Origin of the sequence: Rathayibacter sp. AY1E3, from assembly GCF_002932235.1 — a bacterium.
Lineage (GTDB): Bacteria > Actinomycetota > Actinomycetes > Actinomycetales > Microbacteriaceae > Rathayibacter.
The window spans coordinates 112,035-209,101 of record NZ_PSVN01000006.1; the positions used below are offsets into that span (position 1 = coordinate 112,035).

Genomic DNA, 97,067 nt, shown 5'->3' on the forward strand with positions numbered 1-97,067 from the left:
GGCGCCGCCTCGCCCACGACCTCGACCTGGAGCTGCTCGACGAGCTGACGACGACGGTGCCGCTCGGCGGGGCGGTCGACGCGGCCGAGGACGTGCTCGCCGGCCGCTCGCACGGTCGGACGCTGGTGGACGTCCGCGCCTGAGGGCACGGCGTCGGCGGAGGGCGTCCGCCCGCCTCGAGCGTGGAGGAGGGGGCGCCTCGGCCGGCGCTGCGGGGCTGCTGCTCGTGCGGCGGTGCGCTACTCCGCGGCCTCGGTGGCGCCGCTCGGCTCGGCCGACGCGTGACCGACGGAGGAGTCGGGGCGCGCGGCGCGGGGTTTCGCCGGCGTGCGGGGCTTCGGCGCGGGCTTCGCGGCCGGCCCCGGCTTCGCGGGGGCGGGCTCGGCGGACTCGGATCCGGCGGGCTTCGGCTCGGCGGGCTTCGATCCCGCGGACTTCGGCTCGGCGGGCTTCGGCTCCGCGGGCTTCGGCTCGGCGGGCTTCGGCTCCGCGGGCTTCACCGGGGCTGCGGACCCGATCGGCTCGGAGCCGATGACGTCCACGGGCGCGGACCCCCCGGACCCGGCCGGCGTGCTCGCGGCGGTCCGAGCACTCGTCTTCGGAGCGGCCTTCGGAGTGGCCTTCGGGCTCTTCGGGGCGGCCCCCGCTGCTGACTCCGTCGGAGCCGCGACGTCCTCCGCGGCGCCGTCCGCCTCCGGAGCCGCGGTCGCCGCTGCCGCCGCGCTCCCGCCGCTCGCAGCCTCCCGGCCCTCGACCACCGTCGCCGGACCCGCCGCCTCCGCGGCCACGGCCGCGGCCTCCGCCGCCTTCGCCTTCTTCTTCGCGCGCTTCTCCGCGGCGGCCGCCTGGGCCCGCTCCGCCTGCTCGGCGACCTCGGGGACGATCACGAGGTCGTCGGTCTCGATCACGGGGATCGCCGCGGTCGTCGTCCCCAGCTGGAGGGCCGCGATCAGCTCGGGAGCGTGCTTGGTGCTCACGATCAGGCGGGAGTAGTCCTCGTCGACCAGGTCGATCACGACGGCCGAGGCGGTGCGCTTGATCAGCAGGAAGTCCTTGCCGCCGTGGAACTTCCACGTGCCGGCCGCGAGCGTGAGCGGCACCGCGGTGCCCGGCGCGCGGATGCCCCGCACCCAGATCCAGGGGTCCTCGGTGACCGTCGCCGAGCGGATGCTCGACCGGTCGACGACGACGTCGCTGCGGTGGAACGCGAGCAGTCGCTCGGCCGCGGTGAGGCGGAGTTCGAGGCGGTCGGGGAGCACGGTCACGACGGGCATGCCTCTAGTCTGCCCCGCCGCCCGCCGCCGGGTCAGCGCCGGATCGCACAACGATGCCCCGCCGCCCGCGTGGGTGGCAGCATGGTCGGATGCCGATGGATCCGGACGAGGCGCGCCTCCTCGACGCGCTGCTGGCCGAGCGGCAGGCCGAGACGCGCGACGAGGCGGCCCGGCTCGAGGCCTCGCTGGCCGAGCTCCTGCGCGACCGTGCCGACGGCACCGCCGATGACGAGCACGACCCGGAGGGCACGCCGCTCTCGGCCGAGTGGTCGCGGATGGCCGGAGTCCGCGACGCTCTCGCCCGCACGGCGCGCGAGCTCGACGCCGCTCGCGCCCGCCTCGGCACCGGCGGCTACGGGGACTGCGCCTCGTGCGGCCGCCCGATCGGGGCCGCCCGCCTCGCCGCCCGGCCCACGGCCGAGCTCTGCATCGACTGCGCCCGTCTGGCGGAGTCGCGCATCCGCTGACGCCCCGCGAGGCGAGCCTGCGGCGCGCCCTCCGCCTGAAGGCCCCCACAGATCCCGGCGTGCGGAAACCCGGTTTCTCCTGCGAGCATTCACATCCGGTCGCGTCCCTCGAACAGGTCTGACGGACCACCCCCTCCCCCCCCCTGCTCGAAAGGCACTCCTGCGATGACCGAGACGTCGACCGCCCGATCGACCGGCGCCCCTCCCGCCCCCGACAAGCGCGCCTGGCGCTCGCTGATCGTCCTGCTCGCGGGCATGTTCATCGCCCTGCTCGACACGACGATCGTGAACGTGGCGCTGCCCACCATCCGCACCACGCTCGACGCCTCCGAGTCGACGCTCTCCTGGATCATCTCCGGCTACGCCCTCGCGTTCGGCCTCGCCCTCATCCCCGCCGGCCGCCTCGGCGACCGCTTCGGGCACAAGTGGGTCTTCGTCAGCGGCATCGCCCTCTTCACCGTCGCCAGCTTCGCGTGCGGACTGGCCGCGGACGACACCCAGCTCGTCATCGCCCGCATCGTGCAGGGCCTGGCGGGCGGCGTCTTCGTCCCGGCGGTCAACGCCTACATCCAGCTCCTCTTCCGCGGCCCCTCGCGCGGCAAGGCCTTCGCGGTGATGGGCGCGGTCCTCGGAGTCTCGTCGGCGCTCGGCCCGATCATCGGCGGCCTGATCATCCAGGCCTTCGGCGACGAGAACGGCTGGCGCCTGGTCTTCTGGGTGAACCTGCCCATCGGCGTCGCGACCCTGATCGCCGCCGCGGTCCTCCTCCCCGCCCGCCGCGACCTCGAGGCCGGCGACCGCGCCCCGAGCGGAGGCGTCGACTGGCTCGGCCTCGTCCTCGTCTCCGGCGGCCTGGTCGCCCTGCTCGTCCCGCTCATCCAGGGCGAGGACGAGGGCTGGCCGCTGTGGACCTTCCTCTCGATCGCCGGCGGAGTCCTGCTCCTCGCCGCGTTCGGCGCCTGGGAGGTCCTCCACGTCCGCCGCGGACGCGCTCCCCTGGTGCCGCCGTCGCTGTTCCGCCACCCGGCCTTCACCGGAGGGGTGATCCTCGCGCTGGTCTACTTCGCGGCCTTCACGAGCATCTTCTTCACCATCTCGCTGCTCTGGCAGTCGGGCCTCGGCCATACCGCGCTCGAGTCGGGCCTGGTGTCGATCCCCTTCGCGATCGGCAGCATCATCAGCTCCTCGCAGAGCAACCGGATGACCGCGCGCCTGGGGCGCAACGTCCTGGTGATGGGCAGCGGACTGCTCGCCATCGGGCTCGGCTGGGTCTGGCTGGTGCTGCTGACCGCGACCCCGGACTCGATCAGCAACTGGCAGCTCCTGCCGCCGCTGCTGATCGCGGGCCTCGGCAACGGCTTCTTCATCGCCCCGAACGTGCAGTTCATCGTCTCGACCGTCGACCCGCAGGACGCTGGCGCGGCGAGCGGCGTGATCTCGGCGATCCAGCGCATCGGCTCGGCCGTGGGCATCGCGGTCATCGGCAGCGTGCTGTTCGGGAGCCTCGTCATCACGGGTCCGGACACGGTCGCCTCGGGCTTCCTCGACGCCGCGGCTCCCGCGATGCTCCTCAGCACCCTGATGGCGGTCGCCGCCTTCGCGCTGGTGTTCGTGCTGCCGAAGTCGGTCTCGCGCCGGGGCTGAGGGCCCCTGCCCGGTCGCCGCACGCCGGCGGCCGGGCGCGCGGGACGTCCGCCGCTCCGGTGCGGCGGGCGCCTCCCGCCTGATCCGCGGGTGGCCCCGGAGCCTACGCCCGAGCGGCCGCTGCGGCCTTCGCCGCCGCCGGCAGCGCGTCCACGATGCGCCCGATCGCCGCGTCGTCGTGCGCGGCCGAGACGAACCAGGCCTCGTACACCGACGGCGGCAGCGAGACGCCCGCATCGAGCATCGCGTGGAAGAACGCCGGGTAGCGGAACGACTCCTGCGCCTGGACCTCGGCGTAGTCGCGCACCGGCCGGCCCAGGTCCGTGAACATGAAGCTGAAGAGGCTCCCGGCCGTCTGCACCGTGTGCGCGACGCCCTCGGCCGTCAGCGCCGCCGACACCTCGCGCTGGAGGGTCAGCGCCGTGGCGTCCAGCGAGGCGTAGACCGCGTCGTCGGCCAGCTGCAGCGTCCGGATGCCCGCGGCCACCGCGACCGGGTTCCCGGAGAGGGTGCCCGCCTGGTACACCGGCCCGAGCGGTGCCAGGTGGTCCATGACGTCCGCACGGCCGCCGAGAGCCGCGACCGGCATCCCTCCGCCGATGACCTTGCCGAAGGTGTAGAGGTCGGCCCGGTACGGAGCCTCGGCGCCGCGGTTCTCGAGCCCCCACCAGCCGCCGGCGCTCACCCGGAAGCCGGTCAGCACCTCGTCCATGATCAGCAGCGATCCGTTCGCGTGCACGAGCTCGGCGAGGGCCGCGTTGAAGCCCGGGTCCGGAGCGACGACGCCCATGTTGGCGGCCGCGGCCTCGGTGATGACCGCCGCGATGTCGGCGCCGCGCTCGGCCAGGACCGCGCGCACCGCCTCGAGGTCGTTGTACGGCAGCACGATCGTCTGGGCCGCGGTCGCGGCCGTGACGCCGGCGGAGGCGGGCAGCGAGAGGGTCGCGAGACCGGAGCCGGCATCGGCGAGCAGCCCGTCGGAGTGGCCGTGGTAGTGGCCGGAGAACTTGATCAGCAGGTCGCGGCCGGTGACGCCGCGGGCGAGGCGGATCGCCGTCATCGTCGCCTCGGTGCCGGTGGAGACCAGGCGGAGCTTCTCGATCGGCGAGACTCCCCCGGCCGTGATCCGCGCCTCGACCAGCTCGGCGAGATCCGTCTCAGCGGGAGTGGACGCGCCGAACGAGAGACCGCGGGCGGCCGCCTCCTGCACCGCCGCGACGACCTCGGGGTGCGCGTGCCCGAGGACGGCGGGGCCCCAGGAGCAGACGAGGTCGACGTACTCGCGCCCGTCCGCGTCCGTGATGTACGGGCCGGCGGCCGAGACCATGAAGCGCGGGGTCCCGCCGACCGAGCGGAACGCTCTGACGGGCGAGTTGACGCCTCCGGGGATCGCGTGCCGGGCACGCTCGTACAGGGTGTCGTTCGCCGAGGTGGTCACCCCTCCAGGGTACGCGCGCCGCCCGGCGCCCTCGCGCCGGAGAGGCGCTTTCGGACGAGACGCCGAGGCTCGCTCCCAGGAGGAGGAGCGGCTACTTCAGCAGGTCGCGAGCGATCTCGACGGCCCAGTAGGTGAGAACCGCGTCGGCCCCCGCGCGGAGGATCCCCGTGACCGACTCCAGGATCGCCGGCTCGCGCGAGATCCAGCCGTTCGCGGCGGCGGCCTCGATCATCGCGTACTCCCCCGACACCTGGTACGCCCAGACCGGCACGTCCGAGTCGGCGGCGACGTCCGAGAGCACGTCGAGGTAGCTCATGGCCGGCTTCACCATCACCACGTCGGCTCCCTCGGCGAGGTCGAGGGTCGCCTCGCGCAGGCCCTCGCGGCGGTTGGCCGGGTCCTGCTGGTAGGTGCGGCGATCGCCCTCCAGCGTGGACTGCACGGCCTCCCGGAACGGACCGTAGAAGCTGGAGGCGTACTTCGCCGAGTACGCGAGGATCGCGGTGTCCAGGTGCCCGGCGCCGTCGAGAGCGGCGCGGATCGCTCCGACCTGGCCGTCCATCATCCCCGAGAGCCCGAGCAGGTGGGAGCCGGCCTCGGCCTGGGCGAGCGCCATCTCCTCGTAGCGGAGGAGCGTGGCGTCGTTGTCGACGCGCCCGCGGTCGTCGAGGACACCGCAGTGGCCGTGGTCGGTGAACTCGTCCAGGCACAGGTCGGTCTGCACGACCAGCGCGTCGCCGACCTCCTCCACGACGACCCGCGTCGCGGCGTTGAGCACGCCGTCGGGGTCGGTCGCACCGGAGCCGACCGCATCGCGCGTGGTCGGCACGCCGAACAGCATCACACCGCCGATCCCCGCCTCGGCCGCCTCCGTCACCGCTCCGCGGACGCTGTCCAGCGAGTGGTGCATCACCCCCGGCATCGACCCGATCGGCCGGGCCTCGGTGGTCCCCTCGGCCACGAAGAGGGGCAGGATCAGCTGCGCCGGGTGGATGCGCGTCTCCTGGACGAGACGGCGGAGTGCGGGGGTCGTGCGGAGGCGGCGCGGGCGGATGGCAGTCATGTCCTCCAGCGTAATCCCGCCCCGCCGAGCACCTCCCGGGAGCGCGGACGCCTCACCCCGTGGAGGTGCTCCGGACGCACGACATCAGCCGAGAGGCGGATCCCTGGCCTGCGGGGCGAGGCCCGCCCCTCCCGGCCGACGTCGCGCCGGTGGGAGGCGGCTCAGCGGGGAGCGCGCTCCGTGGCGACGGCGGCGACCGCGTCGATGAGGGAGGAGGCCGAGCGCTCGTCGGCGACGACGTCGACGCGCAGGCCGAAGGCGCGGGCGTCCTTCGCGGTCTGCGGGCCGATCGCGGCGACGAGGATCGACTCGGGCACCGGGCCGAGCTGCTTCTGGACCTGCTCCGCCACGCTGCCCGAGGTGACGAGGATCGCGTGCACGGCTCCGCCGGCGACATCCGCCACGACGCGCTCCTCCACCGGGACACCGACCGTACGGTAGGCGACCACGGAGCGCACGTCGTGCCCGATGCGGGTGAGGCCCTCGGTGAGCAGCGGCTTGGCGATCTCGGACCGCAGCGTCAGCACGCGCAGGGGGTGCCGGCCGCCGGTGGCCTCCTCCCACTCGGCCAGGAGGCCGCGGGCGGAGTTGTCCTCGGAGGGGACGAGGTCGACGGAGTAGCCGGCGGCGACGAGCGCGGCCGCCGTGGTCTCGCCGACCGCCGCCACCTTGGTGCTCGCGGGCACGGTGGTGCGCAGGAGGGAGAGGACGTCGACCGTGGTGGCGCTCGTGACGGTCATCCAGTCGAAGGCGCCGGCCTCGAGGTCGGCGAGGGCCTGCTCGAGCGCGGGGAAGTCGTCGGTCGGCGCGAAGTTGATCATCGGAGCGACGACGGGCGAGGCTCCCTTGGCACGGAGAGCGGCGGCGACACCGTCCCCCCACGGGCCTCCGCGGGGGACGAGGATGCGCCACCCCTGCAACGGCTTCTCCCACTGGGAGTAGGCGGCGGGGACGATCACGAAGGGGCTCCCAGGGGTGCGAGTTCGGCGGCACCCGCACCGAGAAGCGCGTCAGCGAGCAGAGAGCCGCAACGGAACGCGGCTTCGACGACGGGCAGTTCGCGACCACCATACTGCGGATCCGCCCGGTGTCGACCACCGCCGACCGAACCGTTATCGACCGGCTCCGCGACCTCTCGTGCGAGGGCCGCCGTGCCGTCGACGGCGAAGACCACGCCGTGCAGGACGACGCGGTCCTCCTCGACGACCGCGGAGGCCCCGATCGGAGCGGCGCACCCGGCCTCGAGGGAGGCGAGGAGCGACCGCTCGGCCGTGATCGCCGCGCGGGTCGGCACGTGCTCGACCGCTGCGAGAGCGGCGCGAAGCTCCTCCGACGGCTCCTCGTCGCGCACCTCGATGGCCAGCGCTCCCTGACCGGGGGCGTGCGGGGAGACGTCGAAGCCGAGCACCTCGGTGATCGCGTCGACCCGGCCGAGGCGGCGCAGGCCGGACAGGGCGAGCACGATCGCGTCCAGCGGCGAGTCGCTGCCGGGCAGCACCCTCCGGAGCCGGGTGTCGATGTTGCCGCGGATGTCCACGATCTCGAGGTCCGGACGGGCGGCCAGCAGCGCCGCGCGCCGGCGGGGCGAGCCCGTGCCCACGCGGGCTCCGACCGGCAGGGTCGCCAGGGTGAGCCCGTCGCGGGCGCAGAGCGCGTCGCGCGGGTCCTCCCGCTCGGGGACCGCTCCGAGCAGCAGGCCCTCCACCGGAGCGGTGGGCAGGTCCTTCAGCGAGTGCACGATCGCATCGCAGCGCCCGGCGAGCAGCGCGTCGCGCAGAGCGCTGACGAACACGCCGGTGCCGCCGAGGGAGGCGAGCGAGCCGCGCATGCGGTCGCCGTCCGACTCGATGCGCACCAGCTCCACGGGGACCCCCGCGGCGGCCGACATCAGATCGGCCGTCATCCGGGTCTGCGCCACCGCGAGCGCGCTCGCGCGGGTGCCGACTCTGATGCTCACGACAGACGACTCCTCATCACGGTGCGACTCCCGCCAGGGCGGGCTTGAACCCCGCTCGCACGTTCTCGCAACAGCCGGGGCGGCAGACGTCGTACCAGGGGCCGAGCGCCGTCATCGAGGCCCGGTCCTCGGTCGGCACGCCGTTGACGCGCTCGAGGACCAGGTCGATCAGGCCGGAGACGTAGACCGGGTCCGTGCCGGGGGTCGCGACGCGGAGCGCGACGAGTCCGTGCTCCTCCGAGGTCTCGAGGGCCTCGTTGTCGAGGTCCCACATGACCTCCATGTGGTCGGACACGAAGCCGAGCGGGACGATCAGCAGCGCGCGGCGGCCGCGGGCCGGCAGCTCCGCGATGGCGTCGTTGATGTCCGGCTCGAGCCAGGGCTGGGTGGGCGGGCCGGAGCGCGACTGGTAGACCAGCTGCCACGGCACGTCCTCGTCCGTGGCGGCGGCCATGACGACCTCGGCGACGGCGAGGTGCTGCGCCTCGTAGGCGCCGCCCGGTCCGAACTCGTGCACGTCGACGACGGTGCCGTCGTCGTGGCGCTCGTGGGGTCCGCTGCGCTCGGCGTCGGCCATGGGGATCGAGTGCGTCGAGAACAGCACCTCCACCTCGGACGTGACATCGAGGTCGGGCATCCGCTCGCGCAGCTCGTCGAGCCCGTCGTGGACGGCCTTGATGAACGGCATCACGAAGCCGGGGTGGTCGAAGAACTGGCGCACCTTGTCGATCCGCAGCTCGCCCTCGAGGCCGGTCGCGTCGAGCGCCGCCGCGTAGTCCTCGCGGTACTGCCTGCAGGACGAGAAGGAGGAGTACGCGCTGGTGGCGATGGCGAGCAGGTTGGTGAACCCGCGCTCCTTCGCCTCGGCGACGGCCTCGCTCATGTAGGGCGCCCAGTTGCGGTTGCCCCAGAGCACGGGGAGGTCGATGCCGCGGTTCGCGAGCTCGGCCTCGAGCGCCTTCTTCAACGCGCGGTTCTGCGCGTTGATCGGGCTGACGCCGCCGAAGTGGCGGTAGTGGTGGGCGACCTCCTCGAGGCGCTCCTCCGGGATGCCGCGGCCGCGGGTGACGTTGCGGAGGAACGGGATGACGTCGTCCTGACCCTCGGGCCCGCCGAAGCCGGCGAGGAGGATCGCGTCGTACGCCACGGGGACCTCGACGTGCTCGGGGCCGGACGCCGCCGCGGCGGTGGCCCCGCGGACGAGGATCGGCTCACTGGTCGTGTCGCTCATCGGAGCACCTCGGCGATCTGGTCGGCGTCGATGCGCCGTCCTGTGTAGAAGGGGACTTCCTCGCGCACGTGGCGGCGGGCCTCCGTGGCGCGCAGGTCGCGCATGAGGTCGACGAGGTTGACGAGCTCCTCGTCCTCGAGGGCGAGGATCCACTCGTAGTCGCCGAGCGAGAACGAGGCGACCGTGTTGGTCAGGACGGAGCGGAACCGCGAGCCCTGGCGCCCGTGCTGGGCGAGCATCGCGCGGCGCTCCTCCTCGGGGAGGATGTACCACTCGTAGGAGCGGACGAAGGGGTAGACCGTGAGCCAGCGGGCCGGCGCCTTCCCGCGCATGTAGGCGGGGAGGTGGTTCGAGCTGAACTCGGCGTCGCGGTGCACGCCCATCGCGTTCCACGTCGGCAGGAGGCCGACCAGCAGCTCCGTGCGCCGCAGCTCGCGGTAGGCCCGCTGCAGCTCCTCGGGCGCCGGGCCCGTGAGCCACAGCATGATGTCGGCGTCGGCGCGCAGGGCCGAGACGTCGTAGGTGCCGCGGACGGTCACGCCCTCGCCCTCGAGCTGGGCGACGAGATGCTCGTACTGCTTCACCGCGGGATCCACGGCGTCGCTGGAGAGGGTGAACGGACGAGCGGGATCCCTGCGGAGAACCGCCCAGAGCGTGTATCCCAGGGCCTGATCGGAGTGATCCTGATCGGCGGGGGGCTGCGGCGCCGGAGCGGCGGCGCTCGTGTCGGGGGCGGACTGAACGGGACCCGCCGTGCCGGCGGTCTGATCGGTCATTGATCCATCATCCCTCCGCTCGTGCCGATGCACAAAAGCGGCGGGGGCTCTGGCGCCGGAGGGCCCGGGACGCTAGCGCCCCGGGCCCTCCGGCACTCAGTCCTCGATGATCTGCTTCGCGACGCCCCAGACGACGAGGCCCACGGCGGCGGCGGCGCCGACCGCTCCGGCGATCAGCGCGGAGGGGTTCTGGCGGCGCACGACCTGGAGCTTGCGCTCGATCGTCCGCTGGGCGGTACGCACCTTGCGCGGCACGTTGACCTTGTACTCGATCGCGTCGAGGGTCGCGGCGAGCTCGGAGCGAGCGCGCTCGATGTCGGCCTTCAGCTGGCCGGGCTTCAGCTCCGCCGGGTCGACGAAGCGGGGCGTGGTGCTGCTGACGGATCGCTCAGTTGTCATAGCTGCCCACTCCCTTGAACGCCTGGACGTCCTTCTTGATGCTGTCGATCGAGTCCTGCGGCACCGGCGGCACGGCCTTCTTGATGGTGCGCACGCCGACGAGGGCGAGGATCACGGCCACCAGGAGGAAGAAGACCGTCACGATCAACGCCGACAGCCAGGCCGGAAGCCAGGAGGCGATGCCGATGATCGCGAAGGCGACCAGCGTCGCCCACGCGGTCAGGAGGAGGAAGGCCGCGACCGCGAACAGGCCGACGGCCAGACCCGCGCTCTTCGCCTTGCCCGCCAGCTCGTTCTTCAGCGAGGCGACCTCGGCCTTGACGAGCTCGATCACGAGGCCGGGCAGGTCGCTGACCAGCTCTCCCAGTGATCGGGCGTTCTTGGGATTGCGTTCGTTCACCACGGGAGCTCCTCGAGGGTGGGACGTGCCGGCCGGCGCGCGCCTGGCACGGCCGGAGGGATGAGCACTAGGCCCTGCTGGTGGAGGTGGACGTCGTCGACCCGCCGGAGCCGGCCGACGCCGCGGCCTCGTCGACCTTCGAGGCCGCCTTGCGGGCGGCGGTCGACGCCTCCGCGTCGCTCGCTCCCTGGGCCTTCCTGCCGCCGGACACGGCCTTGACGACCACCGAGCGCACGACCTCGTACGCCTTGTCCGAGACGCTGCTCAGCTGAGTCTTCGCGGCACCGCCGACGGCGCCCGCGACGTCCTGCACCGGCTGGGTCCGCCAGAAGCGGCCTGCCGCCGAGGCGATCTGCTCGTACCGCTTGCGGCCGGCGCGTGCTCCCAGCACGTACCCGGCTGCGGCTCCTGCCACGAAAAGAATCTTGCCCTTCACGCCTACTCCTCGTCCTGGGTCGCTCTCGCGATCGTCCACGCGGTCGGTGACCACTCGTGCCGGGGCACGCCGCGCGCTCGCGCGGATGCCTGGGCCTAAGAGTAGCCGTCGGCGTCGCGGGCGTCGCTCGGCAGCCCGACTCCTTGACGCACCAGTCGGCGCCGGATAAGGGCGGCCGTCTCGGCGGCGTGCGGGAGCACCGAGGCGAGGCCCGTGCCCGCGATCCAGGTGCCGGTCACGGCGACTCCCTCGATCGGGAGGAGCGCCTCGCGGAACGCCTCCAGGTGCGCACGGCGGCCCAGAGCCGCGGCGGGCCGGACGTTGGCCCAGCGCACCCGGGCGGAGTCGACGAGCGACGCCGGATCGAGGGCGAGTCCGAGCAGCGTCGAGGCGTCGAGCAGGGCGATCGCGGCCGCCTCGGCATCGGTGCGCCCCTCGAGCGGCGGGCGCTCGCCCGGGCGCCCGTAGGAGAGGCGCAGCACGTGGCGCCCGGGAGGGAGGGAGGCGGCCAGCCAGTCCCACTTCGCGGTCGCGTGCGTGATCGCCTTGGCCGTGACGTCGGTGGCGGTGGGCGCCACGAGCACACCGGAGCCGCGGGGGGCTGCGTCCAGGCGGGCGTCGTCGAGGACGAGGGTCACCAGCTCGACGGAGTCGTGGGGCGCCTCGTCGGCGCGCTCCGCGACGGCGGGAGCGAGGCCGGCGAGCAGCGCCCGGGCGTCGCGCTCCGGGGTCGAGACGATCACCGCTCGGGCGCTCAGAGCGCCGTCGGCGAGGGTCAGGACGAAGTCCCCGTCGGAGCCCTCGAGCCGCTGCACGGAGGCGCCGGTGCGGATCTCGCCGGAGAGGTAGTCGATCCGCTGGACCAGCGCGGCGACCAGGCGGTGCATCCCGCCCTCGAGCCCGCGGACCGCGACTCCGGCCGGGAGGTTCGCGCGGAGGGCGGCCACGGCCCGGGCGAGGGAGCCCGCGCGGGTGAGCGCGCCATTCAGTCCGGGTGCGGCCAGGTCGACGTCGATGTCGTCCGGCCGGCTCGAGTAGACGCCGGAGACGACCGGCGCGACCAGGTCCTCGAGCACGCGCTCGCCCATCCGGGTGCGCACCAGCTCGGCGAGGGAGTGCGCGCGGCCGATGCGCAGCACCGGCATCAGGGTGTCGAGCCAGGCGCGCCAGGCGCCGCGGCGGCCGATCGCCCGCACGACGTCGGGGGCGAGCGGCGTGCCGGGGATGCCGAGGATGCCGGCCCGGGGCGACGGCACGGAGCGGCCGCCCGAGAGGTGCAGCCACGAGCCGTGCGTCCGGGGCTCGACGATCGACTCGGCGAGCGGGACGCCGTCGAGGGTCAGCGCGGCGAGCGCCCGCTCGACGTGGCCGCCGCGGGTGGCGAAGCTCTCGGCGCCCGCGTCGAGCGCGGCTCCGGCCAGGGCGAGCGGAGAGACGGAGCCGCCGACCCGCTCCCCCGCCTCGAGCACCACGACGCGCAGGCCGATGCGCAGGCACTCCGCGGCGGCGGCGAGCCCCGCCACTCCGCCGCCGACGACCGCGACGTCGTACGACGCCGCGTCGCGGGGGCGCTCCTCGCTCACGGCCGCCAGGCGTGCACGAACGCGACGAGGCGCGTGAGCACGTCGGGGTCGGTCTCGGGCGGCACGCCGTGGCCGAGGTTGAGCACGTGCGCGGGGGCGCTCAGGCCCCGGCGGAGCACGTCGTCGACGTGGGACTCGAGGACCTCCCACGGCGCGGTCAGCAGCGCCGGGTCGACGTTGCCCTGCACCGGCACGAAGCCGCCGAGGCGGTGGTTGGCCTCGTCGAGCGGGATCCGGTAGTCGACGCCCACCACGTCGGCGCCGATGCCGTGCATCGCTCCGAGCAGCTCGCCGGTGCCGACGCCGAAGTGCACGATCGGGACGTTGCGGCGCGTCTCCCCGTGGTCGAACGCCAGGTCGCGCACGTGGACGAGGGCGCGCGCGGAGGCGGGAGCGACGTGGGTCGTGTAGTCCGAGAGCGAGAGCGCCCCGGCCCAGGAGTCGAAGAGCTGCGCGGCGCTGGCCCCGGCGAGCACCTGCGCGCGGAGGAAGCGGCCGGTGACCTCGGCGGTCCACTCCATCAGCTGGGCCCAGGCGGCGGGGTCGGCGTGCATCATCGTCCGAGCGCGCAGGTGGTCCTTGGACGGGCCGCCCTCCACCAGGTAGGCGGCCAGGGTGAAGGGAGCGCCGGCGAAGCCGATGAGCGGGGTGTCGCCGAGGCCCGCGACGGTGCGGCGCACGCCCTCGCGGATGGGCTCGAGCGTCTCGTCGAGCACGGACGGGTCGATCGAGGCGAGCTCGGCGACGTCGGCGGCCGTGCGCACCGGCTTCTCGAGCACCGGACCGCGCCCGGGGACGATGTCGACGCCGACGCCCGCGAGCCGCAGCGGGATCACGATGTCGCTGAAGAAGATGGCCGCGTCCACTCCGTGGCGCCGCACCGGCTGCAGGGTGATCTCGCTCGCCAGCGCCGGGTCGAGGCAGGCGTCGAGCATCTTCGTGTCGGTGCGCAGGGCCCGGTACTCCGGGAGGCTGCGGCCGGCCTGGCGCATGAACCAGACGGGCGTCCTCTCGCCCCGCTCGGAGCGGTAGGCGCGCAGGAGCAGCGAGTCGGCCGTGCGGCCGGCGGAGAGGGGGTGCAGCGGATCGAGCAGGCCGTCGGTGGGGGAGGTCACCGCGGCATTATTCCAGGCGCATCCGTGCATTCCTCCCCAGTCCGGGACCCCGCCCCGCAGAGCGCGGGTAGACTGACGTGGTGCTTCTGTGTCTGACGGCGTCGCACAAGAACGCCAGCTTCGATCTCCTCGAGAAGCTCTCCGTCGACTCCTCCGCCGTGACCGCGGCCCTCTCCGAGGGGATCGACTTCGTCTCCGGAGCCGTCGTCGTCGCGACCTGCAACCGCTTCGAGGCCTACCTCGACATCGAGGAGCCGCTGACCGCCGCGCAGGCCGTCGCCGTCGAGGCCGCCACCGCCGCCGTCAGCGCCGCGACCGGCGTCGAGCAGGACGAGCTGCGCGGGAGCGTCGACGTCGTCTCGGGCGACCGGGTGGCCGAGCACCTCTTCGCCGTCTCCAGCGGGCTCGAGTCCGTCGTGGTCGGCGAGGGCGAGATCGCGGGCCAGGTCCGCCGGTCCCTCGAGGAGGCGCGCCGCCTCGGCACCACCTCCTCCGAGCTCGAGCGGCTGTTCCAGCGCGCCTCGCAGACCTCGCGCGGCATCAAGAACCGCACCGGCCTCGGCAGCGCCGGCCGCTCGATCGTGCGCCTCGCGCTCGACCTGGCCGCGAGCCGCGTCACCGACTGGCGGGCCGCCCGCGTCCTCCTCGTCGGCACCGGCAGCTACGCGCGGGCGACCGTCGCGGCCCTGCGCGACCGCGGAGTGGTGGACATCGCCGTGCACTCCCCCTCCGGCCGCGCCGAGGGCTTCGCCGCCCGCCGCTCGCTCCGGCCCATCGCCGCCTCCGATCTCGCGCTCGAGGCGGTCTCGGCCGACATCGTCATCACCTGCACCACGACCCAGGAGCCGGTGCTCGACGCCGCCCTGCTCGCCGCCGGGCGCCTCCAGGGCTTCTCCCGCGAGCGCCAGCTCGTGATCGACCTGGGCCTGCCGCGCAACGTCGCCTCCGACGTCACCTCGGTCGCCGGCGTCGAGCTCCTCGACCTCGAGACGATCAGCCTGCACGCACCTCTCGACGTGCTCGACGCGTCGCAGCAGGCGCGCGCGCTCGTCGACAAGGCGGCCCGGAAGTTCTCGGACGTCGCCGACGAGAAGAGCCTCACTCCGGCCGTCGTCGCCCTGCGCGCCCACGTGTTCGACGCGCTCGACGCCGAGATCGAGCGGGCCCGCTCGCGCGGCGACGAGGACGGCCGCACCGAGCAGGCGCTCCGCCACCTCGCCGGCGTCCTGCTGCACACTCCGAGCGTCCGCGCCCGCGACTACGCGCGCGCCGGAGCCCAGGGGGCCTATCTCACCGGGCTCGAGGCGCTCTTCGGCATCGAGGTCCCGGCCGAGCCCGCCGCCGCCGCCCGCCCCGACGCGGACGCCGCCACCGCGTGAGCCTCCGGCTCCCCTTCGACGCGGAGCCGCTGCGCTCCGCGCCGCTGCTCACCGAGCGCCTGCTCCTGCGTCCCCTCGGACCGGAGGACGCCGAGGACCACGCGCGCTACCAGGGCGACGCCGACGCCGTCCGGTTCCTCCGCTGGCCGGTGCGCACCCCCGAGGAGTCGCGGGCGCACCTGCAGCGCCGCCTCCCCTCGACACGGCTCGCCGCTGACGGCGACGCGGCCGTGCTGGCGATCGTCCCCCGGGAGGGCGTCCTCGCCGGGCGGATGATCGGCGACCTCACGCTCATCGCGACGTCCGTCGAGCAGGAGGCGGTCGAGATCGGCTGGGTTCTGCACCCGGAGGCGCAGGGGCGCGGCTACGCGACCGAGGCCGCCCGGGCGCTGCTCGACCTCGCGTTCGACACCCTCGGCGCCCACCGCGTGATCGCGCAGCTCGACGCTCGGAACACCGCCTCCGCCCGCCTCTGCGAGCGCCTCGGGATGCGCCTCGAGGCGCACCACCGGGAGGACGAGTTCTGCAAGGGCGAGTGGACCTCGACCCTCGTCTTCGCCCTGCTCGCCCGCGAGCGCTGACCGCAGGGCCGGCTGGTCCGCGCCCTCCGGGACGCCGCCGGCCCGTCCGGTCGGCGGCGTCCCGGGAGGAGCGTCAGGCCCCGCGGAGCCCGGTGAAGAGGTACGACTCGAGCTGCTCGAGCGGGATGCGCTCCTGCTTCATCGTGTCGCGGTCGCGGACGGTCACGGCGTCGTCCTCGAGCGAGTCGAAGTCGACGGTCACGCAGTACGGGGTGCCGATCTCGTCCTGGCGGCGGTAGCGGCGGCCGATCGCTCCGGAGTCGTCGAAGTCGACGTTCCAGAGCTGGCGCAGCTGGTCGGCGACGCGGCGCGCGAGCGGCGAGAGGGCCTCGTTGCGCGAGAGCGGCAGCACAGCCACCTTCACCGGCGCCAGGCGCGGGTCGAGGTGCAGCACGGTCCGCGTCTCGACCTTGCCCTTGGCGTTCGGCGGCAGCTCCTGCTCCTCGTAGGCGTCGACGAGGAACGCCATGAGCGCGCGGGTGAGGCCGAACGACGGCTCGATCACGAACGGCACGTAGCGCTCGTTCTTGTTCTGGTCGAAGAACGAGAGGTCCTTGCCCGAGTGCTCGATGTGCGTCTTGAGGTCGTAGTCGGTGCGGTTCGCGACTCCCATCAGCTCGCCCCACTCGCCCGAGGCGAAGCTGAAGCGGTACTCGATGTCGACGGTGCGCTTGGAGTAGTGGGAGAGCTTGTCCTTCGGGTGCTCGTACTGCCGGATGTTCTCGGGGTTCATCCCGAGCCCGACGAACCAGTCCCAGGCGAGCTGCATCCAGGTCTCCTGCCACTCCTCGTCCGTGCCGGGCTCGACGAAGAACTCGAGCTCCATCTGCTCGAACTCGCGGGTGCGGAAGATGAAGTTGCCGGGGGTGATCTCGTTGCGGAACGCCTTGCCGATCTGGCCGATGCCGAAGGGCGGCTTGCGACGGGCGCTCTGCAGCACGTTCGCGAAGTTGGTGAAGATGCCCTGGGCGGTCTCGGGACGCAGGTAGTGCAGACCCGACTCGTCGTCGACGACGCCGAGGTAGGTCTTCATCAGGCCCGAGAACTGCTTGATCTCGGTCCACTGGCCGACCTTGTCGGGGTGCTCCGGGTCCGGGATGTCGGCGAGGCCGTTCACGGGCGGGTGGCCGTTGACCTCCTCGTACTTCTCGAAGAGGTGGTCGGCGCGGTAGCGCTTGTGGGTGATCAGCGACTCGGTCAGCGGGTCCGAGAAGACGCCGACGTGTCCCGAGGCGTGCCAGATCGCCGTGGGCAGGATGACCGCGGAGTCCAGGCCGACGACGTCGCCCCGGCCCTGCACGAAGGTCTTCCACCACTGGCGCTTGATGTTCTCCTTGAACTCCACGCCGAGCGGCCCGTAGTCCCACGCGGAGCGGGTGCCCCCGTAGATCTCACCCGAGGGGAAGACGAATCCCCTGTGCTGCGCGAGGGTGATGACTTTGTCGAGGGTGGTGGGTTCTGCCACGGGTTGCTCCTCAGCTGTTCGGGCGCACGGGGCCCCGGCGCGCGCCGGCTGCGCGCGTCCTTCTGGTGTGCCCCCATGGTAGCCGCGGGGGCGCCGAGCCGGTCCGCCCGCGGCGGGCATGATGAGCGGATGAGCACCCTCCCGCCGATCGTCGTGTCCGCCGTCGCCGTCCTCCGCGACCGGCACGTCCTGATGGTCACGGCGCGGGGCCGCGACGTCCTCTACCTCCCCGGCGGCAAGGTCGACGAGGGCGAGAGCGGGATCGAGGCGGCGGCCCGGGAGGCCCGCGAGGAGCTCGGCGCCGTCGCGCTCGGCCTCGAGCCCCTGTTCACCGTCCGCACCCAGGCGCACGGCGAGCCGGAGGGGCGGGAGGTCCACATGAGCGTCTTCGCCGCCGAGCTCGACCGCGAGGCGCGCCCGAGCGGCGAGATCGACTCTCTGCACTGGGTCGACGGCTCCGATGCGGGCCGCTGCCCGCCCGCCGGGGTCGAGACCCTCCGGCTGCTGCGCGGTCTCGATCTCGTCGACTGACCCTCCGGCGCCGGGCCGACCGTGGGGCGGCTAGCCTCGTGGCGTGGAGACGAGACGGCGTGCACGGGACCGGTCGAGCGCGGAGGAGCCGGACCGGCTCGAGCCGGTGCGGCTGGAGGCGGCCGTGCCCATCCTGCGTATCTTCTCGGTCGCCAAGGCGGGCGAGTTCTACGTCGACTACCTCGGCTTCGAGGTGGACTGGGAGCACCGCGCCGCGCTCGACGCCCCCCTCTACCTGCAGGTGTCGCGCTCGGGGCTCCGCCTGCACCTCAGCGAGCACCACCGCGACGGCAGTCCTGGCGCCGCCGTGCACGTCGCCCTCCGCGGTGTCCGCGAGCTGCACGCCGAGCTCGACGCGAAGGCGTACCCCTACCTCAACCCGCGGATCACCCGCACGCCGTTCGGCTTCGCGCTCGACGTGATCGATCCGTTCGGCAACCAGCTGCGCTTCGCGGAGCCGGCCCCGGTGCCGCGCCTGCCCTGATCGGTGCGCGTGCGGGTGCTTGTACAACCTGAGCGCCGACTGATCAACCGTTCACCGGCCGTCCATGCACTTCGGAGTCCCATCCTTTAGCGTGGCTCCGATGGCTTCACGGGGGACGATCGAGCGGCCGGACACGGCCCGGGCAACGGGACGGCAGCGCCGACCGCGGCTCCGCTTCATGGAGGCCGCACCGCTGGCGACGGGCCTGCTGGGCTCGATCGCGATCCTCCTCGGCTCGCTCGGCGTGGGCTACCTGCCCGCCGGCTCGCCCATCAGCGACTGGCCTCTCGTCGCCTCGATCCGCGCCACGGGCTGGCTCACCGAGTCCAGCGGCGCCCTCGTCGTGGGCGGCGGGATGCTGCTGCTGATCGCGTGGCTCCGCCTGCGCACGGTCGCTCTCGCGGCGGGCCCCGGCTCCGTCCGCACCATCGTGGTGGCGGCCCTCGCCTGGACCGCTCCGCTCCTCGTGACGGTGCCGCTGTTCAGCCACGACATGTTCTCCTACGTGGCGCAGGGTCGCCTGATGACCCAGGGCATCGACCCCTACACCCACGGCGTCGCGACGCTCCCGGGCTGGTTCGACCTCGGCGTCGACCCGCTCTGGGCCGACACGCCCACGCCCTACGGGCCCCTCTACCTCCTGATCGAGCGCACCGCCGTGCAGTTCGCGGGCTACGGCGCACCGGAGCTCTCGATCGCGATGCTCCGCGCCGTGTCGGTCGCGGGCGTGGCCGTCATGGCCGTCTACGCGCTCCGCCTGGCGCGCCTGCGCGGCCTCTCGGTCCCGCTCACCGCCTGGACGATCGTCGCCAACCCGCTGACCCTCGTGCTCTTCGTCGTCGCCGGCCACAACGACTCCGTGATGCTGGCGCTCATCCTCGCGTCGCTCTACTACGCCCAGACCGACCGGCGCATCGCCGCCGTCGTGCTGATGGCCGGAGCGATCGCGATCAAGCCGATCGCCGTGATCGCGCTCCCCGTGCTCGCGCTCCTGTGGCTGCGCCACGACGCGACGTGGCGTGAGCGCACCCGCGGCTGGCTCTGGACGGGCGCCGGAGCGCTCGGCCTCGTGGTCGCCGTCGGGCTGCTCGCGGGCGTCGGGGTCGGCTGGGTCGCGGCGATGGTCGTGCCCGGCTCGATCCTGCACTGGTACGCGCCGATGTCGTTCGTCACGGTCTCGGTCTCCCGCGCCGTCGAGTTCACCGGTCACGACCCCGCCGCGGCGATCGCCGTGGTCAAGATCCTCGCGCTCGGGCTCGCCGGCCTGATCGCTGCGCGCCTCATGCTGTCGCGGCGCTCCATCGATCCGCTCGCCCGCCTGTCCGGCGCGCTGCTCGCGTTCGTGACGGCGTCGACCGCCATCCACCCCTGGTACGCCCTCTGGATCCTGCCGATCGCCGCGCTCGCGCGCCCGTGGAGCCGCTCCCACGTGCACCTGGCGGTCTACGCGTCGATCTTCCTCATGTGCGTCACGCTCGCCGAGCCGATCGACGGCGGAGGCGGCACGATGGACCAGATCCCGGCGCGGGTCGCGACGATCGCCGCGATCGCCGTGGTCGGGATGTACGTCCTCCTCGGCTACACGGACGAGGAGCGGGTCGAGGGTCTGCCCCTGGTGCGCGCGCTGCCGTTCGGCTCCGTGATCCTCGCCCGCCTCAGCGGCGGCCGCCTGGTCGACGCCCGGATGGCCGCGACGCGCCTGCGCGACTAGCCGGAGCCGCGGCTCAGGAGTCGGACTCGTCGCTCCGACGGCGAGTGCGGCGGTCGAGCGCGGCCTGCGCCGTCTCGGCGGCCGATTCCGGGGAGCCGACCGGCCCGGTGGGTCCGGCGAGGGTGCTCGAGAGCGACGACAGCCAGCCGGAGTCGTCGCGGCCGGCGTTCAGCGCATCCGAGAAGAGGGGGAGGTCGCTGCGGGTGGCGTGGATCGCGTAGGACTCGCGGGAGAACCCGTTGTCGGGGACGACGGGCGTCCTGCGGGACGCGCGCGTGGCGTCCGGGGCCTGCCCCTGTCGCGAGGCGTCCGACGCCTGCTCCTGGGGGGCCTGCTCCTGGGCGGCCTGCTTCCGGCGGGCGTCGCGCTCGTCGCGCGGGGTGCTGCTGTCGTGGTCCACGGCGGTCCTCCTGCTCTCCGCCCCGAGCGGAGGGACGGGCGCCGCGATGACGGGGCGGCGCCCGGTCAGGCTACCCCTCGTTCAGGGCGTGGCGTCGTCGTCGGCCTCTGATCGTGGCGCGGGGCGCCAGACGACCAGCTCGGTCCGGCGCTGCGCGCGCGTGCCGTGGCGCAGAGTGACCACGTCCCCCTCGAGTCCGGCGGCGAACACGCGGCGGCCCGGCCGGTTCAGGAGCTCGTCGGCGAGGGCCGACTCCAGCTCGCGCACCCGCTGCGAGAGCGACTGCACCTGGTTCTCGAGCTGCAGGATGCGCGCGATGCCCTCGAGCGAGACGCCCTCGGAGGAGAGCCGGGCGACCTCGCGCAGCTGCACCACGTCGCGCATCGAGTAGCGGCGCGACTTGCCCGCGGTGCGGGTCGGGCTCACGAGCCCGAGCCGGTCGTACTGCCGGAGCGTCTGCGGGTGCATCCCCGCCAGCTCGGCGGCGACGGCGATCGCGAAGACGGGCGTGTTCTCGTCCATGTCTCCTCCTCCGACCGGTCGCGCCGATCCGGTGCTAGTAGCGGGCCTTCTCCAGGATGTCCTCGCGCGGGTCCTCGTCCGGCTCGGCGGCGGCGTAGGCCTCGAGGGCCTCACGGGCGGCGGCGGACAGGTGGCTCGGGACGGCGACCTGCAGGACGGCGAGCAGGTCGCCCGTGCCCTTGGGAGTCGTGACGCCGCGGCCCTTGACGCGCAGGACGCGGCCGCTCGGGGTGCCTGCGGCGACCCGGAGCTTGACGGGCTCGCCGCCGAGGGTCGGCACCTCGATCGTCGCGCCGAAGACGGCCTCGACGAAGGTCACGGGGACCGTCACGCGCAGGTTCAGCCCGTCGCGCTCGAACACCGGATGCTTGCGCACCGAGACGGTGAGCACCAGGTCGCCGGGATCGCCGCCGTCCGGGCTGGGGCGGCCCTTGCCGCGGACGCGGATCTTCTGGTCGTCGGCCACGCCGGCGGGGATGCGCACCGAGAGGGTGCGCCCGTCGCCGGTCTGCAGCTGGACGGTGTCGCCCCGGGTCGCGGTGCGGAAGTCGATGGTGGTGCTGGCGGTGACGTCGGCGCCCTTCTGCGGGCCGCCGAAGCCGCGGTAGCCGCCGCTGGGCTGGCCGAAGCGGCTGCCTCCGCCGCCGAACATGCCGCCGAGGATGTCCTCGAAGCCCGGCGGCGGGCCCTGCTGGGTGCTGTAGGAGGTGCGCCCGCCCTGGCCGAACATGCCGCCGAAGACGTCGTCGAACCCTCCGGGCTGGCCTCCCGCGGTGAAGCGCGCTCCGCCGCCCATGGCGCGGATCTGGTCGTACTCCTTGCGCTGCTCGGCGTCCGAGAGCACGGTGTACGCCTCGCTGATCTCCTTGAAGCGCGCCTCGGCCTTCGCGTCCCCCGGGTTGGAGTCGGGGTGGAACTGGCGGGCGAGCTTGCGGTAGGTCTTCTTCAGGTCCGCGGCGGAGACGTCCTTGGACACGCCGAGGACCTTGTAGAAGTCCTTGTCGAACCAATCCTGGCTGGCCATGTGCCTCTTCCTGTGTCGAATGCGGCGAGGGACCCCGCCCCGGTCCGGCAGCGTGCTGCCGAGCGGGGCGGGGTCCTCCGCGGTGGTGGTGCCGGTGGCGGGGTCAGTCGGCGGGGACTGCCACGACCACCTTGGCGGCCCGCAGCAGCGAGCCTCCGAGGTAGTAGCCCGCCTCGACGACGTCCGCGACCGTGGAGGTCTCGGCGCCGGGGGTGGGCTGCTGGAAGATCGCCTCGTGGATGTTCGGGTCGAACAGGTCGCCCACGGCGCCGGTCTTCACCAGGCCGAGCTTCTCCACTCCGCCGCGCAGCTTCTGCGCGATGGCCGTGAAGGGCCCGCCCTCGGCGAGGTCGCCGTGCTTCTCGGCGCGGTCGAGGTCGTCGAGCACGGGGAGGATGACCTTCACCGCGTCGCCGATCGCCCGCTCCTTGTCGACCTGGCGGTTGGCCTCGGTGCGCTTGCGGTAGTTCGCGTACTCGGCGGTCACCCGCTGGAGGTCGGCGAGGTGCTCGGCCGCGAGCGTCTCGGCGCTGGACTGTCCCGAGAGGAACGAGAGGTCGGCGTCCGAGAGGCTGGTCTCGACGTCGGGCCCCTCGGCCTCGATGAGGCCCTCCTGGTCCTGGGCGTCCTGCGCCGCCTCGGCTCCCGCCTCGCCGCCGGTGACCGGCTGCTCCTCGGGGAGGTCCTGGGGCTCGTTCTCGGCTGCCATGGCTACTTCGTGTCCTTCGGCTCGTCCTCGTCGATGACCTCGGCGTCGACGATGTCCTCGTCGTCCTTCTTGTCACCGTCGGCCGGAGCGTCCGCGGGGGCGCTCTGCGCGGCCTGGTCCTGGGAGTAGATCGCCTGGCCGATCTTGGTCTGCGAGGCGTTGAGGGCGTCGAACGCGGTCTTGACGGCCGCGTCGTCGTCGCCGGCGAGCGCGGTCTTCAGCGCGTCGACGTCTCCCTGCACCTCGGACTTGACGTCCTCGGGCAGCTTGTCCTCGTTGTCCTTGATCAGCTTGTCGATCGAGTACGCCAGGGTCTCGGCGTTGTTGCGGATCTCGGCGGCCTCGCGGCGGGCCTTGTCCTCGGCGGCGTGCTCCTCGGCCTCGCGGACCATGCGGTCGATGTCGTCCTTGGGCAGCGACGAGCCGCCCGTGATCGTCATCGACTGCTCCTTGCCGGTGCCCTTGTCCTTCGCGGACACGTGGACGATGCCGTTGGCGTCGATGTCGAAGGTGACCTCGACCTGCGGGATGCCGCGCGGGGCCGGCGCGATGCCGGTCAGCTCGAACGTGCCCAGGTTCTTGTTGTCGCGGGTGAACTCGCGCTCGCCCTGGAAGACCTGGATCGCGACGGACGGCTGGTTGTCGTCGGCCGTGGTGAAGGTCTCGGACCTCTTGGTCGGGATCGCGGTGTTGCGCTCGATGAGCTTCGTCATGATCCCGCCCTTGGTCTCGATGCCCAGCGAGAGCGGGGTCACGTCGATCAGGAGGACGTCCTTGCGCTCGCCCTTGAGGACGCCGGCCTGCAGCGCGGCGCCGACGGCGACGACCTCGTCCGGGTTGACGCCCTTGTTGGGCTCCTTGCCGCCGGTGAGCTTCTTGACGAGCTCGGCCACGGCCGGCATGCGGGTCGAGCCGCCGACGAGGACCACGTGAGCGATGTCCTCGACCTTGACGCCCGCCTCGGCGATGACGTCGGTGAAGGGCTTGCGGGTGCGCTCGATCAGGTCGCTGGTGAGCTCCTCGAACTTGGCGCGGGTGAGCGTCTCGTCGAGGTTCGCCGGGCCGTTCTCGGTGAGCGAGAGGTAGGGCAGCTGGATGCTGGTCGAGGTGCTCGAGGAGAGCTCCTTCTTCGCCTGCTCCGCGGCCTCCTTGAGGCGCTGGCGAGCGATCTTGTCCTTCGAGACGTCGACGCCGGTCGAGTCCTTGAAGCGCTTGACCAGGTGGTCGACGACGCGCTGGTCCCAGTCGTCGCCGCCGAGGCGGTTGTCGCCCGAGGTCGCGCGGACCTGGATGGTCGAGAAGTCGTCGTCCTTGCCCACCTCGAGGAGGGAGACGTCGAACGTTCCGCCGCCGAGGTCGAAGACGAGGATGAGCTCGTCCTCCTTGCCCTTGTCGAGGCCGTAGGCCAGCGCGGCCGCGGTGGGCTCGTTGATGATGCGCAGGACGTTGAGGCCGGCGATCTCGCCGGCGTCCTTGGTCGCCTGGCGCTCGGCGTCGTTGAAGTAGGCCGGGACGGTGATGACCGCGTCGGTCACCTTGTCGCCCAGGTACTGCTCCGCGTCGCGCTTGAGCTTGCCCAGGATGCGGGCCGAGATCTCCTGCGGGGTGTACTTCTTGTCCTCCACGCCGAAGGTCCAGTCGGTGCCCATGTGGCGCTTGACCGACGCGATGGTGCGGTCGACGTTGGTGACGGCCTGGCGCTTCGCGGTCTCGCCGACGAGCACCTCCCCGTCCTTGGTGAACGCCACGACGGACGGCGTGGTGCGGAAGCCCTCGGCGTTGGCGATGACGGTGGGCTCGCCTCCCTCGAGGACGGCCACGACAGAGTTGGTGGTTCCCAGGTCGATGCCTACGGCACGGGACATATGCGTTGTTCTCCTTCGCGATCGGCGTCGCGCGGGCGGCTGCCGGTCAGTTGACGGGTGGTGCGGAATCCTCTGCGGGAGTTGAGCCCCGCACGCTCAAGTTTACGCATCCGTCGTCTCGCGTCAAGTCCGGAGGCGAGAAGTTGAGTCGCATCGGCTCAACTCTCAGACTCACGGGTCCCGCCGCTTCCGGCCGTTCACCTCCTCCCCCTACGGTGGGCCCATGACGACGCGCACCGGCCGCTGGCCCGTCCTCGCCTGGGGCCTGTGGGACTGGGGCGGATCGGCCTTCAACGCGGTGGTGACCACCTTCGTCTTCACCGTCTACCTGACCACCGACGGGCTCTTCGGCACCTCGAGCGGAGTCTCGGCCGCGCTCGGCTGGTCCCTCGCCGCCGCCGGCGTGGTCGTCGCCGTCATCGCGCCGATCACCGGCCGCCGGGCCGACCTCGGCGGGCGCCGCCGGCTCTGGCTCGGGATCCACTCCGCCGTCGTCGTCCTCTGCATCCTGCTGATGTTCCTCGTGCGCCCCGACCCGGCCCTCCTCTGGCTGGGACTCGGACTGCTCGCGGTCGGCACGGTCTTCTTCGAGTTCGCGAGCGTCAACTACAACGCAATGCTCCTCCAGGTCTCGACCCGGGCGACCATCGGCCGCGTCTCCGGCTTCGGGTGGGGCATGGGCTACGTCGGCGGGATCGTCCTGCTGCTGATCGTGTACTTCGGCTTCATCTCGCCCGAGGTCGGGCTCTTCGGAGTGACGGGGGACGACGGCCTCGACGTGCGCGTCTCGATCCTGGTCGCCGGCGTGTGGTTCGCCGTCTTCGCCCTCCCGGTGCTGGTCGCGGTGCCGGAGACGCCGGCGCGCGCGAGCCGGGCGGAGCGCGTCGGCGTGATCGCCTCCTACCGCGCGCTCTTCGCGCAGGTCGCCGGCCTCTGGCGCGAGAGCCGCAGCACCGTGGCCTTCCTCATCGCCAGCGCGGTGTTCCGCGACGGGCTCACCGGGGTCTTCACCTTCGGCGGCGTGCTGGCGCAGGGCACCTTCGGCTTCGACGCCGGCGAGGTGATCCTCTTCGCCATCGCCGCGAACGTCGTGGCCGGAGTGGCGACCATCTCGGTCGGCGCGCTCGACGACCGCATCGGCCCCAAGGCCGTGATCGTCGCCTCGCTCATCGGCCTGGTCGTCTGCGGCACCGCCGTCTTCGTCCTGCACGACGGGGGGAGCACGGTGTTCTGGATCTTCGGCCTGCTGCTGTGCCTGTTCGTCGGCCCGGCGCAGTCGGCGAGCCGCAGCTACCTCGCCCGCCTCATCCCGGAGGGACGCGAGGGCGAGATCTTCGGCCTCTACGCGACCACCGGGCGGGCGGCCTCGTTCCTCGCGCCCGCCGCCTTCGCGGCCGCCGTCTCGATCGCCGCGGCCGTCTCGGGCAGCGGCGAGGCGAACGTGCAGTACTGGGGCATCCTCGGGCTCGTCCTCGTCCTCGCCGTGGGGCTGGTGCTGCTCCTGCCGGTGCGCCGCCCGCCGGCGACCGCCCCCGTCGTGCCGGAGCCGCGGCTCGCGCCGCCCGCCCGCCGGGACTGACGGGGCCCGGCCCGCGGAGACGCGGGCGAGGCCCCTCCCCGCGCGCCATGGCCGAGGATCAGACCGTGGCGATCCAGAACACGATCAGCAGGAGCGTGACGAGGAAGCCGGTCAGGAAGTTCAGCGCGAGGAAGCGCTTCCAGCCCGCGTTCGCCCGCTCCGCCTCGGCGTCCTCGAGCGACCGGTACGGCCAGATGCTCACCGCGTACGGCACCGCGAGGATCGCCGCGAGGGTCCCCGGCCAGGGCAGCAGGAGCAGGAGCAGGCCGCTCGCGACGTAGGCGGCGATGGCGAAGCGCGTGGTCGCCTTCGCTCCGATCACGGTCGCGATCGAGCCGATGCCGCCCGCCCGGTCGGCCAGGATGTCCTGCACCGCGCCGAAGGCGTGGCTCGCGATCCCCCAGAGGAAGAACGCCACGAGCAGCGCCACGAGAGGTCCGGTGACCACGGTGCCCGCGAGGGCGATCCCGTAGACGGCCGGGCTGACGAAGTGGGTCGCCGAGGTCAGCGAGTCGACGAACGGGCGCTCCTTGAAGCGGAGCCCCGGCGCACTGTAGGCGATCACCGCGAAGACGCTGATCGCGAGGACCAGCCACGAGACCGGGGACCCGAGCAGCACGAGCGCCACCAGGAACGGCACGTTCGTGGCCACCGCCGCGATGAGCGTCGCTCGGTGCTCGCTCCGGTCGAGCACGGCGCCCTCGACGCCGCCCTTGCGGGGGTTCCGCAGATCGGACTCGTAGTCGAAGACGTCGTTGATCCCGTACATCGCGAGGTTGTAGGGGATGAGGAAGTAGATCGTGCCGAGCACGAAGGCGAGGTCGATCTCGCGGGTGGTCAGCAGGTACGCCGCCGCGAACGGGTAGGCGGTGTTGACCCAGCTCAGCGGGCGGCTCGAGACGAACAGCGCGCGCAGCCGGTTCACGGCTCGCTCCGACGACGCGAGGGCAGGAGCACCCAGAGCGCCGGGAGGGCGAGGGCCGCGGCGATCGCGTAGGCGAAGTCCTCGATCGGAGCGACACCGATCCGGATGCCCGAGATCAGGTCGTCGTCGTAGGCGACCAGCAGGCCCACTCCGATCATGATGTTGTCGAACACGGCGGTCATCACCAGCAGCACGGCGAGGGTGCCGAGGACGGCGGGCAGGCGCAGGACGCGTCGGCGCAGCGCGAGCAGCAGCAGCAGCAGCACCACCGCGAGGAACACGGCGTTGAGGAGGAGGTAGGTCACGCGCGCGCCTCCGCTCGCCGGGAGACGCGCTGCGAGAGGAAGCCGTGCACATCCATCGTCAGGTAGCAGAGCAGGGTGAGGAAGAGGACCTCCTCGACCGGGAGCTCCGGCGCGATCTGCAGGCCGGTCATGTAGGAGGTCTCACCGCGGAAGAAGACGCCCAGGCCGATCCCCACGAGGTCCCAGACCAGGAAGAACGCGACTCCCGCGGGCAGCACGATCGCCGCGCGTCGCGCGTCCGCCCAGAAGAACAGCCGGAAGCGGCGGTCGAGCACGATCATCCCGGTGATCGAGACGAGGAGCGCGAGCAGGTAGAGGATCCCCACGCCTACTCCCCCACGGCGACGGGCGCGACCGGAGCCGACGGCGCTTCCCGCACGGGCAGCGGCTCGGTCGACACGTCGCCGCGCACGCGCTTGAGCATGACCTCGGCGCTGATGATGCACATCGGCAGGCCGATGCCGGGGATCGTGGAGCTGCCGGCGAAGAGCAGTCCGTCGACGTGCCTGCTGACGTTCCCGGCGCGGAAGAAGGCGCTCTGCGAGAGGACGTGGGCCGGTCCGAGCATCGAGCCGCGCCAGGCGCCGAGGTCGCTCTCGAAGTCGGCCGGGCCGATGGTGCGGCGGACGACGATCCGCTCGGCCAGGTCGGTCGCGCCGGTCCAGGAGGCGATCTGCGCGATGGCCTGGTCGGCGATGGCCTCGACGCGCGCGTCGCCCGCGCCGTCGACTCCGCCGTGGCCGATCGAGGTGTCGGCCGGGATCGGCACGAGCACGAACAGGTTCTCGTGCCCCTCCGGAGCCGTGCTCGCGTCGGTCGCGCTCGGGCGGCAGACGTAGATCGACGCGGGATCGGGGACGGTCGGGTGCTCGCCGAAGATCTTGTCGAAATTGTCGCGCCAGTCCTTCGTGAAGAGCAGGGTGTGGTGCTCGAGCTCGGGCAGCTCCCCGCGCACGCCCAGGAGGACGAGGACGGCGCTCGGGCCGGGCTCGCGCTTCTCCCAGTAGGCGGGCGGGTAGGTCCGCAGCTCCTCGGGGAGGAGCGACTGCTCGGTGGTGAAGAGGTCGGAGGCGTTGACGACCAGGTCGGCGGGGATCCGCTCCGTGCCGTCGGGGCCCGTGAACTCGACTCCGACGACCTCGGCGCCGCGGCGTCCGCCGCGGGGCGAGCGGGCGGTGAGGATCCGCGTCGCGGGCGAGGACGTGCGGATGGTGACGCCGGCCTCCTCGGCGACGTCGGCGACCGCCTCGATCAGCTTCGTGAATCCGCCCATCGGGTAGAGCACGCCGTCGGCGAGGTCGAGATGGCTCATCAGGTGGTACATGCTCGGCGCGGCGAACGGCGAGGAGCCGAGGAAGACGGCCGGGTAGCCGAGGATCTGGCGCAGCCGGTTGTCGGTGACCGCCGTCGCCGCGAACGTGTCGAGCGGCGTGAGCAGCAGGCGGCCGAGTCTCCCGGTCCGGCTGAGCACGTCGCGGCGCAGCAGCGGGAGGAAGGAGGAGAAGCTCGTGTAGAGGAAGCGGCGCTTGGCCATCTCGTAGGTGTCGCGCGCGGAGTCGAGGTACGCGCGCATCCGCTCGCCCGCTCCGGGCTCGATGCTCTCGAAGAGCGCGAGGTTCGACTCGAGGTCGGCGAGCACGTCGATCGGCTCGTCGACGCCCTCGCTGTAGACCCGGTAGCCGGGGTCGAGCGTGACGAGGTCGAGGCGCTCCTCGGCGCTGGTGCCCATCAGGCGGAAGAAGTGGTCGAACACCTCGGGCATCAGGTACCAGGAGGGACCGGTGTCGAAGCGGAAACCCTCGTGCTCCCACGAGCCGGCGCGGCCGCCGACGGCCTCGCGCGCCTCCAGGAGGGTCACGTCGTAGCCGTCGCGCGCGAGCAGCGCGGCGGAGGCGAGTCCGCCGATCCCGCCGCCGATGACGACGGCGCGGTGCGGGCCGGTCCTCGAGCGGGTCGCGCGGACGGGGCCGGGGCCCAGGCGCGGGCCCAGCGTCGACACGGCCGCCTTCGCCGCGAGCGCCGCCTTGGCGGCCGTGGGCACGCTGACGCGGGCGCGGAGGAGCTCCTCGGCGGGCGTCGCGCGGATCCGGTCGGCCAGGGCGGCGAAGAGGGAGTGGGCGAGCAGGACCGCGCGCCGGCTCGAGCGCGGGAGCTCGGGCACGATGGCGGCGGCTTCGGCGAGGTCGTCGTCGAGGTCGGCGAGCAGCGAGGCCTTGTCGCGCTCGGAGAACGCCCGCGGGTCGACTCCGGGGAAGTAGCTGCGGCCGAGGCCGTCGACGTCGGCGGCGAGATCGCGGAGGAAGTTGACCTTCTGGAACGCGGCGCCCAGGCGGCGCGCTCCGGCCACGAGCCGCTCGCGGGCGGCCTCGGAGACGAGCCCCGCGTCCGGCGCCGCGAGGAACACGTGCAGGCACATCAGCCCGACGACCTCGGCGGAGCCGTAGACGTAGGCCTCGAAGGACTCGGGGGTGTGCTCGGTCTCGCGGAGGTCGGCGCGCATCGACGCGAAGAACGGCCGGGTGAGCTCGGTGCCGAATCCGGTCGCCCGCGCGGTCCGAGCGAAGGCGTGGATCACGAGGTTGGAGCTGTAGCCGGAGGCGAGCGCGCGCTCGGTCTCGGCCTCGAAGGCGTCGAGGGACTCCTCCACCGCGGCCCGGTCGAGACGGGCCTCCTCGGCGACGCCGTCGACGATCTCGTCGGCGACGCGCACGAGGGCGTAGACGTCCTCCACCCGCTCGCGGACGCCCGGGGAGAGCAGGCGCGTGGCCAGCCCGAAGGAGGTGGAGTAGCGGCGGATCACCTGCGCGGACGACTCGTGCGCGACGCGGTCGTACAGTTCGCTCTGGCGGCTCATCGTGCCACCGTACGGGGGCACGGCCGGGCGGAGCGCATCGTCGCGCGCATCCGCGCGTGGCGGACAGCGCTCATCGGGTGCGCCCGACCACGCTGGCCACGAGCGGGCGGACCTCGTTGCGGAAGGCCTCCGACACCGCGGGCGTCTCCAGCGCCGCCCAGGCGCGGTCGGCGAACTGGTTCGCGAGCCCCTCGGCGTAGCTGCGGGCGCCGCACTCCTCGAGGATGCCGCGCACCTTCTCCGCGGTCTCGGGCGCGAGGTGCTCGTCGCCGATCAGCGCCTCGATGTCGGGCCAGCAGTCCGTGCCGGCCGCGTGGGCGATGAGGACGGTGCGCTTGCCCTCGCGGAGGTCGCCCAGCGTGGTCTTGCCGGTCTGCCCCTCCGAGCCGAAGACGCCGAGCAGGTCGTCGACGATCTGGTAGGCGATGCCGATCCAGCGGCCGAACTCGCCGAGCGCGTCCACCGCGGCGTCCGAGGCCCCCGCGAGGATCGCTCCGGCCTGCAGCGGCGCCTCGAAGGAGTAGACGGCCGTCTTGAGGCGCTCCATCTCGAGCACCTCGTCGACCGAGGGCATGCCCGGCATGAGGGAGAAGTCCACATCGGCCAGCTCACCCGCGGCGGAGGCGAAGACGGCCTCGTCGAGCAGGGTGAGCAGGCGGGCCCGCACGCCGTCGGAGGCGCCGACGCCCTCGACGAGGCGGTGGGCGCCGGTGAGGGCGAGGTCCCCGGCGATCACGGCCACCGAGGTCCCGCGGTGCTCGGCGATCGGGATGGAGAGGCCCGCGGTCGTCGCCTCGTCGCGGTAGCTGCCCGAGACGTTCGGGCCGCCGCGGCGCACGAAGTCGCGGTCGATCACGTCGTCGTGCACGATCAGCGCGGTGTGCAGCAGCTCGAACGCCGCGCCGAGATGGGCAGCGGCCTCCGGATCCTGGCCGCCGTGGGCCTCGTACGCGGAGATCACCATCAGCGGGCGGAAGCGCTTGCCGCCGCGGGTGTTGGCCTCCAGCGTCTGCCAGAGGGTCAGGTAGCGGGGTCCGAGACGCACCGCCCGGGACCTCGCCAACGAGAAGAACCTGTCCAGGACGGCATCGACGTGCTCCTGCCTCAACCGGGACAGAACCACGGGGTCGCGCTTATCCACGTGGGAAGGCTAACAAAGGGGAGAACCAGGACGATAAGCCGGCTGATGTGTTGCGGCGTGCTTGACTTGCGGGTATGACTTCGCCAGCCGCCACTGTGCAGACGGACCGGATCGAGCAGGTGGTCCTCCTCGACGAGGCCGGGAACGCCGTGGGGGTCGCCGACAAGGCGACCGTGCACGACACGGCCACTCCCCTGCACCTCGCGTTCTCCTGCCACGTCTTCTCCCCGGACGGCGCGCTTCTGGTGACCCGCCGCGCACTCGAGAAGCGCACCTGGCCGGGCGTCTGGACCAACTCCTTCTGCGGGCACCCCGCCCCGGGCGAGCGGATCGAGGACGCCGTCGTCCGCCGGGCCGAGCGCGAGCTCGGCGCCCGACTGGCCACGCTGGAGGTCGCCCTGCCGGACTTCCGCTACCGCGCGGTCGACGCGTCCGGCGTCGTCGAGAACGAGATCTGCCCCGTCTACACGGCGACGCTGTCGAGCCGCGACGCCCTCGATCCGCGCCTCGACGAGGTCATGGACTACGAGTGGGTCGACGCCGAGGCGACGCTCGCCGCCGTCCGCTCGACCCCCTGGGCGTTCTCCCCCTGGCTCGTGCTGCAGCTCCCCCGCCTGCTGGGCTGACCCCCGCGCCCTGATCCCTGCGCCGGCGTCAGTCGGTGTAGACGTCCGTGCGGTGGAAGCCGAGCGCCGAGCGCGACGCGGTCGGACCGCGCTGGCCCTGGTACCGCGAGCTGTACTCCGCCGAGCCGTAGGGCTTCTCGGCGGGCGAGCTGAGGCGGAAGAAGCACATCTGGCCGATCTTCATCCCGGGCCAGAGCGTGATGGGGAGCGTCGCGACGTTGCTGAGCTCGAGGGTGACGTGGCCGGTGAAGCCCGGATCGATGAACCCGGCGGTCGAGTGGGTCAGCAGCCCGAGCCGTCCGAGAGAGCTCTTGCCCTCGAGGCGCGCCGCGATGTCGTCCGGCAGCGACACCTCCTCGTAGGTCGAGCCGAGCACGAACTCTCCCGGGTGGAGGATGAACGGCTCGCCCTGCGGCGTCTCGACCAGGCGGGTCAGCTCGGGCTGGTCCTCGGCCGGATCGATGTACGGGTAGCGGTGGTTGTCGAACAGCCGGAAGAAGCGGTCGAGGCGCACATCGACGGACGACGGCTGCAGCATCGACGGATCGTGCGGGGCGAGCCCCACGCGGCCGGAGGCGAGTTCGAGCGAGATGTCGCGGTCGGAGAGGAGCACGCTGCGATCCTAGGGCGTGGCGCGACCCCGGGGCATGGGTCGGCTCCGGGCCTTGCTACGATGTCCTGGTGCGCCCGAGCGGCGCCGCGCGAGTGTAGTTCAATGGTAGAACTTCTGCTTCCCAAGCAGATGGCGCGGGTTCGATTCCCGTCACTCGCTCTCCTCCCCCTCGTCTGCGGTCGGTCCTCCGGCCCGATGCGAACGGCTCCTCCTCCGGCGCTGCAGCGGCGTCCGTCAGCGCAGCGGCGTCCGTCAGCGCAGCGGCGTCCGGCAGCCCCGCGGTGTCCGTCAGCCCAGCAGCGGCAGCCGCCCGACGATCCTGTCGATCCGGTTCCTCGGCCCCACCAGGCTGACCGCGAGGTACTGCAGCTCGTCGGAGCCGCTCGCCGCCACCGCCTCCCGGTACTCGTCGTACACCCGGGTGGCCTGCGCCGACGCGGGCATGTCGGCGACGAACGTCCCGTCGTGCGCCTCGGCCTTCGCGCGGATCGCGAGCAGGGTCGCCGCGTCGGCGGCGAGGACCGTGCAGCCGGCCCACGGCAGACCGGGATGCAGCGATCCGGACGCGTCGGCGGGGCTCGGTCCGAGCAGCCCCGCGACGTGCGCGGCCGTCGCGGCGCCCACGCAGATCGCGGCGTTCACGGCGCGGCCGGCGGGGAGGGACTCGTCGACGACGACCACCCACTTGAGGCGGGCCGAGCGGGTGGGCGCGGCGGTGTCGATCTCGTCGGGGTGGAAGCCGACGGTGTCGGGGGCGGGGATGGTCATGATGCTCCTCGGTTCGTGCGCAGTGACGTCACGAACAGTAGGCAGGAGGGCTCCCCTTCGGCAGGATCTCCGTATGAACGACCAGCAGAACGGCCCAGGAGCGGCACTCGACGAACTCGACGTCCGGATCCTGCAGGTCCTGCAGTCGGATGCACGGATCACGAACCGTGACCTCGCAGCCGCCGTGCACGTCTCGCCGACCACCGCCCTCGACCGCACGAGGAGCCTCCGGCGCCGCGGCGTGATCACCGGCGCGACGCTCACTCTCGACTTCGCGGCCCTCGGGCGCGGCGTGCAGGCGCTGATCGCGGTCCGCATCCGTCCGCCGTCGCGCGAGATCATCGAGGCCTTCCGCGACTGGGTCGCCGGCCTCGACGAGACGGTCGGCGTGTTCGTCACCTCCGGCTCGGAGGACTTCATCATCCACGTCGCCGTCCGCGACAACCAGGACCTCTACGCCTTCGTCATCGACGAGCTGACGCAGCGCCGCGAGGTCGCCGACGTGCGCACCTCGGTCGTCTACGAGCACCTGCGCGAGCAGGTCGTCCTGCCGCTGGAGCCGCACGGTCGCGCGGAGCGGTGAGGCGCCCGAGCGGCGTTCCGACGCGACACGCCGGGCGGATCAGTGGCAGCGCGCGGGATCGCGGGACGCAGCGGGCAGGGTGGAGGGGTGACAGAGCTCGTCCAGATCCCGTCGCCGGGCGTCGCCCTCGAGTACGGGCACCCCGGCCGGCCCGTGGTGGTCGTGCTGCACGACGTGTTCGGGCGCCTGCCGTGGCTGGAGCCGTTCGCCGAGGCCGTGGCGAAGCACGGCTACCACGTGCTCGTGCCCGACCTCTACGACGGCTGGGCCACGCTCGCCCCGGAGGACGCGCGCGACCTCGCCGCGATGGCCGCGCAGGACCGCACCCTCGCCGCCGTCGCCGAGGCGGTCGGCACCGGAGTCGCGGCCGGGGCACCGCGCAGCGCCGTCATCGGCTTCGGCTTCGGCGGCCGCCTCGGGCTGCTCGCCGCGGGCACCGGCCTCGTGGACGCGGTGGTCGCGTACTACGCCACCCTCGGTGCGGAGGAGCACGTTCTGGTCCCGTGCCCCACCCTCCTGCACTACGCGCAGAGCGACGAGTGGCCCGCGGGCGACGACCCGGAGTCGTTCGTCGGGCGGCTGAAGGAGTCGGGGACGCCGGTCACGGCGCACACCTACCCGGACACGCAACGGCACTTCGCGAACGGCAACCTGCGCGACGCGGTCAGCCCCGCCTCCGCGGCGCTCGCCTACGCGCGGACGCTCTCGTTCCTCAATCCACAGCTCATCGACACCTGAGCTCAGCCCTGCACGTCGTGCAGGTGGTGCTGGACGTCGTGCAGGTAGTAGCGGGCGATCGTGTCGACCGTGAACGCCGCGCCGTCGCTGCGGCGGCCTCGGCGCTGCCACTGGGCGCCGGCGACGGAGTCGAACACCTCGGCGATGCGCTCGGCCGCCTCGACCAGCTCGCGGCCGACCGTCGCGGGGTCCTGCTGGTCGTAGCGCTCCTCCACGGCGGTGACGTCCTGGTCCCAGTTGGGGTAGAGCGGGTCGTCGCCGGCGAGCATCAGCTGCACGCGGGTGCGGTAGATGCGGTGCACGTCGCGCACGTGCGCGGCGTACTCGAGCGGCGACCAGGTCTCGTCGTCGGGCCGGCCCGCCGCATCGTCGCGGTCGAGCACGTAGGGCCAGGCGGCGGCGTTCTCGCGGATGAGCTCGGCGACCTCGTCGGCGTCGACGAGCGAGGCGTCGAAACCGCACTCGAGGCAGGGGCGCTCGAGGACCCAGGTCCAGTCCTTGGTGTCGGGAGTGATCGGCATGGCACCAGAGTAGGGCGCCGCCGGATCAGCAGCGCGTCGGGGTCCCCTGCACGGCGCCGCGCTCGCCGTCGGCCGTCCACGGGAGCCGGGGCAGGCCCTCGGCTCCCGTCGCGGCTCCCTGCTCGACCGCGATGGCGGCCAGGGTGCGGGCGACCGTCGCAGCGAAGTCGCCGCCAGGCGTCGAGCTGTTGATCGAGACGGCCACGGTCAGGCCCGAGACCGGGTCGGAGTAGGCCGCGGTGACGAAGCCGGGCGCGAGGCCCGAGAAGCCGCGGAGGGGTCCCGCCTCGTGCCCGCCGAGCCCGGCGCGGAGGTAGTCGGCGCGGCCCTGGCCCTGGACGACCGGGTCCTGCCACATGGCGTCGCCCGCGGGATCGGCCGCGAGCCCCGTCGCCAGCCGCCGGAGGTCCTCCAGATCGGTCAGCGCTCCGCCCGCGGCGCCGAGCGCGGACGGGGACGCGGCGGTGACGTCGAGCCGCACGTCGCAGCGCTTCTCCCCGGTCGCCGGGTCCAGCGCGACCGCGTAGCCGCGGGGGGACGGAGCGGGCAGGTCGACCTCGGAGGCGCCGGGCAGCTCCGTGCTGCGCAGCCCGTACCGCGGCACCACGTACTGGTCGTAGAGCTCCCCGATGCTCCGACCGGTCACCTGCGCGGCGACGATGCCGGCGAGCAGCGGACCGGTGGCGGAGTCGGACCACGCCGCTCCGGGCTCGGCCGAGGCGCCGCGCACCTGGGCCGCGGCGAGCAGCTCGAGCGTCGGCCACTGCCGCGGGGGGTTCTGGAGCACGGTCGGCCAGAGCGCCGAGCGGAAGTCGGCCAGGCCGGAGGTGTGCGCGCAGAGCTCGCGCAGCGTGAGGCCGTCGATGCCGGGCAGGGAGCGCAGCGTCTCGCCGACGTCGGCGTCGAGGTCGACCCGGCCGGAGTCGGCGAGGGCGAGGACCACGTCGCAGGTCATCGCCTCGGTGCCGCCGGTGCCGAGCCGCAGGTGCGCGTCGGTGGTGAGGGCGGTGGTGCGCTCGTCCGACTCCCAGCCGACCGCGCCCTCCCAGCTGCCGCCCCATGGCGACCAGACGCCGGCGACCGCTCCGGTCGCGCCGGCGACGCCGACCGTCTCGTCGAGGAACCCCGACAGGGCGGAGGCGAGCTCCTCCGACGCCGCCTGCGCGGGCGCCTCCGCCACGCGCGAGGCGGCGGCGGGCGTGCAGCCGGCCAGTGCGAGCACGAGGACCGGGACGACGAGCAGCCCCGTCCGCGTCCGTCTGCGAGATCCCATGCCGTGCGACTCCCCCGTCGTCTGCGAACGGCACCACTGTACGGGGGCTCCGTCGGGCCGGAGAGGGCCGCTGAGCGCCCGATCGCGATTCGTGTCCTGACCGTGACCGGCGGAGTCCACCCCGTTCCCAAACCGGCAGGCGCCCGGTTACGAAGAGAGGGAGTACAGCGCAGAGGCGCTGCTCGAAGGAGGTAAGAGACCATGCGCAGATCCCCCAATCGACTGCTGGCGACTCTCTTCGGAGCCGTCTACGTCGTCGTCGGGCTGCTCGGCTTCGTCGTGACCGGAGGCGTGCAGTTCCTCTCGACCGAAGGCGGGCTCCTGCTCGGCATCTTCGAGGTGAACCCGCTGCACAACATCGCCCACCTGCTCATCGGAGGCGCGCTGCTGATCGCGGGCCTGTCGACCGTCGCCGCGGCGAAGACCGTCAACGTGACCGTCGGAGCGGTGTACCTGCTGCTCGGCATCGTCGGCTTCTTCCTGGTCGACACCGCTCTGAACGTGCTGGCGCTGAACACCGCCGACCACTTCCTGCACCTGGCCAGCGCGCTGGTGCTCCTGGGAGTCGGACTCGGCACCGAGAAGACGGCGAGGACGCGCACCGCCGCGACCGCCTGACCAGGGCGGCACCCGCCGCCCCCCTCTACTCCGTCCGCCGTGGGCCCGCCGTTTTCCGCGGCGGACGGACTGAACGGCCCCGGACGACACGATGCGGTGTGTCGATCCGGGGCCTCCTCTTCTTCCCCGATCCAGCGAAGGAGCCGCCATGACCACCGTGGCCCGCTGCAACGCCGCTTTCGCCGGACTCGGCGCCGGGCTCGTCCACCTCTCGCTCGCCGCCGGCGGCGAGGGCGTGCAGGCTCCGGTGATCGGAGCGCTCGGTGCTGTCGAGATCCTCTGGGCGGTCCTCGTCCTGGCACGCGGCCGGATCGTCGTGCCGCGCTCCGCGCTGGTCGTCGCGGTCGCCTCCCTGGCGGCGTTCGCCCTCGCTCTGGCCCTCGGCGCACTCGCCGAGCCCCTCCCCGCGCTGGCCGCCGCGGTCCTCCAGCTGATCGCGGTCGCCGTGGTGGCCGTCTCGCTCCGCTCTCCGCGCGTCGAGGAGAAGGCCGTCTCGCCGTCGCGAGCTCTCGTCGGACTCCTGGCCGGCGCGCTCACCGTCTCCGCCCTCGCCACCCCCGCCATGGCCGCCTCCTCGGGCGGGTCGGGCGACATGGGCGGGATGATGCACTCCGTCGTCGACGGCGGACACGGGCACTGACGCCCTCTGGTCCCGGCGGCCCCGCTCGGCTAAGGTAAGGCAGACCTCAGTCGCCGAGGGAGGCCACCGTGTCGAACGTCATCCCGTTCTCCGAGGCCCTGCGCCTGCGCATCGGGCAGTCCGGCGCGGACGACGAGGGCGCCGCCTTCATGACCTCGCTGATGACCGGCTCCGGCAGCCGCGACGACTACATCGCGCTCATCTCGCAGCACTACTTCGTCTACGAGGCCCTCGAGGCCGTGGCGGAGGACATGGCCGGCGATCCGGTCGCGGAGCCCTTCCTCTCAACCAAGCTCACCCGGCTCCCCGCGATCGCGGAGGACCTGCGCTTCCTCGTCGGCGAGGACTGGCGGGAGCGCATCCGCCCGCTGCCCTCGACCGGCGCCTACGTCGACCGGATCCGCACCGTGGCCGCGGGCTGGAGCGGCGGCTTCGTCGCCCACCACTACACGCGCTACCTCGGCGACCTCTCCGGCTGCGCGATCGTCCGCGGGCTGCTGCAGCGGCGGTTCGGCTTCGAGACCAACGGCGTCGGCTTCTTCCTCTTCGGCGAGATCGCCGCACCGTCGGCCTTCCGCGCCACCTACCGCGAGCAGCTCGACGCCGCGGGCTGGGACGAGGAGGAGCGCGAGCGGGTCATCGCGGAGGTCGCGGAGGCGTACCGGCTGACGACGGAGCTGTTCCGCGATCTCGCCCGGACCTGCGCGGCGGCCTGAGGCCCCTGCTCCCACGTCCTCCGCGGGGCGTCAATCCGCGGACGCCTCCGCGACGGCGGCCGGCTCGGCTCGCCGTTCGGACATGAAGCGCAGCACGTCCTTGTCGACGATGATGTCGCTCGGCCGGAGCGGCCGCGTCAGGTAGAGCCCCTCGAGGCTCGTGATGCGGCTGAGCGCCACGTAGGTCTGCCCGGGCGCGAAGGCGCGCTGCCCGAGGTCGACCACGGCGGAGTCGTAGGTCTTGCCCTGCGACTTGTGGATCGTGACCGCCCACGCCAGGCGGAGCGGGAACTGCGCGAACTCGGCGACGATCTCGCGGGTGAGCTTCTTCGTCGCGGCGGAGTAGGAGTAGCGGTAACGCTCCCAGGTCGCGGGCTCGACCTCGTGGACCTCGCCGTCCACCTCGACCCACACCGTCCCCGCGACCTTCGTCACCCGGCCGATCGTGCCGTTCACCCAGCGCTGCTCGGAGTCGTTGCGCAGGAACATCACGTGCGCGCCGATCTTGAGCTCGAGGTTCTGGTCCGCTGGATAGGCGCGCCCGCCGAAGTCGCCGCTGATCTCGGCCGACGCGGTCTTCAGCGGGCCCTTCAGCCGCGCGAGCGCCGCCTGGTTGATGCGGTTGACCGTGTCATTGCGGGTCGCGAGCGTGATCGCGTCGTCGGCCGGAGGCGTCCGCGCGCCCGCCGCGTTCAGAACGTCGGCGATCTCCTTCGTCACCATGCCGAAGCGGACCGCGTTGAGCATCCACTTGAAGCGCTCATCGCTCTGCCGGTGGATCCGGCCGAGCTCGACGATCCGCAGCGGCGCCTCCTGCCAGACGAGGGCGTCGAAGAACCACAGCGAGCGGTAGCGGTCGGCGAAGTAGGCGCGCTCCTCCGGATCGCCGGGCACGGGTGCGAGCTGGAACGGGTCGCCGAAGAGGACGACTTGCACGCCCCCGAACGGCTCGGAGCGCCGCTGCCGCGCCTGCCGGAGGCTGCGGTCGATCCCGTCGAGCAGGTCGGCGTTGACCATGGAGATCTCGTCGATGACGAGCGTGTCGATGGTGTTGAGGAGCTTGCGCAGCTCGGGCGGCTGGTCGAGGTCGGAGTCGGCGATGACGCCGATCGGCAGTCGGAAGAGCGAGTGGATGGTCTGGCCGCCGACGTTCAGCGCCGCGACGCCGGTGGGGGCGCAGATGACGATCTGCTTGTCGGTGTTCCAGCTCAGGTGGTTGAGCAGGGTGGACTTGCCCGTGCCCGCGCGACCCGTGACGAACAGGTGCTCGCGCGTGTTCTCGATGAGGTCGAAGACCCGCTGCTGCTCGTCAGAGAGGGTCGGCTGAGTCACCGCTCCACTGTACCCGCGGGCCGCCGGGACCCCGGGGCCCGGGCGCGGATCAGCCGCGCTTCTGGAGGGCGGCCAGGCGGTCGTTGTAGGCCGTGAGCTCGGCCTCTCCGGTGCGGTCGGCCTGGCGGTCGCGGCGCTTGGTCTCGCGGGCGTCGGAGCGGCTCCACATCATCGCGACGACGATCGCGAGCGCGAGGGTGGGGATCTCGCCGATGCTCCACGCGATGCCGCCGGCCGCCTGCTGATCGGCGAGCGCGGACGTGCCCCAGCCCATCGCTCCGTACCAGTCGGCGAGGAGCAGCCCCTCCCCCGTCATCAGTGCGAGGCCGAAGAAGGCGTGGAACGCCATGGTGCCCAGCAGCAGCAGCAGGCGCATCGCGAAGGGCACGCGGTGCACGCTCGGGTCCACTCCGATCAGGACGCTGACGAAGAGGTACCCGGTGATCAGGAAGTGGACGATCATCCACTCGTGGCCGATGTGGTCCGTGGTGGCCCAGCGGAACAGCGGGGAGTAGTAGAAGCCCCAGAGCGACCCGACGAACAGCAGCGCGGCGACGATCGGGTGCGAGATCGCGGTGGCGAAGCGCGAGTGCACGGCGAGCAGCACCCACTCGCGGGCGCCGCGGGAGCCGTCGGTGCGGCGGGCGGCGGCGCGGGCGATGAGCGTGACCGGTGCCGCCGGGACGAGCAGCAGCGGCACCGCCATGGTGAGGACCATGTGCGAGAGCATGTGGGCGCTGAACAGGTACTTCTCGTACGCGTTCACCCCGCCGTTCGTGATGTAGGCCAGGAGGAGCATGCCCGCGATCCAGAGGATCGTGCGGTGCAGGGGCCAGCGGTCGCCGCGGCGGTGCAGGCGCACCACTCCGGCGACGTAGAACGCGATGGCGAAGGAGCAGACCAGGAGCCAGACCAGGTCGATGTTCCAGAGCGTGAGGAAGTTCATCGCGCTCGCGGGCGGCGGCAGGGGCTCGCCCGTCAGCAGCTGGGCCGGGGTCGGATCCGTGAGCTGGCTGGCGGCGATCTGGTCGACCGGGGTCGCGGTGCGCGCGAGCGCCGCAGCGACTCCGGAGGCGATCCCCATGAAGGCGATCTCGGCGCCGACGAGCCACCAGAAGCTGCGGCCGCCGACACCGCCGGCCTTCCGCATCCGCTCGATGAGGTAGCGGCGCTGCAGAACGCCGAACAGGCCCAGCGCGACCAGCGCCGCGACCTTGACCAGCACGAGGATCCCGTAGCCGGTCAGCAGGTTGTCGAGAGTGGCGAGCCGGAGCTCGGCGCTGACGTACCCGGACGCCGCGACCACGACGAAGCTCACGAGCGCGAGGCTGGAGTAGCGCTCGATCACGGGCAGCAGGCGGGAGCCGCCGAGCAGGGGCCGCAGGGCGATGACGGTGATGAGGCCGCCCAGCCAGATCGCCGCGAAGACGAGGTGCAGGCCCAGCGCCGTGACGGCGGCGTCGTGCCCGCTCGCTCCCGCCGCGTGCCCCTGCTGCGCCATCGGCAGCAGCGTGAGCAGGGCCAGGCCCGTGACGAAGACGAGCGCGGTCTGGTTGCGGACGGCGAAGCAGAGGACGGTGACGACGGCCGCGAGCAGCGTCGTGATGAGCCAGGCCTGGCCGACCTCGATGCTGCCGATGAAGTAGCTGAGCTTGGTGCCGAAGTCGCGGTCGAGGCTCAGGGGCGTCTGCGTGACGTTGAGGAAGGTGAGGAACCCGGTCACCGCGCTGGCCGCCGCGAAGAACGCGGCGCTGGCGGCGGCGACGTCGAGGGCGATCGAGAACTCGGTGCGCGGCTCGGGCGCGGCCTCGGCGGGCGCGGGGCGCGCGGGCGCGACCGCGGTGCGCGTCGATCCGGCGCGGGAGGAGGACTGGCCGCCGCGCGAGGACTGGCCGCCGCGCGAGGAGGCGTGAGCGGTCGAGGCGCGGGACGAGGACTGGGCGTCGCGGGCGGCGGCGGCGCGGGGGCTCAGCGCGAACAGCGTCAGCACGAGCGAGCCGATCATGCCCGCGGCGCCGAGATTGACGGCCAGCTTGGCGATCGGGAGGCCGTAGCGGACCACGGGGCCGGGATCGTTCAGCAGCGGAGCCGCGGCTCCCCCGCCGAAGGCCAGGGCCGCGAAGAGGGCGACGAGCGCTGCGGCGACGAGCACGAGCGCAGGGCCGACGATCCGGACGGTTCGATTCACCGGTCCAGCCTACGTTCCGCGGCTGATCGGCAGCCGCGTCCGCGGACGATCGGCGGCCGCGTCCGCGGACGACGACGGCCCCGGCGCAGTGCCGGGGCCGTGTCGGAGGGCGCGACTACTTCGCGGCGGCCTTGAGCTTGGTGCCCGCGGAGACCTTGACCGAGTGGCCGGCGGCGATCTGGATGGTCTCGCCGGTCTGCGGGTTGCGGCCGGTGCGTGCGGCGCGGGAGGTGCGCTCGACGGCGATCCAGCCGGGGATGGTGACCTTCACGTCGTTCGACACGGAGTCGGCGAGGGTGGTGAAGAGCGAGTCGAGGACGCCGTTGACGGCGGCCTGGCTCTGGCCGGAGTCGGCGGCGATCTTCGCGACGAGCTCGGTGCGGTTGAGCGACTTGTCAGCCATGGAGTGTCCTCCCAGGACGTTCTCGCTGTCGGAACAGCTGGTTTCGATGGATCGTCCTCGGCCGGGGACGGACGTCCTCAACCGGTCGGACCGTCGGTAACCTACCAGCCCCGCCCCGGATCTCCGGCGATTCCGGCCTCGAGACGCCCGGAACGACGCCGATCGCGCCGGTCGGTCCCTCCACAGGAGGCGCTCGGCGCCTCTCGTCCACCGGTCCGCCGATCGCCTCTCCGCAGAGTCCGCCGCCTGACGAGGATCGGCTCATGACGACGACGGCACTCCTCCCCCTACCCGCTCCGGCCGACGCGGCCCTCCCCGCCGTCGCCGTGGCGGTCGCCGCGGTGATCGCGTCCGTGCGGGCGCTGCGGTGGGCGGGCGAGCGGAGGAGCGCGGTGGCCGGGCTCGCCTGCGCGGCTCTCGCGCTGCTCGTCTGCACCGTCACGGCACCCGCCTCCGTGCGGGCGGGCCTCGCCGTGCTGGCCTGGATCGCCGCCCTGCGGCCCGGCTCGTGAGCGGGCGCGGCTCCGGTCCAGCCCGCCTCGCTACAGTGACGGCGGCCTGCGCCCGAGCGGGCCGGGAGGACGGCCACGATGGCTCAGACGGACGGTTGGATCTCGACGGCGATCTGGTGGCACGTCTACCCGCTCGGCTTCACGGGCGCCGAGGCGAGCGCCTCGGAGGGTCCGGGCCCGGACGACGAGCCGCAGCACCGCCTCCGCGCCCTGCTCCCCTGGCTCGACGACCTGCTGGCGCTGGGCTGCAACGGGCTGCTGCTGGGGCCGGTCTTCGCCTCCTCCACCCACGGCTACGACACGGTCGACCACTTCCGGGTCGATCCCCGCCTCGGCGACGAGGCAGACCTCGACGCGCTGATCGCCGCGTGCCGCGAGCGCGGGATCCGGGTGCTGCTCGACGGGGTCTTCAACCACGTGGGACGGGAGCACCCCTGGTGGCGTGCCGCGGTCGCAGCCGGCGAGGGCTCCCCCGAGGCGGCGCGCTTCTCCCGCAGCGAGCGGTCGCAGGAGGTCGACGGCCTCCGCGTCGACGTGTTCGAGGGGCACGACGCTCTGGTCGAGCTCGACAACGGGAACCCCGAGGTCGCGGAGCACGTGTCCTCCGTGCTCGCGCACTGGCTCGAGCGGGGCATCGACGGCTGGCGGCTCGACGCGGCGTACGCGGTCGCGCCGGCGGCCTGGCACGCGGCGATCGACCCGGTGCGGCAGCGCTTCCCCGACGCGTGGTTCGTCGGCGAGGTCATCCACGGCGACTACACCGGCTACGTGCGGGAGTCGGGGCTCGACTCGGTCACGCAGTACGAGCTCTGGAAGGCCGTCCGCAACTCCCTCGAGGAGGCGAACCTCTTCGAGCTGGCCTGGTCCCTGAAGCGCCACGACGACTTCGTCCGCGAGTTCCTGCCCCTGACCTTCGTCGGCAACCACGACGTGACCCGGATCGCCAGCGCCGTCAGCGACGAGCGCCACCACGGCCACGCCACGGCGATCCTCGGCTTCGTCGCCGGCGTGCCGAGCATCTACTCCGGCGACGAGCGGGGCCTGCGCGGCGTCAAGGAGGAGCGGATCGGCGGCGACGACGCGATCCGCCCGGAGTTCCCGGCCGAGCCCGCCGAGTGGCCGGGCGGGGAGGCCTACCGGGCCCACCAGGAGATCGTCGCGTTCCGCCGACGGAACCCGTGGCTGGTCGGCGCGAGCACCCGCACGGTCGACCTCTCCAACACCGCCGTGATGCTCGTGGCGGAGGGCCCGGAGGGACGCACCGCGCGGCTCGCGCTGAACATCGGCGACGTGACGGCGACCGTCGGCGGCGTCCAGGTCGCTCCCCACTCCTGGTCGCTGCACGACTGACCCGGCGCGCGGGCGGCCCGGCAGTGCGCGACGGAGCGTCGACCTCCGGGGGCCCGTCCTCTACGCTCGGGCGCATGCCGAGACCTGCACGAGGACCCTCCGACGGGCGAGCCGACTCGATCGACGACGCCGGGATGCCGGCGTCCGGACTCGAGCAGGCGTTCGCCGCCCCCGTCGACCCGGAGAGCGACCCCGGACCGGGCGAGAGGAGCGGCCTGTCGAGCCGCATCGCCCAGGAGCTGCTCGAGGACGGCTTCGGCCTCGACGCGAGCGACGAGGAGCCCCCGTCCCGCGCCGTGGAGATCGACGAGCCCGCCCGCGCCGTGGGTGACGATCCCGCCCACCCCGTGCACGGCTCGATGTCCGGCGAGTTCGAGCGCCGCTGAGCCCGGCCGCCGTCGGTCGGTCGTCGACAGCCCGGCGGCACCGCTCCGCCCGCCGGCCGTCGTCACCCCGCCGGTACCGCGCCGCCGGCCGCCGGAGCCGGGTCCGGGCCGGCCGCCTGCAGCTCGGCGAGGAATCCGGGCCGGAGCACGCGTGCCTCGATCGACGCGGCTCCCGAGGTCCAGCCGTCGCCGAGCGGACGCTCGGGCGTGAGCAGCACGTGGCCCGGCGTCCCCGCTCGGCCGAGGGCGGCGGCGACGCGGCCCTCCGGATCGTAGAGGGCGTGGTCGACGAGCGGCCCGTAGACGGCGTGCACCGCGAAGTCCTCGCGGCTGCCGAGGAGGACGGGCAGCAGCTCCTCGCCCGGGCGCAGGCCGTGGGGCCACCAGCGGAAGCGCTCGACGAGCTCGTGGCAGGCGGCGCACGAGGGCGAGAAGAAGACGAGGTGCGTCGCCGGGCGGGACAGCTCCTCGAGCGTCAGGAGCTCGCCGGCCACCGTGACGAACGCGAGGTCGGCGGCCGAGAGGTCGCCCTCGGGCGCGCGCCCCGGCGCGGACTCCCTGTCGGCTGCGGACAGGCGGGCGGCCGCCCGGACGCGAGCGGCCGTCGACGCCGCACGGCGGTCGCGCACCAGCACGAGCGAGACCGCGGCGAGAGCGGCGGCGAGCCCGGACGCCGCCGCCGAGGCACCGCCGCCGCCGAGCAGCGCGGCCGGAGCGAGCCCGCCGAGGGCCCCGGCGACCGCGAGCGCGAGCAGCACCGCGTTCCTCGCGACGGTGCGTCCGGTCATCCGTGCCGAGCCCAGCCCGCCGAAGCACTCGCAGTCGACGTCCTCCGTCGCGCGGACCGCGCGGACGGCGACGACGAGGAACACGGCGTCGAGGAGCGCCACCGGCACGAGGGCGGCACGGTGCGCCGGAGCGGGCGCCAGCACCACCGCGGCGCCCAGCGCGATCTCGACGACGGGGAAGGCGGCCGCGAACCAGCCGCGGCGCCGGAGGAGGAGGGGGACCCCGAACGCCTCGAGGCTCGCCCGGAACCGCTCCGTGCGGCCGAGCTTCAGGGCGCCGCTGACGACGAGCACCGCGCCCGCGCACCACGCGGCGATCGCGAGAACCGCCTCCAGCATCCGTCGCCCTCCTCGCTCGGCATCGACCCGCACAACGCTACCGGCGCGGACCGGCCTCCCGCGGCCGAGACGGGGAACGGGGCGGAGACGGCGCGATCCGGCGCGTTCCGCCCTCCGGACGAGCCGCTGCCGGCGCATCCGGCGCCCGGATCCCTCCAGGCGGGGCGCCCCCGGGCTCCCTCCCGGTCCCGGACGGCCGCTCCGCCGTACACTGCGAGAGGATCGGAGGGGTCATGCGGGGACGGCGAGCGCGCGACGAGCGGCACGGCACGGCGGCGAGTCCGCCTGCGGCCGCCGCTCCCCCGGCTGCGGTCACGGCTCCGGCCCCCTCGGACTCGCCGGACGACGCCTCGGGCGACGTCTCGACCGGGATGCGGATCGCCGCCGCCTGGTCGTGGCGCTTCCTCGCCGTCGCCGGGCTCCTCTACCTCCTCGTGCGCCTCGTCTCGCTGCTGCCCGTGATCGTCGTGCCGGTGCTGATCGCGCTGCTGCTCACCGCGCTCCTCACCCCGCTGCGGAACCGGCTCGAGCGCCTGCGGCTCCCCCGCCCGCTCGCGGTCCTGGTCTCGATCGTCCTGATGCTCCTCCTGCTGACCGGCCTCGTCGGGCTGGTGATCGTGCAGTCGCGCTCCGGCTTCAGCGGAGTGGGGCAGCGCGCTCTCGACGCGGTCGACGGCGTCGAGGCGTGGCTGCGGAGCCCGCCGCTGTCGTTCTCGGACGTCCAGCTCTCGTACTGGGCGCAGCGCGCGGTCGACTGGGCCGACGCGCAGGCGTCGACGATCGCGTCCGGGGCCCTCGCCGTCGGCTCCCAGCTGGCCGAGGTCTTCGCCGGAACCCTCCTCACCCTGTTCTCGCTGATCTTCCTGCTCCTCGACGGCCGCCGGATCTGGCACTGGTTCCTCCGCCTCCTCCCCCGCCGCGCGCGCCCCGCGATGGAGCGCGGCGGCGCCGCCGGCTGGCGGACCCTCAGCCAGTTCGTGATCGCGCAGCTCGGCGTCGCCGGGATCAACGCCGTCGGCATCGGCATCGGCGCGCTCGCGCTGCAGCTGCCGCTCGTCGTGCCGATCGCGATCGTGGTGTTCCTCGGCTCGTTCGTCCCGATCCTCGGCGCGATCGTGACCGGTGCGCTCGCCGCGCTGGTCGCGCTGCTGTTCAGCGGGCCCGTCGCCGCGCTGGTGATGGTCGGCGTCGTGATCCTGGTGCACCTGCTCGAGGGGCACGTGCTGCAGCCGCTCATCCTCGGGACCGCCGTGAAGGTGCATCCGCTCGCCGTGGTGCTCGGAGTCGCGACCGGGCTCGAGGTGGCCGGGCTCGCCGGGGCGCTGTTCGCGGTGCCGACCATCGCGACGCTGAACGCGGCGGTCACCGCCATGCGGGCGCGCGCGCCCGGAGCGGAGTGAGCGCGTTCGATCCGGCCGCCCGACCCGGATCGACGGTGCTGCCCGCCCTCGCCTGCCCGGTCTGCGGCGGCGCGCTCGCCCCCGATGCGCTGCCCCGCCCCTCCTCGCTCCGCTGCCCCCTCGGGCACAGCTCCGACCTCGCGCGCCAGGGCTACGCCTCGCTCCTGCGCGGGAGGCACGCGACCTCGGGCGACACCACGGCGATGGTGCAGGCCCGCGCCGACCTGCTCGGCTCCGGCCACTACCGGGTGATCCAGGACGCGGTCGCCGCGGCCGTCCCCGCCGGCGCACGGCTCGTGGTCGACCTGGGCTGCGGCACCGGGGCGTACCTCGCGGCCGTGCTCGAGGCGCATCCGGCGGCGGACGGGCTGGGCCTGGACCTCTCGGCCCCGGCCGCCCGCCGCGCCGCCCGCGCGCATCCCCGGGCGGCGATCGCGACCGCGGACCTCTGGCAGCCCCTCCCGCTGGCCGACGCCTCCGCCGACGCGCTGCTCACCGTCTTCGCGCCGCGGAACGCCCCGGAGATGCGGCGGGTGCTCCGTCCGGGCGGCGTCGCCGTCGTCGTCACTCCGCGCGAGAGGCACCTGCACGAGATCCGCGAGCGGTTCGGGATGCTGGGCATCGACGCCGGCAAGGCGGAGCGGCTCGACGAGCAGCTGGCGGGGTTCGCGCTCGAGGAGCGCATCGAGCTCGACACGACGGTGCTGATGAGCGTCGACGAGCTGCGCGCCGAGGTGCTGATGGGGCCGAGTGCCCACCACGTGGATCCCGAGGCGCTGGACGCTCGGCTCGCGGCGGTGGAGGGGACGACCGCGGTGACGGTCGCGGTCACCGTGTCGCGCTTCGTGCGCGCGGAGTAGCGGCGGGCGTGCCGCCGACCCCGCGTCAGTACGTCTCGCGCAGGCGCTCCTGGTCGACCACCGCTTCGCGGTCCGCGAGGCGGCGCAGGCCCGCGAGGGGCTGGGCCATCCGGTGGTTGCCGCGGAGGACCGGCTCGGCCCGGTCGAGGAAGGCCCAGTACCCGGCGGTCACCGGGCAGGCGTTCTCGCCCAGGCGCACCTTCGGGTCGAAGCGGCAGCCGCCGCAGTAGTCGGACATCCGGTTGATGTAGGCGCCGCCCGAGGCGTACGGCTTCGTCGCGACGACGCCGCCGTCGGCGTGCTGGGACATCCCGATCACGTTCGCGGGCATCACCCACTCCGTGCCGTCGACGAAGACGTCCACGAACCAGTCGTTGAGCTCCGCCGGATCCCACCCCCGCTGCAGTCCCCAGTTGCCGAGCACCATCAGGCGCTGGATGTGGTGCGCCCAGCCGTGCCGGTGCACGTCGTCGAGCGTCTCGTGCAGGCAGTTCGCCTCGATGCCGCTCGGGTCGAGCGCGAGCAGCTCGGCGGGCAGCGGCGTGGAGGCGCCGAGCGCGCGGCTGCGGTTCCGGTACTCCGGCCCGAGGTGCCAGAACAGGTTCCAGACGTAGTCGCGCCAGCCGAGGATCTGGCGGATGAACCCCTCCGTCGCCGCGATCGGCGCGCCCCCGGCGGCGTACTCCGCCTCGGCCGCCTCGACGACCGTCCGCGGATCGAGCACGCCGAGGTTCATCGGGGCGCTGAGCAGCGAGTGCGCCATCGTCCAGTCGCCCGAGAGCATCGCGTCCTCGTAGGTCCCGAAGTCGCCCAGCCGCGACGACACGAAGTCGGCGAGCGCCGCCTCTGCCTCGGCGGGCGTCGCGGCGAAGCGGCGCGGACCGTCGGCGCCGACCAGGCGGATCGCCCCCTCGGCCTCCCAGCGCGCGAGGTCGGCGCGCACCTCCTCGTCGATGTCGTCCTCCTCCGGCCACCACGGGTCGGGCAGGCCGAGCCGGGAGGCGCCCTTGGGCGGAGGCTGGCGGTTGTCGTGGTCGTAGTTCCAGCGGCCGCCCTCGGGCTGGTCGCCGCGCATCAGCACGCCGGTGCGCTCGCGGCTCCACCGGTAGAAGTCCTCCAGCAGCAGGCGCTTGCCCGAGCGGGAGAGCGCCCACTCGCGGAAGTCCTCCTCGGCCGTGATGAAGCCGCGGCTGGGCAGAACGCTCATGCCGAGCCTGCGGGCGAGGCGGCGGCCGCCGCGGGTGGGCGGGTCGATCACCTCGAGGTCGTCGCGCCCGGCGAGGGCCTCGCCGAAGGTCTCGGAGCGGACGTACTCGGCGCGGTCCCCGAGCTCGCGGGCGCGGTGGCGGAGCGCCGACAGCAGCAGCTGCGCCTTGGCGCGGTGCATCGGGCGGCGCCCGAACGCCGATCGGGCCTCGACCAGCAGCATCGGACCGCCGTCGTCGAAGGCCGGTCCGAGCTGGCCGATGACGCTCCAGCGGGTGCGAGGGGGTCTGCTCATCCTCGGAGGCTAGGCGGGCGGATCCGGCACCGGTAGGAGTTGCGCGGCACGGATGTGCAGCCGCCACGTCTTGCACCCCCGCCCCCGATGCAGAAGTCTCGGAGCGAGCGCGGCCGATCCGACCGCGCACCGACGCGACGAAGCGAGGAGGCCGCCATGGCCCACCACGACCACGACAACGAGCACCACGAGGGTCACGAGCACCACGACCACCACGAGGGTCACGACGAGCACACCGCCGGCCACGGCCGTCACGTCGCCGAGGGCACGAGCACCGAGGACACCGAGGGCGGCGAGTACACCTCGACGGAGGGCGTCTCGCACACCGCCGGCGAGGCCGAGGGCAGCTACGTCGACACCTCGGTCAACGAGCAGAGCACCGCCGACAAGGGCAGCTACGTCGACACCAGCGCCGCGGGCACCTCCGCCGAGGGCGAGGGCGAGTACACCGACCGCGACGAGTGACCCTCGCCCGGGCGCCGCGCGTCCCGCCGGGACACCGCGCTCCCGCCGGTGTCCCGGCGGGGAGCCGGCGCCTCGGCGGGACGCGGTGGTCCGCCGGCGCTTCAGGCGGGCTTCAGCGGGGCCGCGGCTAGCCTGGGCTCGCGCGGACCCCCGCGCGCCGAGCCCGGGGAGGCCGCCATCCGCATCCTGGTCGTCGACGACGAGATCAACCTGCTCCGCGCCCTCGAGACGGGCCTGGAGGCCGAGGGCTTCGCCGTGGACACCACCACCACCGGCACCGACGCCCTCTGGTACGCGCAGGAGGCCGACTACGCCGCCATCGTCCTCGACCTGATGCTCCCGGACGTCAGCGGCTTCCGCGTCTGCGAGCGGCTGCGCGCCGCCGAGGACTGGACCCCGATCCTGATGCTCACCGCGAAGGACGGCGACCTCGACCAGGTCGAGGCCCTCGACACCGGCGCCGACGACTACCTCACCAAGCCGTTCTCGTTCCCGGTGCTCGTCGCGCGGCTGCGCGCCCTCATCCGCCGTGGAGCCGCCGAGCGGCCCACGGTGCGCGTCGTCGGCGATCTCGTGCTGGATCCGGCGTCCCGGACCGTCGAGCGGGGCGGAGTCGCCGTGCCGCTGACCGCGCGCGAGTTCAGCGTCCTCGAGTACTTCGTCTCACGGGCGGGCGAGGTCGTCTCCAAACGCGACGTCCTCGGAGCCGTCTGGGACTTCGACTACGACGGCGACCCGAACATCGTCGAGGTCTACGTCCGCACCCTGCGCAACAAGATCGACCGGCCCTTCGGCCGCGACACCCTCCGCACCCGGCGCGGAGCGGGCTACACGCTGGTGGCCGGGTGAGCCGCCGGAGCCTGCGGACCCGCATCACCGCGGCCGCGACCGCCGTGGTGGCCGCCGCCGCGCTCCTCGGGAGCGTGCTCTTCGTCCTGGTCCTCTCCTCCGTGCTCGCCTCGAGCGCCGCCTCCGCCGCCGACGCCGAGGCGGAGCGGGTCGCTGCGCTGGTCGAACAGGGCGGCCCGGAGGCCGTCCGCGGCTCGGAGGGACTGGTCCAGCTCGTCGTCGACGGGCGAGTCGCCGCCGCGGCCGAGGACGCGGAGGACCTCCCTCCGCTCGCGCTGGCCGAGAGCGACGACCCGGTCACGGTCGACGTGGACGACGAGGGGCCGGTGGTGGTCGCCGCCCGCGAGCTCGACGACGACTCCCTCGTCGTGGTCGGCGTGCCCGACGAGGGCCGCGAGGAGGCGGTGTCCACGACGATCGGGCTGCTCGCGGTCGCCGTCCCGCTGCTGATCGCGCTGGTGGCGGTGGTGTGCGCCGTCGTCGTCGGCCGGGCGCTGCGCCCCGTGGAGCGGATGCGCGAGGAGGCCGAGGCGGTCACCTCCTCCGCCCTGGACCGCCGGATCGCCGCTCCCGGCTCCGGCGACGAGGTCGACCGGCTGGCGCACACCCTCAACCGGATGCTCGATCGGCTGCAGAGCGGGCAGGAGCGGCAGCGGCGCTTCGTCTCGGACGCCTCGCACGAGCTGCGCTCCCCCGTCGCGGCGCTGCGCCAGACCGCGGAGGTGGCGCTCGCGCACCCGGACCGGCTCGACTCCGCCCGGCTGGCGAGGACGGTCGCGGAGGAGTCGGTGCGGCTCGGCGGGCTGATCGAGGGCCTGCTGCTGCTCGCCCGGGCGGACGAGGCGCGCCTGGCCGTGGCGGCGGCTCCCGTGGACCTCGACGACCTCGCCCTCGGCGAGGTGCGGCGCCTGCGCGACTCCGGAGCCCGGGTCGACGCGAGCGGGATCTCGCCCGTGCAGGCGGTGGCCGACGAGGCCCTGCTCTCGCGGGCGCTGCGGAACCTGGTCGACAACGCGGTGCGGCACCGCTCCTCGCAGCTGGCGCTCTCGACCCGGATCGACGGAGCGGAGGCGGTGCTCGCGGTGGACGACGACGGGCCGGGGATCCCGGCGGCGGAGCGCGAGCGGGTGCTCGAGCGCTTCGTCCGCCTCGACGAGGGCCGGGCGCGCGACGCCGGAGGATCGGGCCTCGGCCTGGCGATCGTCGCCGGGATCGCGCGGGCCCACGGCGGACGGGTCGTCGTCGGCGACTCGGCGCTGGGCGGCGCCCGGGTCGAGGTGCGGGTGCCGCTCGTCCGCTGAGCGGGCGCTTCAGGCCTGCTTCAGCGCCCGACCGCGAGAGTGCTGGAGGCGTCGACGAGCGGCGCCGGGACGGAGCCATCGTGCAGAAGAAGACGAAGATCATCGCCGGGATCGCCGGAGCGGTCGTGCTGATCGGAGCCGGGACGGGCATCGCCTACGCCGCGACCGACGGCTTCGAGGGATCCGACTCCCTCACCGGCAGCGACCTGGACCGCGCGAGCGAGGCCGCGCTCGCCGAGATCGGCGGCGGGACCGTCACCTCGGCCGAGCGCGACGACGACGGCGCCACCGGCTACGAGCTGGACCTGACCGACCGCGCCGGCCTCGAGTACGAGGTGCGCCTCGACGACTCCTTCGCCGTCCTGTCCGTCGACCCCGACGACCGCGCCCTCCAGGCCGGCTCCGACGACGACGGCGTGCCTGCCGGCGACCCGACCGCGGCCGCCGTGGACCCGGACGACCTCACCGGCGACGACCTCGCCCGCGCGAGCGAGGCGGCGCTGGGCGCCGTCGGCTCCGGGACCGTCACCGAGGCCGAGCGCAGCGACGACGCCGACCACGCCTTCGAGGTGGAGGTCACCCGCGAGGACGGCACGGACGTGGACGTCGAGCTCGACGCGGCGTTCGCCGTGATCTCGACGCAGGAGTAGCGCTCTAGCGGCCGCCGGGGCCCTTCGCGGCCCCGGGCGCGGCACCGCTGCCCGCGGGGGCGCCGACGCCGGTCGCCGCACCGCGAGCGCCGGGGCCGTTGCCGTTGCCGTTGCCGTTGCCGCCCGCGTTGCCGTTGCCGTTGCCGTTGCCGTTGCCGTTGCCGTTGCCGTTGCCGTTGCCGGGAGCGTTCCCGCTGTTGCCGGGTGCGTCGCCGCTGTTCCCCGGAGCGTCCCCGCTGTTCCCCGGAGCGTCCTCGCCGGGAGCGGCCGGGGTCTCCTCCGCGGGCTCCTCCGGCTCGGTCGGCGTCTCCTCCGGCTCCGACTCCTCGGGCGAGGGGGCGGGGTCGTCCTCGGTCTCGACGGGGGCCGGCGTGTCCTCCGGCTCCTCCTCGACCGGGGTCGTCTCCTCGGGAGCCGGGGCGGTCGTCTCGGCCGGCGCCGGCTCCGGGGCTCCCGCGATCAGGGCCTCGAGGTCGGCGCGGACGACGTCGACCTGCGCCTGCACCGTCGCTGCGCGGTCGGAGCTGACGGAGCCCTCGGCGAGCGCGGCGTCGAGCGCCGACTGCAGCGAGGCGAGCTCGGTGAGAGCGCCCTGGTAGTCGTCGGCCGAGGCCTTCTCGGCGACGGCCACCACCGCGTCGTCGAGGGTCTGGGCGGTGCCCTCGTCGATGCCCTGCGGCGCGGAGGAGCATCCGCTCAGCAGCAGGACCGAGGCGAGCACGGCGCCGGCGGCGCGCAGTCGGAGGCCCCTCACGAGCGGATGCTCTCGCGCAGCTGACGGAGGTGGTCGCCCAGCTCGCCGTCCACCTGCGGCAGAGGCGACTGGGGACCGTCGATCAGGATGATCGCGAGCCCGACGGCGACCGCGACCAGCGCGAGCACCAGCACGATCAGCCACGGGCTCGGGCCGCGGCGCTGCGGAGGGGCGGCCGCGGGGCGGAGCGGAGCCGTGCGCGGCGCCGGAGCGGTCTGCGGTGCCGGAGCGGTCCGCGGTGCCGGAGCGATCCGCTCGGTCGCGGTGAAGCGCTGCGTCGGAGCGATCGCCTCCGTGGCCGGGTAGGCGTCGGCCGCGAGCCGGCGGGTCGGGTCGAGCGCCTCCGTCCGCGTGATCGGCTCGGTCTCGGCGAGCGGCTCCGTCGACATCACCCGGGTGGCGGGGACGTCGGGGACGACGATGGCCGCCGGCGGGGAGTCGCGCCGCGGATCGATCAGGCGGCGTGCCGACTCCGCCACCTGGAGCGCGGCGGGACGCTCGCCGGGCTCGCGCCGCGTCATCGAGGTCAGGAGCGAGGTCCAGCCGCTGCCGAGCGACTCCGAGACCTCGGGGTCGCGGAGCAGGCGGGCGAGCGTGACCTCGATCGCCGAGCCCGTGAACGGGCGGCGGCCGGTCAGCGACTCCAGGAGCACCAGGCCGAGGGAGTAGATGTCGCTCGCCGAGGTGACCGGGTCGCCGTGCGCCTGCTCGGGGCTGAGGTAGGCGGCGGTGCCGATGAGGGTGCCCGGCGCGGTGATCCGCGTCGCGTCGATGAGGGAGGCGATGCCGAAGTCGGCCAGCTTCGGGCGGAACTCGCGGCTGGTCAGCGGGCTCGGGACGAGCAGCACGTTCGACGGCTTCACGTCGCGGTGCACGACTCCGGCCGCGTGGACCGTGTGCAGGGCCTCGCCGAGGTCGCCCGCCATCGAGGCGACGTCGTTCGGCGCGACCGGGCCCTCGGCGAGCCGCTCGGACAGGCTCGGGCCCTCGGCGAGCTCCATCACCATGTAGGCCTGGCCGTTGGTGTCGTCGCCGCCGTCGTGCGCGTCGTAGAGGGTGACGAGGGCGGGGTGGTTGAGGGCCGCGAGCAGCCGGATCTCGGACGCCTTGCGCTGCAGGTCCTGCGCGTCGTCGATGCCGGGGGCGAACATCTTCAGCGCGACGGAGCGGCCGAGGACGCCGTCTCGCGCCCGGTAGACCGTGGCCATGCCGCCGCGGCCGATGAGCTCCTCGATCGTGTACCGGCCGTCGACCGTCGTCCCGACGATGCGGGTGTCGCCTGTCCGGTGGGATGCCACGGGTCCTCCTCGCGGTCGGCGGCGGGTGTGCCGCGCCCCCCGGTGCGACCGTCGACCCAGGGTAGTACGTCGACCCTGCACGCCGCCCTCCCCCGGCCGGGCTGTCAAGCGGGTGCCCCCGCGCGCGCCCCGACGTAGCGTCGGAGGTCCCGACGAAAGGCGACGACATGGACCAGGACCGCACGGAGCAGGACGACCAGGGCTCGACCATCGGCAAGCCGGACGGGGCGGCTCCCGCCACCTCCTCCGAGAGCGAGACCATCGAGAAGGACATCTCGGAGTCGCCCGGCAGCGAGCGCGAGACCGAGGCCAAGCAGGACTCGGATCCGGCGGAGAGCCGCACCGAGGTCTCCGGCTCGGCCGAGGTGAAGGCCGTGCCCGGCACGGGCGGCCCGGACGACGTGGGCGACGTCGAGGTCGACCCCGACGAGGTCTCGCTGAACGGCAAGCCGTTCCCGGGTCACGCCGGCACGAAGTAGGACGCCCGGGAGGGGCGGGGCCGCGGCTCCGCCCCTCCCGTGCTCTCCGGTCCACCCACCACCCGTCGTCCGCCCTCGCCCGGGGGGTTCCGCAGATCGCGCGGATCGTCCCGCGCCTTCCGAGCGAACGGCCTCAGGCGACCGGCGTCAGCAGGCCCGGGTCGCGGCGGTCGACGGTGCGGGAGTTGTTCACGCGGCGGTCGACCGGGTGGGCCGTGACGGTCGAGGCCATCGCGACGGACGCCCGGTCGAGGGTGGCGAGCATCTCCTCGGCGGAGGCGAGCGGAGCCGGGTCGAGCCAGGCGTCGCGCACGTCGGGCGTGAGGAACACGGGCATCCGGTCGTGCACTTCGCCGGAGGCGTCGCGCGCCTCGCGGGTGATGATCGTGAAGGAGACGCGCCAGTCGTCGCCCTCCTTGCGGGCCGTGTAGAGGCCGGCCGCGGCGAGGATCGGCTCCTCGCCCTGCAGGAACCAGGGCTGCTTGCCGTCGGCGCGGGTCTCCCACTCGTAGTACCCGCGCATCGGGACGATCGCGCGCTGCTTGGCGAACGCCCCGCGGAACAGGCCGTTCGTCGCGACCGACTCGAGGCGCGCGTTGATCGGCGAGGGCCCCCTGCCCTTCGACCAGGACGGGGTGAAGCCCCAGGACGCGAGCTCCAGCTCGCGCTCCCGCTCGCCGTCGTGGAGCCGCTCGCGGACGATCGGCGCGACGTCGGTGGGAGCGACGCTGTAGTCGGGCGCCCAGTCCTCGGCGCGCCCGCCCGCGGCGACGAACTCGCGGATCAGCTCATCGGTCTCGGAGTCCATCGCGAAGCGGCCGCACATGCGGGACAGGCTACGCCGCACCTCCGACGCCGCGCGAGGCGCCCGGTCCGACCACCCGGGACTTCGCGGACCAGAAGCGCATCAGCGCGCCGGCGAGGATCGAGCCCAGCGCACCTGCGGCGAGGTCGCCGAGCGTGTCCTCGTAGCCGACGAAGATCGAGGAGTCGATGAAGCGGTGCCCCGCCCACTCGCCCCACTCCCACAGGACGCCCGCCGTCGTCCCGAAGCAGGCGCAGAGCACGACCGCCGGGAGCAGCGGCCCGCGATCGCCCGCGACGGCAGGCACGACTCCGGCCCGCGCGGCGACGATGTAGGCCACCGCGGCGATCAGCCCGTTGAGCACGCAGTGCACGACCAGGTCCCACTGCGGCCAGGCCTCGTAGAGGCCGAGGACGCTGCTCCAGGACGCCACGAGCAGCGCGAGCCCGAAGAGGGCGTCGAGCGCCGGACGGATGCCGAGGAAGCGCGGCAGCACCAGCCCGATCGCCGCGAGCGCGAGCACCGCCACGTCGACCAGGTCCCAGCCGATCGCGGCCGCCACGATGCTCGCCGCCCCGATCGCGCGGATGCCGTCGGCCGTCCACTCCCCGCGGGTGCGCGGGGGCACCAGGAAGGTCTCGACGAGGGCGGAGCCGCTCACGGGTTCGTGAAGCGCAGCACGGCCTGGACCGGCTCGTGGTCGGAGGGCGCCGCTCCCCCGTAGCGGACGGCGTTGATCCCCGCGGAGACGACCTCGAACGCGCCCTCGCTGACGAGCAGCCAGTCGATCCGCTTGCCCGGCGCCGGCGGGCGGTAGTTCGAGAAGGTGCTCCACGAGTGGGTGAGGTGCTTCTCCGCCGTCTCCCACGCGTCCGCGAGGCGGCCCTCCTCGAGGATCGTCCGGTAGGGGACGGTGTCGACGTCGGTGTTGGTGTCGCCCATCACGATCGCGGGGCGTCCGAGCTCGAGGACGCGGCGGGCGATCAGCTCGGCGGAGCGCTGGCGCGAGCGCCGCGAGATGTGGTCGAAGTGGGTCGAGACCACGGTGAGCTCGCGGCTGGTCGCGTGATCGGTCAGCTCCGCGATCACGGCGGTGCGCGGGATGCGGTTGCCCCAGCTGCGCGAGCCGGCGACGTCCGGGGTGTCCGAGAGGGCGATCTGGGTCCAGTGCCGGACGGCGTAGCGGCTGCGGTCGACGAAGAGCATCACGCGCTCGCCGCCGCGGTCCGCGTCCCGGCCGAAGCCCATCGCCTCGAAGGAGGAGCCCAGCGCCTCGTGCACGGCGGCCGACTGGTCCGGCAGCGCCTCCTGCACGGCGAGGATCGAGGGGCGCTCCTGCTCCAGCACCCGCTGGACGAGCGGGCGGCGCCGGTCCCACTGGTCGACGGCGCGGGAGGTGAGGCGCGGCATCCGCCGGCGGATGTTGTAGGTCATCACGTGCAGATCGGGCGCCTCGGTCGGGCCGATCAGAGGCGTCGCGTCGGTCATCACTCCACCCTACGGGGGCGGATCGAGGTGCCACGGAGGCTTGCGGTGACCGCTCCCGGCCGCTCTACTTCGGACATGCCCCTCTCCCAGGACCTCACCGCCCTCGCCGACGAGCGCTTCGTCTCGCTCACCACGTTCCGGAAGTCCGGGGACGCCGTCTCGACCCCGGTCTGGATCGCCCGCGACGGCCACGAGCTGATCGTCACCACTCCCCGCCGCAGCGGCAAGGTGAAGCGCCTCCGCAACGACGCGCGGGTGACCCTCGTCCCGTGCGACCGCCGCGGCCGCGTCTCCGACTACGCGGTGCCGGTCGAGGCCGCCGCGGAGATCGACGCCGACCCCGGCGAGGTCGAGCGCCTGGGCCGCGTGTTCCTGGCGAAGTACCGGCTCGAGTACCGCGTGTTCCTCCTGATCGAGGGCCTGGTCACCCGCGCCGACCGCACCCGCGTGATGCTCCGCGTCTCCGACCGCTGACCCGCACCGCCCTACACCCCCGGAGGCTCCCGCCGGAAGGCCTGGGGGCCGCCGGACCCGAGGTCTACCGTGGGGCGATCGCCGGTGCCCCTGCGCGCTTCCCGCGTGCGCTCCGGCGGCAGTCAGAAGGAGCACGCAATGAGCATCGGAGCAGGGATCTTCCTCCTCGTCGTCGGCGCGGTCCTCGCCTTCGCGGTGGACGTGCAGGTGTCCGGGATCGACCTGAGGCTGGTCGGCTACATCCTCATGGCGGCCGGAGCGGTCGGCCTGATCCTCGGGCTGGTCCTGCTGACGCGCCGCCGCCAGGCCGTCTCGACCACGCGCTCGGCCGTCGACCCGGCCAGCGGCGAGCAGGTCACCCGCCGCTCGAGCGAGAGCGACGGCCCGCTGATCTGATCGGCGGAACGACGAAGGGCGGGACCTCGCGGTCCCGCCCTTCGTCGTTCACGGCCCTACTCGGCGGGCTCGTCCGGCTCGCCGCCGGAGACGGTGTCGGTGTCGCCGCCACCGGAGGAGGTGTCCGTCCCGGTGCCGTCGGGGAGGTCCTCGGTCTTCTCGGTGTCCTCACCCGTGGTGCGGTCGGTGCTCATGGCGCTCTCCCTTCGCGTCGGCGACCTGCCGACCCTCCCACTCTGCTCCGCCCGCGCCTCGCGGGGCAGGGGGTAGCGGAGGCGGAGGGCGGCGTGGAAGGCGCCTACTCCTCGACGACGATGGTGGTGATGACCGGGTTCCGGCGGTGGCGGCGGGTCAGCCAGCGGCCGAGGGTGCGCGTGATCAGCGCCTCCATGGCCTCGAGCTCGACCGGCTTGCCCGCGGCCTGCAGGACGGCGTCGTCGATCGCCTTGCTCGCATTGGCCTTCCAGCCCGGCTCCTCGACGAAGCCGCGGGTGAAGAACTCGACGGGCTCGCCGAGCGTGCCGCGGTCGAGGTCGGCGATGGCGAGGACCGTGATGGCCCCCTCCTCGGCGAGGACGATGCGGTCGTTCATCGCGTCCTCGGTGGCGACGCCCATCGTGGTGCCGTCGACCAGGATCTGGTCGGCCGGGATGCGCCCGCTGATGCGCGAGCGGCCCTTCACCAGGTCGATCGAGACGCCGTCCTCGATGACGAAGACGTCCTTCTCGTCGATCCCGGTGCGGGTCGCGATCGCCGCGTTCGCGGTGAGGTGGCGCCACTCGCCGTGCACGGGGAGCACCGCGGTGGGGCGCAGGATGTTGTAGCAGTAGGCGAGCTCGCCCGCGCTGGCGTGGCCCGAGACGTGCACCTTGGCGTTGCCCTTGTGCACGACGGTGGCGCCCCAGCGGGTGAAGGCGTTGATGATCCGGTAGATCGCGTTCTCGTTGCCGGGGATCAGCGAGCTGGCCAGCAGCACGGTGTCGCCGGGGCCGATGTCGATGATGTGGTCCTTGTTGGCCATGCGCGAGAGCGCCGCCATCGGCTCGCCCTGCGAACCGGTGCAGATCATCACGATCTCGGTCGCGGGGAGCTTCTCGAGCACCTTCATGTCGACGACGAGGCCGGCCGGGATCTTGAGGTAGCCCAGGTCGGCGGCGATGCCCATGTTGCGGACCATCGAGCGGCCGACGAAGGCGACCTTGCGGCCGTGGCGCTGCGCGGCGTCGAGGACCTGCTGGATGCGGTGCACGTGGCTCGCGAAGCTGGACACGACGATGCGGCGGGGCGCGGTGCGGAACACCTGGTCGATCGCGGGGGCGAGGTCGCCCTCCGAGATCGCGAAGCCGGGGACGTCGGCGTTCGTGGAGTCGACCAGGAACAGGTCGACTCCCTCGTCGCCGAGGCGCGCGAAGCCGGGGAGGTCGGTGGTGCGCCCGTCGAGCGGGAACTGGTCCATCTTGAAGTCGCCCGTGTGCAGCACGAGGCCGGCCTCGGTGCGGATCGCGACGGCGAGCCCGTCCGGGATGGAGTGGTTCACGGCGAGGAACTCGAGGTCGAAGACGCCGGCGTCGATCCGGTCGCCCTCCTTCACCGGGCGCGTGCGCGGCGTGATGCGGTGCTCCTGCAGCTTCGCGCTGATCAGCGCGAGGGTGAAGGTCGAGGCGATGATCGGGATGTCGCCGCGCTCCTTGAGGAGGTACGGCACGCCGCCGATGTGGTCCTCGTGGCCGTGGGTGAGGACGATGGCCTCGATGTCCTTCAGGCGCGAGCGGATCGCGGCGAAGTCGGGGAGGATCACGTCGATGCCGGGCTGGTTCTCCTCGGGGAAGAGGACGCCGCAGTCGACGATGAGCAGCTTGCCCTTGTGCTCGAAGACGGTCATGTTGCGGCCGATCTCGCCGAGGCCGCCGAGCGGAGTGATCCGCATGGCGCCCTTCTCGAGGGGCTTGGGCTTGGGGAGCTCGAGGTGGTGGCGGGCGGGCTTGGCGGTTCTGGCGTTTCTCATGCGGTTCTTCCGGGAGGGAGTGGCTGGACGCGGGCGCGCGGCGCAGGGTCCGACCGCGCGCCCGGTCGGGCCGCGGTGATGTGTCGCTCCGGCGCTGTGAGCGCTGTCGGGAGCGGGTGGAGGTGTGCGGGACGGGGCCGGGCGGGGCCGCTCTCAGCGGGCGGTGCCGTCCGTGCGGCGCGCTCTCGCGCACCGACCGTCCCGTACATCCTGCCAGCGTTCCCTGGGTCGCGGGTCCAGGAGGCGGGATCCGGGCCTCGCAGGCGCTCAGGCGCGCGCGTCCTCGACCTCTCGCCGACCCACCGCGTCCTGGCGGCTGCGGAGGAGCTGGCGGCCTGGCGCGCGTGACGGGCGCCGTTCGATGGCTTTACTGCGCTTCACTCGATCTGGATAAAGCACAGTAAGACTCCTGAACCGGCCCGTATGGATGCCGTCGACAATCCCTACACGCCGAACGCGGGAGCGCGACCGGAGATCCTCATCGGCAGAGACGAGCAGACCCAGGCGTTCCGCACCCTGCTGACGCGCCTGCGACGGGGCCGCACGAACCAGTCGATGATCATCACGGGGCTGCGGGGCGTCGGAAAGACGGTCCTTCTCTACGGCTTCCGGACGATCGCCCAGGAGGAGAACGGGGACAGTGATCGAGTTCGAGGCGGTCAAGCACGACAAGGGCCGGTTCCGCCAGGTGCTGGCATCCCAGCTCAAGGCGGCACTCCTCCGCCTGTCTCCCCGCGCGAGATGGACCGACCGCGGGAGGCACGCCGCCGCGGTCTTGAGCGCCTTCGCGGTGTCTGTCGGAGCGGACGGCGAGTGGTCCATCGGATGGGATGTACCGCCGGCAGAAGGAGTGGCCGATCATCGGGATCTCGGACTGGACCTGACGGACGTCCTCGTCGCCGTGGGTGAAGCGGCGGCCGAGCAGGGCGAGGGGATCGTCCTGCTCATCGACGAGGTCCAGTTCCTCGACTCACCGCAGCTCGAAGCGCTCATCCAAGCCATCCACAAGACCGTGCAGCGGAGCCTCCCCGTCACGTTCGTCGGTGCCGGTCTTCCGCAGATCGCCGAGCTGGTGGGCGATGCGAGATCGTACGCCGAGCGGCTCTTCACCTTTCCGCGGATCGACTCGCTCGATCACGACGAAGCGGTAGCGGCTCTCCGAGAGCCGGCAGCGGCCGAGGGCGCGGTCTACGACGACGACGCTGTTGAACTCGTAGTCGAGATCACGACCGGATACCCCTCTTTCATCCAGGAACTGGGCTACCAGGTCTGGACGGTGGCGGAGAACGATCGCATCCACCGGGAGGACGTCGAACCGGCGAGGGAGGCCTACGAGGCGAAGCTGGACAGCTCCTTCTTCCGCGTGCGACTCGATCGGGCGAGTCCACTTCAGACCGCGTACATGCGAGCCAGGGCGGAGCTCGGACCAGAGCCCCAGAAAGCGGGTGACGTCGCGGCGCTTCTGGAGCGCGCGTCCACTCAGCTCGGATCGGTCCGCGCGGAGCTGATCGGGATGGGGCTCCTGTTCACTCCCGAGCACGGGTACGCCGCGTTCACTGTTCCGGACTTCGACCGGTTCATGAAGCGTGCAGTCCCCGTCTTGGAGGTGCCTCCCGTCGTGAGCCGGGGAGCCCGTCGAGCACCCGCCACCGAGGTCTGAGCCAGGCCGCACCCGTTCACGGCCGCCCGGCGTCAGGACTCGTCGGCCTCGAAGCGCAGGGACCGGTCGGCCACCGGCAGCCCGGAGTCGCGCACAGCGGCCTCGATCGCGGCGTGCCCGCCGTCGGGCGCGACGATCCGCAGGCCGTCCTCGGTCGCCCAGTAGGCGGTGACGCCGTGCTCCTCGACGAGGGTCGTGAGCAGCGCGGCGGTCCGCTCCTGCTCGCCGGGACCGACGGTGATCGCGGCCCAGGGACCGGAGATCTCGACCGGGGCGCCCCGCTCCGCGCCCGCAGCGTCCCGCAGGTCCTCCGCCGCCCGGACGATCGGGAGCAGCGCGGGCAGCCCGCCGGAGACGTCCTCGAAGGAGTCGAGGGCGAAGGACCCCTCGCGGAGCGACGCGTGCAGCTCCAGGTCGCGGCCGAGCCCGTCGATCCGCTCGAGCAGGGCCGACGCGTCGACAGCGGGAGCGGGGCACGCGGCGGTCGGCTCCTCCGCGCCCGCGAAGGAGAGGGTGTTCCCGCCTGCGGACGTCGCCCGGAACGACCACAGCACCGGATCCGCGTACTCGGTCGCGCAGGCCGTCGCGAGGGCGTCGGCGAGCGCCGGCTCCTCGACCGCGACCCCGACCCAGGAGGTCGGCGGGCCGAACGCCGGCGCCTCGACCCAGCGCTCGGCGCCATCGAGGGAGACTCCGGGCACCGCGGCGACCTCGCTCGTCAGACGGTCGAAGCCGGCGTCGGGCCGTGCGAACGGCGTCTCGTCGATCGTCCAGACGAGGAGCGTCAGCCCGCCGGCGGCGAGGGCCGCGGCGAGGACGCCGGCGACGGGGAGGAGGAGGCGACGGGACACGCCCCCATCCTCGCTCCCCTCCTCCGCGGCGTCACGTGGACATCGGGTGAACGGACGGTGCGCCGGCGTCGACGGCTCCCGCCTCGATCGAGCGCATCATCCGGGTGTTCACGGGCGACGGGTGGACCGAGTCGACCCGGACGCCGGTGCCCGCGACCTCGAGGGCCGCGCTCCTGGTGAGCCCGGCGACCCCGCGCTTCGAGGCGACGGAGGGGCTGAGGCCCGGGGCGCCGTCGAGCCCGGCGACGGAGGAGGTGGTGATCACGCTGCCCCGCCCCTGCTCGATCATCCGCGGCAGCACGGAACGGAGCCGGTGCCGACCCGCTCCCAGCACGCTAGGCGGCCGCCGGCCGCCTGCCACGGGGGTCGACCTCCGCGGGGGGCAGGGGTTACCGGCGCAGTCCCGAGACGAGCGCGAGGAGCCCGTCCATCGACTCGACGACGAGGGGCGGGAGGTCGCCGCGCTCGGCGACGAAGGCGACCGCGAGCACGCCCGCTCCGGACGCGTCCGACTGCTCCCGCTCCGGCACAAGGCCCAGCGCGCGGGCCGCCGTCTCCGCTTGACTGGGGGCGACGCGCCGACCCTCGGCGCACCCGGGAGGCGACATGGCGAACCACCGTTTCGAGCTGCGGTCCGGCCGCGGGATGGGCGTCTCGGCGGCGGGCGATCCCGTCGCCGACCGGCTGGTGGTGTTCTGCCACCCCACTCCCGGAGCCGGCGGCTTCGACCCCGACCCGACCGTCACCGGTCCGTGGGGTCTGCACCTGCTGATCCTCGACCGTCCCGGCTACGGCGCCTCGGACCCGGTCGACGCCGCTCACGGCCGCGTCGAGGACCGCGCGGACGACCTCGCCGAGTACCTGCGCCGCTCCGAGCGCACCGCCCGCATGGTCGAGGGCGCCCGCTTCGGCAGCGTCGGCGTGGTCGGCTGGGGCTCCGGCGGCGCGTTCGCGCTCTCGCTCGCGGCCCGGCACCCCGACCTCGTGGACCGCCTCGCGCTGGTCGGCACCCCCGCGCCTCCGCAGGCCGGCGTGATCGTGCACCCCACCAGCGCGTGGGAGCGGCGCGAGACCCTCCGCGGGGAGGACGCCGACGCGATCGCCGCCGCCCTCCCGCAGACGCAGCCGGGCCTGGACGCGCTCGGGATCGACTCCGACGACCCGGTGCTCGCCACCCACGGCGGACTGCGCAACCGGCTGGAGCGGATGCTCTCCGAGGGCTGGCGGCAGGGCCCGAGCGGCGCCGCGACCGACTTCGCGGCGCTCCGCGACGGCTCCTGGGCCGACGACCTCGACCGGGTGACCGCCGAGACGCTCCTGGTCCACGGCGACGCGGACCCGGTGGCGAGCGCCGAGGACGGCCGCTGGTACCGCGGCCGCCTCGCGCGGGCGCGCACCGTGACGGTCGACGGAGCCGGCCGGCTGGCGCTCGTGCGCGAGTGGCGCCGGATCCTCGACCACGTCGCTCCGCTCGAGCGCGGGGCGGAGGGCCGATGAGCGGCCTGGGCGCGGGCCCGCTCGTGCTCGTGTCGGCGATGGCGGTCTCGGGAGTCGTCCACCTGGTGCACCCGCGGACCTTTGACGCGGTCGTCCCGCGAGGGATGCCCGGCTCGGCGCGCGGATGGGTCCTCGTCTCGGGAGCGGCGGAGCTGGTCTGCGCGGCCGCGACGCTGCACCCGCGGACCCGCGCGGCCGGCGGTCTCGCCTCCGCCGCCCTGATGGCCGCCGTCCTCCCCGGCAACGTGCAGATGGCGCGGGACGCCCGTCGGCCTCGGACCCGGGTGATCACGCTGCTGCGCCTCCCGCTCCAGATCCCGCTCGTGCTCTGGGGTCTTCAGGCGGCACGCAGCCGCTGACGCAAGCCCGCGCGGGCGCGGATCGCCCGCTGCTACCGTCCAGGCATGACCGACCAGAGCGCGGACGACCGCCACGACCAGCTGACCAGCGCCCCGAAGGCGACGGAGGCCGACGCGGCCCCGCGCATCGAGGTCTCCACCACCGAGGCCGGCGACACCCGCATCGACATCCGCGAGGACGCCGCCGTGCGACCGGGCCGTGTCGACGAGAACGGCGACGAGCTCGACGAGAGCCGCGACGATGCCTGAGCGCCGCCGCGCCGCCCTCGTCTACAACCCCGTCAAGGTCGACCTGGAGTCCGTGAAGGCCGCTGTGAAGCGCGCCGAGGAGGCCGCCGGCTGGGAGGAGACGCTCTGGTACGAGACCTCCGTCGAGGACCCCGGAGCCGGTCAGACGAAGGAGGCCCTCGCCGCGGGCGCCGACGTCGTGATCGCGGCCGGCGGCGACGGGACGGTCCGCGTCGTGGCGGAGGCCCTCCGCGGCTCCGACGCCTCGCTCGCGCTGCTGCCCTCCGGCACCGGCAACCTGCTCGCCCGCAACCTGAACCTCACGCTCGACGACATCGACAACTCCCTGACCGTCGCGTTCTCCGGACAGGACCGGGCGGTCGACGTCGGGATGATCGACATCGAGACCTCCACGGGCCGCGACCGCCACGCCTACGTCGTGATGGCGGGCCTCGGGATCGACGCGAAGATGCTCGCCAACACCGACGACGACCTCAAGAAGCGGGCCGGCTGGCTCGCCTACGTGGACGCGCTGCGGAAGGCCCTGCTCGACAAGAACCAGCTCGAGTTCCGCTACCGCCTCGACGGCTCCAAGACCCGCAAGGTGCACGCGCACACGATCATCGTGGGCAACTGCGGCGCCCTGCCGGCGAACATCCTCCTGCTGCCGGACGCGGCCGTCGACGACGGCGAGTTCGACATCGTCCTGCTGCGCCCCGAGGGCTTCTTCGGCTGGGTGCAGATCATCTTCAAGGTGGTGTGGGAGAACGGCGTGCTCCGCCGCAGCGGCGTCGTCGGCAAGAAGCTGATGGGCCTGACCAAGGAGGTGTCGGCCCTGCGGTACGTGAAGGGCCGCGACCTCACGGTCCGCCTCGAGCACGCGCAGGAGATCGAGCTCGACGGAGACCCGTTCGGCTCGACCTCGGCGTTCCGCACCTGGATCGAGCCCGGCGGGCTGACGGTGCGCGTCCCGGCGTAGCGCCGGCGGCCGGGCGGATCCGCCCGGTCCGCCTCCCGCCGGGAGAGAGGATCGTCATCCCTCCCGGCGGAGGCGTCTGCTCCGAGCAGGGCGGTGCAGTGCGGCTTCGGGTACCGCACCCCATGCACCTGCATGAACACGGCGACTGTAGTGCGGAATCCGTCGCCGCCGCAACGATCCGCGGGGCTCCGGCGGCTCGAGTGGGTAATTCCACCGTGCGATGCTCCGTCGCCGCGACGGATTCCGCAGCTGACTCGCCCCGGCAGGAGCGTGATCGCCCGTCCGTCGATCGACGGGGCTTCTCCTCGGCACGGTGCCGACACGCGCACGAAACGCCCGCCCGCTAGCGTGCGGACATGACATTCCGTGCGTCAGCCGCGCTCAGCGCGCTCGTGGCCTCCTCCCTCCTCCTCGCACCCGCCGCCATCGCCTCCCCCGCCGCCCGCGCGGGCGCCGTCGACGGGGGCACCAGCGCCGGCGATCCCTACTTCCCCGGCCTCGGCAGCAGCGGCTTCGACGCCCTCACCTACAGCCTCGTCCTGAAGTACGATCCGGCGACCCGGGCCCTCGGCGGCAGGGCCGTGGTCACCCTCGCGCCCCAGAAGGACCTGCGCTCGCTCTCCTTCGACCTGACCGGCCTCACCGTCTCGAAGGTCACCGTCAACGCCGGGGGCGCCCGGTTCTCCCAGTCGGGGGACGAGCTGACCGTCACGCCCGCCCGGACCCTCCGGAAGGGCCTGCCCGCACTGGTGAGCATCGACTACGCCGGGACCACCGGGAACCCCGTCGACGGCACCGGGGCCCCCTTCGGCTGGTGGTCGACGGACGACGGCGCCCTGGTCGCCAGCGAGCCGGACGGCGCCTCGACCTGGTACCCCGTCAACGACTCGCCCGCCGACAAGGCGCGCTACACCTTCAGCATCACGGTCCCGGAGGGCCGGACGGTGGTCGCGAACGGCCTGCCGGTCGGCTCCCCCACCACGTCGAAGGGGTGGACGACCTCCCGCTGGGTCGAGACCAGCCCGATGGCGAGCTACCTCGCCATGGTGAACATCGGCGACTACGACCTGGTCCGCTCCACTCAGGGCGGCGTGACGACCATCGACGCGATCGACCAGAACATCACCGGCGACACCCGCGCCCGCACCGAGGCGGCCCTCGCGAAGCAGGGCGCGATCATCGACTACTTCTCCTCCGTCTTCGGCCCGTACCCGTTCCGCTCGGCCGGAGCCGTGGTCGACGACGAGCGGATCGGCTACGCCCTCGAGACCCAGGGCCGCTCGTTCTACTCCGGCGGCGCGGACGAGTCGACCGTCGCGCACGAGACCGCGCACCAGTGGTACGGCGACAGCGTCACGCCGGAGACCTGGTCCGACATCTGGCTGAACGAGGGCTTCGCGACCTACGCCGAGTGGCTCTGGGAGGAGCACACCGGCGGCGCGAGCGTCACCGAGTCCGCCGCCCGGGTCGCCGCCGCTCCCGCCGACGACCCGTTCTGGTCGACCGCCGTCGCCGACCCCGGAGCCGCGGGCCTCTTCGACGCGCCCGTCTACGCCCGCGGCGGCCTGACGCTCGTCGCCCTCCGCGACCGGATCGGCGCGGACGCGTTCGGCGTGCTGCTGAAGCGCTGGGCCTCCGAGAACCGCTACTCGAACGCGACGACCGCCGACTTCCAGGCCCTGGCCGAGAACGTCTCCGGCTCCGACCTGGCGGACTTCTTCGACGCCTGGCTGCGCACGCCGGAGAAGCCCGCCGGTCTCTGACCCCCGCATCGCCGCGGCGCGGGCGGGGTGTCAAGGAGGGACGGCAGGTCGGCCCGAGCCGATACCGTCCCTCCATGGGCTTCTTCGACCGCAACGACTCCTCGACCAGCGCCGCCGCGCCGCAGCCGAGCGCACCCGATCCGCAGCGGCGGGTCTGGAGCGACGGCCTCGGCCGGTTCGCCACCCGCTGCCTCCAGGTGGTCATCGTTCTCCTGCTGGCCTCGGTGCTCGTCTTCGCGATGACGCAGCTCACGCTGGTGCTCATCCCCGTGATGATCGCGCTCATCCTCGCCGCGGCGATCCACCCGGTCCTGGCGTGGATGCGGCGCAAGGGCGTGCCGTCGATCCTCGCGACCTGGCTGGCGCTGATCGGGCTGCTCGCGGTCCTCGGCGCGGTCGGCTGGCTGATCACGGTCGCGGTCCGCAACCAGTGGGACGAGCTGGTCAGCAGCGCCTCCGACGGCATCACCTCGCTGCAGGACTACGTGCAGCACCTGCCGTTCCAGATCACCGACGAGCAGATCGAGTCCGCCCGCCAGTCGGTCGTCGACTTCCTCACCTCCAGCTCGTTCGGCAACGGCGCGCTCGCGGGCGTCTCCGCAGCGGCGAACTTCATCACCGGCCTCGTGCTGATGATCGTGGTGCTCTTCTTCTTCATGAAGGACGGCCCGAAGATCTGGGAGTTCCTCCTGCGCCCCTTCACCGGCTCGGGCTACGAGCGCGCCAAGCGCGTCGGGCACAAGACGGTCGACGTGCTGGGCGGCTACGTCCGCGGAACGGCGACCGTCGCGGCGGTCGACGCGATCGGCATCGGTGTCGCACTGGCGATCATCCAGGTGCCGCTGGCGATCCCGCTGGCCGTCATCGTCTTCCTCACCGCGTTCATCCCGATCGTCGGAGCCACGGCCGCGGGCATCCTCGCCGCTCTCGTCGCCCTGGTCGCCAACGGCCCGGTCGCCGCGCTGATCGTGATCCTGGTCGTCATCGGGGTCAACCAGCTCGAGGGCAACTTCCTCCAGCCGGTCGTGATGGCGCGCTCGCTGAAGCTGCACCCGCTGATCGTCCTGATCGCCCTGACCGTGGGCACCGTCCTCGCCGGCATCGTCGGCGCCGTGCTGGCCGTGCCGATCGCGGCCGTCGTCTGGGGCATCGTCTCGATCTGGAACGGGCCCTCCGACCCCGCCGAGCCCGCGCGGCAGAAGCGCGCCGAGACGGTCTAGGCCCCCGGGACCGTCGAGCGCGGGCCTAGCGCTCGACGATCCCGTCGCGCAGCGCCTGCCGGCGGAGCGAGATCTTCGTGCCGACGGCCAGCCCCTCCGCCCGGTACTTGCCCCGGGCGCTGCGCAGCGAGCTCCGTGCGGCGTCCTGGGTGATGCCGAGGAGCGTGGCGACCTGCTTCAGCGGCATCCCGTCGACGAAGAGGCGGACGATCTCCCGCTCGCGGTGCGTCAGGGTGCCCGGGCGGTCGGCCCCGAGCAGCTCCCGCGTCTGCGCCGTCAGGAAGCGCTCGTCGCGCGCCGTCGCCCGGATCGCCGCGAGGATCGTCTCGGTCCGCTCGCTCTTGACCACGTAGCCGTGCGCCCCGGCCTCGAGCGCCCGGCTGATCGTGCCCGGCTCGGAGTGCGTGCTGATGATGATCGTGGCGGCGCCGGCGGCCGCGATGATCCGGATCTTCATGGCGAGGTCGAGCTCGTCGCCGAGGTCGATGTCGAGCAGCACCACGTCGGTCGGGAAGGCCGGATGCGCGAGCAGGTCCGTCCAGGTGCCGACCGTCGCCGCCACGCGGATGTCCGTGCCCGAGCGGCGGATCCACTCCGCCAGCGCCGCCAGCAGGATCGGGTGGTCGTCGAGGATGGCCAGCGTGATCGCGGGCTCGTCGCTCATGTCGTCGTCCTCCTCCGGGGCCGGTGGGCGACGAGGATCCTCGTCGCGCCGTGGTCGGTCGTCGTGCGGTACTCGCCGAGCTCGCTGAGGATGCCCCAGACCGAGCGGTCGAGGTCGCGGGTGCGGATGCCCGCGGCGACCAGGGCGAGCTCCACCCCGCCGCCCTGGCCCGGCTCCAGGCGGACGGCGAGCGGAGTCCTCCCCGCGGGGGCGGTGAGCAGCCAGAGCACCGAGAGCAGCCGCGAGCGGTCGAGCGGGGCCAGCAGCGCCGCGGCCCCGCTCGGATCGTCGAGCGCGACAGCGGAGGACAGCAGCGCCGACTCCTCCACCGCGATCCTCAGCCAGGTGCGGTCGTGGCTGCGGGCGAGCGCCTCGCGGAGCTCGTCTCCGAGCACCCGCGCCCGCTCGCCCAGCTCCTCGTCCAGCGGCACCGGCGTCCGGACCCGCTCGAGGAGCTCCTCGATGCGGGCGTCCACCTGCGAGAACTCGTCGTCCGCGGCGTGGACGGTGCCGTCGGCCAGGCTGCGGTCGAGCGTGCGCCGCACGTACTGGTCGAGCGAGGTGAGCACGACGACGCACACGGCCGCGGGCGCGACGGCGAGGAGGACGTTGCTCACCGCGAGGGCGGCGCCTCCGTCGCCGAGGAGCGCCTGGCCGACGAGGCCGAGCGCCGTGAGCCCGACCAGGACCGCCAGGGCGAGGAACGAGCGCGAGAGCGGCTGGAAGGTGATCAGCGCGATCACGCCCGCGCCCACTCCCACGCAGACCGACGGGTAGTACATCGGAGCCGGTGTCGGCAGGGCGTGGTCGGCGAACTCGAGCAGCAGCGCGGCCACGTCCACAGCGAGGACGCCCGCGAAGGCCCGGCGCGGCAGCTCGCCGTGGCGGCGGAGGGCGATCGAGACCCCCACCGCGCTCGCGGCGACGACCAGCAGCCAGGAGAGTCCGCTCAGCCAGGTCGCGGACCGCGCGTCGAGGGACCAGAGGTACGAGACCACTCCGCGGATGTCGAGCAGCACCGCCATCGTGAGGAAGCCCAGCCCGAGGTAGCTCCCGCTCAGGCGGTTCGGCCGGGTGAGGCGCTCGCGGATGCTCCACAGCGCGCCCGGGCTCCTGTCCGCCGCCCGGACCAGCTCCAGGAGCGTCCCCTCCTCCTGCCGCGACCCGCTCACAGCGGCACGCTCAGCAGCACGGTCGCGCCGGACCCGGGCGCCGAGAAGACCCGGACCGTGCCGCCCACCGCCTCGATCCGGCCGACGACCGACTCCGCGAGGCCGAGGCGTCCGGCCGCCACCGCGGCCGGGTCGAAACCGCGCCCCTCGTCCGAGACGACGACGCGGAGCGTGCCCGCCTCCTCCGCCACGCTCACGTGGGCCAGGGCCGCTCCGGAGTGGCGCCGCACGTTCTCGAGGCACTCCCCGGTCGCGCGCACCACGGCGTCGAGCACCTCCGGTCGGATCCGCGGCTGCGCACCGCCGTGCCAGCGCACCTCCACGCCCACCGCCGCCGACCGCCGACCGAGCGCGAGGAGCGCCTCCGGCACCCCGGCCGCCCCGTCCGGGTCCGGCTCCTCCACCGTCTCCAGACCGCGCAGGAGGGCCAGGTCGGCGGCGGCCCGGTCGCGCAGCACGGGAGCGGGCACGCCCTCCCCCCGGTGCGCCACCAGCGTCAGCGTCGCCAGGATCGTGTCGTGCATCAGCCGCGCGTCGGCGCGGTGCCGGGACTCGCTCTCGCTCGAGCGGCGCTCGGCGTCGTGGGCGGTCCGGAGGCGGGCGGTGCCGACGTGCGCACGCGCGACGCTGCCCGCGAGCCACCGCGCGGCGGTCAGCAGCAGCGCCCAGCAGACGACGACCGAGATCAGGACGAAGGGAGCGCGCCCGGACGCGCCCGTCGCCGCCGCGCCGAGGGCGAGGACCGGGAGCAGCGCGAGGACCGCGGCCCACGGCAGACCCCGCCAGGAGCCGACGGCGAGCAGCGCGCACGGCAGCGCCATCGAGGCGAGCATCGTGATCCCGCCCAGAACGGCGCGGAGGGAGGCGTCGACGCCCGGCGAGAGGAAGGCGGCGAGTGCCGCGACGTCCAGCGCGGATCCGAGGATCACGGCCCTCGTCCCGGTCGCGACCGATCGGCCGGGCGCGAGCTGCACGAGCGCCGAGACGACCAGCAGCGCCAGGCTCGGCAGCACCGTGGTCAGCTGCGCGGGCGTCAGGGCGAGCAGGTGCAACGCGGAGGCGGCGGTCAGCACCCCGCCCGCACGCCGGGCGCAGAGCACGCCGACCTCGCACTGCTCGCGCAGCAGCACCGCGGCGTCGGCGGGCCGGGGAGGCAGGGGCACGGTGACCTCGGGAGGACGGGCTCCGGGCTCGTTCCGGGGCGACGGTGGCGGGGAGGCTGTGGCGGGGTTCGGCGGCGGGGAACGGCGCGATCCGAGTCGTATCGTGGCACACCGCGACCCGCCCGGACAGCGGTTCCGGCCGCCTCGCGCACGCGGATCGGCGCGCCGTCTGACGCGGGCGGTCGCGCTCGGGGGCCGTGATCCCGTAGAGTCGAGACATCTCCTGGGCGATCGCCCGAATTCCACGGCTGAGAAGTCGCACGACGACGAAGAGACTCAGCCCCTGATAGAGACCGCACCGACCGAGAGCATCGTCCTCGGTCGTCCGGTTCGAACGCCCGCCTCGCACGCGGGTACCGCCCTTCACAGGACGCCGCGGAAGCCGCGCCGTTCCTCGTTCGACCCCCGCTCCACCGGCACGCCCGGTCCGCGGGACGTTCTCCCCCGCAGAGCCGCCCTCCCCCGGAGGCGCGAGCTCAGCCCCTAGACGACCCGGACGACTCCGGCAGACGCGTGTTTCACCCGCGGAGGCCGAGTCGAGCGGGTACCGCACACTCGTGCGGACTCTGACGACGCAGGCCCCGGTCGGCGTCATTAACACATAAGGAAAAGAAATGCCTACTGGCACCGTTAAGTGGTTCAACTCCGAAAAGGGCTTCGGCTTCATCGCTCCCGACGACGGAGGCGCCGACGTGTTCGCGCACTTCTCCGCCATCGCGAAGCAGGGCTACCGCGAGCTCGTCGAGAACCAGCACGTCGAGTACGACGTCGAGCAGGGCCGCAAGGGCCCGCAGGCCGCGAACATCCGCGGCGTCGGCGAGTAATCTCCGACTTCCGACGCCCCGTCGACCAGGATCCCCGGATCCGGTCGGCGGGGCGTCCGTCGTTGACAGGGTGATCCCGCCCTCGGCCGGCGGAGGCGAAACCCGTGTCACCCCTCCGGGTCGCAGGATCGGTATCCTCTCCGTGGCGGCTCCCGAGCTCACGGAGCCCGCGACGCCGTCCGGGACTCCGGCGCGTCGGCACCACTTCACGGCGGAGACAATGGGACGACTGATCTACGGACCGCAATCACTCGAGATCGACTTCGAGGACCGACTCCTCGCGCACCTCAAGGTCGCGATGTTCACCAAGATGCGGCGGAACGAGTCGTTCAGCCTCTCCTGGAGCGAGCCGGAATCGTCCGGCTACGGCCGCAGTTCCGTCTGGGTGCACCCGACGACTCCGCTGCACTTCCGGTTCCACGGCAGCAAGCGCCCGTCTCTGAACCGCCTGTGGATCGAGCAGTTCATCGCGAGCGCGAACAACACCGGCGAGATGACCGTGGTGCCGGAGCCGGCCGAGGGCTCCTGACCCGCGACGCTCCTCAGACCACGAGCGGCCGGGCCGTGTGCACGAGCTCCTCGTGCGGCAGGGCCCGGAGGCGCTCGGCGATCTCGGCACGGGCGCCCGCGTCGACCGACGCCCGGGCGTGCTCCTGCGGCCGCAGTGGCGTGAGGGTGACCAGGTCGGCGTGACCGGTCGCCAGGTCGAGCCGCTCGGGCAGGCCGGGGCTGCGCAGGCCCAGGAGGACACCGACGGTGCCCTGCTCATCGGTCCAGGCGGGCGGCGCCGCGACGTTCGCGAGCCGCGCCGTGTCGAGGGAGCTGCGGCAGCACACCCCCTGCAGGGCGGCCCGTCGGGCGGCCTCGTACAGCAGGCGGAAGTGCCAGTGGTTCCAGAGCTCGGCGGTGGGGACACCGCGGACGGCGGACGTCTCGAGGCACAGCTCGAGGCCGAGACCGGTGCCGGGATGCGCGAGCCGGTCGAAGGGATCGCTCAGCCCGTCGGTAGCGAGCACCACGGAGGCGCCGCGGTCGACGCGCAGGAACGCACGGTGATCGGTGGGCCAGCGCGCGCCGCCGCGGACGCCCGGGTCCTCGGTCGAGACGACGACGGTGCGATCGAGCGCACCCACTCCGCGCCAGGCGTCGGCCCGGTCCTCCGCCACCGCCTCGGCCAGCGCCCGCCTCTCGTCCTCGGTCCATCGGACCTCACGAGTGCGGTTCAGGAACAACGACATGGGACTCCCTGTCCGCGCGACCGGCGTGCCGCGCTCCCGGAACGCTACGGCGCCCACCCCTGCTCCTCCTCCGAGCAACCGGAACGCCAGCTGTGTTTATTGCGCGGCGGTCCCCGCCCGCCGCGGCGCGGTCGGCTCCCAGGAGTGGCCGGGCAGGTGGAGCGGGTCGCGTCCGGCTACGCCGAAACGCTGGAACGCGTTTCGACGGTTCGCCTCAGGCGGTGTTCACTCCCGCGGCGGTCCCCGCCCGCCGCGGCGCGGTCGGCTCCTGCAGGCGGCCGGGCAGGTGGAGCGAGTCGCGTCCGGCTACGCCGAAACGCTGGAACGCGTTTCGACGGTTCGCCTCCGGCGGTGTTCACTCCCGCGGCGGTCCCCGCCCGCCGCGGCGCGGTCGGCTCCCAGGAAAGGCCGGGCAGGTGGAGCGAGTCGCGTCCGGCTACGCCGAAACGCTGGAACGCGTTTCGACGGTTCGCCTCACGGCGCGCCGCCGTGGCCGTGGATGGAGGAGTCGATGGCCCGCGCGGCCGGGCGTCCACCGCCGCTGTGTCCGCGAGGCGAACCGGCGGAACGCGTGTCAGCGTTCCGTCGTAGCTGGACGCAGGACGCTCCACCCGCCCGGCCATCCCGAGTAGCCGACTGCGCCGCGGCGGGCGGGGACCGCCGCGGAAGAAGGCTCACCCCAGGGGGTTGATGCCGTTGGTGCGCCAGCGCTCGTCGGCGAGCTGGCCGGGGGTGCCGGCGCTCGCGTTCTCTCCCAGGGGCTCGCCGCCCTCGACGGCGTCGGCGCCGAGCGCGGTGCCGGCTCCCTCGGCGGTGCTGCCGGGGGGAAGCAGGCCCTCCTCGTCCTCGCGGGGGCCGACCTCGTCCTCGGGGGCGTTCTCGGAGCCGCTCTCGCTCATCGGGTCGTAGCCGTGGTCCGGGTCGCGGCTCTCGTCGGCCGTCGTGTTCTCCTCGACCTCGGCGTCGGCGGGGCGGACGTCGTCGGCCTTCTCCGCATCGGTGGAGGGGGTGGCCTCGAAGCCTGCGAACTCGGGACTGTCGTCTGCGCTCATGGCCGCCACGGTAGCACCGGGCCCGCGGGCACCGGAGGGGGTTCCGCCGGGCGCCCGCGACGCCTCCGCTCAGCGGTCACGCCCTAGGCTCGGGGGGCTGGCACGGACGACGGGAGCGACATGCGACGACTCGGGTACGACAGGTTCGGCGGGCCCGATCTGCTCTCGTGGCGGGAGGCGCCGGTGCCGATGCCGGGTCGCGGCGAGGTCCTGGTGCGCACACGCGCGGCGAGCATCAACGCGACCGACGAGAAGATCCTGTCCGGCTCCGCGCGGATCATGGCCGTCGGCCGCTCCCGTCCCTACGGGTTCGGCCTCGACATCGCCGGCACCGTCGAGGCGCTCGGCCCGGGGTCGCACTCGGTCGCGATCGGCGACCGCGTGGTGGGGATGACCCGCGACGGCGACGCCTTCGCCGACGCGTCCATCGCGCGCAGCCGCTCGCTCGTCCCGATGCCCGACTCCCTCGGCTTCGTCGAGGCCGTCACGCTCGCGATGTCGGGCGGCACCGCGGTGGGCCTGGTGGACGCACTGCACGTGCGCGCCGGCGAGCGCGTCCTCGTCAGCGGCGGCTCGGGAGCCATCGGCGATCCGACGATCCAGCTGCTGGTGCGGGCGGGCTGCACGGTCGCGGCCACCGGCTCGGCCGCCTCCGCCGACCTGCTCCGCTCGCTCGGCGCCGAGCCGCACGACTACCGCGCGCTCGACCTCGGGGTGCTGGGCGGCCGCTTCGACGTGGTCGTCGACGTCTCCGGCCACCTGCCGGTCGACGACGCGGCGATCCTCCTCGCCGAGGGCGGGCGCATCGCGACGCTGGTGCCGAGCGGTCCGGCGCTGGTCTCGCAGGCGACGGGCCTCGTCCGCCGCGACCGCCCGCGGGTGCGCAACATGATCGTGGTGGCGACGGCGGAGCGGATCGGGCGCGCGGTCTCGCTCGCCACCTCCGGCGAGCTGCGGCCCCGGCCGGGCGCCGTGCATCCGCTGGGCGACGTCGTCGACGTGCTGTCGCGCCGAGCGACCGGCGCCGACCGCACGATCGGCAAGATCGTCTTCACCGCCGACGACTCGGCTCCGCTGAGCTGACCTCCGGCTCCTCCTCCTCTGCCGGGCGGCCGAGCGAGAGCGTGGCCAGGAAGCCGACGGCGAGGAACCCGGCGGCGGCGAAGGCCGCGTAGCGGGTGCCGTCCGAGAACGCCTCGCCCGCCGCCCGGGCCGCGTCGGCGGTGTCCGGTGAGGCGGCCAGCCCGGCGATCGCGGCGCCGGAGGAGTCGACCACCGCGTCGACGGTGCTCGCGACCTGCTCCGCGGGGAGGCCCTGCTGCTCGAGCGAGGTCGTGAGGACCCCCGCGGTCGAGGTGTAGAGGATCGTCCCGAGCACGGCGATGCCCAGCGCCGAGCCGATCTGCCGCGCGGTCGACTGCGTGCCCGAGCCCTGCCCGCTGAGCTCGACGGGCACGTCCCGGAGCACGACCCCGGTCAGCTGCGCCGTCGCGAGGCCGACGCCGAAGCCGTAGACGGCGAGGAACGGGACGAGGGCCCACCACGGGGTGGAGTCGGAGACGACCAGGCCGATGCCCGCGACGCCGACGATCTCGGCCGCGAGACCCACCCGCACGATCAGCACCGGCGCGACCCTGTTGCCGAAGGCGCCGGCGAAGCCCGAGGCGACGAAGGAGCCGAGCGCGAGCGCGAGGAGCACCAGGCCGGTCTGCACGGCCGTGTAGCCGAGGACGCTCTGGAGCCAGATCGGCAGCGCCAGGATGATCCCGAACTCGCCGAGCGAGACGATCATCGCGGCGAGGTTGCCGTTGCGGAACGAGGCGAGGCGGAAGAGCCCGATCGCGAGCATCGCCGAGCGCCCGGCGCGCTCGCGGGCCCGCGCCCAGAGGACGAAGGCGACCCCGGCGAGCACCGCGACGGCGAACGCGATCGGGACCGGCGAGAGGCCGAGCGGCCAGCTCCAGCCGCCGACGCTCAGGCGCTCGTCGACGCCCCACCAGCCGAGGGTGCGCCCCTCGATGAGGGCGAACACCAGGGAGGCGGAGGCGATGATCGAGAGCGCGGCGCCGACGAGGTCGACCCGCCGCCCGTCGGGCTGCCGCGACTCGTCGACGAACAGCAGCGCTCCGACCACGATGATCACGCCGAGCGGGATGTTGATGCCGAACGCCCAGCGCCAGGAGAAGTCGGTGGTGAGCCAGCCGCCGAGCAGCGGGCCGACCGCGGTCATGCCGCCGATGGTCGAGCCCCAGACGGCGAAGGCGATGGCGCGCTCGCGCCCGCGGAAGGTGGCGTTGATCAGCGAGAGGGTCGTCGGCAGCACCATCGCTCCTCCGACGCCCTGCACGACCCGGGAGAGGATCAGCAGGTCGCCGGTCGGAGCGAGGGCCGCCGCGACGGAGGAGAGCGCGAAGAGCGAGACGCCGACGATCAGCATGCGGCGCCGGCCCCAGCGGTCGGCGAGGGTGCCGAAGACCAGCAGGAGCGCGGCGAACACGAGCGTGTACGACTCCTGCACCCACTGCACCTGGGTCGAGGTGATCCCGAGATCGGCGACGATCGACGGGATGGCGACGTTGACGATGGTCGAGTCGACGATGATCGTCGCCACTCCGAGGCTGATGACGACCAGCCCGATCCACTTGCGGTTGCGCACGACGCTCTCCTCCGACGATTTAGTAAGCCAGCTGACTATATGCCCGCGGAGGGCGCCGTGTCGAAGGGAGGGCCTGGAAGATTAGCGGGAGGCGGGCGCGGCGACAAGGGCGCGAAGCTCCCGGAGCCGCCCGGTCAGGATGGACGCATGCCCGCATCCCCCCGTTCCTTCCCGTATCCCCTCGGCGTCTCCCTCCGCGGCGACGCCGGCGCCGACGTCGCCGTCTACTCCGAGACCGCGGACAGCGTCGAGGTCTGCCTCTTCGACGAGTCCGGAGCAGAGACCCGCGTCGCCCTCACCGAGCGGACCGGCCACGTCTTCCACGGCCTCGTCCCCGAGATGGGCATCGGCACCCGCTACGGACTGCGCGTCGACGGCCCCTGGGACCCCGCCAACGGCCTCCGCCACAACGCCGCCAAGCTCCTCCTCGACCCGCACGCCACCGCGATCGAGGGCTCGTACACCTGGTCCGAGGACGTCTTCGGCCAGTTCTACGAGGACGCCGACTCCCGCAACGACGCCGACTCCGCGCACGCGGTCCCCCGCTGCGTCGTCACCGACCCCGACTCCTTCGACTGGAGCGGCGACACCGCGCCGCGCATCCCGCTCGAGGAGACCGTCGTCTACGAGGTGCACGTGAAGGGCTTCACGAAGCTGCACCCCGACGTGCCCGAGGACATCCGCGGCACCTACCGCGGCCTCGCGCACCCCGCCGCGATCAAGCACTTCACCGACCTGGGCGTGACCTCGGTCGAGCTGCTCCCCGTGCACCAGTTCGTGCAGGACTCGCACCTCGAGGAGAAGGGCCTGCGCAACTACTGGGGCTACAACTCCCTCGGCTTCTTCGCGCCGCACAACGAGTACTCGCACGCCGGGGACGACGGCTCGCAGGTCGACGAGTTCAAGGCCATGGTCAAGGCGTTCCACGAGGCCGGCCTCGAGGTCATCCTCGACGTGGTCTACAACCACACCGCCGAGGGCAACGACAAGGGCCCCACGCTCTCGTTCAAGGGCATCGACAACGGCTCCTACTACCGACTGGTGGAGGAGGACCGCGCGAACTACTTCGACACCACCGGCACCGGCAACAGCCTCAACGTCGCGCACCCGGCCGCGCTCGGCCTGATCATGGACTCGCTGCGCTACTGGGTGACCGAGATGCACATCGACGGCTTCCGCTTCGACCTCGCCACCACCCTCACCCGCCAGACCGGTGAGGCCGAGGTGCACAGCGCCTTCCTCGACCTGATCGCGCAGGACCCGGTGCTCGCGCCCGTCAAGATGATCGCCGAGCCGTGGGACACCGCCGGCTACCAGGTCGGCGGCTTCCCCGCGGACTGGTCGGAGTGGAACGGGAAGTTCCGCGACGACGTGCGCGACTTCTGGAACGGCGCCGACTCGGTGCTCGGCACGACCGCGCAGCGCGTCCTCGGCTCCCCCGACGTGTACGAGGCCGACCGCCGCTCGCCGGTCTCCAGCATCAACTTCGTCACCGCGCACGACGGCTTCACCCTCGCCGACCTCACCGCCTACTCGCGCAAGCACAACGCGGCCAACGGCGAGGACAACAACGACGGCGAGAGCGACAACCGCTCCTCCAACAACGGCGCCGAGGGCCCGACCGAGAACGAGGCGGTCAACGAGCGCCGCGACCGCATGCGCCGCAACTTCCTCGCGACGCTGCTGCTCTCGGCCGGCGTGCCGATGATCCTGGGCGGCGACGAGATCGCCCGCACGCAGGGCGGCAACAACAACGCCTACTGCCAGGACGACGAGATCTCGTGGTTCGACTGGGAGAACGCGGACCGCGAGCTGCTCGCCTTCACCCGCGAGCTGATCGCCCTCCGCGCCGCGGAGCCGGCGCTGCGCCCGAAGTGGTTCCGCCGCGCCCCCGGCGACGGCGGCCCCGACACGGTCGACATCCTCCGCTCCGACGCGCAGGGCTTCGCCGACGAGGACTGGGACAACCCCGACGCCCGCTCGATCACCTTCGTGTTCGAGCACGAGGGCAGCGCGAGCTTCGCCCTGCTGCTGAACGCGGCGGAGAACGGCGTCGAGTTCACCGTTCCCGAGGCGCCCGGCGCCGAGTGGACGCTGGCCGCCTCGAGCGACCCGGAGCAGGTCGTCGAGGGCGAGGTCACCACGCTGATCGTCCGTGACGGCTCGTTCACGCTGCTGCGCTCGGCCTCCTGATGACCGGCCGGACCCCGCGGCTCCTCCGCTTCGGCGGGCGCATCGCGGGGTTCGGCACGTCCTCGGGCACGAGGATCGTGCTGGGCCTCTGGGAGGACACCCCCTTCGGCCCGTTCGCCGACGCGATGGTCGAGGACGGCGACGGCCACCGCCTCCTGATCGCACCGACCCGCGAGGTCGCGGACTTCATCGGGTCGACGTACGCGTTCGACGAGGTGCGGATCACGCCGGTGTCGTGGCGGAGGATCGCGGGCGGCCTGTCCGTCGCGGCCGGACCGCTCGCGGTGCGACTGGAGCTCGGCGGTCTCACTGCGCTCGGCCGGCTGCTGCGGATCGTTCCGCGACCGCTCGCCGAGCACCCGGCATGGCTGACCGCGATCTCGCCGGTCGCCTCCCTGCTCGTCCGCGGGGTCAGCACGGCCGGGTCGGCCGGGCACGGACGCCGCGAGTACTACGGCGTGCGGGCGATCCGCCGCGTCGAGGGCGTCCACGCGGTGCTGGCGGAGGAGGACCTCGGCCCGTTGCGCCCGCTCTCGCCGCCCGTGCGGTTCGGCTTCTCGTCGGCGCCCGCCGCTCCGGCGATCGTCGACGTCACCACCACCATCGCGCTTCCGCGCGAGGGGACCACCGCGCTCCGGCGCGATCGAGAGAGAGGAGCCGCCTCGTGAAGAAGGGCGACAAGATCAGCTGGAACACCTCGCAGGGCGAGACCCACGGCGAGCTGGTCGAGAAGAAGACGAAGGAGTTCCAGTTCGAGGGGCAGAAGTTCAACGCCTCGGACGACGAGCCCTACTGGATCGTGCAGAGCGACAAGACCGACGCGAAGGCCGCGCACAAGGAGTCGTCGCTGACGAAGAAGTGAGCGGGCGCAGGCCGAGCGGCTGCGGGCTGGGCTCCGGATCGACTCCGGGGCCCCGCCCACGCTGTAGGTCTTCTTGAGCCAAACCCATACTTCCCTGCCGTAGGCTCCCGCAGATGCCCGTGACAGCGCGACCACGCACCCTCGTATGGGCGAAGTCCCAAGAGCTACTCAAGTCATGAACTCGGACCAGTTTCGATGGTGGCGAAAACTCTCACACCAAGGGATTGAACACGACCTATCCTCACCCTAATCGATAACTCGCTCTGAGAATCCATTACCCCTAGGCTAGGGTTTCCAGCTGACGAACCCGGAGACCGTGCCATGGACTATCTTTTTGAGCAGCTTGGGGCAGAGGACTTCCAGGCATTCTGCCAGGCTCTCTTACTCAAGGAGTACTCGGATCTTCAATGCTTTCCCGTCGGTCAGCCTGACGGAGGCCGCGACGCATTGAGCAGAGGAGACGGATCGTTACCTCATACAGTAGCTCAGATCAAGTTCAAGCGCAGCGACGAAGAGGATAACGCCGACTGGTTGATTGCTGCCCTAAAACTCGAACTGCCGAAGATTGAGAATCTCCGTAAACGTGCCGTAGGAAAGTACGTCATGGTGACGAACGCCCGTGGCACATCTCATTTAGATGTAGGCCGAATCGACAGGGCACAGGAGTGGCTCAAAAATAATTGCCCAGTCGACGCAATGATCCTTTGGCGGGACGACCTGAGCCGAAGGCTTGATGGCGCTAATGACCTCAAACTGAGCTATCCCGGCCTGTTGACTGGTGCGGCCGCACTATCACTTGTAATCGACGCACACCTTGGTTCTCGTTCAGACCAGATCTCAGCGACCCTCAAAAGTTTTGCAGCCGATCAGTTTAGATCGGATGGAGAAGTCAAGTTTAGACAGGTAGATTTGTCCAATAGCTTGTCATCTCTATTTGTGGATGTTCCCACGGATGTCACACGTATCGTCCTTGGGGCGCCCGAAAAGGCTTATCGGGCAAAATCTGAAGAGCTGACTGCTGCCATGCAGCAGATGCTACCTTTCAGAACTCAACGGAGACGGCCACAATATGCGAGCCGCGGCATGTACGCGTTGAATACGGCGGACCTTCTCCTTTCGCAACGCATCCAGACACTGACCCCAAAAGTTGTAATTCAAGGGGCGCCGGGACAAGGCAAGTCCACTCTTGCTCAGTATGTCTGCCAGGTACACCGGGCTCGATTCCTCGATAAGCAAACCTTTCTGAGTTCCATCCCACAAAAACATCGCGACTCACCATTTCGTTTCCCGATCAAGATAGATCTTCGCGACTTGGCGGCCTTCTTCGCCGGCAATGATTTTTTGGGACAGTTAGCCGAGTCGCGAGAGCCGCAGCGAACTCTGGAGCGCTTTCTCGCCACTCTCATTAGGACGCTCGGAAACTCTGACGATTTCACCGTCGACGACGTTCGTAGCGTTCTCCAGAAGACCCCTTCCATCCTTTTCTTCGACGGCCTTGATGAAGTTGCCGATGCGAAGCAGCGCGATGATGTCATTCATCGCTTGCTTTCGGGAATAAATCGCTTAGAGGAATCCGGGGCTCAAATTCAAGTTGTTGTGACGAGCCGACCTGCGCAGCTGAACCAAGCGCCCCGCATGTTGTCCGAATTTGCTCGGTACGATCTGGCGCCACTTGACGACGGTACGATTATTCAATACGCAGAAAAGTGGGCCTCTGCAAAAAAACTCAGCGCGAGTCGCGCAGCCGAAGTGCAAAAAATCCTGTTAGAGAAGTTGGACGTACCGCATGTAGCGCAGCTGACTACAAATCCGATGCAGCTTACAATTCTGCTAACTCTCATTTTTTCGGTTGGTCATTCTCTTCCGGACGTTCGAACCGACCTCTATCGCGAGTATGTTAATTTGTTTATGACACGTGAAGCCGAGAAGGACGATGTGGTCCGCGTGCATAAAACTCTACTACTCGAAATTGTAGCTTATCTCGCTTGGGAATTACAAAGTTCAGCGGAAGCCGACCGGACTGCCGGGAGCATTCAACAGAGTGACCTTTTGGCATTGGTCGAAAACTACTTAATGGCGGCAGATCACGACCGCTCGATTGTCGGCGACCTATTTGATAGAGGGCTTGAACGAATTTATGTCCTAGTTCAGAGGGTCGGAGGGCGGTATGAGTTTGAAGTGCAACCACTGCGCGAGTATTTTGCAGCTAAGTATCTCTATTCATCAGCGCCTGTCAGCAATTATCGAGTGAAGGTTGTTCATGGCGATCGTCTTGAGCGATTTGAAGCGATGGCCGCCAACCCTTATTGGTCTAACGTCCTTCGTTTTTATGCTGGTTTCTGGGAGCCAGGGGAGGTCGGCTCTCTGTCGGCAAGCCTTAAGGAGATGATTGGTACGAAAGACGTTTCCGCCAGTATCAACGTTCGCGCGGTAGGCGCCGCACTACTCACTGACCGCATTTTTAGCGCAAAAAAGTATATTCAGAAGGATGTAGTTGACCATACTTTTGACACGCTAGGAGTTCGACTAGCGGCAATTGGACGCCTGAGTGGTTATGACGTCATTCAGCTTCCTGAAGAGTGTGGTCAGAATCGTCTGGCACTCAAGATTTTCGAGGAGCAAATTTCTGCCCAGGACGCAAAGCCGAATGCGGCCGTGTGCATTCTGCTCCGCCGCAACGGCGGGAGAGAGTTGAGCACGCAGTTTTCGCATTGGATTGCGGAAGCAGATCGATCCGAGGTGACGCACCGCATCCGCATCGCGGCAATGAGTGGCGCAGTGGCTTCCATGGCAACCGACGACATAGACGCTTACGTTTTTGATCGCGACCTTACTGAAGCAGAGGTCCGCGCACGAGCCAACGCTGTATTAGCGGATCCGCTACTTGATCTCACGGCTCATCCCGAGCTTGCGAAGATTGGCGCTCAAGAGGTTCTACTTTGGGGCAGGACTCCGTACCTCGGAAGGCCCGACGATCTGGGGAGACTCTCGCGCGTTCTTTCAAGACCATTCCCGATCCATTTTGAGCGCGGCGTTGAAAGTGAAGCTGCAGTAATTCCCAGCAAACTGCGCGCTGCTCTCGATGCGGTCCCTTCGCTCGCCGCATCAGATCTCAACTCATCGCATAGGAACCTTGGCGACATGCTCGAGGAACATCTTGCCGCGTTGTCGTCCGCTTTTGGCGAGTGTTGGTCGATTCAGCAGGCGGCGATTCTAGGAGTAGGCCGTTTCGACGTAAAATCAGTTAAGTCCGATGAGGACATAGATCTGCGTTCGCTCGTCTCACAAGCAGCGAAGGCCCGACTTTGGCGGGGCCGACAGCAGTGGTGGGGTGAAAGAATGGCTTCAAATGATTCAAGAAGGCATCTCTTTTGGCTTGCGTTACTCTTAGCGTGGGGTTCAAGTGGGCAAGTGCAGCAATCGCTTTCCTTAATCGGGGAAGCAGTTGAAGGCTTGTCTGAAGACAATTACGAGCGTCTTTGTAGTGTTCTACAGGAAGCTGACAGGGCTCGGCTTGAGAGAGGAGGGAAACGCCGTACGCCTGTCAAAATTCCTTCGGGTATTTCTACGAAACTGGCGAAGGTTGTGTTCCTTGCTTTTGGGAGTGAGCAGTACGAATTGTTGCCAAAATCTTTGCGTGAAGATGATTTTTTTGTGTTATTCCTCTCGATTCAGCAAAACATACGTAAGCTAGAGAGCTTCCCCGGCTGGGCTTCTGTAAAGCAGGCCCAGTGGAAGAACTGGCTCGCCCACTTACGCGAGAACAAACTTGTACCGCATGAGTACAAGCGTCAGAGCGTCCTACGCGAGCGCTTGTGCCACGATATGCCTTTCTCGGTCGCAAAAATTATCGTGAATGACGCTTTAGCTTATCCACTTGAGGTCGTTCAGACGGCGGTCACCACAATTCAGCGCGAGCATCAACCAGAAGTAGTCCGAGCAATCGCCAATCGGGACTTGTGGCAGTTCGATTGATGTAACTGCTGGATGGCAGGCGCGCACCAATTAAGGTCACCACAGCAAGGCGCTTCGCCGCCTCGCTCACGCGATGCGGATGAGCTTCTTGTTCACGAACTCCTCGAGGGCGGGGCGGCCCATCTCGCGGCCGGTGCCCGAGCGCTTCACACCGCCGAAGGGCAGCTCGGCCGCGTCGCCGAGGACGAGGTTGATCCAGACCATGCCCGCGTCGATCCGGTCCGCCAGGCGCAGCGCCTGCTCCTGGTCGGTCGTGTAGAGGTAGGAGCCGAGGCCGTAGGGGGTGTCGTTCGCGAGGGCGATCGCCTCGTCCTCGTCGCGGACGCGGTAGAGCGCGGCGACGGGGCCGAAGAACTCCTCGCGGTAGGCGTCCATCTCGGGCGTGACGCCCTCGAGCACGGCGGGCGGGAAGAAGTTGCCGGTCACCTCGCCGCTGGCGCGGACGGTGGCCCCCTGCTCGCGCGCGGCCGCCAGCTGCGCCTCGAGGCGCTCCGTCGCGGCGGAGGAGGAGAGCGGGCCGAGGAGGGTGCCCTCCGCGAACGGATCGGCCGGCTGGGCGCGGGTGAACGCCTCCGTGAACTTCTCGGCGAACGCGTCGTACAGCTCGTCGATCACGATGAAGCGCTTCGCGGCGTTGCAGGACTGGCCGTTGTTGTCCAGGCGCGCGGCGACCGCGTCCTCGACCGCTTTGTCGAGGTCGTCGGTCGACAGGAGCACGAACGGGTCGGAGCCGCCGAGCTCGAGCACGACCTTCTTCAGGTGTCGGCCCGCGAGCTCCGCGACGGCCGCGCCGGCCCGCTCGGAACCGGTGACGGAGACGCCCTGGACCCGGGGGTCGGCGATGACGGTCGCGGCCTGCTCGTTCGTGGCGTAGAGGTTCACGTAGACGCCGGCGGGCGCGCCCAGCTCCTCGGCCGCGGTGCGGAACATGTCGGCGATGGCGGCGGCCGACTCCGGGCACTGCGGCGCGTGCTTGAGCAGGATCGTGTTGCCCGCGACCACGTTCGGGCCGGCGAAGCGGGCCACCTGGTAGTAGGGGAAGTTCCACGGCATGATGCCCAGGAGCACGCCCAGCCCGGCGCGGCGGATCAGCGCGGAGCCGGTGCCCTCGGCGAGCTCGATCGGCTCGTCGGCGAGGAAGGCCTCGCCGTTCTCGGCGTAGTAGCGGTAGATGTCGGCGGCGAAGCCGACCTCGCCCTGCGCCTGGTCGAGCGGCTTGCCCATCTCGCGGACGATGATCGCCGCGAGCTCGTCGGCGCGCTCGACGTGCAGCTCTGCCACGCGGGCGATCAGCGCCGCGCGGGTCGCGACGGGCACGGTCCGCGACCACGAGGAGTACGCGTCCTGCGCCGAGCCGATCGCCGCGGTCAGCTCGGCGTCACCGAGGGTCGGGTACTCGCGGAGGGTCTCCCCCGTGGCCGGGTCGATCACGGCGTAGTGGGTGCTCATGCGGGCTGTGCTCCTTCGCTGTGGGGGGCCGGTGCGGTCGCGCCGTCCTCGTCGATGATCTCCTGTGCCAGGCGCCTGCCGACGCGGATGGCGCCGTCGACGTGCTGGTAGCCCTCGGCGGCGAGGTCGCTCGTGCCGAAGCGGAGCGGACCCACCGGCTCCAGCTGCAGCGCGCCGTACCGGGTCAGCCCGCCCAGGTCGAAGCTCGCGGCGTACGCGCCCTGCGTCCACTCCTCGGACGCCCAGTCGCTCTCGTAGTAGACGACCGGATCGAGTGCGGCCGGGCCGAAGTAGGCGGCGAGCGAGTCGAGGATCGCGGCCTTCCGCTCCGCCTCGTCGAGCGCGAGCACGCGGTCGGCCTTCTCGTCCGAGACGAAGCCGACCAGGGTGCCGCGCTCCTCCCCGTGGTTCGAGTTGTCGTAGGCCTCGTGCACGAGCGAGTGCGGGCTGAACGCGGTGCCGGAGAGGCCGTCGGCGCGCCAGAAGGGCGTGGCGTAGGTGGCGTGCACCTTGATCACGAGGCCGAGCGACTGGTGCTGCAGGGCCTGCTGCCGCAGTCGCGGGAGCGGCGGGTCGAACGAGATGCGGCCGACGAGGTTCGGCGGCACGGCGACGATCGCGCGGCGGGCGCGGAGGACGACGCCGTCGGCGCGCACCTCGACCCCGTCGTCGCCGTAGCGGACGGAGCGGACCGGGTGCCCGAGCAGGACGCGCTCGGCGCCGAGGCGCTCGGCGAGCCGCTCCGGGACCTGCTGGAGGCCGCCGATCACGCGCTTGTCGAGGATGAAGTCGGCGTCGACCAGGTTGCTGAAGCTCCCCGCGCTCGCGGCCATGAGGAGCGCCTGGAGGAGGGAGAAGGCGTGCGCCGGCTTGGTGAGCATGGCGTCGGCGAGGAAGAGGGCGATGTTGGCCCGCGCCTCCTCGTCGTCGCTCTGCCGCTCCAGCCAGGCGGCGAAGGTGACGCGGTCGTAGTCGCGGGCGAGCGGGTGCGTCCACGGCGCCGCCGGATCGGTCTCGGCGACGAGGCGGTCGAGCACCTCGATCAGGCGGGAGATCTCGGACTCGGTGCGCTCGCTCCCCGGGAAGATGTCGCCGGTGAAGCGGCGGGCGGAGCCGTCGGCGCCGATGTAGACGCTCTCGCCCTCGCGGTAGCGGGAGTAGGTGCCGAGGCCGAGCTCGTCGAGGGTCTCGAGGAGCGCCGTCTGGTCCGGCGAGACCCACTGGCCGCCGAGCTCGAGGAGCTGCCCGTCGACCACGCGGGTCTCGAGCCGCCCGCCCACGCGCTCGCGCGCCTCGACGACGACGACGTCGAGTCCGTGCTGCTGCAGCCGGAGCGCCGCGGTGAGTCCGGTGGCACCGGCTCCGATCACGACGACGTCGTGCTCGCTCGGGGACATGACTTCTCTTTCCGTCGGTGATCGCGGGAGTGGACGCGCGAATACGGACGATCCTGTCACAGAAGCGGAGGAGAACATCAGTGAGTGCGCCCGATGGAGGGTGGGCTCGGAGCGCCCTCCATCTAACTACATAGGCATGCTATATTGTTTCTCGTGCCCGATCCCAGTGCCCCCGTGCGTCTCGCCTCCGCCGCCACCGCCCTCACGCGGTTCGCGGGCCGGGCGAGCGGCGCGACCGGGCTCGGCGCGCAGTCCGGAGCCGTCTGGTCGACGCTCGCCGAGCTGCGCACCGCCTCCCCCTCCCGCCTCGGCGAGCTCGCCGAGCGGGTCCGCGTCACCCAGCCGACGATGACCGGCATCATCGCCCGGCTCGACGAGGCCGGCTGGATCCGCCGCGTCCACGACGCCGGCGACGGCCGCGCCTGGCTGATCGAGGGCACTCCCGCCGGCTTCGACGCCCTCGCCGAGCACCGTCTCCGCCTCGAGGCCGCCCTGGCCCCGCTGTTCGAGGACCTCGACGAGGACGACCGCCTCGCCCTCGAGCGCGCCGCGACCCTCGTCGAGGCCCGCGTCGCCCGCATCGCCGGCACCCCCGTCCCCTCCTCCCCCGAGAAAGGCTCCACGCCGTGACCACCTCCCCCCACTCGCCCGCCCAGGGCTCGATCCTGAAGCAGCCGCTGGCCGTCTGGGCCGTCGCCTTCGCCGCGGTGATCGCCTTCATGGGGATCGGCCTGGTCGACCCGATCCTCCCGGCCATCGCCGAGAGCCTGCAGGCGACTCCGACCGAGACCTCGCTGCTCTTCACGAGCTACCTCGTCATCACCGGCGTCGTGATGTTCTTCACCAGCTGGCTCTCCAGCCGCATCGGCGCCAAGAAGACCCTCATGATCGGCCTGGTGCTGATCGTGGTGTTCGCCGCGCTCGCCGGCACGGCGGGCAGCGTCGAGGGCGTCATCGGCTTCCGCGCGGGCTGGGGCTTCGGCAACGCGCTGTTCATCTCGACCGCCCTGTCGACCATCGTCGGCGCGGCGAGCGGAGGCTCCTCCGCGGCGATCGTGCTCTACGAGGCCGCGCTGGGCATCGGCATCGCCATCGGCCCGCTGCTCGGCGGGCTCCTCGGCAGCGTCTCGTGGCGCGGCCCGTTCTTCGGGACCGCCGTGCTGATGGCCGTCGGCTTCATCGCCATCGCGACGCTCCTGCGCGAGGACGGCCCCAAGCCCTCTCCGACTCCGCTCTCGGCGCCCTTCGCGGCCCTCAAGGTCCCGGCCATCCGAACGCTGGCGGGCGCCGCCCTGTTCTACAACATCGGCTTCTTCGTGCTGCTCGCCTACACGCCCTACCCGCTCGGGCTGGACGAGATGGGCCTCGGCTTCACGTTCTTCGGCTGGGGCCTGGGCGTGGCGGTCACCTCCGTGTTCGTCGCTCCGCTGCTCACCCGGCGCCTCCCGCGCACCGTCGTGCTGCGCTCGGTGCTGCTGCTGCTCGCGCTCGACCTGATCGCCGGCGGCCTCGTGATCTCGTCCCGTGTCGGCCTGATCGTCTGCATCATCGTCGGCGGCCTGCTGCTCGGAGTCGTCAACACGGTGCTCACCGAGTGCGTGATGGAGGCGACCGACCTGCCCCGCTCGGTCGCCTCGTCCGCCTACTCCGGCGTCCGCTTCCTCGGCGGCGCGATCGCCCCGCCCGCCGCCTCCGCCCTGGCCGCCGCGATCTCGCCGGCCTTCCCGATGTACGCCGCAGCCGGAGCCGTCGCCGTCGCCGCGCTGATCGTGCTGCTCGGACGCCGCACCCTGGCCCGCGCCGACGCCCACGAGCCCGAGCCCGAGCTCGTCGAGGCGCAGGCGATCACGCTCGGCGAGTGACGCGCCCGGCGGGCTTCAGGGGCCCGCCGAGGCGTCACGAACGGTCGTCATCCGGGCAGGGTGACGGCCCTTCGTGACGCCTGGACGCGGTCGAGCGGGAGGGGCGCAGGATCCGACCTGTGGAGAACCGGTTCACGAGGATCGGGAGGCGGGACAGTGGCCGGATGCACGATCCCTCGCCGCTTCCGATCGGACTCCGCGGCCGCGCCTTCACCGTCGCTGACGCTCGCGCGAGCGGAGTGAGCCGCGGGCGGCTCCGCAGCTCCGACCTCCACCGGCCGTTCCACGGCGTCCGCACCGCCGACCCCGACCCCGACCTGCGCCTGCGCGCGGAGGCGCTCCTCGCGCTGGTCGGTCCGGAGGCTCTCCTGAGCCACGTGACGGCGGCGCGGCTCTGGCCGCTCGACCTCCCGCCCGCCGCTGCGGACGAGCCGGTGCACGTCAGCGTCCGCCGGCCGGGACGCGCTCCCCGGCACCGGAACGTCGTCGGCCACGCCCTCGCCGATCCCGACGTCCGCCGCGTCCTGCGCCGCGGACTGCCCCTCACCGATCCGGCCTCGCTCTTCTGCCATCTCTCCGCGCTCCTCGAGCCGGACGACCTCGTCGCGGTGGGCGACGCGCTGGTGCGCACGCCGGTCGTCGGCGATCCGGCGGATCAACGGCCCTGGGTGCCGCTGCCCGACCTGCGGGAGCGGGTGTCGTCCTTCCGCGGTCGGGGCTCGGTGCGGCTCCGCGCCGCGCTCGCTCTGGTGCGCGACGGGGCGGAGTCGCGACAGGAGTCGCGGTTCCGGCTCGCGTCCGTGCAGGCGGGGCTCCCGGAGCCGGTGCTGCAGGAGCCGCTGTTCGACTCCGACGGGGTCTTCGTCGGGCGGCCGGACGGCTGGTACCCCGCGGAGCGGGTCGCGTGGGAGTACGAGGGCGACGATCACCGCACCAGCAACCGGCGCTTCGCGCGCGACCTCGGCCGCTACGACGACCTCGCCTCGATCGGCGTCCGCGTCGTCCGCATCGTCGGCGCCGAGTTCGTCCCCCACCCCGAGCGCTCCGTCGAGCGCCTGCGACGAGCACTCGCCGAACGGTCCCCGCATCGACGACCGCCGAGGGGTCGCGAACGGTCGTCATCCGGGCGGGGTGGCGACCGTTCGTGACGCCTCACGGGAGAGCGCGCGCTGAGGAATCAGGGCGCGACCTCGAAGAGGCGCGGGCGCAGCGCGGACGTGCGCGGGTCGGCGGCGCAGGCGGCGAGCGCCGCCGCGAGGACGCCGCGGGCCGGGTGCGGCTCGCGGACGTACACGTCGACGCCGGCGGGCGTGAACGGCGTCCGGGCGAAGCGGGTGAGCGCCCAGCCCGCCTCCTCGTCGGCGGCGACGAACGACCAGCGGCTGCGGGCGAGGAGGGTCAGCGGCTCGACGCCGCGCCAGCGGAAGCCGGACGGATCGTGCGGGTCGGGGGTGTCGATCCCGACCACGTAGTGCGAGCGCGTGCGGCCGCGCCAGCTGACGACGTCGCCGATCCCGCCGGTCGGGAGCGGCGCGTACGTGATCGCCACCCCCGACCGCGAGCGCCAGAGCGGCAGCGAGGAGCCCCGGACGAACCAGGTGCCGCTCGCGAGCGCCCGGGCGTCGATCATCGGAGGGCGTGCTTGATGTTGGTGCGGGCCAGCGCGACGGCCTCGCCCGCTCCTCCGTTCATCACGATCTTCGAGACCGCCAGCGCGAAGCCCTTCACCTGCGCGCCCGTGATCGTGGGCGGGAGCGAGAGGGCGAGCGGATCCGTCACCACGTCGACGAGGACCGGGCCGCCGTCGGCGAGCGCCGACCGGAGGGCCTCCTCCACGTCGCGCGGGTCCTCGACGCGGATGCCGCGGATGCCGATCGCCTCCGCCACCTTCGCGTAGTCGACCATCGGCACGTCGACGGCGAAGTCCGGGAAGCCGTCGACCAGCATCTCGACCTTCACCAGCCCGAGCGTGGAGTTGTTGAACACGACGATCGTCACGGGCAGCCGGTAGGCGGCGACCGTGACCAGCTCGCCCATCAGCATCGAGAGCCCGCCGTCGCCGCTCAGCGAGACGACCTGGCGACCGGGGTGCGAGAGCTGCGCGCCGACCGCCTGCGGCAGCGCGTTCGCCATCGAGCCGTGCATGTACGAGCCGAGCAGGCGCCGCTTCCCGTTGGGGGTGATGTAGCGGGCCTGCCAGACGTTGCCCATGCCGGTGTCGGCGGTGACGATCGCGTCCTCGGAGAGCAGGCCGTCGAGCGTGGACGCGACGAGCTCGGGGTGGATCGGGCTGCGCGTGCCGACCTCGGTGTACTTCCCGACGACTCCGGTGACCAGCTTCTCGTGCTTCTTCAGCGTCTTGTCGAGGAAGCGGTGGTCCTTCCGCTGCACGAGCGGGGTCAGCGCGGTGAGGGTCGCCGCCACGTCGCCGTGGACGGGGTGCGCGACGCTGACGCGGCGTCCGAGCTTCGAGGCGTCGCTGTCGACCTGAGCGATCACGACCTTCGAGGCGTCAGGGAGGAACTGCTCGTAGGGGAAGTCGGTGCCGAGGAGGAGGAGCAGGTCGGCGTCGTGCATGCCGGCGTGCGCCGCTCCGTAGCCGAGGAGGCCCGTCATGCCGACGTCGTAGGGGTTGTCGTACTGGATCCACTCCTTGCCGCGCAGGCTGTGCCCGACGGGCGCGCCCACCAGCTCGGCGAAGGCGACGACCTCGTCGTGCGCGTTCTGCACTCCGGCGCCCGCGAAGATCGCGACGGTCCGCGCCTGGTCGATCGCGGCCGCGAGGGCGCGGACGTCGGCGTCGGCGGGGACCAGGACGGGCGTCGACGGCAGCACGAACGCGGGGAAGCCGTCCACCGCCTCCAGCTCGGCGATGTCGCCGGGGAGGGTGACCACGGCGACTCCGCGGAGGGCGACCGCGCTGCGCATCGCGGCGTTGACGACCCGCGGGGCCTGGGCGGCGGTCGAGATCAGCTCGCGGTAGTTCGAGCACTCGACGAAGAGCCTGTCCGGGTGCGTCTCCTGGAAGTAGGACGAGCCGATCTCGTTGCTGGGGATGTGGCTCGCGATGGCGAGCACCGGGGCGGAGGAGCGGTGCGCGTCGTAGAGGCCGTTGATGAGGTGCAGGTTGCCGGGGCCGCAGCTGCCGGCGCAGACGGCGAGGCGCCCGGTGAGCTGCGCCTCCGCGCCGGCGGCGAAGGCGGCCGCCTCCTCGTTGCGCACGTGGATCCAGTCGATGCCTCCCTTCTCGGAGCCGCCGCTGCGGCGCACCGCGTCGACGATCGGATTCAGCGAGTCCCCGACGATCCCGTAGATGCGGGAGACGCCGGCGTCGATGAGCTGAGCGATGAGCTGGTCTGCGACCGTCTTCTGAGCCATGACCCCATTCGACCGGACGGGGCTGAGCGTCCGCTACTCCGGAAAGTGGAGATCCGGATCGAGTGCATCCCCCTCGGGACGGATGCCCGGCACCCCTAGCCTGGGAGCCGTCACAGGAACACCTCCGTGCAGCAGATCCCGGGAGTCGTCATGAACCGCCGCAGAACCGCCCTCGTCCTGGCCGCCGGCGCGACCCTCGCCCTCGGCCTGACCGGCTGCTCGGGCCTGAACGGCCTGATGGGAGGCGAGACCCGCGACGACGAGACCGGAGAGATCACTGAGGGCGGGACGACCGACGTCTTCCAGCTGCGCGTGGGCGACTGCCTGAACGGCGAGCTCAGCGAGGAGGCGACCGAGGTCACCGACGTGCCGACCGTGCCCTGCACCGACCCGCACGTCTACGAGGTGTTCCAGAACCTGACGATGGCCGACGCCGACGAGTACCCGGGCGAGTCCGTCGCGACGGAGCAGGCCGAGACCGACTGCGTCACGGCGTTCGAGTCGTTCACCGGGATCGGCTACCAGGACTCGGCGTACGACTTCAGCTACTACTACCCGACCGCCGAGAGCTGGGGCACGGGCGACCGCACGATCAACTGCATGATCACCGACCCGAACGGGCCGAGCACGGGCACGCTGGCGGGCGTCGCGGCCTGATCGCCATCTCCGCGCGCGGCGGTGCCGGTCCCGCCGAGCGCTCCGCGCGCGGCCGGTGTCAGTCGCGGTCGCGCGCGGGGAACAGGCGCAGCAGCAGGCCGGAGCCGATCCAGACCACGGCGATCCCCACGACGAGCCAGGAGGCTCCGAGGCCGGACGCCGCTCCCGCCAGCACAGCGCCGACGGCCGCGGCGGCGGAGCGCAGCCCCGCGCCGATCGTGAACACCTGCGAGCGGACGGCGGCGGGGCTCTCCTGGTCGCGCAGCAGCAGCATCGCCGCGTTCGAGGGGGCCGTGAAGACGCCCGCGACCGCGAAGGCGGCGACCGCCACGACGACGCCCAGGTCGGGAACGGCGACCAGGAGGACGGCGCCGGTCGCGATGTAGGCGGCGCCCATGGTCCACGCCGGCGGACGGCGGGTCCAGCGGCGGGCCGCCACGGCGAGGGCGCCGAGCAGGCCGCCCACGGCGAAGGCGGTCAGGATCCACGCGGCGGCGTCGGTGCTGCCCAGCCGCTCCACCGAGAGGCTGATCGCCGCGACTCCCGCCGCTCCGCCCGCGACCTGGCTGAGGGTGCCCGCCGAGGTGACCACCGCGATCGGACGGTGCCGCACGAGGTGGGTGACGCCCGCGACGATCGTCCGCAGCACGCCGACGGTCGGCGCCGGACGGGCCTCCATGGCGAGGCCGAGCGACCCGACGACGCCGATGAGGGCGAGGACCGCCATGGCGAGCATCGCGGTCCGCGCTCCCCCGACTCCGACCGCGAGGCCCACGATCGCCGGCCCGCTGATCGAGGCGACCGTGTACGAGAGCGAGTCCTGCGCGTAGGCGCGGCGCGGCTCCGGGATGGCGCTCGTGACGAAGCTCGACATGCCGCCCATGTAGACGGGCGTCGCGAGCCCCGCGAGGAGCAGCAGCACCACGATGAGCGGCGTCGGCACCTCGCCGAGGAAGGCGGCGACCGCGAAGGCGACGGCGGTCGTGAGCGCGGCGCCGACCAGGAGCCGGCGGGGGCGGCGGACCCGGTCGAGCACCGTGCCGACGAGCGGCGCGGCGATCACGGCGGGGAAGAGCGCCGCTCCGGTCAGGGCGCCGCCGAGCGCGACGTCGCCGAGACGCTCGACGGCGAGGACGGGGAGGGCGACGACCATGCCGGCGCTGGCCAGGCGGAGGGGGATCGACGCGGCCTGGTAGCTGACCGCGCTCATGCGGGACCGGGGATCGACATCACCTCCGATGGTGTCACGGCTGCGGGACCGGGTCGGCCGGGGAGGCAGGCCACCGGCGTCCGAGCGGCCTGCGGAGCCTGCCCTAGGCGATCGGCGTCCGCGCCGCGAGCTCGGCCGCCGCCGCGACGCCCAGGCGCCAGGGCGCGCCGTGGCCGGGCAGGAGTGTCCGCGCCCCGGTCCCGGCGAGGACCCGCAGCGAGTCGAGGGACTGCGCCGTGTCGGCGGTGGCGGCGCGCGCGACCAGGTGCGGGCCGGTGCGCGCGGAGTAGGGGTCGAGCGTGACCAGCGCGTCTCCGCCGATCACCGCGTCGCGCTCTGGCAGGTGCAGCGAGACGTGCCCGTCGGTGTGCCCCGGAGTCGCGAGCACGCGGGGCGACCCGGGCACGTCGAGCACCTCTCCGGCGGTCAGCGGCAGCGTCCCGTGCACGGGCGGCACCGCGAGCGCCCCGGCACGGGCCATCGCGCCGAGCACCGGGATCGCGGAGGGGTGCAGCAGCGGGTACACGAACGGGGTGCGCTGGCGGCGGTAGGAGTAGGGCTGCGCGGCGAGCGGCTGGTCGGCCGCGTGCAGGTGCACGGGGACGCCCCGCCGGACGAGGCTGCGGGCGACGCCGAGGTGGTCGACGTGCGGTCAACCGGCCCGCCTCCTCGATCAGGTAGAGGTTCGTCCAGGCGTGCTCGAGCCGGTGCACCCCGGGTGCGACGTCCCGGTGCAGGCTCGCGCCGCCCCCTCGCCGCTGCTGCCGGCCCTGCTGCTCGCGCTGCTGCTGCTGCTCGCGCTGCTGCTGCTCCATCGTGCTCCCGCCCCTCCGGGCCCGCGCCCGATCGCGACGACGCTACGAGCGTCTGCGACGGATCGGACAGGGCGTTGACGGCGGGGGTCCGCGTCGTGCAGGGCTCAGCGGCGCCGCCCGCGGAGGGCGAGCTGCACCGCGGCGAGCAGGAGGAGGACCGCGAAGAGGATCCCGGACACGCGCGCCGGCAGGAGGAAGGAGAGCGCCACTCCGGCGAAGGAGAACGCCGTGGCGGTGAGCCCGACCACGAGGCCCGCCCGCACGTCGAGCAGGCCGCGCCGGGCGTTCGCGATCGAGCCGGTGACCGCCGTCGGGATCATCGCGGCGAGCGAGGTGCCCTTGGCCAGGAGGTCCGCGAGCCCGAAGGCGCCGACCAGGACCGGCACGGCGATCGCTCCGCCGCCGATGCCGAAGAGGCCGGAGGCGACGCCCATCCCGATGCCGAGCCCGGCGAATCCGGGCCACACGCCCCAGCCCTCGGCGACGTCGCCGGTGTCGTTCGAGCCGAACACGGCCATCCGCACCGCCGCGGCCACGAGCAGCGCCACGAACATCCAGCGCAGCACGCCCAGAGGCAGCCGCGCGAGCAGCCAGGATCCGGCCACCGCCCCGAGCATCGCCGCAGCCGCGATCACCGCCGCCGGGACCCAGGCGACCTGGCCGGCGAGGGCGTAGCCGAACGCTCCGGCGACCGAGGTCGGAGCGATCGCGAGCAGCGAGGTGGCGGAGGCGCGGCGCTGGTCCATCCCGGCCCACGCGATCAGCATCGGCACCATCACGATCCCGCCGCCGACGCCGAACGCGCCCGACAGGGTCCCGCCGACCGCGCCGATCAGGGCCAGGACGAGCAGGGCGCGCGGGCGCATGCGCGCGGCCGTCCGATCGAGGAGGGGCGCCTGCGGGGCGGTCGCGTCGGTCACGGCTCCATGCCACCACAGCACCGGGCCGAGGGCGAATCGACGGGCGTCGACCGCGTTCCTGAGAGGACCGGCCCGGCCGGGCCCGCCTCTCTGGCAGTTGCCTGGGCGGGGCGGATCCGACCGTGACGTTCGGCGTCGACGGAGCGTCCTACCTGCATACCCCGCCTGATCGAGCGATCGGGCCCCGAGCGAAAGAGGAGACCATGGCCGAGACCACCGCGACCACCACCCGTCAGACCAGCACCGGATCCGGACGCACCGTGATCGAGGACGGCGTCATCGCCAAGGTCGCCGGCATCGCCGCGCGCGAGGTCCCGGGCGTCCACGCCCTCGGCGGAGGAGCGGCCCGAGCGATCGGCGCCATCCGCAGCGCGATCGGCAACGACGACCGCGGCCAGGGCGTCAAGGTCGAGGTCGGCGAGCGCCAGGTCGCCGCCGACATCACCATCGTCGCCGAGTACCCCGCGCCGCTGCAGAAGGTCGCCGAGGACGTGCGCTCCGCCGTCGCCGACGCCATCCAGCACATCGCCGGCATGGAGGTCGCCGAGATCAACGTGACCGTCCAGGACGTCCACATCCCCGAGGACGACACCCAGGAGTCCGACCCGCGCGTCGTCTGACCCGTTCCCCCGCACCGACGCCCCGG

101 protein-coding genes, 1 tRNA gene and 1 pseudogene (1 of these 103 only partly in view) are annotated in these 97,067 nt (G+C 72.6%); 48 read left to right on the forward strand and 55 right to left on the reverse strand.

Annotated elements, in window-relative coordinates:
- On the forward strand, positions 1-143 hold the 3' end of the coding sequence (locus C5C53_RS06930; RefSeq protein ID WP_104249899.1) for an MDR family oxidoreductase. 868 nt of this gene lie to the left of the window's left edge; 143 of the gene's 1,011 nt are visible here — the last part of the coding sequence; the start codon falls outside the window, past its left edge; its stop codon occupies positions 141-143.
- 96 nt (positions 144-239) lie between these two features.
- On the opposite strand, the gene C5C53_RS17390 is transcribed toward C5C53_RS06930, so the two are convergent.
- The gene (locus C5C53_RS17390; protein ID WP_258075389.1) at positions 240-1,274 is read right to left on the reverse strand and encodes a hypothetical protein; all 1,035 of its coding nucleotides are present in this window, start codon (positions 1,272-1,274) and stop codon (positions 240-242) included.
- An 89-nt stretch (positions 1,275-1,363) separates the two neighbouring features.
- Between C5C53_RS17390 and C5C53_RS06940 the strand changes: the two genes are divergently transcribed.
- Positions 1,364-1,741 (forward strand): TraR/DksA family transcriptional regulator, encoded by a 378-nt coding sequence (locus C5C53_RS06940; RefSeq protein WP_258060010.1) that lies wholly within the window; start codon positions 1,364-1,366, stop codon positions 1,739-1,741.
- A 165-nt stretch (positions 1,742-1,906) separates the two neighbouring features.
- Positions 1,907-3,385: an MFS transporter gene (locus C5C53_RS06945; RefSeq protein WP_104233092.1), complete on the forward strand. Its 1,479-nt coding sequence runs from the start codon at positions 1,907-1,909 to the stop codon at positions 3,383-3,385.
- 103 nt (positions 3,386-3,488) lie between these two features.
- Here C5C53_RS06945 and hemL read toward each other — a convergent pair whose 3' ends face one another.
- From hemL to hemE, 11 genes are all read right to left on the reverse strand, one after another.
- Positions 3,489-4,823, reverse strand: coding sequence for a glutamate-1-semialdehyde 2,1-aminomutase (hemL, locus tag C5C53_RS06950; RefSeq protein ID WP_104246920.1), 1,335 nt, complete (start codon positions 4,821-4,823; stop codon positions 3,489-3,491).
- Positions 4,824-4,914: 91 nt separating this feature from the next.
- On the reverse strand, positions 4,915-5,886 hold the full coding sequence (gene hemB, locus C5C53_RS06955) for a porphobilinogen synthase (RefSeq protein ID WP_104267168.1): 972 nt from the start codon (positions 5,884-5,886) through the stop codon (positions 4,915-4,917).
- Between the two features lie 161 nt (positions 5,887-6,047).
- Positions 6,048-6,842, reverse strand: a complete 795-nt coding sequence (locus C5C53_RS06960) for a uroporphyrinogen-III synthase (RefSeq protein ID WP_104222950.1) — start codon at positions 6,840-6,842, stop codon at positions 6,048-6,050.
- Positions 6,842-7,843, reverse strand: coding sequence for a hydroxymethylbilane synthase (hemC, locus tag C5C53_RS06965; protein ID WP_104267169.1), 1,002 nt, complete (start codon positions 7,841-7,843; stop codon positions 6,842-6,844). The genes C5C53_RS06960 and hemC overlap by 1 nt, the downstream gene beginning before the upstream one ends.
- A 16-nt stretch (positions 7,844-7,859) precedes the next feature.
- On the reverse strand, positions 7,860-9,074 hold the full coding sequence (locus tag C5C53_RS06970; RefSeq protein WP_104267170.1) for a ferrochelatase: 1,215 nt from the start codon (positions 9,072-9,074) through the stop codon (positions 7,860-7,862).
- Positions 9,071-9,850, reverse strand: a complete 780-nt coding sequence (gene hemQ / locus C5C53_RS06975; RefSeq protein WP_104233087.1) for a hydrogen peroxide-dependent heme synthase — start codon at positions 9,848-9,850, stop codon at positions 9,071-9,073. The genes C5C53_RS06970 and hemQ overlap by 4 nt, the downstream gene beginning before the upstream one ends.
- A gap of 96 nt (positions 9,851-9,946) precedes the next feature.
- A complete protein-coding gene (locus C5C53_RS06980; RefSeq protein WP_104222879.1) occupies positions 9,947-10,249 on the reverse strand; it encodes a DUF3618 domain-containing protein in 303 nt (100 codons plus the stop codon).
- On the reverse strand, positions 10,239-10,649 hold the full coding sequence (locus C5C53_RS06985; RefSeq protein WP_244229489.1) for a phage holin family protein: 411 nt from the start codon (positions 10,647-10,649) through the stop codon (positions 10,239-10,241). Before C5C53_RS06985 ends, C5C53_RS06980 begins: the two co-directional genes overlap by 11 nt.
- Before the next feature lie 67 nt (positions 10,650-10,716).
- The gene (locus tag C5C53_RS06990) at positions 10,717-11,085 is read right to left on the reverse strand and encodes a hypothetical protein (RefSeq protein ID WP_146084651.1); all 369 of its coding nucleotides are present in this window, start codon (positions 11,083-11,085) and stop codon (positions 10,717-10,719) included.
- A gap of 95 nt (positions 11,086-11,180) precedes the next feature.
- Entirely contained in the window at positions 11,181-12,668 is a 1,488-nt protein-coding gene (locus tag C5C53_RS06995; RefSeq protein ID WP_244229490.1) for an NAD(P)/FAD-dependent oxidoreductase, read from the reverse strand.
- Positions 12,665-13,813, reverse strand: a complete 1,149-nt coding sequence (hemE, locus tag C5C53_RS07000; RefSeq protein ID WP_104222882.1) for a uroporphyrinogen decarboxylase — start codon at positions 13,811-13,813, stop codon at positions 12,665-12,667. The genes C5C53_RS06995 and hemE overlap by 4 nt, the downstream gene beginning before the upstream one ends.
- A gap of 50 nt (positions 13,814-13,863) precedes the next feature.
- Between hemE and C5C53_RS07005 the strand changes: the two genes are divergently transcribed.
- Positions 13,864-15,162, forward strand: coding sequence for a glutamyl-tRNA reductase (locus tag C5C53_RS07005; protein WP_104260433.1), 1,299 nt, complete (start codon positions 13,864-13,866; stop codon positions 15,160-15,162).
- Positions 15,159-15,743, forward strand: coding sequence for a GNAT family N-acetyltransferase (locus C5C53_RS07010; protein WP_258062863.1), 585 nt, complete (start codon positions 15,159-15,161; stop codon positions 15,741-15,743). Before C5C53_RS07005 ends, C5C53_RS07010 begins: the two co-directional genes overlap by 4 nt.
- 73 nt (positions 15,744-15,816) lie before the next feature.
- Here the strand turns inward: C5C53_RS07010 and C5C53_RS07015 are convergent, their stop codons facing one another.
- On the reverse strand, positions 15,817-17,208 hold the full coding sequence (locus C5C53_RS07015) for a glycine--tRNA ligase (protein ID WP_104226140.1): 1,392 nt from the start codon (positions 17,206-17,208) through the stop codon (positions 15,817-15,819).
- 129 nt (positions 17,209-17,337) lie between these two features.
- Between C5C53_RS07015 and C5C53_RS07020 the strand changes: the two genes are divergently transcribed.
- The 3 genes from C5C53_RS07020 (at position 17,338) to mptB (ending at position 19,934) form a co-directional block, all read left to right on the forward strand.
- Positions 17,338-17,739, forward strand: coding sequence for an NUDIX domain-containing protein (locus tag C5C53_RS07020; protein ID WP_104237622.1), 402 nt, complete (start codon positions 17,338-17,340; stop codon positions 17,737-17,739).
- A gap of 43 nt (positions 17,740-17,782) precedes the next feature.
- Positions 17,783-18,223 carry a glyoxalase superfamily protein gene (locus tag C5C53_RS07025; protein ID WP_208543318.1) on the forward strand — a complete coding sequence of 147 codons (441 nt, stop codon included), beginning with the start codon at positions 17,783-17,785 and terminating at the stop codon, positions 18,221-18,223.
- 100 nt (positions 18,224-18,323) lie between these two features.
- Positions 18,324-19,934: a polyprenol phosphomannose-dependent alpha 1,6 mannosyltransferase MptB gene (gene mptB, locus C5C53_RS07030; protein ID WP_146084652.1), complete on the forward strand. Its 1,611-nt coding sequence runs from the start codon at positions 18,324-18,326 to the stop codon at positions 19,932-19,934.
- Between the two features lie 13 nt (positions 19,935-19,947).
- On the opposite strand, the gene C5C53_RS07035 is transcribed toward mptB, so the two are convergent.
- From C5C53_RS07035 to dnaK, 5 genes are all read right to left on the reverse strand, one after another.
- Positions 19,948-20,334 (reverse strand): hypothetical protein, encoded by a 387-nt coding sequence (locus tag C5C53_RS07035; protein ID WP_104267173.1) that lies wholly within the window; start codon positions 20,332-20,334, stop codon positions 19,948-19,950.
- An 81-nt stretch (positions 20,335-20,415) separates the two neighbouring features.
- Positions 20,416-20,856, reverse strand: coding sequence for a heat shock protein transcriptional repressor HspR (locus C5C53_RS07040; RefSeq protein ID WP_104222887.1), 441 nt, complete (start codon positions 20,854-20,856; stop codon positions 20,416-20,418).
- Positions 20,857-20,890: 34 nt separating this feature from the next.
- The gene (locus tag C5C53_RS07045) at positions 20,891-21,880 is read right to left on the reverse strand and encodes a DnaJ C-terminal domain-containing protein (RefSeq protein WP_104222888.1); all 990 of its coding nucleotides are present in this window, start codon (positions 21,878-21,880) and stop codon (positions 20,891-20,893) included.
- A gap of 103 nt (positions 21,881-21,983) precedes the next feature.
- Positions 21,984-22,589 carry a nucleotide exchange factor GrpE gene (locus C5C53_RS07050; protein WP_104237617.1) on the reverse strand — a complete coding sequence of 202 codons (606 nt, stop codon included), beginning with the start codon at positions 22,587-22,589 and terminating at the stop codon, positions 21,984-21,986.
- Positions 22,590-22,591: 2 nt separating this feature from the next.
- On the reverse strand, positions 22,592-24,454 hold the full coding sequence (gene dnaK / locus C5C53_RS07055; RefSeq protein ID WP_104222890.1) for a molecular chaperone DnaK: 1,863 nt from the start codon (positions 24,452-24,454) through the stop codon (positions 22,592-22,594).
- Positions 24,455-24,677: 223 nt separating this feature from the next.
- Here dnaK and C5C53_RS07060 point away from each other — a divergent pair, with 223 nt between their 5' ends.
- Positions 24,678-26,033: an MFS transporter gene (locus tag C5C53_RS07060; protein WP_104267174.1), complete on the forward strand. Its 1,356-nt coding sequence runs from the start codon at positions 24,678-24,680 to the stop codon at positions 26,031-26,033.
- Between the two features lie 58 nt (positions 26,034-26,091).
- On the opposite strand, the gene C5C53_RS07065 is transcribed toward C5C53_RS07060, so the two are convergent.
- The 5 genes from C5C53_RS07065 to C5C53_RS07080 form a co-directional block, all read right to left on the reverse strand.
- Entirely contained in the window at positions 26,092-26,958 is an 867-nt protein-coding gene (locus C5C53_RS07065; RefSeq protein WP_104222892.1) for a prenyltransferase, read from the reverse strand.
- Complete coding sequence (locus C5C53_RS17075; protein ID WP_181127729.1) at positions 26,955-27,263, reverse strand: lycopene cyclase domain-containing protein; 309 nt, start codon at positions 27,261-27,263, stop codon at positions 26,955-26,957. The genes C5C53_RS07065 and C5C53_RS17075 overlap by 4 nt, the downstream gene beginning before the upstream one ends.
- Positions 27,260-27,589 carry a lycopene cyclase domain-containing protein gene (locus C5C53_RS07070; protein WP_104267176.1) on the reverse strand — a complete coding sequence of 110 codons (330 nt, stop codon included), beginning with the start codon at positions 27,587-27,589 and terminating at the stop codon, positions 27,260-27,262. The genes C5C53_RS17075 and C5C53_RS07070 overlap by 4 nt, the downstream gene beginning before the upstream one ends.
- Positions 27,590-27,591: 2 nt before the next feature.
- A complete protein-coding gene (crtI, locus tag C5C53_RS07075; protein WP_104267207.1) occupies positions 27,592-30,117 on the reverse strand; it encodes a phytoene desaturase family protein in 2,526 nt (841 codons plus the stop codon).
- 70 nt (positions 30,118-30,187) lie between these two features.
- Positions 30,188-31,162, reverse strand: a complete 975-nt coding sequence (locus C5C53_RS07080; RefSeq protein WP_244229492.1) for a polyprenyl synthetase family protein — start codon at positions 31,160-31,162, stop codon at positions 30,188-30,190.
- Positions 31,163-31,332: 170 nt separating this feature from the next.
- On the opposite strand from C5C53_RS07080, the gene idi reads away from it, so the two are divergent.
- On the forward strand, positions 31,333-31,884 hold the full coding sequence (gene idi / locus C5C53_RS07085) for an isopentenyl-diphosphate Delta-isomerase (protein ID WP_104222897.1): 552 nt from the start codon (positions 31,333-31,335) through the stop codon (positions 31,882-31,884).
- A gap of 28 nt (positions 31,885-31,912) precedes the next feature.
- Here the strand turns inward: idi and dcd are convergent, their stop codons facing one another.
- Entirely contained in the window at positions 31,913-32,497 is a 585-nt protein-coding gene (dcd, locus tag C5C53_RS07090) for a dCTP deaminase (RefSeq protein WP_104246931.1), read from the reverse strand.
- A gap of 88 nt (positions 32,498-32,585) precedes the next feature.
- Between dcd and C5C53_RS07095 the strand changes: the two genes are divergently transcribed.
- A tRNA-Gly gene (locus C5C53_RS07095) sits at positions 32,586-32,656 on the forward strand.
- A 129-nt stretch (positions 32,657-32,785) separates the two neighbouring features.
- On the opposite strand, the gene C5C53_RS07100 is transcribed toward C5C53_RS07095, so the two are convergent.
- Positions 32,786-33,265, reverse strand: a complete 480-nt coding sequence (locus tag C5C53_RS07100) for a DUF2000 domain-containing protein (protein WP_104267177.1) — start codon at positions 33,263-33,265, stop codon at positions 32,786-32,788.
- A gap of 73 nt (positions 33,266-33,338) precedes the next feature.
- Between C5C53_RS07100 and C5C53_RS07105 the strand changes: the two genes are divergently transcribed.
- Positions 33,339-33,848 (forward strand): Lrp/AsnC family transcriptional regulator, encoded by a 510-nt coding sequence (locus tag C5C53_RS07105; protein ID WP_104255349.1) that lies wholly within the window; start codon positions 33,339-33,341, stop codon positions 33,846-33,848.
- Between the two features lie 87 nt (positions 33,849-33,935).
- Positions 33,936-34,586, forward strand: coding sequence for a dienelactone hydrolase family protein (locus C5C53_RS07110; RefSeq protein ID WP_104237610.1), 651 nt, complete (start codon positions 33,936-33,938; stop codon positions 34,584-34,586).
- Positions 34,587-34,588: 2 nt separating this feature from the next.
- Here C5C53_RS07110 and C5C53_RS07115 read toward each other — a convergent pair whose 3' ends face one another.
- Both C5C53_RS07115 and C5C53_RS07120 read right to left on the reverse strand, forming a co-directional pair.
- Positions 34,589-35,107 (reverse strand): DinB family protein, encoded by a 519-nt coding sequence (locus C5C53_RS07115; RefSeq protein ID WP_104222903.1) that lies wholly within the window; start codon positions 35,105-35,107, stop codon positions 34,589-34,591.
- A gap of 25 nt (positions 35,108-35,132) precedes the next feature.
- Entirely contained in the window at positions 35,133-36,380 is a 1,248-nt protein-coding gene (locus C5C53_RS07120) for a serine hydrolase (protein ID WP_104267178.1), read from the reverse strand.
- 201 nt (positions 36,381-36,581) lie between these two features.
- Here C5C53_RS07120 and C5C53_RS07125 point away from each other — a divergent pair, with 201 nt between their 5' ends.
- The 3 genes from C5C53_RS07125 to C5C53_RS07135 all read left to right on the forward strand — a co-directional run bounded on the left by C5C53_RS07125 (position 36,582) and on the right by C5C53_RS07135 (position 38,354).
- Positions 36,582-36,998 (forward strand): DUF4383 domain-containing protein, encoded by a 417-nt coding sequence (locus tag C5C53_RS07125; protein ID WP_104246935.1) that lies wholly within the window; start codon positions 36,582-36,584, stop codon positions 36,996-36,998.
- A gap of 148 nt (positions 36,999-37,146) precedes the next feature.
- A complete protein-coding gene (locus C5C53_RS07130; protein ID WP_104267179.1) occupies positions 37,147-37,638 on the forward strand; it encodes a hypothetical protein in 492 nt (163 codons plus the stop codon).
- Between the two features lie 68 nt (positions 37,639-37,706).
- Positions 37,707-38,354 carry a heme oxygenase (biliverdin-producing) gene (locus C5C53_RS07135; RefSeq protein ID WP_104267180.1) on the forward strand — a complete coding sequence of 216 codons (648 nt, stop codon included), beginning with the start codon at positions 37,707-37,709 and terminating at the stop codon, positions 38,352-38,354.
- Positions 38,355-38,384: 30 nt separating this feature from the next.
- Here the strand turns inward: C5C53_RS07135 and C5C53_RS07140 are convergent, their stop codons facing one another.
- The 3 genes from C5C53_RS07140 to C5C53_RS07150 form a co-directional block, all read right to left on the reverse strand.
- Entirely contained in the window at positions 38,385-39,686 is a 1,302-nt protein-coding gene (locus C5C53_RS07140; RefSeq protein WP_104222908.1) for an ATP-dependent RecD-like DNA helicase, read from the reverse strand.
- A 49-nt stretch (positions 39,687-39,735) separates the two neighbouring features.
- Entirely contained in the window at positions 39,736-41,874 is a 2,139-nt protein-coding gene (locus C5C53_RS07145; protein ID WP_258075385.1) for a bifunctional copper resistance protein CopD/cytochrome c oxidase assembly protein, read from the reverse strand.
- A 115-nt stretch (positions 41,875-41,989) separates the two neighbouring features.
- Positions 41,990-42,277, reverse strand: a complete 288-nt coding sequence (locus C5C53_RS07150; protein WP_056037903.1) for an HU family DNA-binding protein — start codon at positions 42,275-42,277, stop codon at positions 41,990-41,992.
- A gap of 263 nt (positions 42,278-42,540) precedes the next feature.
- On the opposite strand from C5C53_RS07150, the gene C5C53_RS07155 reads away from it, so the two are divergent.
- The 3 genes from C5C53_RS07155 to C5C53_RS17400 all read left to right on the forward strand — a co-directional run bounded on the left by C5C53_RS07155 (position 42,541) and on the right by C5C53_RS17400 (position 44,525).
- Entirely contained in the window at positions 42,541-42,789 is a 249-nt protein-coding gene (locus C5C53_RS07155) for a hypothetical protein (RefSeq protein WP_104267181.1), read from the forward strand.
- A gap of 78 nt (positions 42,790-42,867) precedes the next feature.
- Complete coding sequence (locus C5C53_RS07160) at positions 42,868-44,139, forward strand: alpha-amylase family glycosyl hydrolase (protein WP_104267182.1); 1,272 nt, start codon at positions 42,868-42,870, stop codon at positions 44,137-44,139.
- 74 nt (positions 44,140-44,213) lie between these two features.
- Positions 44,214-44,525, forward strand: coding sequence for a hypothetical protein (locus C5C53_RS17400; RefSeq protein WP_146084653.1), 312 nt, complete (start codon positions 44,214-44,216; stop codon positions 44,523-44,525).
- A 62-nt stretch (positions 44,526-44,587) separates the two neighbouring features.
- On the opposite strand, the gene C5C53_RS17405 is transcribed toward C5C53_RS17400, so the two are convergent.
- Positions 44,588-45,652 carry a MauE/DoxX family redox-associated membrane protein gene (locus C5C53_RS17405; protein ID WP_104267184.1) on the reverse strand — a complete coding sequence of 355 codons (1,065 nt, stop codon included), beginning with the start codon at positions 45,650-45,652 and terminating at the stop codon, positions 44,588-44,590.
- 233 nt (positions 45,653-45,885) lie between these two features.
- On the opposite strand from C5C53_RS17405, the gene C5C53_RS07175 reads away from it, so the two are divergent.
- Both C5C53_RS07175 and C5C53_RS07180 read left to right on the forward strand, forming a co-directional pair.
- Positions 45,886-47,052, forward strand: coding sequence for an AI-2E family transporter (locus C5C53_RS07175; protein WP_104267185.1), 1,167 nt, complete (start codon positions 45,886-45,888; stop codon positions 47,050-47,052).
- Positions 47,053-47,087: 35 nt separating this feature from the next.
- Positions 47,088-47,912, forward strand: coding sequence for a methyltransferase domain-containing protein (locus C5C53_RS07180; RefSeq protein ID WP_374953256.1), 825 nt, complete (start codon positions 47,088-47,090; stop codon positions 47,910-47,912).
- A gap of 25 nt (positions 47,913-47,937) precedes the next feature.
- On the opposite strand, the gene C5C53_RS07185 is transcribed toward C5C53_RS07180, so the two are convergent.
- Positions 47,938-49,413: a cryptochrome/photolyase family protein gene (locus C5C53_RS07185; protein WP_104222915.1), complete on the reverse strand. Its 1,476-nt coding sequence runs from the start codon at positions 49,411-49,413 to the stop codon at positions 47,938-47,940.
- 156 nt (positions 49,414-49,569) lie between these two features.
- On the opposite strand from C5C53_RS07185, the gene C5C53_RS17080 reads away from it, so the two are divergent.
- The 4 genes from C5C53_RS17080 to C5C53_RS07205 all read left to right on the forward strand — a co-directional run bounded on the left by C5C53_RS17080 (position 49,570) and on the right by C5C53_RS07205 (position 52,678).
- Positions 49,570-49,878, forward strand: a complete 309-nt coding sequence (locus tag C5C53_RS17080) for a hypothetical protein (RefSeq protein WP_181027115.1) — start codon at positions 49,570-49,572, stop codon at positions 49,876-49,878.
- 177 nt (positions 49,879-50,055) lie between these two features.
- Positions 50,056-50,727 (forward strand): response regulator transcription factor, encoded by a 672-nt coding sequence (locus tag C5C53_RS07195; RefSeq protein ID WP_104267209.1) that lies wholly within the window; start codon positions 50,056-50,058, stop codon positions 50,725-50,727.
- Positions 50,724-52,028 (forward strand): ATP-binding protein, encoded by a 1,305-nt coding sequence (locus tag C5C53_RS07200; protein ID WP_258075386.1) that lies wholly within the window; start codon positions 50,724-50,726, stop codon positions 52,026-52,028. The genes C5C53_RS07195 and C5C53_RS07200 overlap by 4 nt, the downstream gene beginning before the upstream one ends.
- An 80-nt stretch (positions 52,029-52,108) precedes the next feature.
- The gene (locus C5C53_RS07205) at positions 52,109-52,678 is read left to right on the forward strand and encodes a PepSY domain-containing protein (RefSeq protein ID WP_104267186.1); all 570 of its coding nucleotides are present in this window, start codon (positions 52,109-52,111) and stop codon (positions 52,676-52,678) included.
- Positions 52,679-52,682: 4 nt separating this feature from the next.
- Here C5C53_RS07205 and C5C53_RS07210 read toward each other — a convergent pair whose 3' ends face one another.
- Together C5C53_RS07210 and C5C53_RS07215 are read right to left on the reverse strand one after the other, a co-directional pair.
- Entirely contained in the window at positions 52,683-53,432 is a 750-nt protein-coding gene (locus C5C53_RS07210) for a hypothetical protein (RefSeq protein ID WP_104267187.1), read from the reverse strand.
- Complete coding sequence (locus C5C53_RS07215; protein ID WP_104262770.1) at positions 53,429-54,730, reverse strand: serine/threonine-protein kinase; 1,302 nt, start codon at positions 54,728-54,730, stop codon at positions 53,429-53,431. The genes C5C53_RS07210 and C5C53_RS07215 overlap by 4 nt, the downstream gene beginning before the upstream one ends.
- A gap of 167 nt (positions 54,731-54,897) precedes the next feature.
- Here C5C53_RS07215 and C5C53_RS07220 point away from each other — a divergent pair, with 167 nt between their 5' ends.
- Positions 54,898-55,209 carry a hypothetical protein gene (locus tag C5C53_RS07220; RefSeq protein WP_104222919.1) on the forward strand — a complete coding sequence of 104 codons (312 nt, stop codon included), beginning with the start codon at positions 54,898-54,900 and terminating at the stop codon, positions 55,207-55,209.
- Between the two features lie 133 nt (positions 55,210-55,342).
- On the opposite strand, the gene C5C53_RS07225 is transcribed toward C5C53_RS07220, so the two are convergent.
- From C5C53_RS07225 to C5C53_RS07235, 3 genes are read right to left on the reverse strand one after another with little or no spacing between them, the layout of a single operon-like run.
- Complete coding sequence (locus C5C53_RS07225; RefSeq protein ID WP_104226115.1) at positions 55,343-56,035, reverse strand: SOS response-associated peptidase; 693 nt, start codon at positions 56,033-56,035, stop codon at positions 55,343-55,345.
- Positions 56,036-56,045: 10 nt separating this feature from the next.
- Positions 56,046-56,675: a hypothetical protein gene (locus tag C5C53_RS07230; protein WP_104262772.1), complete on the reverse strand. Its 630-nt coding sequence runs from the start codon at positions 56,673-56,675 to the stop codon at positions 56,046-56,048.
- On the reverse strand, positions 56,672-57,502 hold the full coding sequence (locus C5C53_RS07235) for an endonuclease/exonuclease/phosphatase family protein (RefSeq protein ID WP_104262773.1): 831 nt from the start codon (positions 57,500-57,502) through the stop codon (positions 56,672-56,674). Before C5C53_RS07235 ends, C5C53_RS07230 begins: the two co-directional genes overlap by 4 nt.
- A gap of 75 nt (positions 57,503-57,577) precedes the next feature.
- Here C5C53_RS07235 and C5C53_RS07240 point away from each other — a divergent pair, with 75 nt between their 5' ends.
- Together C5C53_RS07240 and C5C53_RS07245 are read left to right on the forward strand one after the other, a co-directional pair.
- Complete coding sequence (locus C5C53_RS07240) at positions 57,578-57,976, forward strand: PPOX class F420-dependent oxidoreductase (RefSeq protein WP_104246944.1); 399 nt, start codon at positions 57,578-57,580, stop codon at positions 57,974-57,976.
- A 138-nt stretch (positions 57,977-58,114) separates the two neighbouring features.
- On the forward strand, positions 58,115-58,372 hold the full coding sequence (locus C5C53_RS07245; RefSeq protein WP_104262774.1) for a DUF6458 family protein: 258 nt from the start codon (positions 58,115-58,117) through the stop codon (positions 58,370-58,372).
- A gap of 56 nt (positions 58,373-58,428) precedes the next feature.
- On the opposite strand, the gene C5C53_RS17085 is transcribed toward C5C53_RS07245, so the two are convergent.
- Together C5C53_RS17085 and C5C53_RS07250 are read right to left on the reverse strand one after the other, a co-directional pair.
- Positions 58,429-58,566 carry a hypothetical protein gene (locus C5C53_RS17085; protein WP_159940924.1) on the reverse strand — a complete coding sequence of 46 codons (138 nt, stop codon included), beginning with the start codon at positions 58,564-58,566 and terminating at the stop codon, positions 58,429-58,431.
- Between the two features lie 104 nt (positions 58,567-58,670).
- Complete coding sequence (locus tag C5C53_RS07250) at positions 58,671-60,377, reverse strand: ribonuclease J (protein WP_104222925.1); 1,707 nt, start codon at positions 60,375-60,377, stop codon at positions 58,671-58,673.
- A gap of 423 nt (positions 60,378-60,800) precedes the next feature.
- On the opposite strand from C5C53_RS07250, the pseudogene C5C53_RS17410 reads away from it, so the two are divergent.
- Together C5C53_RS17410 and C5C53_RS07255 are read left to right on the forward strand one after the other, a co-directional pair.
- Positions 60,801-60,947, forward strand: a pseudogene (locus C5C53_RS17410) (ATP-binding protein); the annotation flags it as partial.
- 70 nt (positions 60,948-61,017) lie between these two features.
- Positions 61,018-62,037 carry an ATP-binding protein gene (locus C5C53_RS07255; protein ID WP_258075390.1) on the forward strand — a complete coding sequence of 340 codons (1,020 nt, stop codon included), beginning with the start codon at positions 61,018-61,020 and terminating at the stop codon, positions 62,035-62,037.
- 32 nt (positions 62,038-62,069) lie between these two features.
- Here the strand turns inward: C5C53_RS07255 and C5C53_RS07260 are convergent, their stop codons facing one another.
- From C5C53_RS07260 to C5C53_RS16780, 3 genes are read right to left on the reverse strand one after another with little or no spacing between them, the layout of a single operon-like run.
- On the reverse strand, positions 62,070-62,888 hold the full coding sequence (locus C5C53_RS07260) for a hypothetical protein (RefSeq protein ID WP_104233057.1): 819 nt from the start codon (positions 62,886-62,888) through the stop codon (positions 62,070-62,072).
- A 31-nt stretch (positions 62,889-62,919) separates the two neighbouring features.
- The gene (locus tag C5C53_RS07265; RefSeq protein ID WP_308470977.1) at positions 62,920-63,249 is read right to left on the reverse strand and encodes an SDR family NAD(P)-dependent oxidoreductase; all 330 of its coding nucleotides are present in this window, start codon (positions 63,247-63,249) and stop codon (positions 62,920-62,922) included.
- 28 nt (positions 63,250-63,277) lie between these two features.
- Positions 63,278-63,496 carry a hypothetical protein gene (locus C5C53_RS16780; protein WP_146078495.1) on the reverse strand — a complete coding sequence of 73 codons (219 nt, stop codon included), beginning with the start codon at positions 63,494-63,496 and terminating at the stop codon, positions 63,278-63,280.
- Here C5C53_RS16780 and C5C53_RS07270 point away from each other — a divergent pair.
- The 6 genes from C5C53_RS07270 (at position 63,495) to C5C53_RS07295 (ending at position 68,934) form a co-directional block, all read left to right on the forward strand.
- Complete coding sequence (locus tag C5C53_RS07270; RefSeq protein ID WP_104267188.1) at positions 63,495-64,385, forward strand: alpha/beta fold hydrolase; 891 nt, start codon at positions 63,495-63,497, stop codon at positions 64,383-64,385. The two genes, C5C53_RS16780 and C5C53_RS07270, sit on opposite strands and share 2 nt — an antisense overlap.
- Positions 64,382-64,744: a hypothetical protein gene (locus tag C5C53_RS07275; RefSeq protein ID WP_181068405.1), complete on the forward strand. Its 363-nt coding sequence runs from the start codon at positions 64,382-64,384 to the stop codon at positions 64,742-64,744. Before C5C53_RS07270 ends, C5C53_RS07275 begins: the two co-directional genes overlap by 4 nt.
- 45 nt (positions 64,745-64,789) lie before the next feature.
- Positions 64,790-64,993 carry a multidrug transporter gene (locus tag C5C53_RS07280; RefSeq protein ID WP_104222930.1) on the forward strand — a complete coding sequence of 68 codons (204 nt, stop codon included), beginning with the start codon at positions 64,790-64,792 and terminating at the stop codon, positions 64,991-64,993.
- Entirely contained in the window at positions 64,986-65,951 is a 966-nt protein-coding gene (locus C5C53_RS07285) for a diacylglycerol kinase family protein (RefSeq protein ID WP_104267189.1), read from the forward strand. The genes C5C53_RS07280 and C5C53_RS07285 overlap by 8 nt, the downstream gene beginning before the upstream one ends.
- A gap of 356 nt (positions 65,952-66,307) precedes the next feature.
- Positions 66,308-67,714: a M1 family metallopeptidase gene (locus C5C53_RS07290; protein ID WP_104267190.1), complete on the forward strand. Its 1,407-nt coding sequence runs from the start codon at positions 66,308-66,310 to the stop codon at positions 67,712-67,714.
- 74 nt (positions 67,715-67,788) lie between these two features.
- The gene (locus C5C53_RS07295; RefSeq protein WP_104233055.1) at positions 67,789-68,934 is read left to right on the forward strand and encodes an AI-2E family transporter; all 1,146 of its coding nucleotides are present in this window, start codon (positions 67,789-67,791) and stop codon (positions 68,932-68,934) included.
- Between the two features lie 25 nt (positions 68,935-68,959).
- On the opposite strand, the gene C5C53_RS07300 is transcribed toward C5C53_RS07295, so the two are convergent.
- The 3 genes from C5C53_RS07300 to C5C53_RS07310 are packed head-to-tail and all read right to left on the reverse strand — an operon-like array spanning position 68,960 to position 71,933.
- Positions 68,960-69,598: a response regulator transcription factor gene (locus tag C5C53_RS07300; RefSeq protein WP_104267191.1), complete on the reverse strand. Its 639-nt coding sequence runs from the start codon at positions 69,596-69,598 to the stop codon at positions 68,960-68,962.
- The gene (locus C5C53_RS07305) at positions 69,595-70,770 is read right to left on the reverse strand and encodes a hypothetical protein (RefSeq protein ID WP_104267192.1); all 1,176 of its coding nucleotides are present in this window, start codon (positions 70,768-70,770) and stop codon (positions 69,595-69,597) included. Before C5C53_RS07305 ends, C5C53_RS07300 begins: the two co-directional genes overlap by 4 nt.
- A complete protein-coding gene (locus tag C5C53_RS07310; protein WP_104267193.1) occupies positions 70,767-71,933 on the reverse strand; it encodes a sensor histidine kinase in 1,167 nt (388 codons plus the stop codon). The genes C5C53_RS07305 and C5C53_RS07310 overlap by 4 nt, the downstream gene beginning before the upstream one ends.
- A gap of 614 nt (positions 71,934-72,547) precedes the next feature.
- Between C5C53_RS07310 and C5C53_RS07315 the strand changes: the two genes are divergently transcribed.
- On the forward strand, positions 72,548-72,757 hold the full coding sequence (locus C5C53_RS07315) for a cold-shock protein (RefSeq protein ID WP_055786246.1): 210 nt from the start codon (positions 72,548-72,550) through the stop codon (positions 72,755-72,757).
- Between the two features lie 220 nt (positions 72,758-72,977).
- Positions 72,978-73,286, forward strand: coding sequence for a hypothetical protein (locus tag C5C53_RS07320; RefSeq protein WP_104226101.1), 309 nt, complete (start codon positions 72,978-72,980; stop codon positions 73,284-73,286).
- Positions 73,287-73,299: 13 nt separating this feature from the next.
- Here C5C53_RS07320 and C5C53_RS07325 read toward each other — a convergent pair whose 3' ends face one another.
- Together C5C53_RS07325 and C5C53_RS07330 are read right to left on the reverse strand one after the other, a co-directional pair.
- A complete protein-coding gene (locus C5C53_RS07325) occupies positions 73,300-73,995 on the reverse strand; it encodes a hypothetical protein (RefSeq protein ID WP_104238971.1) in 696 nt (231 codons plus the stop codon).
- Positions 73,996-74,669: 674 nt separating this feature from the next.
- Positions 74,670-75,047 carry a hypothetical protein gene (locus C5C53_RS07330; RefSeq protein WP_104314845.1) on the reverse strand — a complete coding sequence of 126 codons (378 nt, stop codon included), beginning with the start codon at positions 75,045-75,047 and terminating at the stop codon, positions 74,670-74,672.
- Between the two features lie 120 nt (positions 75,048-75,167).
- Between C5C53_RS07330 and C5C53_RS07335 the strand changes: the two genes are divergently transcribed.
- On the forward strand, positions 75,168-76,130 hold the full coding sequence (locus C5C53_RS07335) for an NADP-dependent oxidoreductase (protein ID WP_104267194.1): 963 nt from the start codon (positions 75,168-75,170) through the stop codon (positions 76,128-76,130).
- On the opposite strand, the gene C5C53_RS07340 is transcribed toward C5C53_RS07335, so the two are convergent.
- A complete protein-coding gene (locus C5C53_RS07340; RefSeq protein WP_104246954.1) occupies positions 76,099-77,703 on the reverse strand; it encodes a DHA2 family efflux MFS transporter permease subunit in 1,605 nt (534 codons plus the stop codon). The two genes, C5C53_RS07335 and C5C53_RS07340, sit on opposite strands and share 32 nt — an antisense overlap.
- A 147-nt stretch (positions 77,704-77,850) precedes the next feature.
- On the opposite strand from C5C53_RS07340, the gene glgX reads away from it, so the two are divergent.
- The 4 genes from glgX to C5C53_RS07360 all read left to right on the forward strand — a co-directional run bounded on the left by glgX (position 77,851) and on the right by C5C53_RS07360 (position 84,733).
- On the forward strand, positions 77,851-79,896 hold the full coding sequence (gene glgX, locus C5C53_RS07345; RefSeq protein WP_104233047.1) for a glycogen debranching protein GlgX: 2,046 nt from the start codon (positions 77,851-77,853) through the stop codon (positions 79,894-79,896).
- On the forward strand, positions 79,896-80,564 hold the full coding sequence (locus tag C5C53_RS07350) for a hypothetical protein (RefSeq protein ID WP_104267195.1): 669 nt from the start codon (positions 79,896-79,898) through the stop codon (positions 80,562-80,564). The genes glgX and C5C53_RS07350 overlap by 1 nt, the downstream gene beginning before the upstream one ends.
- Positions 80,561-80,758, forward strand: a complete 198-nt coding sequence (locus C5C53_RS07355) for a DUF2945 domain-containing protein (RefSeq protein WP_056866275.1) — start codon at positions 80,561-80,563, stop codon at positions 80,756-80,758. The genes C5C53_RS07350 and C5C53_RS07355 overlap by 4 nt, the downstream gene beginning before the upstream one ends.
- A gap of 321 nt (positions 80,759-81,079) precedes the next feature.
- Entirely contained in the window at positions 81,080-84,733 is a 3,654-nt protein-coding gene (locus C5C53_RS07360; protein WP_104267212.1) for an NACHT domain-containing NTPase, read from the forward strand.
- 66 nt (positions 84,734-84,799) lie between these two features.
- Here the strand turns inward: C5C53_RS07360 and C5C53_RS07365 are convergent, their stop codons facing one another.
- Both C5C53_RS07365 and C5C53_RS07370 read right to left on the reverse strand, forming a co-directional pair.
- Complete coding sequence (locus C5C53_RS07365) at positions 84,800-86,182, reverse strand: NAD-dependent succinate-semialdehyde dehydrogenase (RefSeq protein ID WP_104226095.1); 1,383 nt, start codon at positions 86,180-86,182, stop codon at positions 84,800-84,802.
- Positions 86,179-87,579, reverse strand: a complete 1,401-nt coding sequence (locus C5C53_RS07370) for an NAD(P)/FAD-dependent oxidoreductase (protein ID WP_104267196.1) — start codon at positions 87,577-87,579, stop codon at positions 86,179-86,181. The genes C5C53_RS07365 and C5C53_RS07370 overlap by 4 nt, the downstream gene beginning before the upstream one ends.
- Before the next feature lie 153 nt (positions 87,580-87,732).
- On the opposite strand from C5C53_RS07370, the gene C5C53_RS07375 reads away from it, so the two are divergent.
- The 3 genes from C5C53_RS07375 to C5C53_RS07385 all read left to right on the forward strand — a co-directional run bounded on the left by C5C53_RS07375 (position 87,733) and on the right by C5C53_RS07385 (position 90,589).
- Positions 87,733-88,209, forward strand: a complete 477-nt coding sequence (locus C5C53_RS07375) for a MarR family winged helix-turn-helix transcriptional regulator (protein ID WP_146084654.1) — start codon at positions 87,733-87,735, stop codon at positions 88,207-88,209.
- Positions 88,206-89,441: an MFS transporter gene (locus tag C5C53_RS07380; RefSeq protein WP_104267198.1), complete on the forward strand. Its 1,236-nt coding sequence runs from the start codon at positions 88,206-88,208 to the stop codon at positions 89,439-89,441. Before C5C53_RS07375 ends, C5C53_RS07380 begins: the two co-directional genes overlap by 4 nt.
- Before the next feature lie 164 nt (positions 89,442-89,605).
- The gene (locus tag C5C53_RS07385; RefSeq protein ID WP_104267199.1) at positions 89,606-90,589 is read left to right on the forward strand and encodes a hypothetical protein; all 984 of its coding nucleotides are present in this window, start codon (positions 89,606-89,608) and stop codon (positions 90,587-90,589) included.
- Between the two features lie 29 nt (positions 90,590-90,618).
- Here the strand turns inward: C5C53_RS07385 and C5C53_RS07390 are convergent, their stop codons facing one another.
- Both C5C53_RS07390 and C5C53_RS07395 read right to left on the reverse strand, forming a co-directional pair.
- Entirely contained in the window at positions 90,619-91,071 is a 453-nt protein-coding gene (locus tag C5C53_RS07390) for a hypothetical protein (protein ID WP_104225142.1), read from the reverse strand.
- A complete protein-coding gene (locus C5C53_RS07395) occupies positions 91,068-92,819 on the reverse strand; it encodes a pyruvate dehydrogenase (protein WP_104226089.1) in 1,752 nt (583 codons plus the stop codon). The genes C5C53_RS07390 and C5C53_RS07395 overlap by 4 nt, the downstream gene beginning before the upstream one ends.
- 126 nt (positions 92,820-92,945) lie before the next feature.
- On the opposite strand from C5C53_RS07395, the gene C5C53_RS07400 reads away from it, so the two are divergent.
- On the forward strand, positions 92,946-93,476 hold the full coding sequence (locus tag C5C53_RS07400; protein ID WP_104267200.1) for a septum formation family protein: 531 nt from the start codon (positions 92,946-92,948) through the stop codon (positions 93,474-93,476).
- Positions 93,477-93,534: 58 nt separating this feature from the next.
- Here C5C53_RS07400 and C5C53_RS07405 read toward each other — a convergent pair whose 3' ends face one another.
- From C5C53_RS07405 to C5C53_RS07415, 3 genes are all read right to left on the reverse strand, one after another.
- Positions 93,535-94,686: an MFS transporter gene (locus tag C5C53_RS07405; protein ID WP_104267201.1), complete on the reverse strand. Its 1,152-nt coding sequence runs from the start codon at positions 94,684-94,686 to the stop codon at positions 93,535-93,537.
- A 103-nt stretch (positions 94,687-94,789) separates the two neighbouring features.
- Entirely contained in the window at positions 94,790-95,284 is a 495-nt protein-coding gene (locus C5C53_RS07410) for an MBL fold metallo-hydrolase (protein ID WP_308470978.1), read from the reverse strand.
- 321 nt (positions 95,285-95,605) lie between these two features.
- Complete coding sequence (locus tag C5C53_RS07415) at positions 95,606-96,421, reverse strand: sulfite exporter TauE/SafE family protein (protein ID WP_104267202.1); 816 nt, start codon at positions 96,419-96,421, stop codon at positions 95,606-95,608.
- A gap of 203 nt (positions 96,422-96,624) precedes the next feature.
- On the opposite strand from C5C53_RS07415, the gene C5C53_RS07420 reads away from it, so the two are divergent.
- Entirely contained in the window at positions 96,625-97,041 is a 417-nt protein-coding gene (locus C5C53_RS07420; protein WP_104225148.1) for an Asp23/Gls24 family envelope stress response protein, read from the forward strand.
- Positions 97,042-97,067: the final 26 nt, after the last annotated feature.

Coding starts and splice junctions, on each gene's coding strand:
- C5C53_RS17390 (WP_258075389.1), bottom strand. CDS start 1,274: ATGCCCGTCGTGACCGTGCTCCCCGACCGCCTCGAACTCCGCCTCACC.
- C5C53_RS06940 (WP_258060010.1), top strand. CDS start 1,364: ATGCCGATGGATCCGGACGAGGCGCGCCTCCTCGACGCGCTGCTGGCC.
- C5C53_RS06945 (WP_104233092.1), top strand. CDS start 1,907: ATGACCGAGACGTCGACCGCCCGATCGACCGGCGCCCCTCCCGCCCCC.
- hemB (WP_104267168.1), bottom strand. CDS start 5,886: ATGACTGCCATCCGCCCGCGCCGCCTCCGCACGACCCCCGCACTCCGC.
- C5C53_RS06970 (WP_104267170.1), bottom strand. CDS start 9,074: ATGAGCGACACGACCAGTGAGCCGATCCTCGTCCGCGGGGCCACCGCC.
- hemQ (WP_104233087.1), bottom strand. CDS start 9,850: ATGACCGATCAGACCGCCGGCACGGCGGGTCCCGTTCAGTCCGCCCCC.
- C5C53_RS06980 (WP_104222879.1), bottom strand. CDS start 10,249: ATGACAACTGAGCGATCCGTCAGCAGCACCACGCCCCGCTTCGTCGAC.
- hemE (WP_104222882.1), bottom strand. CDS start 13,813: ATGCACGGATGCGCCTGGAATAATGCCGCGGTGACCTCCCCCACCGAC.
- C5C53_RS07020 (WP_104237622.1), top strand. CDS start 17,338: ATGAGCACCCTCCCGCCGATCGTCGTGTCCGCCGTCGCCGTCCTCCGC.
- mptB (WP_146084652.1), top strand. CDS start 18,324: ATGGCTTCACGGGGGACGATCGAGCGGCCGGACACGGCCCGGGCAACG.
- C5C53_RS07040 (WP_104222887.1), bottom strand. CDS start 20,856: ATGGACGAGAACACGCCCGTCTTCGCGATCGCCGTCGCCGCCGAGCTG.
- C5C53_RS07045 (WP_104222888.1), bottom strand. CDS start 21,880: ATGGCCAGCCAGGATTGGTTCGACAAGGACTTCTACAAGGTCCTCGGC.
- C5C53_RS07050 (WP_104237617.1), bottom strand. CDS start 22,589: ATGGCAGCCGAGAACGAGCCCCAGGACCTCCCCGAGGAGCAGCCGGTC.
- dnaK (WP_104222890.1), bottom strand. CDS start 24,454: ATGTCCCGTGCCGTAGGCATCGACCTGGGAACCACCAACTCTGTCGTG.
- C5C53_RS07060 (WP_104267174.1), top strand. CDS start 24,678: ATGACGACGCGCACCGGCCGCTGGCCCGTCCTCGCCTGGGGCCTGTGG.
- crtI (WP_104267207.1), bottom strand. CDS start 30,117: ATGAGCCGCCAGAGCGAACTGTACGACCGCGTCGCGCACGAGTCGTCC.
- idi (WP_104222897.1), top strand. CDS start 31,333: ATGACTTCGCCAGCCGCCACTGTGCAGACGGACCGGATCGAGCAGGTG.
- C5C53_RS07100 (WP_104267177.1), bottom strand. CDS start 33,265: ATGACCATCCCCGCCCCCGACACCGTCGGCTTCCACCCCGACGAGATC.
- C5C53_RS07105 (WP_104255349.1), top strand. CDS start 33,339: ATGAACGACCAGCAGAACGGCCCAGGAGCGGCACTCGACGAACTCGAC.
- C5C53_RS07115 (WP_104222903.1), bottom strand. CDS start 35,107: ATGCCGATCACTCCCGACACCAAGGACTGGACCTGGGTCCTCGAGCGC.
- C5C53_RS07120 (WP_104267178.1), bottom strand. CDS start 36,380: ATGGGATCTCGCAGACGGACGCGGACGGGGCTGCTCGTCGTCCCGGTC.
- C5C53_RS07125 (WP_104246935.1), top strand. CDS start 36,582: ATGCGCAGATCCCCCAATCGACTGCTGGCGACTCTCTTCGGAGCCGTC.
- C5C53_RS07130 (WP_104267179.1), top strand. CDS start 37,147: ATGACCACCGTGGCCCGCTGCAACGCCGCTTTCGCCGGACTCGGCGCC.
- C5C53_RS07150 (WP_056037903.1), bottom strand. CDS start 42,277: ATGGCTGACAAGTCGCTCAACCGCACCGAGCTCGTCGCGAAGATCGCC.
- C5C53_RS07155 (WP_104267181.1), top strand. CDS start 42,541: ATGACGACGACGGCACTCCTCCCCCTACCCGCTCCGGCCGACGCGGCC.
- C5C53_RS07160 (WP_104267182.1), top strand. CDS start 42,868: ATGGCTCAGACGGACGGTTGGATCTCGACGGCGATCTGGTGGCACGTC.
- C5C53_RS17400 (WP_146084653.1), top strand. CDS start 44,214: ATGCCGAGACCTGCACGAGGACCCTCCGACGGGCGAGCCGACTCGATC.
- C5C53_RS17405 (WP_104267184.1), bottom strand. CDS start 45,652: ATGCTGGAGGCGGTTCTCGCGATCGCCGCGTGGTGCGCGGGCGCGGTG.
- C5C53_RS07175 (WP_104267185.1), top strand. CDS start 45,886: ATGCGGGGACGGCGAGCGCGCGACGAGCGGCACGGCACGGCGGCGAGT.
- C5C53_RS07185 (WP_104222915.1), bottom strand. CDS start 49,413: ATGAGCAGACCCCCTCGCACCCGCTGGAGCGTCATCGGCCAGCTCGGA.
- C5C53_RS17080 (WP_181027115.1), top strand. CDS start 49,570: ATGGCCCACCACGACCACGACAACGAGCACCACGAGGGTCACGAGCAC.
- C5C53_RS07220 (WP_104222919.1), top strand. CDS start 54,898: ATGGACCAGGACCGCACGGAGCAGGACGACCAGGGCTCGACCATCGGC.
- C5C53_RS07225 (WP_104226115.1), bottom strand. CDS start 56,035: ATGTGCGGCCGCTTCGCGATGGACTCCGAGACCGATGAGCTGATCCGC.
- C5C53_RS07235 (WP_104262773.1), bottom strand. CDS start 57,502: ATGACCGACGCGACGCCTCTGATCGGCCCGACCGAGGCGCCCGATCTG.
- C5C53_RS07240 (WP_104246944.1), top strand. CDS start 57,578: ATGCCCCTCTCCCAGGACCTCACCGCCCTCGCCGACGAGCGCTTCGTC.
- C5C53_RS07245 (WP_104262774.1), top strand. CDS start 58,115: ATGAGCATCGGAGCAGGGATCTTCCTCCTCGTCGTCGGCGCGGTCCTC.
- C5C53_RS17085 (WP_159940924.1), bottom strand. CDS start 58,566: ATGAGCACCGACCGCACCACGGGTGAGGACACCGAGAAGACCGAGGAC.
- C5C53_RS07250 (WP_104222925.1), bottom strand. CDS start 60,377: ATGAGAAACGCCAGAACCGCCAAGCCCGCCCGCCACCACCTCGAGCTC.
- C5C53_RS07270 (WP_104267188.1), top strand. CDS start 63,495: ATGGCGAACCACCGTTTCGAGCTGCGGTCCGGCCGCGGGATGGGCGTC.
- C5C53_RS16780 (WP_146078495.1), bottom strand. CDS start 63,496: ATGTCGCCTCCCGGGTGCGCCGAGGGTCGGCGCGTCGCCCCCAGTCAA.
- C5C53_RS07275 (WP_181068405.1), top strand. CDS start 64,382: ATGAGCGGCCTGGGCGCGGGCCCGCTCGTGCTCGTGTCGGCGATGGCG.
- C5C53_RS07280 (WP_104222930.1), top strand. CDS start 64,790: ATGACCGACCAGAGCGCGGACGACCGCCACGACCAGCTGACCAGCGCC.
- C5C53_RS07285 (WP_104267189.1), top strand. CDS start 64,986: ATGCCTGAGCGCCGCCGCGCCGCCCTCGTCTACAACCCCGTCAAGGTC.
- C5C53_RS07290 (WP_104267190.1), top strand. CDS start 66,308: ATGACATTCCGTGCGTCAGCCGCGCTCAGCGCGCTCGTGGCCTCCTCC.
- C5C53_RS07295 (WP_104233055.1), top strand. CDS start 67,789: ATGGGCTTCTTCGACCGCAACGACTCCTCGACCAGCGCCGCCGCGCCG.
- C5C53_RS07300 (WP_104267191.1), bottom strand. CDS start 69,598: ATGAGCGACGAGCCCGCGATCACGCTGGCCATCCTCGACGACCACCCG.
- C5C53_RS07315 (WP_055786246.1), top strand. CDS start 72,548: ATGCCTACTGGCACCGTTAAGTGGTTCAACTCCGAAAAGGGCTTCGGC.
- C5C53_RS07320 (WP_104226101.1), top strand. CDS start 72,978: ATGGGACGACTGATCTACGGACCGCAATCACTCGAGATCGACTTCGAG.
- C5C53_RS07325 (WP_104238971.1), bottom strand. CDS start 73,995: ATGTCGTTGTTCCTGAACCGCACTCGTGAGGTCCGATGGACCGAGGAC.
- C5C53_RS07330 (WP_104314845.1), bottom strand. CDS start 75,047: ATGAGCGCAGACGACAGTCCCGAGTTCGCAGGCTTCGAGGCCACCCCC.
- C5C53_RS07335 (WP_104267194.1), top strand. CDS start 75,168: ATGCGACGACTCGGGTACGACAGGTTCGGCGGGCCCGATCTGCTCTCG.
- glgX (WP_104233047.1), top strand. CDS start 77,851: ATGCCCGCATCCCCCCGTTCCTTCCCGTATCCCCTCGGCGTCTCCCTC.
- C5C53_RS07350 (WP_104267195.1), top strand. CDS start 79,896: ATGACCGGCCGGACCCCGCGGCTCCTCCGCTTCGGCGGGCGCATCGCG.
- C5C53_RS07360 (WP_104267212.1), top strand. CDS start 81,080: ATGGACTATCTTTTTGAGCAGCTTGGGGCAGAGGACTTCCAGGCATTC.
- C5C53_RS07365 (WP_104226095.1), bottom strand. CDS start 86,182: ATGAGCACCCACTACGCCGTGATCGACCCGGCCACGGGGGAGACCCTC.
- C5C53_RS07370 (WP_104267196.1), bottom strand. CDS start 87,579: ATGTCCCCGAGCGAGCACGACGTCGTCGTGATCGGAGCCGGTGCCACC.
- C5C53_RS07385 (WP_104267199.1), top strand. CDS start 89,606: ATGCACGATCCCTCGCCGCTTCCGATCGGACTCCGCGGCCGCGCCTTC.
- C5C53_RS07390 (WP_104225142.1), bottom strand. CDS start 91,071: ATGATCGACGCCCGGGCGCTCGCGAGCGGCACCTGGTTCGTCCGGGGC.
- C5C53_RS07395 (WP_104226089.1), bottom strand. CDS start 92,819: ATGGCTCAGAAGACGGTCGCAGACCAGCTCATCGCTCAGCTCATCGAC.
- C5C53_RS07405 (WP_104267201.1), bottom strand. CDS start 94,686: ATGAGCGCGGTCAGCTACCAGGCCGCGTCGATCCCCCTCCGCCTGGCC.
- C5C53_RS07420 (WP_104225148.1), top strand. CDS start 96,625: ATGGCCGAGACCACCGCGACCACCACCCGTCAGACCAGCACCGGATCC.